Consider the following 114,126-nt stretch of genomic DNA (forward strand, 5'->3'; position numbering starts at 1 on the left):
CCTCCGTCGTTGCATTCCCGCTCTCCAGTCCCGTTGATCACCTTATCTCGGTGTCCACGAAACCGGCAGCAGGCCACTGCTCGCATATCCAGCGGGCTTTGATTGCGCCGGCCAGGCGCTTGAGCGGTGTGCCAGCCGGCAGGTTCGAGAGATAGTATTTGCGCTCCCCATTCGAGCGGCGCTCGCCGATCAGCCAGGCCTCTTCGCCCGGCAGATGCTGCTGTCCCATGGCGCCGATGCGCTGGGGTGGCCCGTCCGCCACCCTGATCCGCACGGCAGCGAAGCGGGCTTTCAGTGGCCCCTTGGTGCCACGCCGCCAACTCAACGCGCGCCAGCGTACCGCCGCCATCGTCTTCTCCGCCGAGACCGACGTGGCATCGGGCACGGGGTTCTTGCGTGGGCGGCCACGCCCGGAGACGGGAAAGGCAAGAGCCACGTCGGCCGGATAGACCTTCTGGCGGGCTCCGATGCCGACGGCCCAGGCGAGGCCACGCGCGCTCAAGGCCTGCCGGAACGGCGCGGAGAGGCCATAACCGGCATCGGCGAGCACGCAGCCGAAGCGCAGGCCGGCCGTGCGCGCCCGATCAATCTCGGCGAGCGCGATCTCGGGCTTGCTCCGAGAGCCGGCATGATCGTCCGGCACACCGGCGCGGGCCAATCGTGCCGGATCGCTTGTCCAGCTCTCGGGCAGGAACAGCCGCAACCCCACCATGACCGGAACTTCGCCGGACGCCAGCGTCAGCGATACCAGGGTCTGGCAGTTGGCGGTCTTGCCCAGGGCCGAGGCGTATTGCGGCGCGACGCCGACCGAGCGCTCTCCCTTCTTCGGCAGCGCCGTGTCATCGACGATCAGCCAGGCCTCGGCGCCGCCGATCATCCTGTCGGCCTCGACGAGCAGGACCTTCTCCAATGGCGCGGCATCCCAAACGCCACTGGTGATGAAGTGATGGAGCTGGTCGTAGCCAACCTCGCCGTTGCGGGCCGCCATCGGCTGGATGCTCTTGCGCTCGCCCGCTCCGATCAGACCCGCCACATAGGCAGGACACATCCGCGCCCGAACCTTGTGCCGCAGGGCATCCAGAAAGGGCACAAGCCACTGTTCGAGGTCGGACTTCCAGTTCGCATCCATGGTCGGCCCTCCAGAAAGCCGACCACCCATGAATCACGCAAACCCCGTCGCGGGAATCCCAAAAACGCCCGACACTCCAAAATATGCCAAAGTAGTGTTAGGCTCCAGACTCAATTAGGTCCACCAGATAACGATAGCGGAAAGCGTGACGGCGGCTGCGAAGTTCACGGCGAGCTTGTCGTAGCGGGTGGCGATGCGTCGAAAATCCTTGAGGCGCCATAGTCCTCTAACGCCGTGGCCTTCTCAATGGTCTCAAAGGGGGCGTCAGTGCCCGGTCCATCCCTTCCGGATGCGCTTCCTGCAATCGAACTGGCGCAGGGGCAAAGCAGGTAAAGATCGATGGCGTAACGTTCGAGGGCCGCCTGTTTCGCACCCTCGTGGCCGACGGCGTTCGGTCCTTCCGACGACGGTAGGCGCGACCAAAGCCGTAGCCTATATTTAGATGCGGAACGGCTCCAGCGCGGGCATCAGGACGCTGTCCAGTAATCGGTTGAGAAAAATGTCATCCGCCGGGATCCGCATCACCACAGTCTGGTGAAATATCATGGTGTGCGCGACATCATCAAGCGGCTGCGCCACCAGCGCCTCGCGGCGCAAAGTGCCGCGCTGAACCGCTCGGCCAATGGCAGCACGCCATCCTTCGTTGCGCAGCGTATCGAGCTTGGCGGTAAACATGGCCTCCAGTACCGGATCGCTCTGTACCGGCAGCAACAGGCCAGCCAGCATACGCGCCCGTTCCGGACAAAGGGCCTTGGTAATCCCGCGCATGAAGGCGAGCAGGTCGGCACGCAGCGAGCCCTGATCTTCCAGATCAAAATGGGTCTTGTCGAGATCGGCCTGGATCGCGGCAAGGACCAGGCTGCGCGCATCCGGATAGCGACGATAGATGCTGGTTGCAGGGATACCGGACATGCGTCCGATCCTGGCAAATGTAACGCCCTCCAGCCCTGTCTGGCTCAGCACCTCAAGCGTGACGCGGATCAGCGTGTCATCGAGCAACTTGTCACGCGGCCGTCCTGCCTGGGCGGCAGTTTCATCGGATTTCGCCATCACTCTCCCTGAATCTTCAGTAACCAAACAATTCGTGCGGAGGGCCGACACAGCCCTTGATCTGGAGATGGCAGGCTCCTAGTTATTTCGCTATATGAGTGTAGCGAAATGGTACCTCATGCCGTCCGTGAACCCAAATTCGACCGCAGAGCAGCAGAACGCAAGTGGCCGGGCTGTTCCACATGCCGGTGCTGTTTCAGGTGGCGTAGCCCTCGGCCTGCCGCCGGTCCTCACGGTGTCGAGCGCTATCACCTCTTCCAACTCATCGCGGGCAAGGAGGGACGTCGTCCCGCCACTCTTCGATCCTGTTTCCAGTCTGCGCTACCTGCAGGATGGAATGCGCAATTCATGGTTCTTCATCGGCTGTCTCGAAACGACAGCGGGGCACAGGCTGAACTGCCTTGTCCATCAGATCATCGGTTCGATGCCGGGGGCCGGTCCAGATCGCCAGTATTCTCAACATTACCGACATCACCAATCGCACCTACCGGGGCGAGGAGAAGATGTATTCGGCAGGCGAGGTCACGCTTGACCGTCCTTCATCCCGACGGGACGCATGTCATTGCTGAAATCGACCCCGCCAACGGAGCCCAAATACGAAGGCGTGTGCCGCAGCTGACCGCCGCCCGCTCTGGCGCAGGGCCGCGCCGCTTCTCAAAGGAAGGATCAGATCATGGAAAGCGCCGATAGCCAGAGTTCCCTTCCTTCGCGCGCAATTGGTGCCAGCGCCCGCGCGGATGGAACCCGGCGCTTCGTGTCGGGGATCCCGCTCTTTGTCGATCCGGCCAGGGATCTACCGAGCCATCCCGATTCCGTCTTGGAATCCTGGTATGTCAATGCCGCCTTCGAAGGCGGAGGAAAAGTTCTGGGCTTCGAGTGGCATCAGGGTGTCAGTCCCTTGGGCAGCACGACCGAATTCCTGGTGATGAACGGGACCGACGGCATCTGGCGCCCCTCCGTTGCCGCCGAAGCGAAGTCGCTGGCGGTCGGCGCGTCGACGAGCGAATGCCGCGTCTCATCTCAGTTCGGTACCTTCAGCGGCGACCGTTCCCAATTCCAGCTCACGGTGAAGTCCGGGCTCAACGCTCTGGATGTGGTGCTAACACCACAGCGCGAGGAACTTTATAACGGTACGACGGGCCTGCTGCACCTGCTCGGCTCCGACTCCTACGAATATGCCTTTCCGAACATGCGCGCCAAGGGAACGTTGACGATCGACGGCGAGGACTTCGCGGTCGACGCTCCATCGGTCTGGTTTGATCGCCAATGGGGGCGCGCGGGCGAGGCAAGCCCAGAGGCGCTCGCGCAGCAGGCGGAACTTATAAACCAGTCGCACTGGACCTGGCTGGGACTGACCTTCGGGGACGGCGACCGGTCGGCCATTTCCTTCTGGGACGTCATGGAGCCGGAGACGCGGTGGAACGCCCTGACCTATCTGCGTGACGATGGCGTGCAGATGAATGTCGGAGCGCAGGTGACCTACGATCGCATCTGGACCAGCCCCGAGACGGGGCAGCGCTATCCCTCCGTTGCCCATATTCGCGCCCCGGCGATCGACCTCGACATCGTTCTTACGGCGATGCTGGAGCGACCGGAATTCGTCTATCTGCCGGGACAGGGGCATAGCGGATGCCAGTCCCTGTGCCAGGTGACCGGCAGGCAGGGGGCAACCCGGATCAACAAGGCTGCAATCTTTGAGATGATCGGCGGGATCGACTTCTAGTCCGCGGCATCAATCCGAAGGCGATTTTTCACATGCTTAAGATCGCACCGCACAGACATGCCGCACGTTCTTACCGTGTTCGATAAGCAACGCCGCAGCCGTCACGTTAAGGCAAGAAGATATCATGAACAATATCATCTGCGATAAACTCGGCATTCGCTATCCGATCCTGCAAGGACCAATGGCCTGGGCCTCGGACAGCAAGCTGGCGGCAGCCGTTTCCAATGCCGGCGGGCTGGGCATCATGGGTCTCGGCTTCTGCCCGCCGGATCTCTTCCAGGCCGAAATCCGCGCCGCTCGGTCACTGACGGCGGCCCCCTTCGGGCTCAACATCATCATCGGCCTGCCGGATGCCGACACGCTGATGGAAATTGCGCTGCGCGAGGGCGTCAAGGTCGTCGAGATCGAAGCAGACCGTGATCATTTCTCGGCCCTTCCACCCTACGTTGAGGCGCTCAAGAACCAGGGCATCGCCACCATAGGCAAGGCGGCTTCCGTCTCGGATGCCAAGGTGTTCGAAGCGGCGGGAACGGATTTCGTATCAGTCAAGGGCTATGACGGGGGCGGCCATATCTACGGCTTTACCGGCACCTTCTCACTTATCCCGCAAGTGGTCGATGCCGTCGCCATTCCGGTCATCAATTCCAGCGGCGTGGCTGATGCGCGCGGTGTGGCCGCATCCTTCATGCTCGGCGCCCTGGGGGTGGAAGTTGGCAGCCGTTTTCTGCTGGCGGAGGAATGCCCGATCCATATCAACTACAAGAACGCCATCATTGCCGCTTCGGAAGGCGACACGGTCGTCACCGGCATTGACGCGGGCGACGGGGTGCGCGGGCTTCACAACCGGCTGACGCAAGAAATGCTGCGCGTCGAGCGTGAATTGCCCCGTGCGCAATCCGGCGAGCGCATCCGCCAGATGGGGCATGGCGTGTTGCACAAGGCGGCAGTTGAAGGCGACACCGAGAATGGGAGCCTCGTCGTTGGCCAGAATGTCGGCCTGTTGAAAACCATTCAACCGGCAAATGCCATCATGCAGGAACTGATCGCCGGTTACTCGAGTATCGCGCCTCAAGATCTTGCGGCAGAATAATTGCCTTGGAAGCAAACACCCGCTCAGACAAAGTCCAAGGAGAAAATTAGTGAAAACATATGAAATGCGCGTCTACACACTGAAATCCGCTCAGGCCGCTACAGCCTACCGTGAGATATGGATCAAGCATATCGAGAGCCTGAAAGCTTTCGAAATCGTCACGCATGGCGTGTTTGCCGTCGCGAATGATCCAGCGAAAGTCGTGGCACTCGTCAGCTATCCCGAAGGTGCCGATCCCAAGGCGGTTTCCGATCGCTATATGGCCAGTGACTTATTCATCGCGGACATGGCGGGTTTCGACGTCGAGGGGTTCGCCTCAGTAGAGGCGACATTACTGATCCCAGAGATATTCTCCCCTCTCCAGTAGCCGCAGGCCGAAACCTCCGGCGAAGCCGGCGATTCGAATGACCTCTGAGAGCCCGTTTGGAAACTCACGGATGAGGGCCGATGCAGACCATCAACGACGGGACGCACGATATATGGCCTGCCACGGGGGACAACGTCATTATGTCTGCTTTCCCAACGCCCAGCTCCTAAATGCTGACACTCTCCTTCCGGCTCCGGAGCCGTCTGTCCGCAACGCCCCCATTGCTGCCGTTTGATTGACCCTAGCGGTTTCCCAAAAGCCGACATTGCTTATGATTAGCCGAGTGTCACCGGAAAGACGTGCACGTCGGCCGCGCGGAACAAGCGCTTGTTTGACCAAATCTCAACGCCTTTTGATCCCGCGGAGTGCCCGGGCCTTGGTGCACCCGACCGAATGTGAGGGTGAGGGCTGCTCAATATGCCGGGGGGTGTGTGCCTGTACCGATTGAGCGCGGCGCCTCATGCTGCCCTTGTCGCAAGGCCGAAAGGAAGGTCAGGAAAATGACAGCATAGAAGCGCATCAGAACCGGCATCAAAGCCGGCCCGGCCCGATATCCGCCCCGGCCGGACTCACTACAGGCGAGTTCCTCCGCCTCCGCCAGTTGCAGAACATTGGCAATGTGCGCGCGGGATACGGAGAACTGTCGCGCCAGTTGGGTGATGGAGGCTGCCCCGCCATTGGCGACCAAAGATACCAGCGTGACGAGGCCGACATCCCGTTCCGCGATGCTGCGTAATTCCGGGGTCGCCTCTAAGACACGCACGCCCTGTCTGAAGCCTTCCGCCATCGCATGGGTGCACGGGCCGAAGAGGATTTCGTCCGGCAAGGCGCGCGCCGCGGCAGCCGCCGGCGCATCCACGTGAGCGATGGCGGAGAACATTCCGTTCCAGCGCTCCCGATGCATCTGCAGCAGTGTCGCGCTCGGCATCAGGCGTCGTTCCTTGGCGGGGGAGTGAGGGGCCGCAATGAGCAGATGCTTGAAACGCAACGCGGCGAGGAAGGCCGTGGCGCGCCCAGGACTGCACACGTCTAGGTTCACCACTTCGCGGCGCAGCCGCGCCCCGGTCACGCCCGTGCCGCCGCTCTCAGTGAAATGCAGATCCAGAATGAGCAGGACGGCCAGAAGCCGCCCGCGATCATTCAGCAGCCGGTTGCGTAGCCAGTTGCCGTCGTAAAGGCGAACGGCGTTACCGGCCGCCGCGCGGATGGCCGCCGGAAATCCGGGCGCCCGCATGAGATCGTCAATCGCCTTGGCGCCGAAGACTCTGACAATCGGCTCGGGGAAAGGCGTGGCGGGCGCCAATGCCGCGCCGTCTGTCGAGCTCACCCCCTGCATGTGCAATCCGACGATTCCAATCTGTGGCATTGCCTATACCACGCCCGAGCCCCAGACCTAACCCAGACATGTTTTATGACATACGTTGAGGAATGCAGGAAAAACCAGCGTTCCTTGGCTCCGACCGAGGCACAGGCATGGTTCGTCCGACGTTGTTCTCGCGGAAGACATTGAAGGTCTCCGGCCCTCTTGCGAGGTCGCTGCCGATTCTCATGTCGTCGGTCGCGCTATGTGCCTTGACGCTCCCGGCGGCGGCCCAGACCGCCGCCCCGACCGCGCCGACCGCGCCGTCGATCGGCCCGATCATGTACAACTATTCACCCTCAACTCCCGCCAGCAATGGCTCCAGCGGCCAGAACGCCCCGTTGAGTTGCGCCTACCCGCCCTATGAAGGCACCCCCGGCAGTCCGTCCGCCTCTGCCGGCGGGTACTTCCCGTATGGCCTGAGCTCCGGTGGCCCCTTCGACGCGACGCTGGTCGTCGCGGTCGTCACCGGCGGAGAGGGCGGCGCAGGGGGAAGCGGCGGCAGTTGCTATGGAGGTAGCCCCGGCGGCCCCGGCGGGATTGGGGACGGAGTCAGCTTCGGGATCGATACGCCCGCGGGCAGCTACACTTTCAATTATTCCGGCATCGTCCTCGTGTCCCAGGGCGGCCAGGGCGGCGATGGCGGCTCCACCTCATCGTTGAGCTTTCAAGGCGGCGCCGGCGGCGGTGGTGGCAATGGCGGCGAGGTTGCCGTCACGATCACCAACAACGTCACCTTGACGACGGTGCTCCCCGATGCTTACGGCATCTGGGCGCAGAGCGTGGGCGGGCAAGGCGGCAATGGCGGCAACGAGAACAGTTCCATCAGCAGCGGCAATGGTGGAACGGCGGGAGCCGGCGGAACCGGCGGTACTGTAACGATCACCAGTTCCGCGAATGTGTTCTCGCAACAGTCGACCGCGATCTTTGCCCAGAGCATTGGTGGCAACGGCGGTGGCGGGGGGTCGACCGCTGGATGGTTCGGTGGGGTGAGCGGCGGCGGCGGCTATGGCGGCGACAGCGGGAATGTCGCGGTCACGCTCAATGGCCTGCCAAACCCTGACTGGTCAAACACTGCCGCGTCAAACGTCGCTCCTTATCTCGCGGACAGCATCACCGTCAGCACGGGCGGCAACGGGTCCTATGGCATCTACGCCCAGTCGGTTGGCGGGGGCGGGGGAAATGCGGGCGTCGCGGCCGGGCTCACCGCGCTGGGCGGGTCCGGTGGTCCGGCCAGCTATGGCGGGACGGTGTCCGTGGTCAGTTATGCCCAAATCTCAACCTCTGGCGCTTCCTCTCCAGGCATATTCGCCCAATCGGTCGGCGGCGCGGGTGGCTCGGGCGGCATGGCGTTCGGCGGCGCCCCCGTGGCGATCGGCGGTTCTGGCGGCGAGGGCGGCTACGGGTCCGGGGTAACGGTCGCGAATTACGGAACCATATGCACGGGCGGCAGCTGCAGCGGCGCCAGTCCACCTTCGGACAGCGCCGGCGGTGCCTTCGGCATTCTCGCCCAGTCCATCGGTGGCGGCGGCGGCGCGGGCGGGTTCGGCCTTTCGACATCCGCCTCTCTGGTCGCGGGCACCGCCTTCACCGTTGGTGGCACCGGCGGCTCGGGCGGTAACGGTGCCACCGTGTCCGTCGTGAATACGGGCAGCATCAGCACGCAGGAAGTCAACTCCGCAGCCATTCTGGCTCAATCCATCGGCGGTGGCGGCGGAACGGGTGGGGGTGCGGTGGCGATATCGCTGAGCCTGACGGCTGGCGCTTCGATCTCCCACGGCGGTTCGGGCGGCTCGGGCGGTGGCGCCAATGCGGTGACCGTGAACTGCACGAGCGGGGATGCCGGCGCGAACTACGGCGCCGCCTGCACCAACAGCGGAGCCCTGATGCTGGAGTGGTTCAGCCCCGGCACCATAAGCACCAACGGTATCGGCTCAGCGGGTATTGTTGCCCAGTCCATCGGTGGCGGAGGCGGGCATGGCGGTTATTCGGTCTCGCTGTCCGGCACGGAAGCCGCGGCCTTCTCCCTCGCGGTGGGGGGATCTGGCGGCACCGGCGGCAATGGCGGCAACGTTTTTGCGGGTACCGGCGGGGTCGGCATCGTCACGTCCGGCTCGGATTCGCCCGGCGTCGTAGCGCAGTCCATCGGCGGCGGCGGCGGAAATGCCGGGGCCAGCATCGCCGGCAGCCTTTCGGAGGGCGCCTCCGTCGCCCTCGCGCTTGGGACCACCGGCGGCGCCGGTGGGTATGGCTCGACCGCCGCCGCGGTCAACCAGGGCAGCACCATCACCACGACGGGGGACCGCTCGCCAGGCCTAATCGCTCAATCCATCGGTGGCGGTGGCGGCAATGGCGGCGCGGCCATTTCGGCGGGCGCCAGCCAGGTGGCGGCAGTGAACCTCGCGCTCGGTGGCACGGGTGGCGACGGCGGCTCCGGCGGCTGGGCCTATGCGTATAACGATACGAATTCCGGTCCCGCCGGCCCCACCGACATCACCACGAGCGGCTACCAGTCCAGCGCCATCGCCGTCCAATCCATCGGTGGTGGCGGCGGCAATGGCGGCTACACCACATCGCTCACCCTCTCGCTGGGGCCGGGCCTCGGCGCCAGCATCGGCGGGCTGGGCGGAAGCGGCAACTATTCCAACACAGTCTTCATCGAAAATGCGGGCGGCACGCTCACCGCGTCCGGCGGTGGCGCGGCGATCATCCTGGGCCAGTCCATCGGTGGCGGCGGCGGCAATGGCGGCTTTGCCGCCAGCGGCAATGCCAGCCTTGGGGGCGCGGCCACACTGGCCGTGGGCGGCAGTGGCGGCGCCGGTTCATCCGCGAACACGGTCTCGATCACCAATTACGGGGCTCTCGTGTCACCCGGCACGGTGTCGGGAAGCACGAGTGGCGCTGCCATTTATGGCAATGCGCCCGGCATCCTTGGCCAGTCCATCGGCGGCGGCGGCGGTTCAGGCGGATTTGCTGTGGCCGGCTCGGTCTCGGGAGAGGGCACCGCCAACCTGGAAGTCGGCGGCTCCGGCGGCTCCGGCGGGACGGGCGCCGCGGTTACCATCGCAAACTACAACAGCATCACGCTGATCGGCTCCCTGTCGGCCGGAATCGTTGCCCAGTCCCTCGGTGGCGCGGGCGGCACGGGTGGCTTCGCTGTGGCTGCCGGCCTGTCGTCCGGCGCCAGTGCCACGACCACCATCGGCGGCGGTGGGGGCAATGGCGGCACGAGCGGTGCGGTGACCATCAACCATGGGAACGGTGCCGTCACCACCGATGGCGATCAGTCTCCCGCCATCATCGCCCAGTCCATTGGCGGGGCGGGTGGCAGCGGCGGCTGGGATATCGCCGGGTCGCTGGCCAGTGTTGGAGCGGCGAGCGTAGGCCTCGGCGGCAGCGGCGGCGGTGGCGGTGTCAGCGGTCTGGTAACCGTCTCCGCGGATGGGGCCTTGGCCACCAATGGCCTGATTTCGCCGGGCATTCTGGCGCAGTCCATCGGCGGTTCCGGTGGCAATGGAGGCTTCAGCGCCGGCGCGGCGGGCTCCATCGTGTTTTCTTCCGACGTCACGCTTGGCGGTGGCGGCGGCAGCACAAACAGCAGCAGCAGCTACGTCGGCGCCGGTGACGTCACCGTGACCGCCACCGAGGCCATCACCACGCAATTCTCTCAGTCACCGGGTATCCTGGCGCAGTCCATTGGCGGCTCGGGCGGCAATGGTGGCTTTGCCATTGCCGGGTCCGGGGCGACCGGCGGCGGCGATGCCAAGGTTTCGGTGGGTGGTGCCGGTGCAACCGGCGGGGGCGGCGGAAGTGGCCAGGCGGCCGGCAGCGTCACCGTGCTTGCGGCGGACATAATCGTAAATGGATACCTCTCAGCCGGCATCCTCGCGCAATCCATCGGCGGGGCGGGTGGCAATGGCGGCTCGAGCCGGGCTTTCAGCGTCTCCGGCACAAGCGACAGCACGGACGGCGCCGCAGCCAGTGTCACCATCGGCGGTAGCGGCGCCTCTGGCGGGGATGCCACCTTCGTGCAGGTGACGCAGACCGGCATGATCATCACCGGCAACCCATTCACCCTCAGCAACGATCAGTCGCCCGGCATCCTCGCGCAATCCATCGGCGGCTCGGGCGGCAATGGCGGCTCGGCGGATGCCAATGCCATTTCCTCCACCGCGGCCGTCTCGGTGGCGCTGGGCGGGGGCGGCGCGAATGGCGGCTCGGGCGGTTCAGTAACGCTCAATGTCAACAACGGTGCGACAACGGGGTCGGTCACGACCTATGGCCAGCATTCGTCAGCATTGATCGCGCAGTCCATCGGCGGCGGGGGCGGCAATGGCGGATGGACCCAGTCCACGGCGTCGAGCAACAATTATGCGGCAGGCGTCGCCATCGGAGGATATGGCAGCGGGGGCGGTGATAGCGATGGAACCGTGACCGTCAATTCCGGAGGAGGGATCATCACCTACGGTAACCTGTCCTACGGCATCCTTGCCCAGTCCGTCGGCGGTGGGGGAGGCAATGGCGGCGCGGCGTCCAGCACCACTGATGCTGGACAGGGACAGGAACTGCAAGGCGGCGTCACCTCCGTTGCGGGGGCTGGCGCGGGCCAGATCGCGAGCAATATCAGCTCTGCCGTGTCCGGGGCCGACGGCTCCAGCCCGCAAAACGGCAGCAGCAATGCCGCGAACGGAATCGCAGCGGCGTTGACCATTGGCGGTTTTGCCGGACAGGGCGGCGCCGGCTCCACGGTGAATGTCACGAGCAGCTCGAACATTTCGACGGGCGGAGACCAGTCCACAGCCATCTTCGCCCAGTCTGTGGGCGGCGGCGGCGGCAGCGGCGGATCGGCCAGCGCAAATTCCAGCGGTAGCTCCTATGCAGCCTCCTTCACCCTCGGCGGGGGCGGCGGTCCGGGGGGCGGCGGCGGCAGTGTCTGGGTTTCAGCCACAGGCTCCATCCAGACCATCGGCCTCCAGGCTGCGGGCATCTTCGCCCAGTCGGTGGGCGGCGGAGGCGGCTTGGGCGGGTCATCCTCCAGCACCGCCTCCAGCGGCGGGCAGGCCGCGCTCAGCATGAGCCTCGGCGGCAGCGGCGGCAATGGCGGAGACGGCGGCACCGTCACCGTCACGTCGATGGCTTCCTCCACCATCAGCACCCTTGGTCCGAACGCCGCGGGAATTTTTGCACAGTCAGTCGGCGGAGGAGGCGGGTCGGGCGCGTCCAGCAGCGCGGCCGCCAGCGCACCGGGCTCATCCAGTTCCGGCGGCAGCGCATCCAGCGCCACAGGTAGCCTGTCCGGTTCAGCAACCGGCTCAAGCACCGCTTCGGCGGCAGGAGAAAACGGCGGCAAGCCCGGCGCGCAAGCCGGGACCAATGGCGGGTATGCGCTGGCCATGAGCCTCGGTGGCAGCGGCGGGCAAGCCGGCAATGGGAACACCGTTTGGATCAATAACGAATTTGGGATTTTCACGGGCATTAATCTGGTGAGCGGGACCAGCAGCCTCGTTCCCGCTGATAACTCACCGGCCATCTTCGCCCAATCGGTAGGCGGCGGCGGCGGCAATGGCGGAGCCTCCACCACCAACAGCTCGGCGGGTGAATACAGCGCCTCCCTGTCGCTCGGTGGCAATGGCATGGCCGGTGGCACGGGCGGCACCGTCACGGTCAACACCATCGGTACCCTGCAGACGACGGGTGCCAACTCGGCCGGTGTTTTCGCCCAGTCGGTTGGCAATGGCGGCGGCAATGGCGGATCCTCCACCACGACCTCATCCTCAGGCAGCGCCCTCTCCCTGGCACTCGGCCTCGGCGGCAGTTCATCGGGCGGCGGGGACGGCGGAGAGGTGACTGTCACCGTGAATGCGTCCGGCGCGTTCCCGACCGATCCGGGCATCAGCACGCAGGGCTTCAATTCCCACGGTATCTTCGCCCAGTCGGTGGGCGGCGGCGGTGGGTCGGGCGGCGTTCTCGTTTCGGCGGCGACAGGGCCAAGCAGCAGTAGCGGCAATGGCAGCAGCAGCAGCTCAGCTTCCAGCGCCTCGACCTCCGCTTCCACCACCGACGGCGTCGCGCTGGCGCTGGGGTTGGGCGGATCAGGGAGCGCCGGGGGCAGCGCTGACAAGGTGCTGGTCACGTCGAACGTGCAAATCAGCACACAAGGCGCCAATGCGGCCGGCATTTTTGCCCAGTCCGTCGGCGGCGGCGGCGGCGCGGGCGGCGCCAGCACGGTCAATGCCAGCAACAGCAGCTATGCGCTGGCCTTCGGTCTCGGCGGATCGGGCGGCGGAGGCGGCGCCGGCGGCGAGGTCCAGGTGACCGCCAATGCGGCAATCACCACCGGCGGCATTCAGGCCTATGGCCTGCTGGCGCAGTCCGTAGGCGGCGGCGGTGGAACGGCGGGGGCAGCGACCAGCGGCGCCTCGGGCGGATCGGACGCCTCCTTCAGCATGGCGCTCGGCGGCAGCGCCGGCAGCGGCCAGACCGGCGCCGCCGTGAAGGTAACAACGGCAGAGACGATCACCACCTCGGGCGCCGCAGCGGTGGCGATCCTCGCCCAGTCCATCGGTGGCGGCGGGGGCATCGGCGCTGCCAGTTCGTCCACGTTCAGCAGTGATGGTGTCAGCGGAACGCTCACTTTGGCGGGGACGGGCGGCAGCGGCAATGATGGCGGGAGTGTCAAGGTTACGGCCGCCGGCCTCTCGACCTCCGGTACCGCGGCCTTCGGCCTTCTCGCCCAGTCCATCGGCGGCGGCGGCGGTGTCGCCAGTGTCGGCACAAGCTCGGCCATGACGGGCGGGCTCTCCACGACGCTGGGCGGCTCAAGCAGCGGCGCGGGCGGCACGCTCAAATTGACCACCACCGGAGCCGTCTCCACCACCGGCAACGGGGCGATCGGCATTCTCGCGCAAAGCATCGGCGGCGGTGGTGGCGTCGCGAATGGAGGTGGCAGTGTCACCTTCGCAGGCCCCACAACGGCCTCCGATGGCGGAGCCGTCACGGTCACGGTGGGAGCTTCGGTGACCACCAGCGGCACCAATGCTGTGGGCGTCCTCGCCCAGTCCATCGGCGGCGGTGGCGGTGTGGCCGTCTCGGACGGACAGGCGACCACGTGGACATCTTCGGGCGGCACCGGCACGGGCGGGGCGGTGACGGTGAACGTGAACGCCAATGTCAGCACCACCGGTGCTGGCGCCTATGGCGTCATCGCCCAGTCGGTGAGCGGAGGCGGCGGCCTCGTCATGAACGGCACCACCCTGGAGATGGTGGCCGATGCCTCGTTAAGCACAGGCAAGGTCATCTATAATCACGGTGCGGGCGTCACCGTCAGCGCAACGGGCGCGGGCGCCACCGCCGTCTACACGCAGGGCTCCAGCGACCCGATCATCAATATCGGCGCCGGCGGCGTGGTGCTCGGCGGCGCCGGCGGCACGGCCATCACCAGCGACGGCACGGAGACCTACATCAACAATTCCGGTGCCCTGTCCACGGTGGACGGCGCCGAGGGCATGGCCATCCGCGCCCTGAACGGCTTCGCGCAGATCACAAATGGCGGCACGCTCACCGGAAATATCGCGCTCACCACGGGCGCGGCGAACTGGGTGACAAACCTTGCCGGCGGCACCATCGCGGCCGGGTCCGCCTTCGATCTCGGCGGCTCCGGAAACCTTCTCACCAACGCCGGCACACTGCGAAGCGCGGCGGATGGGCTGGGCGCCGTGACCATCAATGGCAGCCTCGTCCAGACCTCCACCGGCGTGCTCGCCGTGCGGGCGGACCAGCTTTCGGGCCAGTCCGACAGGTTCACGGTCACCGGAGACGCGCGCCTCTCGGGCGGGGTGCTGGGCATCATCTACAATCCCGGCCGCGCCATGGCGGGCCATTTCGACACCCCCTTCCTGTCGGTCGGGGGCACGCTCACCACGGACAATCTGGTGGCGCTCGGCGACACGGCGATCCTGGATTTCTCGCTGGCCAATATCGGCGGGGGCCTCAGCCTTGGCACCACCATCGACTTCACCCCGTTCGGCCTGTCCAAGCGGGGCCTTGCGTTGGGGACGCTGGTCGGGGAGATCCAAAGGCGCGGCTCCTCGGCCCTGTTCGAGGCCATTGTGCCGGCCTTGCTGCAGGTAACCACGGTGGCGGGACTGGACCAGAGCTATGAGACGGTGGGGGGCGGCGCCGTCTCCATGGTGCCCACCACAATGATCAATGCGGCCTCGGCGACGCTTACGGGCATCGCCACGCAGATGGACTTGTGGCGCAGCGGGCTGCGCCCGGCTTCCACGGCGCTCAGCTACGTTGCCTCTGCCGGCGGAGGCACAAGCGGCTCGAACCCAGGATCGAGCGAGGACGCGGCGGGCGGCGGACGCTTCTTCTGGGGCGCGCCCATGGCGAGTCTGACCACGGGCGGGGGCCTGTCGGGCTCCAGCATCGGCGGCATGGCGGGGCTGGACGGGGTTGTGGATGGCCAGCCTCTGCTTGCGGGCGCGGCGCTCAGCTTCTCAACCTCAAGCCTTGCCGCCAATGCCTATGGGGCGGACGTGTCCACAAGCTATGGCAGCCTGAGCCTCTACGGCCTGTATGAAGCCGGCCCGGCCTATGTGTCGGCCATCGTGACGGCAGGGTACGGCAGCACGAACTTCAGCCGCAACCTCTACAACCTCGGCCTCAACCTGGCGACCGACAGCGGGCTGGACGGCTGGATCCTGGGTGGGCGGATCGAAGCGGGCTACAGCTTCGCGCTGGGCACGAGCGGCGCCAACCTGACCCCGTTCGTGGCCTTCCAGCCGATCCAGCTCTGGCTGGGCTCGGGTTCGGAGGAATTCACGCTGGGGCCGGGCATCCGGTATGAGGCGACGTCCATCACCGCGCTGCCGCTCTATCTCGGGCTACAAATCGACGGCATCTGGACGGCCAGCAACGGGCAGCGCGTGGCGCCCTATCTGCGGGCGGCCTGGATGCATGATTTCAGCCCAGACCGGGAGGTGCCGCGCGCGTTCGCCGAACTGCCCAACCTCACCTTCTCGGGCACCGCTATCCCAACCATCAGCAACGCCCTCGACCTGCATGCCGGCCTGCAATTCCTCGCCGGCCCGAACACCGCATTGTCGGCGAGCCTCGACGCCCAGGTGTCTGAGAGTTATTCCACGTTCGGCGCCTCCGCCAGCTTCCGGGTGAGGTGGTGAGCTACGGAGCGGCGGGGGCTGGCGATCGGCCAACGCCAAGACGAGGATGGCACTCACGCGTTCCGGCGCAAGAAGGCGTCCACGATCTACAAGGCAACAGGCGCCCATCCGCGCCATCCAGATCCGGCGCGAGAAGTGCCCCCTCTCCTCATGGTCGATGTAGACGCAGCTCGCCCGCCCCTGCACGAGGGGGATGACCTTGGCTGGCCACCAGCCCTGGAACTCGCCTTCCGGGTAATCGGCCATGAGCACGACGTCCCCACAACGAGGGCGCGCCAGAGGCGATCGTCGACGGGGGTTGGACTGGGCCGTCTCGGCAAGAGGAGTGGCCGTCGCTTCGAACGGCTCGGTCGCCACGGGCGGCTCAGTGGCAGGCCGTTCGTCAACGACAAGCGTGTCGTTCGAGGCGATCGCGACAGCCTCACTCCCGGCGACCTGTGCCATTGCAGCGACAGCCGCCTCTTCGACAGAGGTCGTGTCGCCGGAAGAAGCCGCCTAAGCGGCCGCCGAGGCCTCTCCGGCGGCCGCCATTGCCCTTGGTGGGATTTGGCGCCGATCGCCCCCTCAGCACCGGGGTGGGCCATGGCTCCCAATTGCTTCACGCGGTGCGACAGAGCTGCGCTTCAGCCGTGGCGCCATTCGCTTGGCTGCCGCCAGCTCAGATGGACCTCGTGCGTGCACGGCCAGCGTTTATGTGGGGACGAATGAGGGGAAAGGAGGCCGAAACCCTCCCAACTCGTTGGTAAATAGATGCTACTTTCGTGAAATGGCGGAAGGGGTGGGATTCGAACCCACGGTGGGCTTGCACCCACGGCGGTTTTCAAGACCGCTGCCTTAAACCACTCGGCCACCCTTCCCCCGGACACTCCGATCCCGCCGGCCGCCCAGCGGGCGGTGGGGAGCGGGGTGTCTGCAGTGCGCGCGTGGGGATGCCAATGCCGCAGGTTCGCTCACTTGGTACGCGCCCTTCGCTCGCTGGCCCGAAGGCCTTCAGGCGTCTTACCTCAGGGGCGGGGTGGCGTCGAGATGGGGCTGTGGAGAGCGCATGGGCGTGCGCCCCCAGATCAAGCTGCCAGGAGGGGCGCGAGGAAGGCGTCGAGATCGCCGCCAGGAAACAGGTAGCCGACAATCCCCGCTGCAGCGGCGGCTTCGAGGTCGGACGCCTTGTCGCCAATGAGAAAGCTCCGGGCGGGATCCACCGGAAACGTCGCCATCAGGTCCAGCAGCATGCCGGCCTTCGGCTTGCGCCAGGGCGAATCGTGGCGGAAGGCTGGAAGAAGACCCTCCGGGTGGAAAGGACAGTAGCGCTCCGCATCGATGCGACCGCCCTCCCCTTCAAGAACATGGTGAATGTGGGCGCGAACAGCGAAATAGTCGGCCTCGCTATAAAGGCCGCGCGCAATGCCCGACTGGTTGGTCACCACGAAAGCAAAGTATCCGGCCGCATTGATGCGCCGGACGGCGGCCCCGGCGCCGGGCATCATCACCACTCGCTCCACCTTGCCCACATAGCCGAAATCCTCGTTCAGGACCCCGTCCCGATCGAGAAACACGGCCGGCCGACGATCAAGAGCGGAAAGCTGAGGGGACGCGCGCATGCCCCTCCCATAGGCCCCCGCACGCGGGGGGCGCAAGCGGCAATGGGCGGGACGATCCCCTCCCCGAGTTGGCCGCAGGGGCGCAGCTCGCCGCGCGCCCTGTGCCGCGGCGTTGCCCCCTTCCGTCGCCCGTGGCGCCGTCCTAGTGTGGGCGCGGTGCCGCGGACCAAACGCGGCGCCGCCATGAAAGATCACATCCCAAATGGGAGACCGCCGTCATGTTGAAGCCGCCGCTGGAAGGACAGCTCATTGAGGGTCTGGGCGTGATCGAGACCACTCGAAGCGACAATATCCTGCGCTGGGACGGTCACATGGTCTATGTGGAGCTGGACATCTACCACAACGGGCAATTGGTGCATTCCAAGTACAAGAAGCGCGTCACCAAGGAAGTGGCCCGCGTTCTCCTGGCCTCCATAACCGGGAGCACCAGCACCAACTAAGCCCGTCCGGGCGCTCACCGATTCCGCGCGCCGCCTGGCAGGTCACGTCTTGATCTGGAGGTTGCGCGCGGCCTCAAGCTGTTGAGTGAGGAAAGGCAGGTGCTTGTCCGCAAAGGCCTTGAGCGCCGTCTGGTCGCCATCTCGGGCATAGGCTCCGAATATGCCGGCAGCGGCATTGAGCGCCTCGATCTGAGCCTGAACATAGAGCGCGTCGAAATCCGTTCCGCGGGCGGTCTTCAGCCGCTCGATGAGCGTCTCGTGCTTGCCGTCCAGGGCATCGGGAACGGTGATGACACCGTCGGCACGGCCAAGGGCCGCCCGCAAATCCACCAGCATGGCCTGGTAGGCTGAAGAGCCTCCCTCCGCATAAGCGCGAATGTCCTGGCGGCCGCTGCGGCCGCGGGCGAGATCGCCGGCCTGCTGCTCGAATCGGGCAAGCATGCCAGCCGCCTCGGCAAAGGTGGGGCCGGAAAGCGTCCCCGTCTGTTGGGCGAGGGCTGGCGGGGAGATGAAGGCCGCAAACGGCGCCGCGCCCGACGCGAGGGCAGCCGCTAGGCACGCCGCGGGCCAGCAGAGGCGCCTGGACGGAACAGGACGGGTCATGGCGTTGTCTCCTTGTGCGCAGCAAGGAGAACGTGGGGACGGCGGGCCAGGTTCCTGAACGTCACCCGCACCGCCCTGCTGCGAGCGGGAAGACAGGGGCCTTAGACGCCAACGAGGGTCAGTGCGAAGCCGTCATAGCCCTTTGCGCCCACCGTCTGGATGGCGGTCGAGAGCAGGCCGGGTTCGCCCGCCAGCGCGTCAAACAGGGCGCGGGTGCCCTGCACGGAGCGATCCGCACTGTCTTCCTCCAGCACCTTCCCGCCGCGCACCACATTGTCGGAGACGATGAGGGTGCCTGGCCGGGACAGCTTCAAGGCATAGGCGAGATAATCGGGGTTGGAGGGCTTGTCGGCATCAATGAAGATCATGTCGAACGGCGCCCCCCCTTCCGCGAGGATCTGCGGCAGCGAGGCGATGGCCGGCCCTTCGCGCAGGTCGATGCGCTCGGCAAGGCCGGCGCGGGCGAAATTGTCCCGCGCCACAGCGGCGTGGCGGGGATCGATCTCCAGAGTCACCACCTGCCCGCCCGGCTCCAGCCCTTCGGCAAGAAACAAGGTGCTGTAGCCGGCCAGCGTCCCGATCTCCAGAATGCGCCGCGCCCGCACCAGACGGGCGAGGATCGTGAGCATGCGGCCCTGGGCGGGGGACACATTGATGGCGGGCAATCCCGCCGCATCGGCCGCGGCCAGGGCTGCGTCCCGGGCGGCATCGGGCGGCAGGAGGCGGCCGGTGATGTAGGCGTCCACGTCGGACCAAAGGCGGCCGTCGGCTGTGGCATCGGACATGAGACGCTCCTGGCGGTTCGGGTCAGTCCTCGTCGCTTTCGCGGGCGGCGCGGATGGAGAGCACCGCATAGGCCACCACCAATGACACTTCAAACAAGGACAAAAGCAGCATCCGGGGCATGCCCTCGGGCGTGAAGAAATCCAGAAGGATGCGGGTCGCCGTGGCGAGCAGCCACAGCACCACGCCCCATCCCGCCCCCAGCCACAGGCCCACCCCGGCGATGGGGTCAATGATGGCGGCCCAGATCACCGAGCCCTGGAGAATGGTGGGCATGTCCTCAAAGGCCGTGGCGTCGCCAACGCCACAGATCAACGCCCAGTGATAGAGCGCCTCGAGCAGCAGGAAGAGCGCGACCGCCCGCAGGAAGGTGACCAGCCGACGACGCCAGGGCGTCAGGCGCTCCATATGAGCGCGCGCACTGGCATCGATGGGATCGTAATGGGACATGGGCTCCTACTGGGTTGGGCTCCTGCGGCGTTGGGCTCCCTCAACCGAGGGGGAGTTCTTCGTCGACGGGGGCAAAATGGGCCGCGATCACCTTGGGATCAACATCCTCCAGCCGCGGCGGCTGCCATTTGGGGGCATTGTCCTTGTCCACGAGGATGGCCCGCACGCCTTCGTAGAAATCGTGACCGCGCGCCACCCGGTTCACCATCCGGTATTCGGCGACGAGGCAACCGGCAAGGTCGAGTGCGGGTCCCCGCCGCATCTGCTCCATGGCCAGGGCAAGGCTGGTGGGGCACTTGCCGCGCATGTCCTTGGCGGTGGCGGCGGCGAACTCAGCCTCTGCACCGCCAGCGGCTGCGATCTCATCGAGGCGCGCCAAGATGGCGTCGAGGTCGGTGCGCGTGAAGACATCCGCGATGAGGTCGCCATGGGCATCGAGGGGCGCGGCAGGCGCCGGGATGGCGAAAGCGGCGAGCACATCTTCCACCGCGCCGCCGGCCGCAAGCTCCCGCACCAGCTCGCCCATGCGGGCGGAGGGGACGATATGGGTCGCAAGGCCCGCCGCCAGGGCGTCCGCCGCCTTGATGCGCGCGCCGGTGAGGGCCAGATAGACCCCTCGCCCGCCCTTGAGGCGGGGCAGCACATGGGTGCCGCCCACATCCGGGAACAGGCCGATATTCACTTCCGGCATGGCGAACAGATAGCGGTCCCCCGCCACCCGGAAGGCGCCATGTGCGGACAGACCGAATCCGCCGCCCATGCAGATGCCGTCGATCAGGGAGATGAAGGGCTTGGGATAGGTGCCGATATAGTGGTTGAGGACATATTCCTCGCGCCAGAAGGTCAGCGCCTCCTCATAGCGGCCCTCCCGCCCGAGGTCGTAGAGCTGGCGCACATCGCCGCCGGCGCAGAAGGCCTTCTCTCCGGCGGCCTTCAGAATCACGCGGGTCACGTCGTCATCGGTGGCCCAGGCCCGCATCTGCGGATGGATTTCCCGCACCATCTCCAGGGTCAGGGCATTCAGCGCCTTGGGACGGTTGAGGGTGATGACGCCGGCTTTGCCTTGGCGTTCAAACAGGACCTGAGGCTCGGTGGTCACGGCAGCTCCTGGACAGCATGGCTCGATCGACCCCGCGGGGCGGGCGGCACGGGAGGGTTAGACGGCCCATGCATCAGCGTCAACGCCGCCCCGCGCCGCCGGAATGCTCGCACTCCCCCCCTCCTGGGTCTATAAGGTGCTCCTCTTTCGGGCCTGTGGCCCGCGCGACCGCGAGAGGCGCCTCATGTCCATCACCCACGCCCGCTTCCGCTCCCCCGATGCCGCCGCTGCGGAGGCGAATACGGGCCTGCCCCTCACCCACCGCCTGCGCCGCAATCGCAAGGCGGACTGGTCCCGCCGGCTGGTGCGCGAGAATACGCTCACGGTCGACGACCTGATCTGGCCGGTCTTCGTGATCGAGGGCGAGAAGCGGCGCGAGGCCGTGCCCTCCATGCCCGGCGTGGAGCGCGTCAGCGTGGACGAAATCGTCCGCGAGGCCGAAAAGGCGGCGAAGCTGGGCATCCCCGCCCTCGCCCTCTTCCCTTATACCGACCCGGACCTGCGCGATCCCTTCGGGAGCGAGGCGCTCAACGGGGAAAACCTCATCTGCAAGAGCCTGCGCGCCATCAAGGCGGAAGTGCCGGAGCTCGGCCTCATCACCGACGTCGCCCTCGACCCCTATACCAGCCATGGCCACGACGGCCTGCTGGAAGGGGAACGGATCCTCAATGACGAAACGGTGGCGGTGCTGGTGCGCCAGGCGGTGGTGCAGGCCGAATCGGGAGCAGACGTGATCGCCCCCTCCGACATGATGGACGGCCGCATCGGCGCCATCCGGGCGGGCCTCGACGCGGCCGGCTTTGCGGACGTGCAGATCATGTCCTATGCCGCCAAATATGCCTCGGCCTTCTACGGGCCGTTCCGCGACGCCATCGGCACCTCCAAGACCCTGGTGGGCGACAAGCGCACCTATCAGATGGACCCAGCCAACGGCCTGGAAGCCATCCGCGAGGCCGCCCTCGACGTGGAAGAGGGCGCCGACATGCTGATGGTAAAGCCCGGCCTGCCCTATCTGGATGTGGTCTATCGTCTGAAGGAAGCCTTCGGCATGCCCACCTACGCCTACCAGGTGTCCGGCGAATACGCGATGATCGAGGGCGCCATCCGCAATGGCTGGGTGGATGGCGATCGCATCGTGGTCGAGGCCCTGATGGCCTTCAAGCGCGCCGGTGCCGATGGCATCCTGACCTATTTCGCCCCCCGCGTGGCCGAGCGCCTCGCGGCCGGCCGCTGACGCCCCGGGACGGCTCCTCCATGCGCCTTGAAGCGTTCGAGCGACCTGCGGCCGCTCCCCCCCTGCCCGTCACTCTGGCGGACGTGGAAGGCGCACGGTCTATCGTCTCAGCCGCGGTCATGCGCACGCCGACCCTGCACGCCCCTCGCCTGTCGCAGCTCACGGGCGCGGATGTGTGGGTGAAGTTCGAGAACTTCCAGGTCACCGCCTCCTTCAAGGAGCGCGGCGCGGTGGTGAAGCTCGCCCGCCTCTCGGCGGAGGAGGCCCGACGCGGCGTGGTAGCCATGTCCGCTGGCAACCATGCCCAGGCGGTGGCCTATCACGGCACCCGGCTCGGCATCTCCACCACCATCGTCATGCCGGAGAACACCCCCCAGGTGAAGGTGCTCGCCACCGAGGGCTTCGGTGCCCGCGTGGTGCTTTACGGCGAGGGCGTGGGGGAGGCCGCGGAAGAGGCGGCGCGCATCGCGGCCTCGGAGGGGCGGGTTTTCGTCCATCCTTATGACGACCCTGACGTGATCGCAGGCCAGGGCAGCGTCGCGCTGGAAATGCTGGAGGATGGGCCCACCTTCGACGCCATTCTCGTGCCCGTGGGCGGCGGCGGGCTCATTTCCGGCGTCGCCTTGGCGGTCAAGGGCCATGCCCCCGCGACCGAAGTGGTGGGCGTCGAGGCCGCCCTTTATCCGGCCATGTGGTCGCTGCGCACGGGCGAGGCCCGCGAATGCGGCGGGCCGACGCTGGCCGAGGGCATCGCCGTGCGCAATGTGGGGTCGCTGACCGCCGCCATCGTGGCGCAACTGGTGGATCGCATCGAGCTGGTGGAGGAATCCGCCCTGGAGCGCGCCGTCAATGCGCTCATGATCCTCCAGAAGACGGTCACCGAGGGGGCGGGCGCCGCAGGTCTTGCGGCCCTTCTCACCGACCCGGACCGCTACCGTGGCAAGCGGGTCGGGCTGGTTCTGTCCGGGGCAAACATCGATCCGCGCGTGCTGGCGGGCATCATGATGCGGGAACTGGAGCGCGAGCACCGCATCGTCTCCTTCCGCCTGACCATCCTGGACCGGCCAGGCATGCTGGGACGCATCTCCACCCTGCTGGGGCGCCTGGGCGCCAACATCCTGGAAGTGCACCACCGCCGCACCTTCCTGGATGTTCCCGCCAAGGGCACGCGGCTCGATCTCACCGTCGAGACACGCGACCAGGCCCATGCGGACCTCATCCACAAGGCACTGGAGGCGGAGGGCCTTCCGGTGCAGCGGCTCGGTGCTGGCGGAGCGGACTGGTAGCGGCCACATCTTGAAGCCAGGTCCCGCCCGCACCACTTAAGGGAAAGCGGGCAGGTCTTCCCGTCCTTCGGCGCGTCACGGGACGCGACGCGGGAGCAAGACCGGGAGATGGATCGATGAGCTATACCAGCCCGGGCGGGGGCGAATGGGTCGGCGCACAGTCCCGCGCGCGGGTGGACGCCTACGACCCGGTGAGCGAGCCGGAATATTTCGAGGGTGTGCTCTCCCGACGGATCGTGGCCTTCCTGGTGGATGCCACCATGATTATTGGTCCCATCGTCCTGCTCACGCTTTTCATCTTTGTCTTCGGTCTGGTGACGCTCAGCCTGGGCTGGATGCTGTTTCCCCTGGTCTCGCCAGCCTTCGTGATCTGGGCCATCTGCTATAATGCCATGACCCTGGGGTCGCCCGCCTCCGCCACGCTGGGCATGCGCCTCATGGACCTGGAGATGCGCACCACCTCCGGCGCGCCCTGCTACAGCCTGCTGGGTGCGGCACATGTGGTGCTCTATTGGGTGTCCGTGAGCTTCCTCACGCCGTTCGTCCTGGTGGTGGCGCTGTTCAATGACCGTCGGCGCCTGCTCCATGACTTTGTGCTCGGCACAATGGTGGTGAATACGGAGGCTCGGGCGTCCTTGCTTCGGCGCAATCGTTTTTGATTCGCCGACGCAGAGGAAACCTTTGACCGACTCGTCGGCGGGAGCGATGCTGTCGCTTCAAGTGGTGACAGGGCCGTGACCGAGCATTCGCGTGACACACCGCAATTCTATCTGACGGCCCCTTCCCCGTGCCCCTATCTGCCGGGTCGGGAGGAGCGGAAGGTGTTCACCCATCTGGTCGGGGAGCGGGCCACCGCGCTCAACGACGTGCTCACCCAGGGCGGGTTCCGCCGCAGCCAGTCCATCGCCTATCGCCCTGCCTGCGAGGGCTGCCGGGCCTGCGTGTCCGTCCGCATCTGCGTTGCGGATTTCAAGGAGGCCCGCGGCTTTCGGCGCGTGGCTGCCGACAATGAGGACCTGGTGGGTACGCTGCGGCCGCCGACCCCCACGTCCGAGCAATATTCCCTGTTCCGCGCCTATGTCTCCACCCGCCACGGCTCTGGCGGCATGGCGGACATGAATGTCCTCGACTACGCCATGATGGTGGAGGACACCCACGTTCAGACGCGGCTCATCGAATATCGCCGCAAAGGGCCGGACACGCGCATCAATGGAAAGGGCACCGGCGACCTGTTCGCGGTGGCGCTTACGGACATCCTCTCGGATGGGCTGTCCATGGTCTATTCCTTCTACAATCCCAACATTCCCAAGCGCTCGCTGGGGACCTTCCTGATCCTCGATCACATCGCTCGGGCCCGCGCCATGGACCTGCCCTATGTCTATCTTGGCTATTGGGTGAAAGGCTCCCGGAAGATGAGCTATAAAAGTCGCTTCGTTCCTCAGGAGCGCCTCTCCCCCCAGGGATGGGAGCGGTTCGAGGGGGAAGAGTAACCGCGTCCAGGGGGCATCCGGGCGGCCCGAAGCGTGGCGCCACCGGATGGGCAGCATGACCACCTATCTCAATATCTTCCTGGCGGTGTTTGCCGGCCTGTTCCCGGTGGTCAATCCGCTCGGCGGGGCGCCCATCTTCTATGAGATGATGCGCGGCGCGCCGGACAATGTGCGCGCCCAGGTGGCCACCAAGGTGGCCCTCTACGGCTTTGTTCTTCTGGTGGCGTCCATGGCGGTGGGCTCCCATGTGCTCACCTTCTTCGGCGTCAGCATGCCCGTGCTGCGCGTGGCGGGCGGGCTGGTGGTGACGGTGGTGGGCTGGCAATTGCTCCACCAGGGCGAAGCCACAACCGACCGCAGCGCCGCCAGCGCCACGGCCGTCGATCCGACTTCGTTCGTCGACAAGGCCTTCTATCCCCTCACCATGCCGCTTACGGTGGGGCCCGGCTCCATCGCCACCGCCATCGCGCTCGGCACGCAAGGCGTGGACACCAGCGGCGAGAGTTGGGCGGGGCTTGGATTGCACGTACTGGCGGCCCTTGCTGGCTTGATGGCCATCGGCGCCAGCATCTTTGTGGCCTATCGCTATGCCGGCGACATCGAGCGGATTCTGGGGCGCAACGGCACCAACATTCTGGTGCGCCTGTTCGCCTTCATCCTGCTGTGCATCGGCCTGCAGATCATGTGGACCGGCGTCGCACAGCTCATCGACAGCCTGGCCCACCCCTAACCGTCAAGCCTCAGTAGCGATCGCCCGATAGGCTCCTGCGCACGCGCTCCAGTACGCCTGCATAGGAGCGCAGCGCCGCCACCTCGGCGAGCATGCCCACCACGCGCCCCTGGCCATCGGCCACCGGAAGGCGGGTCGCCTCCGCCCGCCGGAAGGCGGACAGGGCCTCGCGCACCTGTCCCTCGGGGTGCAATGCCTCGCTCTCGCCCTTGGCCGCGGCACGGGCGGGGCCGAGCGGGTCCAGATCGGCGCCCCAGGCGTCGATCCGCTGGAGGACACCGCATTGCCGCCCGGCTTCATCCACCAGAACCGCCGCAAGCAGCCCACGCTCCCGCAGAATGGCGCGGGCCTCCTGAAGCGGCATTTGGGCGGGCAAGGTCAGCGGCTCGGTCTCCATGACCTTCTGCACCGTCAAGGCCCGGATCATGCCTACGTCATGGGCGCCGAGGATGGTTTCGCCCCGCACATGCATGCGCCATGTGGTGAAGGAAAAGCCGAAGGCGTTGCGCACCACCAGCGAGCAGACAATGGCCGCCGTCAGCACCAGGCCGGAAATGCCGAGGTCTCCAGTGGATTCCAGGGTGAGGAAGGTCATGGTGAAGGGACCGCCCACGATCCCCACCGCCAAGGCGGCCATGCCCACCACCGCCGAGGTGACGGGGTCGATGGCGAGGGATGGCAAGACGGCGCCGATGGCCACGGCAAACAGTTTCCCGAGCAGTGAGCCCATGAAGAGCGCCGCCGAGAAGAGGCCGCCGCGGAAGCCTGACCCTAGCGACAGGGCGGCAGCGGCGATCTTAAACACCAGCACGCCCAGAACGGCCAAGGTCACCCCTGTGCCCACCTGGATGTGCATGGCGCCTTCCCCGCTCGCCATGACCTGCGGGGAAAACAGGGCGAGCACGCCCACCCCCATGCCGCCCACCACCGGGCGCAGGGGCGCCGGCAGGCCCGTGCGCGAGAAGCCGGCCTCCACCAGTGTCATCAGCCGCATGATGCCGATGGCCAGCAAGGCGCCGATCAGCCCGAGCGCGATGTACGGCACGAAATCCATCGGCACCACATCTCGGGCCTCGGGCACGATGATGGGGGTGCCCACCGCTCCCAGCTCGCGCGCCACCAGAAATCCCACCAACGCCGCCGCGATCACCTGCGCCACGGCGGGAATGGCATAGACTCCGATGATGAGCTCGAACGCATAGAAGGCGCCTGTGAGCGGCGCGTGGAACGCGGCCGCGATGCCGGCCGCCGCCCCGCAGCCCACCAGGATGCGCAGTTCCGAACGGCTGATGCGCAGCTTCTGGCCCAGAAACGAGCCGAAGCCGGAGCCCCATTGGGTATAGCCGGCCTCCATGCCCACGGACGCGCCAAATCCGTTGCACAGCATGGTCTGGGCCGATAGCAGGAAGCTGTCCAGCAGCGACATGCGCCCGCCGTCGAGCGCGTTGGCTTCCACCGGGTCGACGATGGGGTGGCGTCGCAGGCGTTTCAGAGCCAGCGAATAGAGCCCGATCACCAGCCCGCCGACGGCTGGTACGGCGTACATGTAGGGGTGTCCCAGGCCCGACATGGCGGACAGGAAGCCATCCGCCCCTGCGCCGAACAGGATCTTGTGCATCTCGTGGGCGCCCCGGCTCATGGCCGTCACGCCCACTCCGGCCACCGCGCCCACGAGGCAGGCGAGCAGCACGAGAAGAACCTCTCGGGTCCGCACCATCCCCAGCACCACGCCACCCAGACGACCGGCGGCGCGGCGGCCTCCTTCACCCGGCAGCGCGATCCAGCCCATGGCCGCGCCTCAGGCGAAGCGGTTGTTGCGGGGGAAGCCCTTGGGCGGCAGGCGCCCGGACGAGGCCCGCTCGCCCTGCCAGTCGAGCAGTTCCGAGACGGTCCAGGTGCGGCCGGAGGTGTCCTCCCAGGTCAGGCCGTCAGCCCGGGCGAAGACCTTGGCGTCTGACAGGCCGCCCTCCCGGTAACGTTGCAGACGCACGCCCCGCCCGCGGGTCATTTCCGGCACCTGATTGAGCGGGAAGAGGAGCAACTTCCGATTGTCGCCGATCACCGCCACCGTGTCCCCTACTGCCGGGGCCACCACCACCGTGCGGTCGGGCGGATCGACGGTGAGCACCTGCTTGCCCTTGCGGGTGGTGGCGAGGCACTCGTCGGAGGCGACCAGGAAGCCGCGCCCCTCCTTCGAGGCCACCAGCAGCCTCTGGCCGGGCACATGGGTGAAGACCGCAACGATCTCCGCCTCCTGCTCCAGGTCGATCATGAGGCGCAGCGGCTCGCCATGGCCGCGCCCGCCCGGCAGCTTGGAGGCCTCCAGCGTGTAGAAGCGTCCGTTGGTGGCCACCACCATGAGGCGGGAGGTGGTCTCGGCATAGAAGGCGTGGGCGAGGGTGTCGTCGCCCTTGAACTGGAGGCCGGTCACGTCCGGCTGGTGGCCCTTCAGGGCGCGGATCCACCCCTTCTGGGACACCACGACGGTGATGGGCTCGCGCTCCACCAGGGCCTCGGTGAAGGCATCCTCATGCAGCACGGGAGCCGCCGCGAAGCTGGTGCGGCGACGACCGATCTCGGTGTCGGGACCATAGGTCTTGCGCGTCTGGCGGATCTCTGTGCCGATGGCCTTCCATTGCGCGGACTCGGACGCCACCAGCTTGTTGAGCTGATCCTGCTCCTTGCTCAGTGCATCGTGCTCCTTGCGGATCTCCATCTCCTCCAGCTTGCGCAGGGAGCGCAGGCGCATGTTGAGGATGGCTTCCGCCTGAACGTCGGAGAGCGAGAAGGTCCGCATCAATTCGGCCTTCGGCTCGTCCTCCTCGCGGATGATGCGGATGACCTCGTCGAGGTTGAGATAGGCGACCAGATAGCCCGCCAGCACTTCGAGCCGATGGGCGATCTCGCCCAGCCGGTGGCGGGAGCGCCGCAGCAGCACGTCACGGCGATGGGCCAGCCATTCGCGCAGCGCATCCGCCAGGGAGAGCACCTTGGGGATCTGCCCGCGCACCAGCACATTCATGTTGAGCGGAATGCGCGCCTCAAGCTCGGTGAGCTTGAAGAGGCTCTCCATGAGGACTTCCGGGTCCACATTGCGGGCCCGCGGCTCCAGCACCAGGCGGATGTCCTCGGCCGACTCGTCGCGCACGTCGGCGAGAAGCGGCAGCTTCTTGTCGGTGAGGAGTTCCGCGATCTTCTCCACCAGGCGCGACTTGGGCACGCCATAGGGGATTTCGGTGACTACCACGAGATAGGTGCCCCGCCCCGTCTCCTCGCGCTCCCAGCGGGCACGCACGCGGAACGAGCCGCGTCCCGTCGCATAGGCCTCGGCCACCCCGATGGGATCTTCCACCAGAACGCCGCCGGTGGGGAAGTCCGGCCCCGGCACGAATTGCAGGAGATCGGAGGCGGGCGCCTCCGGCCGGTCCAGCAGGTAGAGGGCGGCATCCAGAAGCTCGGCGGCATTATGGGGCGGGATGGACGTGGCCATGCCCACCGCAATGCCCTGGGAGCCATTGGCCAGCAGATTGGGGAAGGCCGCCGGCAGGACGACCGGCTCTTCCTCTGAGCCGTCATAGGTGGGCCGGAAGTCCACCGCGTCCTCGTCGATCCCGTCCAGCAACAGACGGGCGGTCTCGGTCATGCGCGCTTCGGTGTAACGCATGGCGGCGGCATTATCGCCGTCCACATTGCCGAAATTGCCCTGGCCATCCACCAGCGGATAGCGCTGGGCGAAGTCCTGGGCGAGGCGTACCAGGGCGTCATAGACCGCCTGGTCGCCATGGGGGTGGAACTTACCGATAACGTCGCCCACCACGCGGGCGCATTTCTTGAAACCCGTGCCCGGATCCAGCTTCAATTGGCGCATGGCGTGCAGAATGCGCCGGTGCACCGGCTTCAGCCCGTCCCGGGCATCGGGCAGTGCCCGGTGCATGATGGTGGACAGGGCATAGGCGAGGTAACGCTCCTCAAGGGCGGTCTTGAGGGCGACCGGCTCGATGGAACCTTCGCTGGGCGGGAGAGTGCGCTTGGCCATGTGGTTCGACTAGCGCGCCCCAAAGCGGTGCACAAGGCGCCTTGTGAACACCCCACGCTTGCCCCAACGGCAGCGCAACTTCGCCGCAAATGCCGGCAGACGTATTCGTTGCGCGCCGTTAAGTGAACACACGTTCAGACAGACCTCACTCATGACGCGCGCGCTGCCCTGTTCATATCTTGCTCGCGCTGCAGATGGAACAAATCACCGACATCTTGGCTTTATACACTCATCAGCAGCACCGAATGGTGCGCCATAGAGCTTCAAAGGAGAAGCTGAGATGAAACGTCTTGTTGTTGCTTGCTGTGGGGCTGCGGCACTTGGAATCGTCTCGCTCGCCGGCCAGGCGGAGGCCATGCCCCTCACATCCGCCGCGTCCGCCGCCCAGCCCCTTGGTTTGGCCGAGGGATCGGCCACAGCCGAGCAGGTGGCGTGGCGCCGCGTGTGCCGGCCCGTGCGAACTTGGTGGAACGGCCGCCCCGTCTTCGTCCAGCGCTGTGACCGCGTTTGGGTCGGCCCGCGTCCGGGCTGGTATGGCTACGGCCCCCGCCCCGGCCCGCGCTACGGCAATTATTATGGCCCGCCTCCCGGCCGCTATTATTGAGGTGGACGCTTGGCCGGCTCGGACCCAAGGTCCGGGCCGGTGCCGGCCTCACCGGGATGGCCCGGCCCGGCGCACGGCGGCCAGAAAGCCCGAGCGGGCTTCCGGCAGCGTCAAACCGCGCGGCTCGAAAATGCGCCGCGCCAGGAAATAGCCCGTCAGCCGGAAGGCATCCTCCAGATCGGGCACCGAGGGAGGAATGATGGAGCCCACAAGAAAAGACGGCAAGGGAAGCAGCATATCCGCATAGGGAGCGCCCGCGTCTTCGGAGACCGCGCGTCCGGTGCGGGGAGAGACATAGACAAGGTTGTTGTTTCCCCCGGTGGCAGCGCAGCGCTGGAGTTCAAGGCCAAAGCCGAGATCCCCCAGCAGTGCCAGTTCGAAGCGCGCCAGCAATTCGCCAGCCGCCAGCGGATCGGAAAAGGCATCCAAGATGGCGTCCAGCACCCCGTAGAGGCCGGGATGGGGGTCCCGTTCCGGCAAGAGGTGCAGCAGCACCCCCATATAAGTGACGCCGAAGGCGCCATGGGCAGCCGCCATAAGTCGCCCTGCCCGCTCTTCCAACGGCTCGATGCTGAAAACGCCCAATTGCTCGGGCACCCGCGCCCGCCAGACTGCCCGCACCTTGTTACCAGGCTGCAGGACCGGGGCCTGGCGACGGGACAATCCCCCCCGCACGAGGCCCAAATGCCGGCCTCGCTCCAGGGTCATCAGTTCGACAACGGCATTGGTCTCGCCTTGCCGCCGCACACCGATGACGATGCCCTCATCGATCCATTCCACGGCGGCGTCAGCGCCCCCCTCAGTTCCCCTTCGGGAATTCCAGCCCCATCTCTCGATAGCGCTCGGGGTCATCGGCCCAGTTCTCACGCACCTTCACGAACAGGAACAGATGCACCGGGGCCTCGACGATCTCGGAAATCTCGGCGCGAGCTTCGGACGAGATGGTCTTGATGGCGGTGCCGCCCTTGCCGAGCACGATCTTGCGTTGGCTTTCCCGCTCCACATAGATGGTCTGCTCGATGCGGATCGACCCGTCGCGCAATTGCTTCCAGCTCTCCGTTTCCACGGTAGAGCGATAGGGCAATTCGTCGTGAAGGCGCAGGAACATCTTTTCCCGCGTGATCTCGGCGGCCAGCATTCGCATGGGCGCGTCCGTTATCTGGTCTTCGGGATAGAGCCACGGGCCGAACGGGACGGAGCCGGCAAACCAGCTCTTCACATCCTCGACGCCGTCCCCGGTCAGGGCCGAAACCATGAACACCTTGTCGAAGGCGAGGCGGCCCGTCAGCTCGGTGACCAGCGCCAGCAAGGTATCGCGGCGAATGAGGTCAATCTTGTTGAGGATGAGAGCCCGCGGCCGGCGCACCTCGCCCAGCGACTTCAGGATGGCTTCCACATCCTCGTCGAGCCCACGCTTGGCATCCACCAGCAGCGCGACCAGGTCCGCGTCGGAGGCGCTGGTCCAGGCGGTCGACACCATGGCCCGCTCCAGGCGGCGCTTGGGCGAGAAGATGCCGGGCGTATCCACCAGAACGACCTGCGCTGCGCCGTCGATGAGGATACCGCGGACAATGGCCCGGGTGGTCTGCACCTTGTGCGAGACGATGGACACCTTGGTGCCAACCAAGGCATTGGTCAGGGTGGATTTTCCCGCATTGGGCGCGCCCAGGAGGGCGACAAAGCCGCAGCGGGTCTGGGCCGGCGGTGTCGGCAGGTCTTCGGTGTCGTCCATGTCACTCATAGCTTGTCCCCGGCGCTGACGCCTTCCCTGGCGAGGAAGGCGGAGGCGGCCGCCTTCTGCGCCGCCTGCTTGGATTGTCCCTGCGCCTGCGCCGGCTCAAGGCCCGGCAATTCCACGATAATCAAGAAGACCGGCGCATGATCCGGGCCGGAGCGGGCCACTTCCCGATAGACGGGCGGCGGCAAGCCGCGTCCCTGGGCCCATTCCTGCAGCACGGTTTTGGGATCGCGCAGGGGGCGCCGGGGCGCCTCCAATCGCGCCCGCCAGAACCGCTCCACGAGGGCATGAGCGGCGGTATAGCCGCCGTCCAGATAGACGGCCGCCACAACCGCCTCAGCCACATCCGCAAGGATGGTGCGCCGCTTGCGGGCGCCAGACTGGGCTTCCCCCGTGCCCACTCGGATCAGGCCGCCCAGCCCCATTTCCTCCGCCACCTCGGCGCAGGCCTCCTCGCGAACCAGATCGGCGAGACGGCGGGACAGTTCGCCCTCCTCCGCGCCCGGAAAGGCGTCGTAAAGCATGTGGGAGACAATGCTGCCCAGCACGTGGTCGCCGAGGAATTCCAGCCGCTGGTAGGAGCGCACCCGGGGCGCATTGCCCTTCACGGCGCTGATGTGGGTCAGCGCCAGCTCGATCAGGGTGCGATCGGCGAACAGGTGGCCGAGGCGGGCCTCAAATGCGGCCAGGTCGCCGCCACTGCCGGTCATCGGACGATCGTGAACAGGCGCGACCAGCGCACCGTCCAGGGCCATCTCCAGAACTGCCACGCCGGGGCATGCTCGGCCACGGAGAAGAAGATCACCTGGGCCTTGCCGATGAGATTCTCATAGGGCACGTAGCCCACTTGGCTCAGCACCCGGCTGTCGGCGGAATTGTCCCGGTTGTCGCCCATCATGAAGAAATGGCCGGGCGGCACCTGATAGACCTGGGTGTTGTCGTAGAAGCCGTTGTCCACCAGATCGAGAGTTTCGTAGGAGACGCCGTTGGGCAAGGTCTCCTTCCAGCGGCGCACCGGCACGGTGCGGCCACTGCCATCATCCTCCATCACGTCCGTCAGGCGCTCGCGCTGCACCGGCGTGCCGTTGATGTGGAGCAGGCCGTTGATCATCTGGATGCGATCGCCGGGAAGGCCGACCACGCGCTTGATGTAGTCGGTCTCGTTGTCCTTGGGCAGCTTGAAGACCACCACGTCGCCGCGCTGCGGCTCGGCGCCCATGATGCGGCCGGAGAACAGGTTGGGCGAGAAGGGGATGGAGAAACGGGAATAGCCGTAGCTGAACTTGGAGACGAACAAATAGTCGCCGATCAGCAACGTGTCCTTCATGGAGCCGGACGGAATGTTGAACGGCTGGAACAGGAAGGTGCGGATCACCAACGCGATCAGAAGCGCATGGAAGATCACTCGGACGGTTTCGAGGAAGCCGCCGTCCTTCTTGGAATCGCTGGTTGCTGTCATTGACCGTCCGGTTGTCCCAAGGCTCTGGAGACGGCGCAAGGCGCGCTCCGTTGCACAGCCGCACCTTGTCACCGGAAACGCAAGCCGGCCATGCGGTCGCACTTCTATAGACGCTTCGGCCGATGCGGGCAATGGAACCCCGCCTCGCGCCCGCCGTCTTCCAATAACGCGCCTAGCGCACCACGATTTTCGACAGACTTGCGGGGTCGGCGTCCAGCCGCCGATGCAATTCCGCCAGAAGGGCGAGGTTTCCGTTTCGGTAACTGACCTGCCCCACATGCAGCCAGACGTCGAAGACCAGATGCAGATGCTCCTCCGCGCCGATCACCACGACGCCTTCACCCACCTTGGCCGGCACGAAGCTCGCCGGGTCCATGTGGCGGTAGAGGGTGCCCCACATGCGGCCCCCGGTATCCAGGCCCAGCATGCGGTCGGTGCCGAAATTGATCTTGGCGGGCTTGATGCGGTCGAGGTCGAAGATGGCAAAGCCCGGCCACAGGTACCAGGCGCGGGAACTGTCCTGGCGGCGGACGTAGCCATAGCAGGGCTGGTCCTTGATTTTGGCAGCAAAATCATAGCCCTGGAGGGGAACAAGATCGTGGTCGAGGGTGGCGAACTTGCGGATCCCGGCCGGCAGGATGAGGTTGCGCAGCACCCAGTTGAGCGCCGTGGCGTGGGAACGGGAGGAGTGGAACTTCACCAGCGGCGCCTTGGGCAGGCGGCAATAGATGCGCCCGGCCTGTTCGCAGAAGGCGCGGATCTTCCGGGCGGCCTCGGGATCGGTGGAATTATCGCACACCACCAATGGGATAGCGGGAGTGAGCTTGGCCATGGCGTCGGACAGGAGCGCGATCGCCTCGGGGATATTGAAGGCGATGGTAAAGGCCACCACGGGGGCATCTAGCGCCCGCACTGCGGCAAGGGCGGTAGCCTGGTCGGCGCTGCGCTTGCGGTAATGAATGGCGTCAAGCACCTGATAACGCAAGTGAAACAGCCCGCGCTGGAGCGGTCCGCCCAGGACGATGTCTCGAAACGTCAGCTTCACCGACCGTGGCTCCCACCCACCCGCTCCGCGCGCGTCGCTGCGCGCCGAGCGAACCTTGTCTTCGCCTCGCCCATCTTCCGGCCGAGTTCACGGCTGATCCCATAGCACAAGGGGTGAGGCGCGTGCTCCTCTCTCCTGTTCCGCGGGACGTCGACGTCTCCAGACCGCCCCGATGGCCTCACCGGACCGGGTTCGCGGAGATGATGACATAGGCCGCGCACAGCGGCCCCTCATCCGTGATGGAGAGGTCGATCTGCGCCTCATATCCTTCTGGAATCAAGGACTTGAGCCGGGCGGCCGCGCCGCCGGTGAGGCGCAAGGTGGGCTTTCCCGAGGGCAGGTTGACCACCCCCATGTCCCGCCAGAAGACGCCATGGCTCAACCCCGTCCCCAAGGCCTTGGCGCAGGCCTCCTTGGCGGCGAAGCGCTTGGCATAGGTCTCCACCCGGCGGGCGCGGCGGTCGGCCTTGGCCCGCTCTTCGGGGGTGAAAATCCTGTCCAGGAAACGGTTTCCGAACCGTTCGATGGACTTGGCGATGCGCCGGGCGTCGGTGAAGTCGGAGCCGGTGCCGATAATCATGCGGCCAATCCTTCTGCGTCCCCCCGCCCCTCTGCGATGACCTCGCGCATGCGCCGAACTGCGCCTTCGAGGCCGGTGAACAAGGCTTCGCCCACCAGGAAGTGGCCGATATTCAGCTCGAGGATCTGCGGAATCCCCGCCATGATTCGCGCGGTCTCGAAATTGAGCCCGTGCCCCCCATGGACCTCCAGGCCGAGCCCCTCCGCCTGGCGCGCTCCGGCGATGAGCCGACGAAGCTCCCCCTCGCCCTCCCCCACCCGCCCCTCGGCCAGGAGATCGCACCAGGCGCCCGTGTGCAGCTCCACGATGTCGGCCTTCAGGGCGGCGGCGGCGGCGATTTGCTGGGGGTCGGCGGCGATGAAGAGGGAGACGCGGATGCCGGCCGCCTTCAGGGCGGCGATCTTGGGCCCGAGCTCGGCCTGCTGGCCGGCGGCGTCGAGCCCGCCCTCGGTGGTGCGCTCCTCCCGCCGCTCGGGAACGAGGCAGCAGGCATGGGGTTCCGTGGCCAGCGCGATGGCGATCATCTCGTCGGTGGCGGCCATCTCGAAATTGAGCGGCAGGGGGATCTGCGCCTTCAGCCGGGCCATGTCGGCATCGCGGATGTGGCGGCGGTCCTCGCGCAGATGGGCGGTGATGCCGTCGGCGCCGGCGGCCATGGCGAGGGCGGCCGCGCGCACGGGGTCGGGATGGGCGCCGCCCCGCGCATTGCGGACGGTGGCCACGTGGTCGATGTTCACTCCGAGCCGGACCGGCCGCAGCTTGTGCATCTTTTTTCTCCTGACGGCTCAGCCGTTGATGCGCACCACGCTTGAAACGCTCGGCCGCTTGCGCAGGTCCGAGATGATGGCGTTCAAGTGGCGCAGGTCGAACACGCCGAGCTCGATCACCATTTCGTGGAAGTCCGGCGAGCGCGCCCGCATCTGGATGCCCTCGATATTGCCGTTGCGGTCGGCAATGGCGGTGGCGATCTGGGCCAGCGAGCCCGGCTCGTTGATGGAGGTGACGATGATCTGTGCGGGGAAGCGCCCCTCGCTCAGCTCGTCCACGTCCCAGCGCACGTCCAGCCAGCGCTCGGGGGTGTCCTCGAACTTCTGCAAAGCCTTGGACTGGATGGGATAGATGGTGATGCCCTCGCCCGGGGTTAGGATGCCGACGATGCGATCGCCAGGCACCGCGCCGCCTTCCTGGGCAAAGCGCACGGGCAATTCGCCATTGATGCCGCGGATGGGAATGGCGGCGGCATCATCCTCGGGCGCGTCGGGGATCTTGAACTTGAGGTTCTGCCCCCGCTTCAGCTCGAACCAGCCTTCCCCGTTGGGCGCCTTGTTGCCGCCGGAGCGGTCTTCCAGGCGCTGGGCGTTCCAGTCGGGATAGACGGCGCGGATGAGATCGTCCGGCTTGATCTCGCCGCGCCCCACCGCCGCGAACACATCCTCGATGGAGGTGCGGGCGAGGCGCGGCATGGCCTTGGCCAGGGACTCCTCGGAGAAGATCTTGCCGGCGCGGGCGAAATTGCGTTCGGCGATCTTGCGGCCGAGCCCCGCATATTGGGCGCGCACGGCGGCCCTCGTGGCCCGGCGCACGGCGGCGCGCGCCTTGCCGGTGACGGCGATGGTCTCCCACGCCCCCGGCGGGGTCTGGGCCTTGGAGGTGATGATCTCCACCTCGTCGCCATTCTTCAGTTCCGACACCAGAGGGGCGACCGTGCCGTTGATCTTGCACCCCACGGCGGTGTTGCCCACGTCCGTGTGCACCGCATAGGCAAAATCGATGGGCGTCGCCCGGCGCGGCAGGGCGATGAGGCGGCCCTTGGGGGTGAAGCAGAAGACCTGGTCGTGGAACAGTTCGAGCTTGGTGTGCTCCAGGAACTCTTCCGGGCTGAGGCCCTGGGAGAGGTTCTCGATGGTCTTGCGCAGCCAGGCATAAGCCCGGCTCTCGTTGGACAGGATCACCGGCTGGGCGCCCGACCCGTCCTTGTAGAGGGCATGGGCCGCGATGCCGTATTCGGCGATGTCGTCCATGTCGCGGGTGCGGATCTGCAGTTCCACGCGCTGGCGGCGGGGGCCGATGACGGTGGTGTGGAGCGAGCGGTAATCGTTGGGCTTGGGGGTGGAGATGTAGTCCTTGAAGCGGCCGGGCACGATGGGCCACTTGGTATGGACGATGCCGAGCGCGCGGTAACAGTCCTCCACCGAGGAGACGATGACGCGGAAGCCGTACAGATCGGACAATTGCTCGAAGCCGATGGCCTTGCGTTCCATCTTGCCCCAGATGGAATAGGGCCGCTTCTCACGCCCCTTCACCTGGGCGCTGATCTCGCGCCGGGCCAGTTCGTCATGCAGCTCGCGCTCGATCTCCTCCACCAGCGGGCCATTGCGCTCGCGCAGCTCGGAGACGCGCACGGTGATGGATTCATAGGCTTCGGGCGAGAGCTGGCGGAACGACAGCTCCTCCAGCTCCTCGCGCATGTCCTGCATGCCCATGCGGGCGGCAAGCGGGGCGTAGATGTCCAGGGTCTCCTGGGCCACCCGGTCGCGCTTTTCCTGCGGCACATATTTCAGCGTGCGCATGTTGTGCAGGCGGTCGGCGAGCTTCACCAGCAGCACGCGCACGTCGTCGGCGATGGCGAGCAGCAGCTTGCGCAGGTTTTCCGCCTGCTTGGCCTGCTTGGAGACCAGATCCAGCTTCTTGATCTTGGTCAGGCCCTCCACCAGCTGGGCGATCTGGGCGCCGAACAGGCGCTCGATCTCGGCCTTGGTGGCGCCGGTATCCTCGATGGTGTCGTGGAGCAGGGCGGCCACGATGGTGGCGTCATCCAGCTCCAGATCGGTGAGGATGGCCGCCACTTCCAGCGGGTGGGAGAAGTAGGGATCGCCGGAGGCACGCACCTGTGTGCCATGCGCGCGCATGGCATAGACATAGGCGCGATCCAACAACGCTTCGTCGGTGTTGGGATTATACCGACGGACGCGATCCACGAGTTCGTACTGGCGCATCATGCCGAACGGACCGCCGAAGACTGAGGGGGGCGGGGCGTTGCCCGCCCTGGAGTTCGTCCAAGGTTATCACGAACGGCACCGTCCGGCGCAAGGGACAGCGCCGGCAAAAAGGAAAATGCATAGCTGCGTCAAGGCAGAAGCAGGGTTGAACCAGTGGTGGCGCGCCCTTCCAGGTCCCGATGGGCGCGCACGGCGTCCTTCAGAGCGTAGGTCTGGTGCACGGGGATCTTCACCGCGCCCTTGATGACCATCTCGAACAGGTCATTGGCGGTGGCCAGAAGATCCGGCCGGGTGGCCACATAAGTGCCGAGCGTGGGGCGGGTGGCGTAGAGCGAACCCTTCTGGGACAAGGTCAGCAGGTCGAAATTGGTGATGGCGCCCGAGGCATTGCCGAAGGACACCCAAAGGCCGCGCGGCTTGAGGCAATCCAGCGAGGCGGGATAGGTGGCCTGGCCAACGCCGTCATAGACCACGTCGCACATCTTGCCCGAGGTGATCTCCTTCACGCGGTGGACGAAATCCTCCTCGCGATAAAGGATCACATGGTCGACGCCATTGGCCAAAGCCAGTTCCGCCTTGTCCTTGGAGCCCACGGTGCCGATCACGGTGGCGCCCAGGGCATGGGCCCATTGGGACAGGATGAGCCCCACGCCCCCGGCCGCCGCCTGGATGAGGAGGGTGTCGCCCGCCTTCACCTCATAGGTCCGGCGCACCAGATATTGCGCCGTCATGCCCTTGAGCATCATGGCGGCGGCGGAGCGATCGTCGATGGCGGCGGGCAGGTGCACCAGCACGTTGGCGGGAATGTTGCGCACCTGGGCATATGCGCCCATGGCCCCGGCATAGGCCACCCGGTCGCCCACGTGGAAGTCGTTCACATGGTCGCCCACCGCCACCACTTCGCCCGCCCCCTCATTGCCGGGGATGAAGGGCAATTGGGGGGCCTTGTAGAGGCCGGAGCGGAAATAGGTGTCGATGTAATTGAGGCCGATGGCGGTATGACGGATCTGCACCTCACCGGGGCCGGGCGGGGGCACGGTGATGGTCTCGAACGTCAGGACCTCCGGACCGCCGGTCCGGTGCACGCGAATCGCCGCAACCATGTCGTCGCCTCCCACCCGTTGTCCGCCGCGCCTGTGTGGCCTTGGCCCTGGCGGGCACAGCGGCGGCGGCATGATAGGGCCTCCCCGGCCACCGGCAAGCGCCCAGACCTCCGGCACGCGCTCACGCCGTCTCATCGCCTCCGGCCGCGCTCCCCGACGCGGCCGCGCCGGAGGCCGAGCGGCGGGCGCCGGGCTTGTCCATGCCCGACTGGCGGCGGCGCCGCCGGCGCGCGGCGGTGATGTTCATGGCTTCCACCAGCACCGCGAAGGCCATGGCCGCATAGATGTAGCCCTTGGGAATGTGGAAGCCGAAGCCATCCGCCACCAGGGTGGTGCCGATGAGCACCAGGAAGGCCAAAGCCAGCATCTTGGTGGTGGGATGAGAGGCGATGAAGGCGCTGAGCGGCCCGGAAGCCACGAACATCACGCCCACCGCGATCACCACCGCCAGGATCATGATCTCCAGATGCTCGGCCATGCCGATGGCGGTGAGGATGGAATCGATGGAGAAGACGAGATCGAGCACCGCGATCTGCGCCACCATCATGAGGAAGGCGGAGCTGGCGGGGGCGGCGCCGCCGGCCTCCTCGCCCTCCATCTCGCCATGCATCTCGGTGGTGGCCTTGGCCACCAGGAAGGCGCCGCCCGCAATCAGGATGATGTCGCGCCAGGACACGCCGTGGCCCATCACCGTGAACAGCGCCTGCTGGAGCCCGATCAGCCAGGACAGGGTGAACAGCAGGGCGATCCGCATGAAGAGCGCCAGCCCGAGCCCGATCTGCCGCGCCCGGAGCGCCTGATGGGCGGGCAGGCGCTGCACCAGCAGCGAAATGAAGATCACATTGTCGATGCCGAGCACGATCTCCATGGCCACCAGCGTGACCAGGGCCGCCCAGGCTTCCGGCGATGAGATCCAGGCCAGCATTCACGTCTCCCGTCGTGCGGCCCCCGCGCGCCGGTTCAGCCTACCGCCAAAGCATGACACATCTAGGGGATGGGACGACGCACCGCGCGACGGCGCGCGCCCTTGCGGCTAAACTCGCGGGTGCTGGAAATCGATCCCCGGCGCGATCCAGGGGCCGGGATCAGGCGTTTTGTAGAGGACCGGCGGCCTGGGGCGCGGGGTGGCATGTGCCCCCCGGCCCGGGTGCCCGGCCACAATGTCCCGGCCACGCCGCCCTGCGTGGAGCCGTGGTGCGTGCGGAGGTTGTCATGTCCGACCCGTTGAACTCCGACCCGTTGAACTGCGATCCTTTGAACCAGGATGTCATCGTCGTGGGGGGCGGGCCCGCGGGTCTGGCCGCGGCCATCGGGCTCGCCCGCGCGGGCGTGCCGACGGCGCTGGTGACCGGGCCGGAGCGCGGCATCGACCAGCGCACCACCGCGCTCATGGAAGGCTCGGTGCAGATCCTGTCCGCCTACGGCCTGTGGGAGCGCCTGGCGCCGCACACCGCCCCGCTCCGGGATCTGCGAATCGTCGATGCTACCCGCCGCCTGATGCGCGCGCCGGAAGTCACCTTCCGCGCCGCCGAGATCGGGCTGGAGGCGTTCGGCTATAATATCGAGAACGAGGCGCTGCGCGGCGAACTGACCACGGCGGCGCTGGCCACGCCCAATCTCCACATCGCCCGCGCCTCCCTCACCGACGTCACCGTGGAAGGCGAGACCGCCCGGGTCCTCCTGGATGACGGGCGCACGCTCACCGCCCGCCTTGTGATCGCCGCCGACGGACGCCAGTCCAGGGTCCGCCAGGCGCTGGGCATCGGCCTGAAGTCGCAGGCCTATCCGCAGGTGGCCCTGACCTTCACCGTCGCCCACACGCGGGCGCATGAGGACATCTCCACCGAATTCCACACCGAGACCGGCCCCTTCACTTTGGTGCCGCTGCCCGGCAACCGCTCTTCCATCGTGTGCGTGGTCAGCGAGCGGGAGGCGGTGACCTTGCTCGGCCTGAACGACACGGCGCTCGCCCGCGAACTGGAGCGGCGCGCCCATTCCATCCTCGGCGCCTTCACGGTGCAGGCAGGCCGCGGCGCCTTCCCGCTCTCGGCGGAGACCGCCCGCAGCCTGGTGGCGGATCGGGTGGCGCTGATGGCGGAGGCCGCCCATGTGATGCCGCCCATCGGGGCGCAGGGCCTCAATCTGGGACTCCGCGACGCGGACGCCCTGGTGCGCGCCGTGACCGCGGCCTTCGCGGCCGGGCGCGATCCCGGCGCGGCGGACCTGCTGGCAACCTATGAGCGCGAGCGGCGGGCGGACATTGAGGGCCGCATGCGGGCGGTGGACCTGCTCAACCGCTCGCTCCTGTCGGACCTTGTGCCGGTGCAGGGCCTGCGGGGCCTCGGCCTTTATCTGCTCGACCGCGTCGGCCCGTTGCGGCGGCGGCTCATGCGCATCGGGGTGGGCAGCCAGGCGGCCTGAAGCTTGCCGGCACAAAAAAGGGGGCGGTCCCGCCGGGACCGCCCCCTTTTTGATTGAGGTCGCTCAGCGCGGCGGCTGGGCGGCGCGGGCCACGTGGTCGCGCAGTTCCTGGAGCGAGGCGAAGCGCAGCACGCCGTCGGGAAGCTCCGCCTGGATGGAGCCGTCCGAATAGAGCGTATAGGCCATGCCGCCCACGATGCCCGACTTCAGAATGGTGGGCTCGGCCACCTCCGGGCGGGGCGGCTCGGCGCGGCGCACCGGGGCGGGCGGCGGCGCGGGAGGCGCAGGCGGGGCCGGCGGGGCGAACGGACGGGGAACCGGCGCGGTGCGCGGCTCCGGGCGTTCGGCCCGCTCCATCGGCGCCGGGGCAGGAACGGGCGCCGGTGCGGGCTCGGGCGGCAGGTCGGCGGGCGCCTCGGCCGGCAGGCGCAGGCGCGAGGCCAGGGTCTCGCCTTCGGTCAGGCGGCCGAGGATGCGGCCACGGCGCGCGTCCGGGGCGGGCGCCGCCTCGGTCGGAGGCTCGGCCGCGCGGGGCCGCACGAAGGGCGGAAGGGTCGGGCGGCCGGTGGGCTCGGTGGGGGGCGCCTGGCGCACAGGGGCCGGGGGCGGCGGGGGCGGCGGCGCATAGGCCGGCTCATCGTCCTCCTCCTCGTCGGAGGGAAGCTGGAAGGCGGGCGCCGGCGCGAAGGCGGGCGCGGCCGCCGGGGCGCTGGACACGGCCGAACCACCCGTCAGCGCCACCTGGTCGAGACGGGCGGCAAGGCCCGCCATTTCCTTCAGCACGAGGGCGATACCCACCAGCACGATGCCACCCGACACACCCGCCGCGCCAGCCGCGAGCAGGGCATTGCCGAAATTGGACACGAAAATCGCCATACCGAGCACCGACACGACGAGGCCGATCAGCGCCAGGAGAAAACCGATAGCACCCACTAACCGCCACATATGACCACTCCAAGCACGAACCGCGCGGCACGATCGTCCAAAGCAAATTGCCGGTCCAGGCAAGAAATCGGCGTCGCCGCTGTTGTCCGATCTCCCAGCCCGCCCTATCTAGTTCGCAGTTCGGGCGAACCTCCATCCTCGGTCACCGGGGGGACGTCGCCGAACCCTACCGGATCGATTGCGGAGACGCCCCATGTCTTTCACGCTTCCCGAACTGCCCTACTCTTATGACGCGCTCGCCCCCTACATGTCCCGCGAGACGCTCGAATATCATCACGACAAGCATCATCTTGCGTATGTCAATAACGGTAACAACCTCCTAAAGGGAACCGAATTTGAGGGAAAATCCCTCGAGGAGATCGTCAAGGGCTCCTTCGGCAAGAATGCCGGCCTCTTCAACAATGCCGGCCAGCACTATAACCACCTGCACTTCTGGAACTGGATGAAGCCCAACGGCGGCGGCGCCATCCCCGGTGAGCTTGAGAAGAAGATCATCGAGGACATCGGCTCGGTGGAGAAGTTCAAGGAGGAGTTCGTGGCGGCGGGCGTCGGCCAGTTCGGCTCCGGCTGGGCCTGGCTCACCCTGAAGGACGGCAAGCTGTCCGTGACCAAGACCCCCAATGGCGAGAACCCGCTGGTGCATGGCGGCGTGCCGCTGCTGGGCGTCGATGTGTGGGAGCACTCCTATTACATCGACTACCGCAACCGTCGGCCCGATTATGTGAAGGCCTTCGTCGACCACTTGGTCAACTGGGACTATGTGGCCGAGCTGTATTCCAAGGCCGGCTGAGGCCCTCAAGGTCTCGCCGCCAAAGCGTCCAGATCAGGCCGGGAGCGCGCCGCGCTCTCGGCCTTTTTATTTGCGAAATGAGAGTCGCACGCAGCAAGCCGGGCGGGCGCCGCAAGTTTCGCACAAGGATTAGGCGGCAAAATGCAATCTGAGGGGGTATTGCACGCAGTTGCACCGGTCACGCTGCGGCGCAATGCATAAAAATCTTGCATCGTCCGGTCTTCCGGGCAAGATGAGCCGCTCACAATCATGTGAGCGGGGTCAGCGCACTGTCCGCCCCGCGCTGGTCATTTTTCAGGGGCTGATGCAACGCGTTCGAGTTGGGCCGTACAAAGATGCGTAACCTGCTTTCCGACCGTCTGCCGCGTCCTTTCGCAGACCGTCTCGCGCTGCTCTTGATCCTCGCCGTCTCCATCCTGGGGGTGTGGACCTACCACGACTATGGGCTGGGCTGGGACGACTTCACGCACTCGCAATATGGCGACCTGCTGCTGCGCTATTACGCCTCCGGGTTGAGCTTCAAGCGCGTGTTCTCGTTCGTGAACCTCTATTATTACGGCGGCAGCTTCGACCTCGCCGCCGCCTGGCTCGCGCAGCACCTGCCGATCGACATCTTCGACCTGCGCCGTCTGCTCGGCGGCATCGTCGGGATTTTCGGCATGGTCATCGTCTGGCGCACGGGGCGCCGTCTCGGCGGTCCCGTCTGCGGCCTCATGGCGCTGTGCCTGCTGGCCATCTGCCCGCTGTATTACGGGCACATGTTCATGAATGCGAAGGATGCGCCCTTCGCGGTGGCGGTGGCCGCCCTCATCTATTCCCTGGTCCGGGCGCTGGAAGAATTCCCCAAGCCCACTTGGCGCACCGTCGGCCTGTTCGCGGTGGCTCTGGGCTTCACCATCGGCACCCGGGTGCTCGGCGCCATCTCGGTGGTCTACCTCACCGCCGCGCTCGCCCTGCTGCTGCTGGTGGAATGGCGGCATCTGGGCTTCAAGGCGGCCGTGGCGCGCATGGCCACCTTCATCGGCCTGCTCGCCATCGGCCTGCCCCTGGCCTATCTGGTCATGGGCTTGGCCTGGCCCTGGGCGGTGGTGGAGCCGCTCAATCCCGTGCACGCGCTCACCTATTATTCCCACTTCTGGGAAGTGCCGTGGCGCGAGCTGTATGAAGGCCATCCCGTCCTCGTGCCCGACATGCCGCGCACCTATGTGCCGACGCTGTTTGCGGTGCAGATGCCGGAATTCTTCCTGGCCATGTCGGTGGCCGGCATGGCCGGCGCCCTGGTGGCGAGCCTGTTCGGCAAGGCGGAACCGCGCCGGCGCGCCCAGCTGATGCTGGTGCTCACCGCCGCCCTGTTCCCGATCCTGCTGACGGTGGTGACGCGCCCCGTCATGTATAACGGCATCCGCCACTTCGTGTTCGTGACCCCCGCCCTGGCGCTGCTGGGCGGCCTTGCGGGCCACTGGGCCTGGAACTGGGCCCTGCGCCATGGCGAGACCGCCCGCGCGGCCTTCGCTGGCGTCTTCGCCCTGGGCCTTCTGCTGCCGGCCTCCGAATTCGCCCAGCTGCACCCGCTGCAATACACCTATTACAACCACATCGTGGGCGGGGTGCGCGGCGCCGACAGCATGTTCATGCTCGATTACTGGGGCCTGGCCTTCAAGCAGGCCACCGCCGAGCTGGACGAATATGTGGAGGAACACCGCCGCTCGCTGCCGCAGGGCCGCAAGTTCCGCGTGGCGGTGTGCGGCCCCCATCGCGCCGCGGCGGCGGAACTGGGGCCGCGCTACGAGACCACCTATGAGACCCACGACGCCGACTTCGCCCTGATGCTGGACGAATTCTACTGCGCCAAGGTGCAGGCCCCGGTGATCGTGAAGGTGGAGCGGGATGGGGTGGTGTTCGCGCGGGTCTATGACGTGCGCGGCCGCAGCTTCCCCTCGGTGTTCGCCGCTGGCCAATAGTCGCGCGGCCGTCTTGAGCCCACACGCGTCGCCGGCAGCGAAAGCCTCCGGCGACGTTTTCATGTGTGCGGCTTCAGGGGGGAGACGCCTTGCGGCAGCGCCTTGAAGGGCGCGGGCAATCCAACACCGGCCGTCCAGAGCTGGCCGCGCCGACGGCAGGTCGCCCCCCTCCTCACCGGCGAGAGCATGCGCGAGCCCATCGGCCTGCGCCGCAGGCGGATGGGATCACCCTGATCGGATCGCGCTCTGGCGCGTTCAGCCAGCCAGCGCCGGAGGCCTCCCGCCGTCGGCCGCCGATGGCGCACCGTAGCGGCCGGATCGCTTCAAGGTTTCTCGGAGGGAGGGAATCGATCGGACGGATCGTTTGGGGCATTTCCTTCCCCCGACCCGCGTCCCGTGTCGCGCGGACAGGCCCTCGCGATCAGAACAGCTTCATCCGCCGGAACACCCAGGCAAGGCTGAGGGCGAAGGCGATCAGCAGAAACGAGATGATCCAGAAGGATTCTGGGTCTTCTTCCCCGGGAATGCCGCCCACATTCATGCCGAACAGGCCGGACACGAAGGTGAGCGGGGCAAACACCACGGTCACCACCGCCAGCACCAGCATGGACTGGTTCATCTGCTCCGCCCGGCGGTCCACCAGCTGGTCGCGGATGAGCGAGGCGCGCTCGCGAATGGAATCCAGCTCTTCGGTGAAGCGCACCACCCGGTCGGCGGCATCGCGCAGGCGGTTACGGTCCTTGGGGCCGAGCCAGGGATCGTCCTCCAGCGAAAAATGGGTCAGCGCCTCCCGCTGGGGCGCAATGTGCCGGCGCAGCTTGATGGACACCCGTCGCAGGATGGCCTGCCGGGGCATGATGTCCGAGGCTTGGCTGGTGACCACCTCGTCCTCCAGCTCATCGGCCTGGTCCATGAGCGCGGCCACCACCGAATCCAGGCGCTCCACCAGACGCATGGCCAGATCCGCCACCATCTCGCCCTGGGTGCGCGGGCAGCGGCCCCGGCGCAGGGCGTCGATGAAATCGGCGATGGCGGAGACGGGCTCGTGCTGCACCGTCACGATGCGCCGCTCCTCCACCCAGAAATGGACGCCCTGAAGCTCCTCGGGCAAGGCGTTGCGGTGGAGATTGACTGCCCGCAGCACCAGCAGCGCGCCGTCCGCATGCATGGCGCAATGGGGGCGGCTCTCGTCGTCCAGCATGGAATCGATGATGAGCGGATCGATGCCGCTCTTTTCCCGCAGCCAGTCCTGCCGGCGCCGGGGCATGGCGCGGAAGTGCAGCCACAGGAAGCCGTCCTCGGGCACGGGCAGATCCAGCACGTCGTCCTCGGCCAACGCCCTGCCGCCGCCCCTCCCGTTGAAGAGCCAAGCCTCGACCAGTCCTTCGGCCTCTTGGACGTGCATGCGGTCCCCCTCGGCTGCGCGCCGACTGACTGCCAGAAACCGGTGAATGGGAAAAGGGAAATGCGCGCGGGTCCGCCGCGAGTGTGGCCCCCCTTTCCTGCACCTTGATGACGGCGCCGGCCCGGGCCATCCGGCCCCGGCGCCGCCGTCTCCCTCAGGCGAGGGCGGGCAGGATGCGGGCCCAGCTGCGGATGCCCTTGTGGAAGGAAGTCAGGTCGTACTTCTCGTTGGGTGAGTGGATGCGGTCATCATCCAGCCCGAAACCGATGAGCAGCGTGTCGAGCCCCAGCACGGCCTTGAACTGGCCGACAATGGGGATGGAGCCGCCCGAGCCCACCGTCACAGGAGCCTTGCCCCACTCCTGCTCCAGCGCGGCGGCCGCCTTCTGAAGATCGATGCTGTCGGCGGGCACGAGGAAGGCGCGGCTGCCCTCACCGGCCGAGAAGGTCATGCGGCAATCGGCGGGCAGGCGCGCTGCCACGAAGGCGCGGAAGGCCTCCTTGAGCGCCACCGGGTCCTGGTCCGCCACCAGACGGAAGGAGATCTTGGCGGTGGCGGAGGCGGGGATGATGGTCTTGCTGCCCTGGCCGGTATAGCCGCCATAGATGCCGTTCACCTCGAAGGTGGGGCGCGACTGGATCTGCTCGATCACCATGCGGTCGGCTTCGCCGGCGGCCACCGAAAGCCCGACCGGGCCAAGGAAGGACGCCGCGGTGAGGCCGAGCCCCGCCCATTGCGCCTTCTGCGCGGCGGTCGGCTCCACCACATCGTCGTAGAAGCCGGGAATGGTGATGCGCCCCTGCCCGTCATGCACATCGGCGATGATGCGGGCGAGCACATGGACGGGATTGCGCGCGGCGCCGCCGAACAGGCCGGAATGCAGGTCCCGGTCGGCGCCGAAAATGGTGAGCTCGGTATGGACGATGCCGCGCAGGCCGGTGGTGATGGCCGGCGTGGTGCGGTCCCACATGCCGGTGTCGCACACCAGGGCCACGTCGGCGGAAAGCTCGCCCGCATGGGCGGCCAGGAAGGCCGGCAGGCTCGGCGACCCGCACTCCTCCTCGCCCTCCAGCAGCACGGTCACGTCCACCGGCAGGCGGCCGTCCACCTCCTTCAGCGCCCGGAGCGCCTCGATGAAGGTGAAGACCTGGCCCTTGTCGTCGCACGCCCCCCGCGCGACGATGCTCTGGCGGCCGGCCTCGTCCGCCGCCAGGCGCGGCTCGAACGGGGCGGTCTCCCACAGCTCTAGCGGGTCCACGGGCTGGACGTCATAATGGCCGTAGAACAGCACCCGGCGCGGCGCGCCCGTATCGGTGCGGGCCACCACCACCGGATGACCGGCGGTCTCGCGCACGGCGGCGGACAGGCCGAGGTCCGCCAGGGCGGCGGCGGCGAAATCGGCCGCCCGGCGGCAATCGGCGGCATGGGCGGGATCGGTGGAAATGGAGGGAATGCGCAGGAAGTCGAACAGGCGGGCCAGGCTCGCCTCCAGGCCGTCATCGATGTGCTTCAGGACTTGCTCCGACACGATGCCTCTCCATGTCCCTGCCATCCGGCGCGCGCCTCACGCGCCGGTGCGCGGCGCGTCTGGGTAGCACGCCGGCGCGGCCGTGAAAACGAAGGGCGGAAAACGAAACGCGGCGCCGGGAGGCCCCGACGCCGCGTTGAAAAAGCCGGAAGAAGCGGACCGCGGGCCGCGGCGGGATCAGCCGACCGCCTGCTCCCGCTTGCCGTCATCCGCCTCCTGCGTGGCGGCGGCGGCGATCGGGCGCTGGGCGCGGCGGGCGCGCTGGAGCACGGAGCCGATGCGGCGATAGAGCAGGCGCGGCAGCAGCGGCATGCCCACGGCCGCCTCATAGCCGCAGCGGCCGGCGGTGCGCGTCAGCTGAAGGGTGGTGCCATCCGCCACCATGACGGCGGGCACCGCGTCCTCCGCCTCGCGGAAGGGGTGGTCGGGCACATCGTCCACCGTGTTCACCTGGACCACCACCACGTCGAACGCGCGCGGGAGGGCCTGGGCCTCCTGCACGGTCGCCACCTCGGTGACGGCCCCAACGCCCAGGGCGCTCAGGCCGGTCCGCGTGATCTGGCGGCGGTCAACGTCGGAATCGATGATGAGAATGCGGGCAGTCGGCAACACCTTCATGGGGCGCTCCTGCTTGGGCGGTTCATGTCGCACCACATGAACCGAGGTTGAGCAGCTCCGTCCGAACGCAACCCCGCAATTGCGCCTGACTCGAGCCAAACTAACAAACAGCTTCCCCCGAGACAACCGTTACCGGGGTCCGGCGGACGGCGAAGCTCATTTTCGCATGCCGCCGAGGATGCCGCGCAGGATGGCCTTGCCCAATTGGGTGCCCACCTGGGAGGCGACCGAGCGGGCCACCTGCCGCACCACCAGCTCGGTGGTGGTCATGCGGGTGCTGGTGCGCGCGGTCGGCGCCCGCGGCGCCTCGGGCGCGGATGGGCGGGGCGCGCCGGTGGGCGTCCGGGTGGAGGGGACGGACGTGCCGGACCGCCGGGGCGGCGGCTCCGCAGGACGGCCCCAGGGGCCGGAGGGCCGGGTCTCCGCAGGGGCGGGCGCGTCCCCGTCCGACGCGGCCCCCTCCAGCATCTCGAAGGCGGACTGACGGTCCACCCTGGTGTCATAGACCCGCCCCAGCGGGCTTGCGACGATCAGCGCCGTGCGCTCCTCCCGCGACAGCGGCCCGACGCGGGCGGCGGGCGGGCGCACCAGCATGCGCTCCACCATGGCCGGCGTGCCATTGCCCTCCAGCAGCGAGACCAGCGCCTCGCCCTTGCCCAATTCGGTGATGACCCGGGCAGTGTCGAGCCGGGGATTGGGGCGGAAGGTCTCGGCGGCGGTCTTCACCGCCTTCTGGTCGCGCGGCGTGAAGGCGCGCAGCGCGTGCTGCACCCGGTTGCCCAGCTGGGAGAGCACCTTGTCCGGCACGTCGAGGGGATTTTGGGTGACGAAATAGACCCCCACCCCCTTGGAGCGGATCAGGCGGACCACCTGCTCCACCTTGTCCAGCAGCACCTTGGGCGCCTCGTCGAACAGCAGGTGCGCCTCGTCGAAGAAGAAGACGAGGCGGGGCTTTTCCGGGTCGCCCACCTCCGGCAATTGCTCGAACAGCTCGGACAGAAGCCACAGCAGGAAGCAGGCATAAAGGCGGGGCGCGCCCATCAGGCGGTCGGCGGCGAGGATCGAGATCACCCCCTTGCCCGAGGGGTCCACATGCATGAGGTCCTCGATGCGCAGGGCCGGCTCGCCGAAAAAGTCGTCCGCCCCCTGATTCTCCAGCACCAGCACCTGCCGCTGGATCGCCCCCACGCTGGCGGAGGACACGTTGCCGTACTTGGCCCGCAAGGTGGCGCTGTTTTCAGCCACATGGGCCAGCATGGCCCGCAGGTCCTTCAGGTCCAGCAGCAGCAGGCCCTGTTCGTCAGCGACGCGGAAGACGATGTTGAGCACGCCTTCCTGGGTCTCGTTGAGCCCCATGAGTCGCGCCAGCAGCAGCGGCCCCAACTCGGAAATGGTGGTGCGCACCGGATGCCCCTGCTCGCCGAACAGGTCCCAGAAGGCGACCGGGAAACGTCCGGGCGCATAGGTGATGCCCACCTCCTCCGCCCGCTTGACGAGGAAATCGCGCGGCTCCCCCATGGCGGCGATGCCGGAGAGGTCGCCCTTGATGTCGGCGGCGAAGACCGGCACGCCGGCCCGCGAGAAGCCTTCCGCCAGCACCTGGAGCGTCACCGTCTTGCCGGTGCCGGTGGCGCCGGTGACGAGGCCGTGGCGGTTGGCGAGGCGCAGCACCAGGGACAGATCGGGGCTCGCCCCGCCATCGCCGCGCGGACCGATGCAGCGCCCCAGAAAGACATCTCCCGCCGGAACCTTTGCCGTCATGGTGCGTCTCCCTCTCGCCGCTTTGCCGTGCTCCATTTGGCCTTGGCCCGCAGCCCCGCACAAGGCCCGGGCCGTACGCCAGAGCGTCATGGTCTTGCGTGTAGACTGCACCGCCGCCAAGATCGATGGCGCGGGGAACCAGCAAGAGGTGCACGATGGAAGAGTTGGTCACCCGGCTGAAGGAGAAGGTGGGCGTCTCCGATCCCGCCGCGCGCCGGGCTGTGGAAGTGGTCATCGAATTCCTGTCCAACGAGGCGCCGGCCGGCGCCATGGAGGAGCTGGCAGGGTCCCTGCCCGGCCTGTCAGACGTGCTGTCCCGCTGCTCGCAGGACGCCAGCGTACCCATGTCCACGCGCCATTTCGGCGGCATGGCCCGGCTGATGCAGGTGGCCGACCGCATGATGTCGGCGGGCATGACCATGGGCCAGGTCCAGCAGGCCACCCATGAAGTGGTCGCTTTTGCCCGCGAGCGGGCCGGCGATGAGGCGGTGAACCGCATCGTCACCGCCATTCCCGGCCTGCGCCAGGTGGCCTGAAGACCCCGCCTCCCCCGGGCCAGGCGGGCTTCGCCCAATTGCCCGCGTGCCTGACCGGGGCGGGCTCTTTATGGTAGGGGGCTATCCTTGCCCTCTACAGGCTGCCGCCGCATGTCCTCCCCTGTCTTTGTCACGCCTGAACCGCGCACCCTCCCCGCCTGCGACCGCACGCTGAATCTTGGCCCGCGCACGCTGGTGATGGGCATCCTCAACATCACGCCCGATTCCTTCTCCGACGGCGGCAAGAATGCCGCCCCCGACGATGCGCTGGCCAATGCCCGGCGCCTTGCCACCGAGGGCGCGGACATTCTGGACGTGGGCGGCGAATCCACGCGGCCCGGCCACACCCCGGTGGCGGCGGACGACGAGTGGGCGCGTGTCGCGCCCGTCCTGGCGGCCTTGAAGGAAGAGAGCGCCCTGCCCGTCTCCATCGACACCTGGAAGGCGGAGGTGGCCCGCAAGGCGGTGGCGGCGGGCGCCGTGATCGTCAACGACGTGTGGGGCTTCTCCCGCGACGCGGACATGGCAAGCGTGGTGGCGGACACGGGCGCCGCCGCCATCGTCATGCACAATCGCGAGGCCGTCGACCCCGCCGTGGATGTGATCGCCGACATGCTCAGCTTCTTCGAGCGGGCGCTGGAGCGGGCGGAAAAGGCCGGCGTGACGCGCGAGCGCCTGGTGCTCGACCCCGGCATCGGCTTCGGCAAGACGTTCGAGCAGAATCTGGCCGCCATCGCCAGGCTCGGCGAACTACGGGTGCTGGGCCTGCCCTTGCTGCTCGGCACCTCCCGCAAGTCGCTCATCGGCAAGGTCATCGACACCACGCCGCCCGAGCGGGTGCCGGGCACCATTGCGTCCAATGTCATCGGCATCATGGCGGGGGTGGAGATCATCCGGGTGCATGACGTGGCTGAACATGTGCAGGCGGCCCGGGTCAGCGAAGCCATCCGCGCGGCGCGATGAACACCCGTGCCTATCTGTGCCTCGGCGGCAATGTGGGCGACCCGGCGGCAAAGCTGGCACTCGCCCGGGCGCTGCTGGCCCGTGCGGGCCTCACGCTCGTGCGCACGTCCGCGCTTTACCGCACGCCGCCGTGGGGGCCGGTGCCGCAGGGCGACTATCTCAACCAGGTCATCGAGGTGAAAAGCCCGGTGGGCGCCCTCTCCTTGCTGCATCTCGCCCTCGGGATCGAGCGCATGCTGGGGCGCGATCGCACGCGGGAGGAGCGCTATGGCCCCCGCCCCATCGACATCGACATCCTCGCCTTCGGCACCGAGCGGCACGACACGCCCGACTTGCAGCTGCCCCATCCCCGGCTGATGGAACGCGCCTTTGCGCTGGTGCCGCTGACGGAGATCGCGCCGGGCCTCGCCATTGAAGGCGTGCGGGTGAAGGACGCCCTGGCCCGGCTGGACCTGTCCGGCATCGTGCGGGTGGACGGCCCATGACAAAAGGCGCCCCGCCGGAATGGGCGGGGCGCCTTTCGGAGCGGCTGGAGGCGCGCGCTGGGAGAGCGCGCCGCCTCCTCCTGTCCCGGAGCGGGAAAAGGGCGCAGGCCCCGCTCAGTCGTGCTTTCCCGGACGCCGCGCCTGATAGGCGCTGGCCCCCGATGAAAGATCCCGCCAGGCGCGCGCCAGTTGGCTCACTTCCCGGCGACGGTCACCTCACATGCGGTCGACGCCGCGGGACCAGGTGTCCACCTGCTCCTTCACCTGATCCTTGGCGAGACCATAGCGCTCCTGAAGCTTTCCTTCGAGCTTCTCGCGATTTCCGTTGATCTGCGCCATGTCATCGTCCGTCAGCTTGCCCCACTGGGTCTTGACGCTACCGGTGAACTGCTTCCAGTTGCCTTCGATGCGATCCCAATTCATATTGCGCACTCCCGTTTGTTAAGAAGAACTATGCCCCTTCAACGCGCAGACGGCGCTTTGGTTCCCCCTTTTGACCTTGCCTGCGGCCCGTTGAGCCCGCCGGCTGAACGCGCCATGCTGCACGGCACCGATTCCGCGCCGCCGCGCGGGACGGCGACGGGGATGACATGACACGTCCGCACGAAGACGATGCCGTCCTGGCCGAGCGCGTGGCGCGGGGCGAGCGGGCCGCGCTGGCCCGAGCCATCACCCTGATCGAATCCCGGCGAGCCGATCATCGCGCGCGGGCGCAGGCGCTGTTGCAGATGCTCCTGCCGCGCACCGGCAAGGCGTATCGCGTGGGCATCACCGGCGTGCCGGGGGTGGGCAAGTCCACCACCATTGATGCGCTCGGCACCTATCTCACCGGACAGGGCCACAAGGTGGCGGTGCTGGCGGTGGACCCCTCCTCCACCCGCACCGGCGGCTCGATTCTCGGCGACAAGACGCGCATGTCCCGCCTCTCGGTGGACCCCGCCGCCTTCGTGCGCCCCTCCCCCTCCGGCGGCACGCTGGGCGGCATCGCCGCCAAGACGCGCGAGACCATGCTGCTGTGCGAGGCCGCCGGCTTCGACGTGGTGCTGGTGGAGACGGTGGGGGTGGGCCAGTCGGAAACGGCGGTGGCCGATCTCACCGACACCTTCCTGGTGCTCATGCTGCCCGGCGCGGGCGATGAATTGCAGGGCATCAAGAAAGGCGTGCTGGAACTGGCTGACATCGTCGCCGTCAACAAGGCGGACGGCGACAATGTGACCCGCGCCCGCGCGGCGGCGGGGGAATATCGCGCAGCCCTCCACCTCTTGGGCTCACGCCAGGCCCATTGGTCGCCCCCCGTGCTCACCTATTCCGGCCTCACGGGCGACGGCATCCCGCAGGTGTGGGAGCAGGTGCTGCTTCACCGCACCAAGTGCGAGGCCGCCGGCACTTTCGCCGCCACCCGCCGGGCGCAGCAGGTGCGTTGGATGTGGACGCTGCTTCAGGAGCGCCTCGCCGCCCGCGTCGCCTCCGATCCCGCCATCAAGGCACGCCTGCCCGCGCTGGAGCGGGAGGTTGCCGAGGGCACCTTGGCGCCCACCCTGGCGGCCAATGAGATCGCCGAGCTGATCGGGCTCTGAAATGGGCGCACCGGGCCGCAAGATCCTCATCTGCGGCTTCGGCCCCTTTCCCGGCGTGCCGCGAAACCCCGCGCAGACCGCCGCCCGCGACCTCGCGCGGCTGCGCCGGCCCCTACTGGAGGGCATGGAGCGCCATCTGGAGATCCTGCCCACCCGCTGGGACGCGATGCCTCATCTGGCGGGCCTGCTGGCCGACGTGAGGCCGGATGCGGTGCTGCTGCTGGGAGTCGCCGGTCGGCGACGGGTGCTGAATGTGGAAATGCGCGCGGTGAATGCCGCCAGCGGCTTCCCCGATGCCGCCCGCCGGCACGCCCCGGCCCGCACCCTTCAGGCGGGTGGACCGGACGTACGCATGACTCGTGCCAATGCCGCCCGCCTCGTCCACGCCATCCGGCAGGCGGGGCTAGGTGCGGCGGTCTCGCGGGACGCCGGGCGCTATCTCTGCAACGGGGCCTATTATACCGCCCTGGCCGCTCTGGAACGCATGGACCCGCCGATCCCGGTGGTCTTCGTCCACCTGCCGGGACGTGGTCCAAGGCCCCGCGGGGCGGGGCGCGTGGGGGCGCAAACGCATCGGCTGCGCCGGACCCAGGGGCTGGCGCAGCTTCTCAAGGCGTTGATGGCGCGGGGCTGAGGGGCGTCCCTTATGGGACCTCAGGCCGCCTCGCCATTGGAAGGGCGGCGGGGCGGACGGGGCGGGGTGATGTCGATCATCTCATAGCCGCCCGGCGAGGCCTGGTAGCGGGTGACGTTCACCTTGACCTTGCTGCGCCCGAACAGCAGGAACTGAAGCCCGCCCACCACCACTGCGACGGCCAGCACAATGCCGGCGGCCACCAGGAGGGAGCCGAGGAAGGCGAAGAGGATCGCCGCAGCGACGCCGCCCGCCACGATCAGTCCGGCGGCGCGCAAAGTGGTCAGGAAGCTGTTCATCTGTCTCTTTCTCACATGCACTTGCGTAAGGTGAACGCAAGGTGCGGCGGACTTATGGCGCCGGCTTCCCATATGGGGAGCTCTGGACCCCCGCTCAATAGCCCCGTTGCGGGTCCACCGGATTGGCGATGCTTTCCCCCGCGCGGAGGCGGCGGATATTGGCCGCGATCTGCGCCGCGCCCGACTTGGGGATGGCGGTGGAGGCCAGATGCGGCGTAATCAGCACATTCTCCATGCCCCAGAGCGGGCTGTGCGCCGGCAGCGGCTCGGTCTCGAACACATCCAGCGTCGCCCCGCCCAGCGCGCCCGAGGCCAGCGCCGCGACCAGGGCCGGCTCGTCGATGATGGCGCCGCGCGCCACATTGATGAGCTTGGCGCCTTCCGGCAGCAGGGCGAGGGTCTGCGCATTGAGGATGTGGCGGGTGGCGGGGGTGAGCGGCAGCATCACCACCAGGATTTCGCTGCGGCGGAGAAAGTCCGGCAGCGCCTGCGGGCCGTTCACGCAGGCAACGCCGGGAATGTCCTTTGGCGTGCGCGACCAGCCGGACACCTGGAAGCCGTGGCGGGCGATCTCGGCCGCGGCGGTTCCCCCCAATTCGCCAAGGCCCAGCACGCCCACCGTGATCTCGTCCGCGGTGCGCGGCTGCACATAGTGCCACCGCCCCTCCCGCTGCGCCTTCTCGAACAGGGGAATGTCGCGGGCATGGCGCAGCACCGCCATCAGCACGAAGGAGGCCATCATCCGCGACATGTCGGGATCGGAAATGCGGGTGATGGGCACCGGCGGCAGATCATCCCGCGCCACCAGCGCATCGACCCCCGCCCCCAGATTGACCACCAGCTTGAGGTTCTTGAATGGCGCGAAGAAGCCGTGCGGCGGCTTCCACACCAGCGCATAGCGCACCGCATCGGGATCGCCCACATCGGGCGACACCCGCACGTCGAGATCGGGCAACTCGGCCCTGAGCGCCTCCACCCAGGGGGCGGACGTGTCCAATTGGCTATGGAAGACAAGGGCCTCGCGCATGGATGGTCTGCCCGGAATTTCGAGGAAAGCGGCGGGGGCGTGGCTGGGGCGCCAGGATTCGAACCTGGGAATGGGGGAATCAAAATCCCCTGCCTTACCACTTGGCTACGCCCCAATGCGCGGGCGCGGACCATATCCACACCCGCGATGAAAACGCAACGGGGATCACCGCGCCGACGGCGATGATCCACCGGCAAGGCCGCGATCGGCCCTCAGGCCCCGGTGAAGCGGGGCGCGCGCTTCTCGGCGAAGGCGAGGCGGCCTTCCCGATAATCGGCGCTGCCATTGGCCAGGGTGGTCAGCCGCCGGGCCTCGGCGGCCACCTGACCGCCCGCCCCGGTCGCGGCGCGGATGGAGAGCTTGGCGGCCCGCAGCGTCAGCGGCGCATTGTCGGCGATGCGGCCGACCAGCCGATCGGCCAGCGCATCCACCTCCTCGGGCGAGGCGATGTGGTCGAGGGCACCCATTTCAAAGGCGCGGGCGGCATCGAGCCGCTCGGCGCCATAAAACAGCTGGCGCACCGTCTGCCCGCCATAGGCCCGCACCAGGCGGGCGACGCCGCGCGGATCATAGCCCAGGCCAAGCCGGGCGGCGGGAATGGCGAAGAAGGCGTTGGCGGCGGCAATGCGCAGGTCGCAGCTGGCGGCGAGCGCCGCGCCCGCCCCGACGCAGGCGCCATGCACCAGCGCCACCACCGGGAAAGGAATGGCCTCGATGGCCGCGCAGGCGCTTTCCACCAGTTCGTCATAGCTCTGCGCGCCCGAGGCATCGGACCGGGCGGCGGAGAAGTCGGAAATGTCGGCACCGCCGGAAAAGGCCAGCGTGCCCTCCCCCCGCAGCAGCGCCACGCGGATGTCGGTGCGCCCCGCCGCTTCCGAAGCGAATGCGGACAGCGCGCGCCACATGGCGCTGGAAATGGCATTGCGCCGCTCGGGATTGGTGAGGACGAGACGGGCGATGCCGCCCTCCACGCTGATGGAAACGTCGCCGGCGGCCATGTGCCCTCCCCTCGATCAAGCGGCGCGCAGCCCCGCGCGCGCCGCGTCTGTGGCAGCGCATCTAACCCGCGAACCATGGCGGGTTGAAGAGGGGAAGTTGCCGAACGGGGAAGAAGAAAGCGCGGGCACGGGACGGCATGCATTTTCAACACGCCGCCCCGACCCTCCAGGTGCCGGTCAGGGCTTGACACCTGGAAGTCCGATTGGATGACGCATCCCTAAAGACCCGTCGATCCCGCTCGATGCATTCTTTGTCTCCAAAGACCTCTCGTCGCAAGAGACAAATTCAGGTCTCCAAAAGAGATGGATCCGGTTCGGAAACATTTCAGTAAAGATACCATCCACACCGGAAGAACTTCATCCGCTGGTTGCACGTCCTTTACACAGTCGCCCGGCGGCAACATCGGCTCGCAGCGGTCGGCGGCTTCGCGCAAAGCGTGCAACACGATGGCATCGCGGCGGGGGGCCGCGTCAGTCCTTCCGAAAAACAAAATTGGCTCCAAAGCCGATGGCAAGGGCGCCGCAGGCCACGCACAGCCCGTAGAGAAAACCATGACGTTCGGCGAGGTCGGCGATCTGCTGGCCGAAGCCGGACTTGCGCACCACGACCGAAGTGGCCGCGCTGGACAGCAGGTGCCCGTCGGCGAACAGCTTCACCGTCACCTGGTAGAGGCCGACCGGCGCCGCGGCGGGAATGCGGAAGCTGGTGCGGAACACCTGGGGCGACAGCATGGTCACCCCGTTCGGCTCCTCCCGATACAGCCCGTCCGCCTGCTTGATGCGCAGGAAGGCGAGGCGGAACGGGTCGTCGGGCACCACGTCCGCATAATCAGGCCCCACGCGCTGGAGGAAGATGTTGCGGGACAGACCGATCTGCTCGCGCCGCAGGACTTCGGCGGACGCGATCTCCGCCGCCGGCCGATTGGTGGCCACCGCCAGCACGGCCGGTGAATCCACGAAGGTCCGGCTGTCCGTATTGATATAGATGCCCGCCACCCGCGACTTGCGCCAGGTAACGAAATTCTCCTGCGGGCCACGCACGGTCACGGCGAAATCATAGTTCCGCTCCGCCCGCTCGCCCCCCTCGACCACGCCGAACAGGACGAGATCCGCCCCGGCGAAGCTGGAGGTGATGAGCACTTCCGGTTGCGACACGGACAGGATGAGGCGCTGGGCGAAGGCGGCGGGTGCCGATCCCGCAACCAGCAGCAGCGCAGCGATGAGCGCATGGAGGAGCCTGGTCACACCCGCCCCTCCGTGATGGTGATGGCATAAGGGTCGGACGGGGGCCGCACCAGGTCGATGCCCACCCGCAGCCCCACCGCCAGCACCAGCAAAGCCAGCAGCAGGCGCAGATGCTCGGCCTTCAGATTCTGCCCGGCGCGCGCCCCGAACTGGGCGCCCACCGTGCCGCCGATCACCAGGATCAGGGCGAGAATGGCGTCCACCGTGCCGTTGAAGGTGGCCTGGAGGATGGTGGCCGCCGTCATGGTGGCCAAGGTCAGCACCAGGGAGGTGCCGACCGAGGTCTGGGTGGGCACGCGCAGCAGATAGATGAGGCCAGGCACCAGCAGGAAGCCGCCGCCCACCCCCAGCACCGCCCCGAGGAAGCCGATGCCGAGCCCCAGCGCAATCACCGGCAGCACGGACACATAGATGCGCGAGCGGCGGAAACGCATCTTCCAGGGCAGGCGCAGGAACCAGCCATGGGTGCCCGGCCGACGCACGGTGGCCGGCCGCCCGCCCCGTGTACGGGCAATGGCGCGCACGCTTTCCACCAGCATCATGGTGCCGATGCCCGACAGCAGGATCACATAGGACACGCGGATGGCGAAATCGATCTGCCCATAGGCCCGCAGCAGCGTGAAGGCGCCCACCCCGAGCCCGGTGCCGGTGAACCCGCCGGCCAGCAGCACGCCGGCCAGGGGCAGGTCGATGAGCCCCTTGCGCAAATAGGACAAGGCGCCGGAGAAGGAGGAGGCCGCCATGTGGGCGGAGACGCTGGCCACCGAGACGGCCGCCGGGACCCCGGCGAAGATCAAGAGCGGCGTCATGAGGAAGCCGCCGCCCACGCCGAACATCCCGGAGATGAACCCTACCGCCAATCCCATGGCGAAGATGGTGAAAATGGCCGCCGGCATTTCGGCGATGGGCAGATAGATGGTCACGCGGGACATGTCCGGTGGGCGGGCGGGAAGTGTGCGTCCTATAGAGGGCGTCGCATGATTATGGAAGCACGTTGACCGCACCCGGTCCTAAAAGGTCCCGACGAAAACCTGCGTCCTGCGCTCACCAGGGCCGGATTTTCATGGCGGCCGGCAGCGGGAACTTTCACATCAACAAAGTCTATCAAGAAGGATACTTAAATCTCTCCCGCGCCTGGCCGCTTACACCCGCTGGAACAGGCCCACGGGGGCGTCCTGCGCCACCTTCACCAGTCCCCGCTCCACCAGGTGACGCAGATGGGCCAGTGCCTCGCCAATGCCGAAGCCGATCTGCTCGGGGGGCAGCTTGCGGAACAGCAGGCTTGCGGCCTCCATGACCGTGCGGGGGGCCTCGCAGAAGTCCAGCAGGCGGGCGAGGCGCTCCTCGTGATGGGCCTTCAGTTCGCCGATGCGCGTATGCAGCCCGAAGAAGGGCTCGCCATGGGAGGGCAGCACCAGCGTCTCCCGCGGCAGCGGCTCGAAACGGGCAAGCGAAGACAGGAACAGGCCGAGGGGATCGGCCTCCGGCTCGCCGGCCCAGACGCCGATGAAGGGCGTGATGCGGCCCAAGATCTGGTCGGCGGCGATCAGGATGTTCCGCTCGGCGCTGAACAGGCAGACCATCTCCGGGGCATGGCCCTCGCCGATGAGCACCCGCCAGCGGGTGCCGGCCAGTTCCAGTTCGTCGCCTTCCTTGATGCGCACATAGGAATGGGGAAGGGCCGTGACCCAGCGATTGAAGATGAGCCCGCGCCGCTCCACCATCTCCAGATAGGCATCCGGCGCCGCGCACCAGCGGCCGTGATCGACGATATGGGGAATGACCATCTGCGCCGGCTCCGCCAGAAGCGTGCGCGCCTGGAGCCATTCGGTGCGGGCCATGTGCACGGGGGCGCCGGTGCGGGCATGCAGCCAACCACACAGACCCAGGTGATCGGGATGGAAATGGGTGACCAGCAGCCGCTTCACCGGCAGCCCGCCCAGCAGCGGATGGGCGAGCACGGCGGTGAAGAGGGTGCGGGTGGCGGCATCGTCGACGCCGGAATCCACCAGCGTCCAGCCGCCTTCGTCGGCGAGCAGCCAGGCATTCACCTCGCTGGGGGGGAACGGCAGCGGCACGGTGACCCGCAGGAGGCCGGGGGCGATCTGCGTGACGCCCCCCGTGGCGGGCGTGCCCTGATGTGCCGACATGCATCCTCCCTCATCCGGCCCGTCGCCTCGTGCCTGGATCGGCGCGGTCCCAGCCTTGACCCGTCCCAGCTTCCACCGATCGCCGCACGATGCAATGGCGGCGCCGCGCAGAGCGGCAGCCGCCGGCATTCTGAAACGGCATGGATGGATGAGGCGGCGGCCGGCGGGAGGAGCCACAAAACCTTGTGTTACCAAGCCTTTCGTTGAAGGGACCGCGGTTTGGGGGGCTATGACGGTGGCAGCATCCTCCAAACGGGGCGTCGCACAATGAGCCAGAAGCTCGCGGCCTTGCTGGCCGCCATCGAGACCAACCCGGACCTGTTGTCGCGCATGCGCGAGGCGCTGCCGGAGAATGCGCCGCTCACGCCGGACATGTTCGTGACCGCCGCGCGGGCCGCCGGCTTCTCCCTGTCCAAGGACGACCTGCCCCTCGAAGCCGCACCGCTGGACGAGGCGCAGCTGGAGGGGGTCTCGGGTGGCATCAGCATGCGCGACCTGCGGCCCGGCGAGATCCCGTCCATCGAGTGGCAGGCCAAGACCTGGGGCAAGATTTGGAACAAGCTGTTCGGCTGATCGACGCGGCAGGATCGCCCGGCCCAACCATAAAGGGAGTGAAGGCAATGAGCGATAAACTCGCAGCACTGTTGACGGCCATCGACACGGACCCGGACGCGTCCGCGCGGTTTCGCACCGCGCTGCCCGAAAGCCAGCCCCTGACGCCGGACATGTTCCTGGCGGCCGCTCGCGCCGCCGGGTTCGATCTGACCGCCGAAGACCTGCCGCCGTCCGCCGGCCCGCTCGACGAGGCGGCGCTGGAGGGCGTTGCCGGCGGCATGGATTCGCTCCACAACTTCATGGAGTGGCGAAAGCGCTGGAAGCGCTGAAGCGGTCGCGGCGCAGCCTCCCTCCAGAAGACGGCGCCAGCAGGCCGGGCGCCCCGCCTCATGCCGCCTGGACGGCGGCCCCGGACAGGGCGGCACCGAAGATCGAGGCGCCGTGGTCCGCAGCGCCCACCGCGCCCCGGAAGGCACCGAACAGGTCGCGGCCCACGCCTTCGTGGGAGGCGGAAAGATCCGCCTCCGCGGGCAGCCGGCGGGCCAGCTCCGTCTCTTCCACCAGCACGGACAGGGTGCCGGCCACCCCATCCACCCGCACGAGGTCGCCATCCGCGATCTTGGCGATGGCGCCGCCATGCACGGCCTCGGGCGTCACATGGATGGCGGAGAGCACCTTGCCGGAGGCGCCCGACAGCCGCCCGTCGGTGACCAGAGCCACTTTCTGGCCCCGGTCCTGAAGCACGCCCAAGGGCGGCATCAGCTTGTGCAATTCGGGCATTCCGTTGGCGCTCGGGCCCTGGAAGCGGATCACCGCCACGAAATCCCCCGTGAGCGTGCCGGCCTTGAAGGCCTGCTGGAACGCCTCCTGCGAGTGGAACACCCTGGCGGGCGCCTCGATCACATGGCGCTCGGGCGCCACCGCCGAGGTCTTCACCACCGCGCGGCCCAGATTGCCGGTGAGCACCCTCAGGCCCCCCGTGGGCTGGAACGGCTCAGCCACCGGCCGCAGCACCGCCGCATCGCCCGAGGTTTCCGCCGCCGGGCGCCAGGTGAGCTGGGCGTCGGCATCAAGGCCCGGCTCCACCGCATAGCCATCAAGGCCCGTGCCCCACACGGTCTCCACATCCGCATGCAGCAGGCCCTGGGAGAGCAGTTCGCGGATCACGAAGCCCATGCCACCGGCGGCGTGGAAATGGTTCACGTCCGCCTTGCCGTTGGGATAGATGCGGGTGAGCAAAGGCACCACCTCGGCAAGGTCCGAGAAATCGTCCCAGGTGAGGGTGAGCCCCGCCGCCGCCGCCATGGCCACCAGATGGAGCGTGTGGTTGGTGGAGCCGCCGGTGGCGTGCAGGCCCACCACCGCATTCACGAAGGCCTTCTCGTTCAGCATGCGGCCGATGGGCTTGTACTGGTTGCCGAGTGCCGTATGGGCCAGCGCCCGGTGCACCCCTTCGCGGGTGAGCGCGTCGCGCAGCGGCGTGTTGGGGGTGACGAAGGAGGCGCCGGGCAGATGCAGGCCCATGATCTCCATCATCATCTGGTTGGTGTTGGCGGTGCCGTAGAAGGTGCAGGTGCCCGGCCCGTGATAGGAGCGCGCCTCGGCCTCCAGGAGTTCGTCGCGGCCGATGCGCCCTTCCGCGAACAGCTGGCGGATCTTGGACTTCTCGTCATTGGGCAGGCCCGACGTCATGGGCCCGCTGGGCAGGAAGACCGCCGGCAGATGGCCGAAGGAGAGCGCGCCGATGACGAGGCCGGGCACGATCTTGTCGCAGATGCCCAGATACACCGCCGCGTCGAAGGTCTGGTGGGAGAGCGCGACGGCGGTCGATAGGGCGATCACATCGCGGGAGAAGAGCGAAAGCTCCATGCCCGCCTCGCCCTGGGTGATGCCGTCGCACATGGCCGGCACGCCCCCCGCCACCTGGGCGGTGCCGCCCGCCTCCCGCGCGGCAGTGCGGATGAGGGTGGGGAAGCGCTCATAGGGCTCGTGGGCGGAGAGCATGTCGTTATAGGCGGTGACGATGGCCAGATTCGGCCCCTCCCCCGCCCGCAGCTCGGCCTTGTCATGGGGGCCACAGGCGGCAAAGCCATGGGCCTGGTTGGCGCAGCCCAGGCGTCGCCGGGCCGGGGCATGGAGGGCGGCGGCGGAGATGCGGTCGAGATAGCGCGCGCGCCCGCTGGCGCTCCGGCGGGCGATCCGCTCGGTGACCTCGCCCACCCGGGCCTGGATGCTGCTGCTGCCGTCCATGATCGCCTCCACCTGCGCTTTTCTGGAACGACTATAGGCCGCGCTGCGTGGCGGCCCAATGGCAGCGGGACCGTGTCCGCGCGATCTGCGTTGCACAGCGAATGGTCACACGGCCGGCGGAGCCTTATGTTAAGGTAAAGCTCATCCGGAACCCGGGGGCGGGCATGGAAGAGACATCTGAGGTCGCGGGCGCTGCCGCGATGGGCATTGCTTCCGACAGTCGGTGGATGCTGCCCAACGGGTTCGACAGCCTTGACCTGCCACCCCACGAGCGCTTTCTGCCGGACAGCGTGGCACAGGTGAGCTATCCGCAATTTTCCCTGCGGCCCGGGCTGGAGGTCTACACCTTCGAGGCACGCGTGCGCGCGCCGGTGGACCTGACCTATGAGGTGCTCTCCGGGGAGCCTTATCTCTGGCTGGCGCTGAATTTCTCCGGGCGCAACCTCTATGTCCATGATGGCGGCCTGGAGGGCGCCATCCTGCCCACCAGCAGCCATTTCGCCATGCTGCGCGATCCGTCCAGCACCTTCCATTATGGGCCGGGCCATCATGTGACCTCCGGCATGGCTGTGACGCCGGCACGGCTCAACGAGATGCTCCAGGGCCAGCGGCCGAACCGCACCATCGCCGCGTTCCTGGATGGCACTTTCGACCCATTCATCGCCTCCGCCGCGCCCACCGCGGCCATGCGCACCATTGCCGAGCAGATCGCCAACAATCCCTACCGGGGCGTGATGGAGACCCTCTATCTGGAGGGCAAGGCATTCGAGATGCTGGCGGAATATCTGTCCGCCTTCTGCGAGGACGCGGCGCCCGCGCCCAGCGGCCGGGCCCGGCGGCTGGCGCTGGCGGCGCGGGACATCCTCATGGCCGACCCCGCCCATCCGCCCCGCATCGAAGAGGTCGCGGCCCAGGTGGGGCTCTCGCAGCGGCGGCTGAACGAGGTGTTTCGCGAGGTGTTCGGCGCCTCGCCGCTGCAATGCCTGGTGCGCTGGCGGCTCGATCTCGCCCGCCAGTGGCTCGGCAGGGGCGACCTGAGCGTGAAGCAGGTGGCGCACCGGCTGGGCTATGCCCATGCCAGCAATTTCTCCCTCGCCTTCACCCGCCGCTTCGGCCACCCGCCCACCGGAGCGCCGGAGCCCGCCGACCTGGCGGGCTGAGGGCACGCAAAGCTCCGGCAGGGGCGCCCGAGGCGCCCCTCAGGCCGCCGGCTTGCCGCCTTTGGTCTTCACCCATTCCCGGGCGGACTGGAACACCACATAAAGCATGGGGATCACCAGGATGCCCACGGTGGAGGCTGCGATCATGCCGAAGAAGACCGGCGTCGACACCGAGCGCCGGCTGATCTCCGAGGCGCCGGCGGCGATCACCAGCGGCAGCAGGCCGAGGATGAAGGCAAACGAGGTCATCATCACCGCCCGGAAGCGCAAGCGCGCCGCCTGGACGGCCGCCTCCTGGATCGGGACGCCCTCCTCCCGCCGGGCCTTGGCGAACTCCACGATGAGAATGCCGTTCTTGGCCGCGAGCGCGATCAGCACGACGATGCCGATCTGGGCATAAAGGTCGATGGACAGGCCCGCCGGCCCCACCGCCGCAATGCCGCCCACCAGCGCCACCGCCACGGAGAGCATCACCGGGACGGGGATGACCCAGCTCTCATAGAGCCCCACGAGGAACAGGAAGGCGAACAGCACCGCCAGCGCCAGGATGGCCCCCATCTGGCCGCTCGCCGCCTTTTCCTGATAGGCGGTGCCGGTCCAGGCGTAGCTGTAGCCATTGGGTAGCGTCTTGTCGCTCACCGCCTCCATGGCCGCCAGCGCCTGCGAGGAGCTGAAGCCCGGTGCCGGCGCGCCGTTCACGGTGAGGCTGCGCACATTGTTGAAGCGGATGACGGCGGAGGGCGCGAACGCAATCTCCGCCTCGGCCACCGCCTGCACGGGCACCATCTTGCCGTCGCGGTTGCGCAACTGGACGCGATAGATGTCGTCGATGCTGGCGCGATCGAGGGCATCGGCCTGGAGAGCGACCTTCCAGGTGCGGCCGAACATGTTGAAGTCGTTCACATAGGCGCTGCCGAGGGCAGCCTGGAGGCCGGCGAAGATGTCGCTGACCGACAGGCCCAGCACTTCCGCCTTGTCGCGGTCGATGTTCAGGAACACCGAGGGGGTCTGCGCGCGGAAGGTGGAATAGACCTCGGTCAAGGCGGGGTTCTGGTTGGCGGCAAAGACCAGCGCCCGCATCACCTCACCCATCTCGGCGGCGGGGCGGCCCTCCAGGTTCTGCAACTGGTACTCGAAGCCGCCGCCAGTGCCGAGGCCGATGATGGGCGGCAGGTTGAAGGGAATGACGAGGGCCGGCACTTCCGCCGTCTCCTGCGCCACGCGGGCGATGAGGTCGTTGACGCCGAGGGTACGATCCTTGAAGGGCTTCAGCGTGACGATGAAGAAGGCGCTGTTGGATTCCGCGAGGCCCGACAGCATGGAATAGCCGGACACCACCGACACGTCCTGCACGCCCGGCAGCTTGGAGACCACGTCCTCCACCCGCGTCACGATCTCGCGGGTGCGGTTGAGGGAGGCGGCATCGGGGAGCTTCGCCTCGATGAAGAAGGCGCCCTGGTCTTCCTGGGGCAGGAAGCCCGAGGGGGTGCTGCCGCCCAGCACATAGATGCCCGCGCCCGCGCCGCCGATCAGCACCAGCGAGAGCACCGCCACCCGCACGAGCCGGGCGACGACGGCCGCATAGCCATCGCGCACCCCGTCGATGCGGCGGCTGATCCAGGCCATCACGCCCTTGCGCTCGCCCTGGTGCGGCTTCAGCAGCAGGGCGCACAAGGCCGGCGAGAGGGTCAGCGCGTTCAGCGCCGAGAACAGCATGGACACGCTGATGACCACCGCGAACTGCCGGAACAGCTCGCCGGAAATGCCGGGAATGAAGGCCAGCGGCACGAACACCGAGAGCAGCACGAGGGTGATGGCGATGATGGGGGCGGTGATGCCCTCCATCGCCTTCTTGGTGGCCTGCGCGGGCGTGAGATGGTGGTCGGCCTCCATCTGGGCCTCCACCGCTTCCACCACCACGATGGCGTCATCCACCACGATGCCGATGGCCAGCACCATGGCCAGCAGCGACACGGTGTTGGCCGAATAGCCCATGGCCAGCATCACCGCGAAGGTGGCCACCAGGCTCACCGGCACCGCCAGCAGCGGGATCAAGGTGGCGCGCAGCGAGCCGAGGAAGATGAACACCACAATGATGACCAGCACGAAGGCTTCCACCAGCGTGTGTTCCACCACCTCGATGGTGGCCTCCACGAAGCTGGTGGTGTCATAGGTGACGGCCTGCTTCATGCCGGCCGGGAAACGCCGGGCAAGGTCCGCCATGGCATGGTTCACCTCCTCCGCCACGCCGAGCGCATTGGCGCCGGGGGAGAGGTAGAGCGCGATGAGCTGCGCCGGACGGCCATTGAGGCGCGTCTCCACATCCTCGTTGAAGGCGCCAAGCTCGATCCGCGCCACATCGCCCACCCGCAGCACCGAGCCGTCGGGATTGGCGCGCACGGCGATGTTGGCAAATTCCTCGGGGGTGGAGAGGCGGCCGGTGGTGCGGATGTTCAGCTGATAGGAGGTGTCGGTGCTGGCCGGCTGGGCGCCGATGCGCCCGAGCGGGGCGATGCGGTTCTGGCTCTGGATGGCCGCCACCACGTCCTGGGGCGTCAGGTCGAGCGCCGCCAGCCGGTCGGTGCGGAACCAGATGCGCATGGCATAGTCCTGCGGCCCGAACAGATTGGCCTGTCCGACGCCGGGAATGCGCCGGAGGATGTCGAGAATGTTGATGGTGGCGTAGTTGGACAAAAAGAGCGTGTCATGCTCCGCCTTGTCGGACCACAGCCCCACCACCTGGAGCAGCGCCGAGGATTGCTTGCGCACGCTCAATCCCTGCCGCTGGACCTCTTCCGGCAGCATGGCGATGGCCAGCTGGACGCGGTTGTTCACATTGGTGGCGTTCTGGTCGGGATCGGTACCGACCTTGAACGAGACGGTGAGGGTATAGGACCCGTCATCGCCGCTGGTGGACTTCATGTAGATCATGTTGTCCACGCCGTTCACCTGCCCCTCGATGGGCTGGGCGACGGTGGCCTCCACCACTTCGGCGGAGGCGCCTGGGAAGCGCGCGGTGACCTGGACCTGCGGCGGCACGATGTCCGGGAACTGTGCCACCGGGATGCGCGTGAGCGAGACGAGGCCCGCAATGACCATGACGATGGCGATGACCATCGCCAGGCGGGGGCGGTCGACGAAGATCTTGGAGATCATGGCCTCAGCCCTTGACCGGACCGTCGAGGGGGGTCGGCGCCGGCTTGGGTGTGACCGGAAGCCCCGGCCGCACCCGCTGCGCCCCCTCGGTGATGACAAGGGCACCGGGGGCAAGGCCTTCCGTGATGACCGCCTGCCCGCCGCGCGTGGAGCCCACCTTCACGAAGGTCTGCGCCACCTTATTCTCAGGTCCAACCACCAGCACGAAGGTGCCGGCCTGGTCGAGCTGAAGGGCCGACTGGGGAATGACCAGCACATCCTTGCCCTTCTCTTCCTCCACCCGCACCCCCACCACCTGGCCGGCGGTGAGCAGGCCATCGGGATTGGGCACCTCGGCCTGGACCAGGGTGGAATCGGTGGAGGCATCCGCCGTCACATTGATGAAGGAGAGGCGGCCGGGCTGGTCATAGAGCGAGCCGTCCGGCAGGCGCAGGCGGATCTGGAGGGGGCGGGCGCCATTCTTGGCCGCGTCGCGCTTCATGTCGATCAGCAGGCGCTGGGACACGGGGAAGAGCACCTTCACCACGTCGTCCTTCACCACCGTGGTGAGGATGCCGCTGTCCGGGCTCACCACATTGCCCACATTGACCGCCGAGCGGCCCACCCGCCCGGCAATGGGGGTGGTGATGCGGGTATAGCCCAGCTGGATGTTCGCCTGGTCCAGCGCCGCCTTGGCGGCGGAGACCTGCGCGGCGGCCAGCTGCTGGTCGGCGATGCGCTGGTCGAGGGTGGCGCGGGGCAGGTTGTTGGTGCGGAACAGCTCCTGTCCGCGCGCCACCTGGAGATCGGCATTGTTGAGGGTGGCCTGGGCGCCCTCCAGCTGGGCCTGGCGCGCCGCCACCTGGGCCTCGAACGGTTCCGGCTCGATGCGGAACAGCACATCGCCGGCGGCCACCTTCTGCCCCTCGGTGAACACCTTCTCGGTGAGGAAGCCGGTGATGCGGGCCCTGATGTCCACCCGCTCCATGGCCTCAACCCGGCCGACGAATTCCGACCCCTCGCTCACCGGCTGCATCTTGGCCGCCACCACCATCACCACCGGCGCCACGTCCGGGGCGGGCGCGGAGGCGCCCTCCTTGGTGTCCTTGCACCCCGCCACCAGCAGGGCGAGGGCGAGCGGAAGGCCGTAGCCACGGGCGAGGCGGGTCAGACGGGGCATGGTTTTGTCCGAAGTGGGCAAGGCTGGAGCGTCGGCTTTGCGATGGGAGGGGAGCATAAGGACGGCGCCAAGGCAAGAGAACGGGCGTGAATCCAGGTGGCGCGCTGGGGCAAGTCCCCCACTTCCACTATGGCCCCAGATGTCGGATACATGACATGGGGGAATGACGCGCCCGGAAATGTTCGGCACACCGGGCGAAAGCTGACCTTCAACAGGGGCCGGCTCAGTTGTCGCATCCCACGCGCCCCTTCAGGTCGGTGCCGCCGGTGGCGAGCGCGATGGACGGGGACGCCAGCGCGCCCTTCACCGTGAAGCTGTGGCCGGCCTCGCCGAACAGGGCGTTGAGGGGGCGCGGCACCACCAGCAGGTCGATGCGGTTGCGGGGCAGGTCGATGGTGCCGCGGCCGAGCGCCTGGATGTTCTCGGTGATAACCACCAGCATGGGATTGGTGCGCGCCACGCCCTTCTCGAACACCAGCGGCACCCTGGCGCAGCGCAGCTCGCTGTCGCCGCGATAGACGGAGGAGGTGAAGAGGCCGCCCACAATCCCCATGCCGGCCAGATCCAGCAGGCCGGTGCCGATGCGCCCGCGCCCCACCCGCGCGGTCAAGCTGCCGCCCAGCGTCGCCAGCGGGTCGTCGCCATCGGTACGGGCGGTCAGGTCGAAGGCCAGGCGCAGCGTGCCGGACATCTTGATGGCCGCGTTCGGCCCCATCAGGGCGGCCAGCGGAAAGCCATCCCCCGCGCCCTTGAGGCGCAGGACATTGGCCCCCTCGCTGGCCAGCACGGCGGAGACGGCGCCACCCAGATAATTGATGCGCAACGGGTCCACCCGCAGCGCGCCCCCGTTGAGCACCACGCGCGCCTGCAAGCCCTTGGCGCCGGCGCCGCTGCCTTCCAGGCGGTCGGCGGACAGGGTGATGTCAGCATCGGTGGTGGCCATGAGGTCGATCTGGCTTCCCCCCTCCGGCGGCTTGGCACCGGCCAGTGCCACCGGCCGGCGGGCGCCCTGGGTCTCGGTGCGGGCGAGGCTGGCCAGTTCGTCCACGAACAGCTGCGGCGACGTGACGGTGCCGCCCACCAGGAGGCGGCCGTCGGGCTTGGCGCGGCTGGTGAAGGCGCCCAGAATCTGCGTGCGGCCGATGTCGGTACGCCCCTCCAGCGCCAGCACATCCGCGGTGCCGGTGACATTCCCCTCGAAGCGCAGGGGGCCCTGGAAGGCCACCTGGACGCCGAAGACGGCGGCGACGGCGGCGTAATTGGGAATGTCGAGCCGCGTGTCCATGCGCCCGCCCATGGCCGCATCGGTCCCGGCGAGGTCGTGCAGAGAAAGATCGACGCTGGCCTGCAGCAGGTCGCTGCCCTCGATGCGGGCGGAGAAGGCATCCACGCTGAGGCCCGCTCCCGCCTCGGACATGGCCAGCCGCCCCACCAGCCGGCCGAGCCGCGCCCCATCCGTGGGCGGCAAGGCGAGCAGGCTCGCCACCGGCAGGTCCACGGAACCGGCAAGGTTCACCCCCTCGAAGCGCAGCACGTCGCGCACATCGCCCGTGAGCCGGCTGACCGGGCGCGCCAGCGGCCCCGCCTGGATGGAAATGCCCTTGAAGGCCACCCGTCCGGCACTGTCCCGCTCCACCGCATGCACGAAGATGGGGCCGATCTCCCGGAAGCTCTGGTCGAAGGCATTGGTCTCGATCAGCGTGTCCTCCAGCATCAGGCCATCCGGCCCGCTGCGGAAGGCGCCGGACAGGCGGGTGACCGTGATGTCGCGCAAGGACACGGCGGACCCGGCCGCGGCGTCGAGGGTGGCCACCGCCTTCACATCCACGCCCCGAAGCGTGGGCAGGTCGCCCACGGCGCCCTCCACCTGCACCAGCTCGCCGTCGGCCAGCTTCAGGGTGAGCCGGAGGTCGCGAACGCCCAGGCTGTCCGGCTCCGCATCCAAATGGGCCCGCAGGGTCCCCGCTCCCTCCACAGACGGCGCGAGGCCCGCCAACACCAGCACCTGCGCCAGGCTGCCGGCGTCGGCGGCCAGCTCCATGGCCAGGCCATGGTCGAACCGGGCGGTGGGCGCGCGCACATCCAGGCGACTGGAGAAGCCGCCGGCGGTGCCGGGAACGGAAAGCACCACCTGGGCGCCATAGGGCCGCAGCCCCTCGCTGGGCTGGGCCTCCAGGTCGAAGGAAAAGCCCAGATGGACCGGCGTTCCATTGAGGGCGGCGTCGGCGGCCAGCGCGGTGCGCGTGCCCTCAAGCCGGCTGCTCAGATCCTCCACCTTCAGCTCGAACAGCCACCCCTTGGCGTCGAACAGACGGATGAGCGTGTGGCGGATCTCCAGATGCGGCAGCAAGGAGAGCACATGGATGGGCGATTCCAGGAGCGAGCCGGACGCGGCGTCTTCCCCCCCGTCCATGGGCACGTCCAGCCGGGCGCCATCCACGGCCAGGCGATAAAACAGCCGGCCGGCGAACAGGTCCCCATAATCCGGCAAGCCCACCACCACCTGCCCCACGCTGGCGGCGGCCCCGTCCGGCCCACGGGATTCCACATCGGAGACGGAAAGGACAGGGCGCGGCCACAGCTGCAGCGTGACGGACCCGCTGATGGTCACCGGCTCGCCCCAGAGCTTCGTCAAAGCCCGCTCGGTGACGGCACGGCGCAAGCCATCGCCCTGCGGCAGAAGAGCAGCGGCGAACAGGCCGAGAAGCACCACTACGGCCGCGAGGCCGACCACCCCGACGCCGCCGATGATCCAGCGCACCCGCACCCGTGCCATGCCGTTCCCCTCCATCCCAGGCCGGACATAGCGGCGCCGCCCCGGCCGACGATGCGGCCGAAGGCGGCGCCCAATCCCCCCGATGCACGCCCCCTTTGCGCGCCCGCTGCGCCCCGTCAGCGGGTGGGAGGGAAGGCCGTCGCGATGGTGCCGAACGGCTTCAGGTTGGCCGACACGTCCCCGCTAAGGCCCGGCTCGGTGGGCGTGACGGCGAGGATTTCCTTGCCGTCCGCCTTCAGCTTGGAGAAATCCACCCACAGCACGTTGGGGCTGTTCACGGGCATCACATAATAGACCTTGTGGGTGTGGTCGGCGACGGAAGCCCAGCGGGTCGGCCAGGCATCCGTGGAATCGCCGCCGGACGTGTCGTGCGCCCCGAACGGCACCGCCACGTTGCGCACCACCCCAGCCAGATGGCCGATGGCCTCGGTCGTGTCGGCGGGCGGCGGCAGCGTCTTCAGATAGGAGGAGGCGCGCACGAACCGGCTCATGGGATCGATGTCGCCGGGCATGGGCAGGTTGCCGCCGAACAGCCTGTAGCGCTTCAGGTTGGCGATCTGCTCGTCCAGCGGCGGTTCATTGGTCATGACGGTCACGTCCTTGCCGTGATGCACCACCACCTTGCCGCCCACAAACTCGATGACGGCGCTGTCGCCGCTCGCATCCTCGATGGACAGGTGCAGCGGCCATTCGCGCCCCTCGGCCTTGGCCGAGACGATCCGCACGCCCTTCAACGCCGCCAGGGCATCCGACACGGTCGAGAAATTGTCGAGCACATATTGGGACCACAGGAGGTTCGAGAGGCCCGGACGGGCGTCGTCCGGCTCGTGCTCGGTGCCGTGCAGATAGAGCAGATGGGCGCTCAGGCCAGCCTCATTCATGCCGTCGCTGGTGGCCTGGTCGAGGGCGGTGAGCACCGCGCTGGCATATTTGGACGTCCACTGCACGGACGTGCCGGAGGGCAGCCCCGTGCGGGCAATGCCGCGCGGCAGGAAGACCAGCCGCGGCTTGTCATCCATGTAGAGGTCCATGGTGCGCGCAGCCACTACGGCCTTGTCATTGGTGTTCCAGAGGATAAGGCTGCAGGCGGAGGCGATGGGCCCACCCGCCAGGTAGGCCGAGACGGCCGCGGCGAGGCCGAGGCCGGTCACATAAGTCCTCTTGCGCATAATGCTGTCCCTTGTGGTCCGTGGGAGAGCGCATCGGCCCGGCCTACCTTCGTGCAGACCGCTCGGCGACAACCATACGCGCACACGCGCTCAGGCGGACCGCGAAGCTTGGCCGCAGGCGCCGCCCTGCCCACACAGGATGGCCGCGCGCACAAAGGACACAGGCATGCCGGTTCAACCGGCGCCCCAACCCGTGCCCAAGCTAACGCTCGCCCCCCACGCGCTCCAGGCGCGCGACTTATGGGCTTTCGCCAAAGGCCTATGGGGATCGGCGGGACGGGAGGGCTGCAGACCCATGGACGCTGATCCAGTCAGCCCCTTGACCGCTCCAGCGACGGATGGCGCGCGGGACAATGGGTGGGAGAGACCACGCGGGACGCCGTGCGGATTTCAGATTTCAGAGGGAGGCACGTGGCATTTCACGGGACAAGGTGCCCGGAGGCACTCGTCTTGACCGTCTTAAACCACCGAAATCTCTGGGGATTTTTGGTGGGCGCACTAGGGCTCGAACCTAGGACCCGCTGATTAAGAGTCAGCTGCTCTACCAACTGAGCTATGCGCCCGCCGACTGGTCGTGACCGCGTCGGGAGCCGTCGTGTAGCAAACACCCCCCTGGGTGTCCAGCGCTCCGCCATAAAAAAATGCGGCCCCTTGTGGGGGGCCGCATGGCGCTGTGGAAAACTTGAAGCCCCTGCCCCGCCCGAAGGACGCGCGGGACAGGCGAGCCGTGCAAAAGGAGACTCACTCCTTGAAGGCTTCCTCGCGGGACTTGCTGACCGAGGGCAGCAGCACCACCACCAGGGCAGCCACCGCGGCGATGAGCAGGGCCGCCGAGATGGGACGGGTGAGGAACACCATGGGATCGCCGCGGGAGATCAGCATGGCGCGGCGCAGATACTCCTCCAGCATCGGCCCGATGACGAAACCCAGCAGCAGGGGCGCCGGCTCGCAGTCCAGCTTGACCAGCACGTAGCCGAGCACGCCGAACATGGCCATGGTGTACACGTCAAACGTGTTATTGTTCACCGAGTACACGCCAATGCAGCAGAAGGCCATGATCGCCGGGAACAGGATGTGGTAGGGCACCGTCAGCAGGCGCACCCAGATGCCGATCAGCGGCAGGTTGAGCAGCACCAGCATGAAATTGCCGACCCACATGGAGGCGATGACGCCCCAGAACAGGTCGGGCTTGTCGGTGACCACGTTGGGTCCGGGCGTGATGCCCTGGATGATGAGGGCGCCGATCATGAGCGCCATCACCGGGTTGGAGGGAATGCCCAGGGTGAGCATGGGGATGAAGGAGGTCTGCGCACCGGCATTGTTGGCCGATTCGGGACCCGCCACGCCCTGGATCGCGCCCTTGCCGAACTCGCGGGGATTCTTGGCGATCTTCTTTTCGAGCGAGTAGGAGGCGAAGGAGGACAGCATGGCGCCACCGCCCGGCAGGATGCCGAGGATGGAGCCCAGCGCCGTGCCACGCAGCACGGGGCCGATGATGTCCTTGAAGTCCTTCATGGTGAGCATCAGGCCCTTCACCTTGGCCGCCACCAGGGTGCGCTGGTGCTCGTCCTCCAGGTTGCGGATGATCTCGCCGATGCCGAACATGCCCATGGCCAGAGCCACGAAGTCGAACCCGTCAGCCAGTTCGGAAATCTCGAAGGTGAAGCGCGGGGTGCCGGTATAGATGTCCTGGCCGGACAGGCCGAGCAGCAGGCCCAGCACGATCATGGCCAGCGCCTTCACGATGGAGCCGGAGGCCAGCGTCACCGAGGCGACGAGGCCAAGCACCATCAGGGAGAAATATTCGGGCGGGCCGAACTTCAAGGCGAGGTCCGCCAGCGGCGGCGCGAACAGGGCCAGCAGGAAGGTGGCCACCGAGCCGGCGAAGAAGGAGCCCAGCGCCGCCGTGGCCAGAGCCGCGCCGGCCCGGCCCTTGCGGGCCATCTGGTAGCCGTCGAGCGCTGTCACCACCGATGAGGATTCACCGGGCAGGTTGATGAGAATGGCGGTGGTCGAACCGCCATATTGGGCGCCGTAATAGATGCCGGCCAGCATGATGAGCGCCGAGACCGGCGGCAGGCCGAAGGTGATGGGCAGCAGCATGGCGATGGTCGCCAGCGGGCCGAGCCCCGGAAGAACGCCGATCAGCGTGCCCAGCAGCGCGCCGATGAAGCAATACATCAGGTTCTGGAACGACAGCGCGACCGAGAAGCCGAGTTCGAGATTGTGAAAGAGTTCCACGGGCGCCTCCTCAGTATCCGCCGAGCCAAGGCCCGATGAGTTGCAGCGGCAGGCCGAGGCCCAGGATGAACACGCCCCAGCAGAACACGGTCATCACGGCGGTGATGATGAGCGCCGTTACGATGTGGAACTTCTGGCTGGCTGTGGCGCACAGGAACACCGTGATGGCGAGCGTGGGCAGGAAGCCCAGCGGGCGCATGGCGAAGCCGAAGAAGACGGTGGCGACGGTCAGCACGATCAGGCCGCGCCAGGCGATGTTGGTGGGCGCCTCGCCGCGGAAGCGCAGGCCGTTGATCAACACGATCAGGCCGAGCAGACCCATCAGGCCGGACAGGACGAGGGGAAAGTAACCGGGTCCCATGCGAACAGAGGTCCCCATGGGCAGGTCGCCGGTCTGCCACGCGAAAACGCCGGCAAAGGCCAGGAATAGCAACCCTGCCAGCACGTCCTTAGGACTGCGGATAAAACTCATCTACGCTCCTCCCGCCAATCGAATAGCTCTTTGTGGCCATAGGCTCGAAACGCTGCGGCATTCGCAGCGTCAGATGCGCCTTGGCGCACGAAAATAGTGTCTATGCTCCGAAAGTCGAACGAAACTTACGGAGAGGCAGCCATTTAGTACATGCCCGAAGGGATGCCGTTACGGAATCAATAGGATCAAGCAACGGTGGAGAGGTTGCCTTCGGGGCGGCCGCAACCTTCAGTGTCCCCGCGCCGACGCACCCGCCACCGGCGGATGCGTCGGGCGTCGTCATCAGTCGGCGTACACGCCCGCCGCGTCGATGACCGGCTTCCACTTGGCCACTTCCGCGGCCAGGAACTCCTTGTGGAAGGCCGGGCTGCGGCGATCCTTGGGCTCCGGCTCGGTGCCCAGATCGGCGAATCGGGCGATCACCTTGGGATCGTCCAAGGCGACGTTGAGCGCCGCGTTCAGCTTGTCCACGATCTCCTTGGGCGTGCCCTTGGGCGCATAGAGGCCGTGCCAGATGGCCACCTCGAAGTCCTTCAGACCGCTCTCCTGGAGGGTGGGCAGTTCCGGCAGCGACTTCACGCGATCCTTGGTGGTGACCGCATAGGCCTTCACCTTGCCGGCCTTGATCTGGCCGGTGGTGTTGGTGGTCTGGTCGCACATGAGGTCGATCTGGCCGCCGATCAGGTCATTCATGGCCGGACCCGTGCCCTGGTAGGGAACGGTGGTCATCTGGGCGCCCACCTTGGACATGAACAGCATGCCGCACAGATGGGAGGCGGAGCCGACGCCCGCATTGCCGTACGTGACCTTTTCCTTGTTCTTGCGCACGAACTCGATCAGCTCGACCACGTTCTTGGGCTCAAGCGTAGGCTTGCCGATCATGGTCATGGGGACGGCGGTGATGAGGCCAGCGTCCTCGAAGTCGGTCAGCACGTTGAACGGCAGCTTGCGATAGAGGCTCGGGGCCGTCGCCATGCCGATGTGATGGATGAGCAGGGTGTAGCCATCGGGCGCGGCCTTCGCCACCTGGCCGGCGCCGCGGGTCCCGCCGGCGCCGCCCACGTTTTCCACGATGAGCTGCTGGCCCAGGGTCTTGGACATGGATTCGGCCACCAGACGCGACACCGTGTCGGTGGGGCCGCCGGCCGCGAACGGCACCACGACCGTGATGGCGCGGCTGGGATAGCTGTCAGCCTTGGCGCCAGCCACGGAAAGTCCGAACACCGTGGCCAGAGCCACTGCGGCGAGCTTCAGCTTCATCGCGAACCTCCTTGATCCCTCTGCGAGCCATTTTGCGTTTATCGGCCCACTCCTGCCTCCCTTGAAGAATGTCCCGCTCCCTTTCGTCAAGTGAAATACGTGCCTCTACGGCATAACGCAGGTGGAACCCGCCAATATGCTGCATTGCAGCATGACTATTGTGAACAGTCGGCGACGGCTCATCGCCTTCTTCTTAGGCAAACTGGGAAGATAGCAAGGGAACCATACTTTCGTCACAGACGATCACGGTGGCGCCGTATTGCATCGCGGCAAGCGCCCACCATCGCCGACCGGTCGACCTCCAAGGACCCGGCAGGCCCAAAAGAAAAGGCCGGGCGCATGCCCGGCCTTTCCGATCCGTCGTCCCGCCACCTTGGCAATGCCCGCGGCGGGTTCCCTTCATCCCGGGTGGACAGCCCTCAGCCGGCCGCCGCTTGCGGGTTCACCGAATGCCGCTTCACCATCAGCTTGTTGAGCGCGGTGATATAGGCCTGGGCGGAGGCGACCAGCGTGTCGGGGTCGGCCGCCTTGGCGGTCACCACCTTGCCCTCCTCCTCCAGGCGCACGGACACCTCGGCCTGGGCATCGGTGCCCTCGGTCACGGCGTGCACCTGGTAGAGCTCCAGCTTGGCGGTGTGGGGGAACAAAGCCTTGATGCAGTTGAAGGTGGCATCCACCGGCCCGTTTCCCTCGGCCTCCTCGGTCTGGACGCGCCCGTCCACTTCCACCTTCATGGTGGCCCGCTGCGGCCCCCGCGTGCCGGCGATGACGGACAGCGAGATCAGCTTGATGCGGTCATGGGCGGCGGCGATGCCCTGGTCCACCAGCGCCTCGATGTCCTCGTCATAGATGACCTTCTTGCGGTCGGCGAGGTCCTTGAAGCGGGTGAAGGCATCGTTCAGGGCGTTCTCGCCCAAGTCGTAGCCCAAGGTCTTCAGCTTGTCGCGGAAGGCGGCGCGGCCCGAATGCTTGCCCATGACCAGCGAGGTCTTGGAGACGCCGACGCTGTCGGGCGTCATGATCTCATAGGTCTGGGTGTGCTTGAGCATGCCGTCCTGGTGGATGCCGCTCTCGTGCGCGAAGGCATTCCGGCCCACGATGGCCTTGTTGTACTGCACCGGGAAGGAGGTCACGGCCGAGACCAGCTTGGAGGCGCGGGTCAGCATGGTCGCGTCAATGCCGGTGGCATAGGGCAGCACGTCGGAGCGCACATTGATGGCCATCACGATCTCTTCGAGCGCCGCATTGCCCGCGCGCTCGCCGATGCCGTTGATGGTGCATTCCACTTGCCGGGCGCCGCCGGACAGGCCGGCCAGCGAATTGGCCACCGCCATGCCCAGGTCGTCGTGGCAATGGACCGAGAAGATGGCCTTGTCGGAATTGGGCACGCGCTCCCGCACGGTGCGGAACAGCGCGGCATATTCGGCCGGGGTGGTGTAGCCGACGGTGTCGGGGATGTTGATGGTGGTGGCGCCGGCCTTGATGGCGGCTTCCACGCAGCGGCACAGGAAGTCGATCTCGGTGCGGGTGCCGTCCTCGGACGACCATTCCACGTCTTCCACATGGTTGCGGGCGCGCGTCACCGAGGCGACGATCATCTCCAGCACTTCATGGGGCTGCTTCTGCAGCTTGTACTTCATGTGCACCGGCGAGGTGGACAGGAAGGTATGGATGCGCCCGCGCTTGGCGTGCTTCACGGCCTCGGCGCAGCGGTCGATGTCGTTCAGCGCCGCGCGGGACAGGCCGGCGATCACCGCGCGCTTGGAGCGGCGGGCAATCTCGGCCACCGATTCGAAGTCGCCCACGGAGGCGATGGGGAAACCGGCCTCGATGACATCGACGCCCATGTCGTCCAGCAACTCGGCGACCTGCAGCTTCTCCTCGAAGGTCATGGAGGCGCCGGGGCATTGTTCGCCGTCGCGCAGCGTGGTGTCGAAAATGATGACGCGATCGCGCTCGGATACGGGAGCGGCGGTGTGTTCGGTGGTCATGGCGGCGTCCTTCCGGGAAATTCTGGCCCGCTTTTCAGGTGCGCGGGCAATGGCGCTTTGGTCGGCTTCTCGATCCCCTGAGTGCCCAGGCGTGTTCGCCCGGCCGGCGCTCAGGGGCGGCTAAGGAGAAGAAGGAGCGCGCGCAGAGAAAGAGCGTTGCCCGCCACCACCTGGGTGCGGGAGGCGTCACCAGCAATGTTCGTCGAGATGGACGACACGGGACTGCGGCTCGCTCAGTTTCAACTGCTCTTCAGGGGTGATTAGCCGAATTGGCGCGCCGACACAAGCACAACGCACCGGTTCACCACTGTCCGGCAAGCCTCAGGCCCGCTCCGCAAAGCGCCAGTTCAGATAATCGGCGGCAAACGACATGACCTCCGGCCCGAGATCATCCGGTCCGGCCGCCAAATGCAGGCGCGCCAGTTCCGGCCGCTTCTGGCTGGCCATGAAGGCGGCAATGCGCGCGGCCAGCGCCGCGCCCGTGTCGGGGAAAACCATCCGCCGCATCAGGCACAGATAGGGGCCGTCCAGCACCATGTCCCAGCCGCCGGTCTGGCGGGTGCCCACTTCCGAGAGGCCCGCCTCCTCCTCCATCTCCCGCAGCACGGAGCCATAAAGGTCCACGTCCCCGTCCGGGGTGATGTCGGACAGGTCCGGCGTGCCGCCGGGAAAGAAGACGCGGCCCGCATTCACCGTATGGACGCCCATCTCGGCCATGACGAAGACCCCGTCGGAGCCCTCCAGCGCCGGCAGGGCGAAAATGTTCCAGGCGCCCAAGTCCGGCCAATCCTGGTCGCGCCACCAGGTGAAGGAGGCATAATCCACCTCGATGCAGGTGCCCGTGAGCACGCCGCCTTCGAGGGAAAAGCGCCGGAGCACCAGGACGCGGCCGTTCCACAAAAAGGGATTGGCCGCGACCCGGGCGGCGAAATTGGCATCGATCGCCGCCCGGTGCGCCTCCGCCTCGTGCCAGACGGCACCGGGTTCGACACGCATGTCGATCCGGTCCACGGGCAGGATGCGGGCGGGGGCGCGGCCGGGCGGCGAAATCATGGGGCGGCGTCTCCGTCAGGCGGCGTCGAGGGTGGGGTAGTCCACATAGCCTTCCGCGCCGCCGCCATAGAGCGTCTCGCGCTTCAGCTCATTGAGCGGCGCGCCACGGCGCAGGCGCTCGACCAGGTCGGGGTTGGAGATGAACGGGCGGCCGAAGGCGACCAGATCCGCCTTGCCGGAGGCGATCACGTCCTGCGCCATGGCAAGGTCATAGCCGTTGTTCACCAGCCAGGTGCCGGAATAGCGCTGGCGCAGGTCCTCGAAGGAGAAGCTGGGGTTCACGTCGCGCGGGCCCCCGGTGGCGCCCTCGATCACATGAACATAGACCAGCTTGCGGGCCTCGATCTCCTCCAGGAGCTTGTTGAAAAGCGGCTGGGGATCGGAATCGGTGAGGTCATTGGCCGGGGTCACCGGGGAGAGACGGATGCCGGTGCGGCTGGCGCCGATCTCGCCGGCCACCGCGTCGATGATCTCCAGCGGGAAGCGCAGGCGATTCTCGATGGAGCCGCCGTAAGCATCGGTGCGGGTGTTGGCGCCATCCCGCAGGAACTGGTCGATGAGATAGCCGTTGGCGCCGTGGATCTCCACGCCATCAAAGCCCGCGGCGATGGCATTGGCGGCGGCGCGGCGGAAGTCGTCGGCAATGCCCGGCAGTTCGGAGGCTTCCAGTGCGCGGGGCGCCGAGGTGGCGGCAAAGCCGTTGTTCACATAGGTCTTGGTATTGGCGGTAATGGCGGAGGGGCCCACCGGGGCAGCGCCGCCCTCCTGGAGGTCCACGTGCGAGACCCGGCCCACATGCCAGAGCTGGATGAAGATGCGTCCGCCCTCGGCATGGACGGCGTCCGTCACCTTGCGCCAGGCGGCCACCTGCTCGGGCGAATAGATGCCAGGGGTGTCCTGATAGCCCTGGCCCTGGCGGGAGACCTGCGAGCCTTCCGAAATGAGCAGGCCGGCGGTGGCCCGCTGGGCGTAGTAGCGGGCGGTCAATTCAGTGGGGACGAGGCCCGCGCCCGCGCGGTTGCGGGTCAGCGGGGCCATGACGATGCGGTTGGGCAGCGAGATGTCGCCGAGGCGATAGGGGTCGAACAGGGACGGCGTGGACGCGCTCATCGTTTCAGCCTTTCCGAAGCGGCGCGCCCATGGCGGCGCGCGCGGGGGATGGTGCGATGCACAACACATAGGAAGGCTTCCGCACCATCCAAGGCGCCGCCCACCCAGTGCCAGGATCACGGTTGCGCGTGCGACTTTCCTGTCACGGATTTCACGGCCTAGAGGTGCAGAACCCCTTCTGCGATCACCACCGCATGGCCGCCGATGGTGGCCTCCACCACATCGCCGCCCTTCACGGTGAAGCCAAGGTTGATGCGGCTCGGCCGCCCCATCTCGAAGCCCTGGTCGATGCGCACCTTGTGATGGCCATCCACCCGGGCCTCCGCGTCCATGAGCACGGCGGTGAAGGCGGCGGCCGCCGCGCCCGTCGCCGGGTCCTCCTCGATGCCGAGGCCGGGGGAGAACATGCGGGTGCGGAAGTCGGCGTCGCCCTCCTCGTCCGGCGTGTAGAGATAAAGCGCCTCGCCATAGGAGCCGAGAGAGCGGATGAAGGCCGCTTCGTCCGGCCGCGCCCGCGCAAGCGCCGTGAGGTTCACCACCGGCACGAACAAGAAGGGCACCCCGGCCGAGGCCACCACGGGGCGATGGGCGTCAAAGCCGATGTCGGACACCGCGAGATTGAGCGCATCGGCGCAGGCCTTGCGGGAGATGCCCGCCTCTTCCAGCGTCGCCTTGCGGGGCACCACGAAGGTCGCCGCGCCCCGACGCGAGCCCGGCCCTTCTGTGGTCACCTCGCAGCGCACCGGGCCGATCTGCTCCTCGATCTGGAACTGCCCCTTGGCGAGCTTGTTCTCCAGCGCCAGCAGCACCGCCGATCCCACGGTGGGGTGGCCGGCGAAGGGCAGTTCATGGGCGGTGGTGAAGATGCGGATGCGGGCCTGCCGCGCGGAGTCCCGCGGGGGGAAGACGAACACCGTTTCCGAGAGATTGAACTCCCGCGTGATGTGCTGCATGGCCGCGTCGTCCAGGCCCGTCGCATCCAGCACCACCGCCAGCGGATTGCCGCCCAGCGGGCGCGAGGTGAAGACATCGAGCGTCACATAGCGGCGGGGCATGGTGGCTATGGCCTTGGTCTGGAAGGTCTCAGTCCCGTCCGGGCCGGCGCGCCTCGACGCGCCCGCCCGGGGCTTCGACACAGTTTGGCCTTAAATGCGCGTCGGCGTGAAGACATGAGTTGGACGAACAAACTCGTCCTGGGCATCCACCAGCAACAATTCGCGCGACTGCGCCTCCGCCGTCCGCTTCAGCAGGCCGAAAATGGAGGAGGCGGCGGCCGCGAGCGCCTCCGCCGTGGCGCCGGTGCGCTTCAGATGGAAGAAGAAGAGGGCCGCAATGGCGTCCCCTGCCCCGTTCAGCGACACATCCAGGCGCGGCGTGCGCACCAGGAAGCGCCCATCGGGGCCGCTGGCCATGAGGTCGATGGCATCGCCGGGCGTCGCATCCACATGGAGGGAGGTCACCAAAATGACCTTCGGCCCGGCGGCGTGCAGCAGGTCGCAGGCGGCCTTGGCATCCGCGAGGGTGGCGACCTTGTGGCCCGACAGCAGCTCCAGCTCGAACTGGTTGGGGGTGATGACATCGGCGGCGGGCACCGCCTGGTGGCGCATGAATTCGGGAATGCCGGGCCGCACGAAAATACCCCGCCCGACATCGCCGATCACCGGATCGCAGCAGAAGTCCGCCTTGGGATTGGCCGCGCGCACCTGCGCCACCGCATCCAGGATCGCCGCGCCAATGTCGGCCGAGCCCATATAGCCCGAGAGCACGCCATCGCAGGCGGACAGGCGGCCGCGCTCGGCGATGCCCGTCACCAGTTCGCCGATCACGCTGGCCTCGAACACCTGGCCGCGCCAGGCGCCATAGCCGGTGTGGTTGGAGAATTGCACCGTGTGGATGGGCCACACCTCGACGCCCAGGCGCTGCAGCGGAAAGACGGCGGAGGCATTGCCCACATGGCCATAGGCGACATGGGACTGGATGGACAGGAGGTTCATGGCGCGTCTTCAGGACAGACCCGCGATGCGGGCGGAGGAATAGTTGGCAGCTACTCCGCACCCGCTTCAAGCACAAATGGATTTTGCTGATGACGCCCGCGCGGATTGCTGATGGATCGCCTCAGCCGATCTCGTCCTCGGCAAAGGCGCGGCGGGCCAGGCGCGCCACCAGCGCGCGGGGGGCAAGGCGCACGGCAAAGGTCATCAGCCGGTTGGCCAGCCCCACCACCGCCACCGGACGGCCCGACAGCATGGCCGCATAGCCGGCTTCCGCCACCGCCTTGGCCGAGGCGACCGGCCCCTTGAACACCCGCGTGCGACCCATGCCCGCCCGCTCGGCAAAGGCGGTCTCCGTCGGGCCGGGGCAGAGCGCGGTGACGCGGATGCGGGTGTCGCGCAATTCCTCGGCCAGCGCCTCCGACAGGCTCAGCACATAGGCCTTGGTGGCGGCATAGACGGCGGCGAACGGCCCCGGCGCGAAGGCGGCCGTGGAGGCCACATTGACGATCCGCCCCTGCCCGCGCGCCACCATGCCGGGCAGCACGGCCTTGGTGATGAGGGTGACCGCGGTGACATTGGCGGCGATCATGTCCGCCTCCAGATCGCCGTCGATCTCCTCGAACGGGCCATAGGCGCCGAAGCCGGCGTTGTTGACCAGCACGTCCAGCTCGAGGGCCGCCAGGTGCCCGCACAGATCCTCCACCGCCTCCCGGTCGGCAAGGTCCACCGCCATCAATTCGATGCCGCCCGGCACCGGCGCGATGGCCCGGGCCGCGGCGGCCAGCCGGCGATTGTCGCGGGCGAGCAGGATGAGGCGGAAACCGTCGCGGGCCAGCAGGCGGGCAAATTCCAGCCCGATGCCGCTGCTGGCGCCCGTGACCAAAGCGAGCGGGGGCTCGCTGCCGGGGCTGCCGGGCGCGGCATGGGAAAGGGTCTGCATGTTCGGCCATGCGGGCATTCTTGTGTCCCCGGATACGGCCCCCGCCGCGTGGATGACCTGAAACATCGGCCCGTCTGGCCGATGCTGCAAGGGCCTCGGGGCGCGCGGGCGCCGATGGGCGTGCGGCTAGACCGGCTCCGCTGCCGGCGCGCCGGTGGCGACGGCAAGCTCCGCCGGCAGGTCGCACAAGAGGTCACGTGGGACGCCGGCGTGGGCGAGATAGACCATCAGGGCAAGCCAGGCATCCTCCAGCGCGCCGTGATGGGCGCCCGCACGCCTCAGGCCCAGTCTGTCGCAGGCCAGGTCGAGCTTCAGCCCGGACAGATGAAGGGTGCACAACCAGGCGGGCAGTTCCCCCATGCGGCCGGACAGGCTCGGCTCCTGCGCGAGGAAGCGCCGGTCGAAGGCGGCATTGTGGGCGAGGATGAGGCCGGCCGGCGCCAGAAAGTCGCAGACCCAGTCGGCCAGCTCCTCGAACGGCGGCTGGGTCGCGAGGAAGGCATCGGCGATGCCATGGACCTTCAGCGCGGCCCAATGGCTGCGCCGGCCGGGATTGCAGAAGGCATGGCCCACATCCACCACCAGGTCGCCCCGGGCGAGGCCCGGCGTCTCCAGGCGCACCATGCCGATGGAGACGATGCGGTCCGCGCCGGTCACGCCCGTGGTCTCCACGTCGAGGGCCACCACCACGGGCGGCAGGGGTGTGGCGGGCGGGCGCATCAGGCCGTCACCCGCCGCAAGGTGGCAATGATCTCGCCATAGGCCTCCATTTCCTCGGGCGCGGCGCGGCCGTCAGCCCGTGCCATGCGGGTTAGGCGGGCCGGCAGGTCCTGCGGGAACTGGGCCTCCACCACGGCGCGCAGGGCGCGGGTCAAGAGATTGCCGGTGGGCAGCAAGGCGGTCATCTCCTGGAGCAGATGGGCGTCGGCGACCGTCGCCGGCAGCCCCAGATGGGCGCGGGCATCCTCGATCAGGTCCGCGACCACCGCGATCTCGGCCTCCGCCAGGTCATGGTCGGCGCGGGCCATATACATCAGCGCGATGGCCGCCGGGCGCACCTGCGCCCGCAGGGCGTCGCGTGCGCTCCGGTCGAGCCGGGCCGGAGCCGGCGCGGCGGGCAAGGGTCGGGCAGGTGACCGGGGACTATCGGCCGGAACATCCGCCGCCCCCTCGGGCGGCGCGATCTTGGCAAAGAAGCCGGCGATGTCGTCGATGATTTCGCCGGTCCGCCCATGGACGAGCAAACGCATGCGGTCGACACGGAAGACGCGCGTGGTCTTGCGCAGCAGGCAGACCGCGCCCACGCGCAGCACGCGGCCCGATCGCTCCACCTTGCGCACGATGATCTCGCGCGTGCTGCGCGCGCCATCGGCCCCCTGATAGTCCAGGAAGAAATGGGCGCCGATGATCTCGTCATCGGGCACATCCTGCGCCTCGGCTGGATCCGCCGCGGTCTCCTCAATCTCGCGCGCGGGCACATGCAGGCGCTGGCGCAGCGCGGCTGTGCGGATCACCACCCCCATGAGCCCCCCGACCTGTTACGCAGCAGACACCCTAAAATGGTACAGCTTGCGCTCCACACGCGCCAGAGGCTGCGCCGGCGGGGCCGTCCGGCGGGCGAACGGCAAGCCGGGGCGGCAGCGCATGGGTGATCCCCGCTATGCACGGTTCCCCCACGGACGAGAGGGTGCATATTCCGCCCGCCGGCCTTTCCCTGGCCGCGCGCCCGTGGTTGATGGCGCCCGTCGGCGCCCTCCTGGAACGGGCGCCCCTCCCTCCCGCGCCCGAAGGGGCGCCCGCCGACGGCTTGGGCCGTGGCGGACTTGACTGCTCCAGTGGTTTCCCATCCATGACCTTTGTTCGCCCCCTGCGCCGCGCCGGCCTGTTGCTGATTGCCCTCCTCTCGGCCTCTCCGCTGGCCGCCCAGCCGGCCTGCTTCGCGCCGGCGTCCCTGACGGCGCGGCCGGGGGAAGAGAAGGTGCAGCCCTCCCATCTGGCGGCGCAGCTCCAGGAACGCCTCCTGCCACCGCCCCGGCCGGTGGCGCCGCCGCTCAGCGGCTCCATCCGGCGGGTGGACCTGCCGCAGGGGGTGAAGCTGGTGGCACTCACCTTCGACCTGTGCGAGGCCTCGGGCGAGATCTCCGGCTATGACGGGGTGATCGTGGACACGCTGCGCGCCGAAAAGGTGCCGGCCACCTTTTTTGCCGGCGGAAAATGGACCGTGGACCACAAGGAGCGCGCCGCCCAATTGATCGCCGACCCGCTGTTCGAGGTGGGCAACCACACCTGGTCCCACGCCAACCTTGCCGTGCGTGGCGGCGACTATATGCGCCGCCAGGTGGATGACACCGACATGGCGGTGGCCGGCGCGCGGGCGGATGCGGCGGCGGCCGGCTGCATGCTGGACAAGGTGCCGGCCCGCACGGAGCTGTTCCGCTTTCCCTATGGCTCGTGCAGCCCGGACTCCATGGCCTATGTGAACGAGACCGGGCACCTGGCCATCCAGTGGGACGTGGATTCCGGCGACCCGGCCTTTCTCGGCGCCAAATTTATGGCGGACGCCATGCTGCGCGCCATCAAGCCCGGCTCCATCGTGCTGATGCACGCCAATGGCCGCGGCCGCCACACGGCGGAGGCGGTGCGGATGCTCATTCCCGCGCTGAAGGCCAAGGGCTATCGCTTCGTCACCGTGTCCGAATTGCTGAAGGCCGGCACGCCGGTGGTGGCTTCCACCTGCTATTCGGAAAAGCCGGGCGACACGCGGGTCTATGACGAGGCGGCCCGGGCGGGCCGGCGGGTGCTGCCGGCCCCGTAGACCGGGTCGTCAGTACATGACTTCCTTGTAGCGCTTCAGCATTTCTTCCTGGGTCTCGGCCTTGTAGGCGCCGGATGTGTGGTCCTCCAGCATCTGCCCCATGGTGGGCAGGACGGAGCGTTCCACCTGGCGCTCGGCATTCCACAGTTCCGAGCGCATGAGCGCCTTGGCGCAGTGCAGATAGGCCTCGTGCACGGTGATGCGGATCACCGAGAGCGGCAGCTTGCCCTGCACCACGAAGCGGGCCTTCAGGTCCTCGTCCGTGTGGATCTGCGCCGTGCCGTTCACCCGCAGCGTCTCATCGACGCCGGGGATCATGAACAGCAGGCCGACGCCGGGGCGGGCGATGATGTTCTCCAGGCTGTCGAGGCGATTGTTGCCGGGGCGGTCGGGCAGAAGAAGGGTGTGGTCGTCCTCCACCGCCACGAAGCCGGGGCCATCGCCCCGGGGGGAGACGTCCGACGTGCCGTCGGGGCCGCCGGTGGCCAGCAGCAGGAACGGGCTCAGCGAAATGAAGTGCCGGCAATGGCCGTCGAGCTGGGGAATCGCCTTGGCCACCGAACGGGGATTGGCGGGCTTGTAGACGCTGCGCAGCTCGGCGAGGGAGGAAATGGTGGGCACGGGGGACCTCAAGGCTTGACCACGAGTTGCACCCGGTCCGCCGCGAAGCTGGAGCGCCCCCATTGCAGGGGCACGCCATTGGGCTCCACGTCGACGCGCTCCAGCACCAGGACGGAGCGGCCGGCGGCAAGGCTCAGCACCTCCTGTTCCCGCTCGGTGGCGGGGCGCGCCGAAATCCGGGTCTCGCGGCGACGATAGTCCTGGATGCCGATGGTGGCGAGAGCCCGCGTGAGCGAGCCAGTGGCGGCATAGACAAGATCGAGGTCGCGGCACCGGGCATGGACGAAATAGGCGCGCCCGAACGAGATGGGCACCCCATCCGCCTCGTGCATGCTCTCGATGACCAGCAATTCCGTGCCCTCCGCCACCCCGAGGCCGCGCGCCGCCTCGGCGGAGGCCGGTTCCAGGGAAGAGCCCAGATAGCGCCCGAAGGGCTCGCGACCCCCGGCGGAGACGATCTCCGAAAAGCGGGTGCGCGGGCCGATGGGATAGGAGAGCGGCGGCTCGCGCACGAAGGTGCCGCGCCCGGCGGTGGCCTCGATCAGGCCGCGTTCGCTGAGCACCGCCAGGGCCCGGCGGACCGTGTGCCGATTGACGCCGAAGCGCACCGCAAGCTCTGCCTCCACCGGCAGCCGGGCGCCCGGGGCAAAGGTGCCCTCCGCGATTTCAGCCTCCAGGCGTTCGGCGATCTGCTTCCACAGGGCGACCCCGTTGTTGCGGGCGAGCGCGCCTTCTTCAGCCGCCGTCATTGTCCCGTGATCGAAGTCTTCCATCCTCCCCCCGCTTGCTGTTTGCCACCGCCATTCCGGTCTTGTGCATTTGTATAGACCAATATACAAATAAACACCAGATCAGCACATGATACCTCCGACGCTCGCATTGGCATCGGAGTTGACGGCTTGAGGGCTCCATGACGGCAGACCAGGACCTCACCGAACACCGGCAGGCGGCGATGACCATTTTCGCCAGCGCCACGCAGAAGGAACTGGACGCGGCGCTGGAGCGCTTCGCGCCCTTGCCGCCCATCAAGGACCTGCGTGCGACCGAATCGGGCCTGGCCATGGTGCGCGGCCGCATCGGCGGCGACGGCGCGCCCTTCAATCTGGGCGAAGCCACCGTCACCCGCGCGGCGGTGCGCATCGGCAACGGCCCCACCGGGGTTGCCTATCTCATGGGGCGCGATCCCAAGCGCGCCCGGTCCGCAGCCATTCTGGACGCGCTCTGGCAGGACCCGGCCCTGCGGCCGGCGCTGGAAGACGCCTTGAAGCCCATCCGCGCGCGCATCGCCGCCGACGAGGCCGCCGAGGCCGAGCGCACAAAGGCCACCAAGGTGGACTTCTTCACCATGGTGCGGGGAGAGGATTGATGGCCGCCACCGCTCTTGCCTCCGGCTTTTCCGATCCCGCCCGCGATGCCCAGCGCACCTTCAAGGCGGTCATGTGGGCGCTGGCCCAGCCCGGCACGCCCCAGAATCTGGCCACCGACCTCGCCCCCCCGGCTCCGCTGACGCCGGAGCTTGCGGCCATCGCCCTTGCGCTCCTCGACTATGAGACGCCCGTCTGGCTCGATCCCGCCTTGCGCGACGGCCCGGGGGTCGCGGACTTCCTGCGCTTCCACACCGGCGCGCCGCTGGTGGACGATCCCGGCGACGCCCGCTTCGCCCTCATCGCCTCGGGCGCGGACCTGCCGGACTTCGCCCGCTTCGCCCAAGGCGAGCCCGATTATCCCGACCGTTCGGCAACGCTGATCGTCGGCGTGGCGGAGGCCGGGCCGGACGTGCCCGGCATGCGCCTTCGGCTCGAAGGCCCCGGCATTGACGGGACGGCCCGGCTCGGCGCCGCCCCGCTTCCCGAGGACATGGCGGACCGGCTGCGCGAGAACCGCGCCGCCTTCCCGCTCGGCATCGACCTGCTGCTGGTCGCGCGTGGCATCGTGGTGGGGCTCCCCCGCTCGGTGCACGCCGGCGCGGAGGAGTAAGCCCATGTATGTGGCAGTGAAGGGCGGCGAAACCGCCATCGGCAATGCCCACGCTCTGCTGGATCGGACCCGGCGGGGCGATCCGACGGTACCGGAACTGGGCATCGACCAGATCCGCGAGCAGCTCGCCCTGGCGGTGGACCGCATCATGGCGGAAGGCTCGCTCTATGACCGCGACCTCGCCGCCCTCGCATTGAAGCAGGCGCGCGGCGACATGATCGAGGCCATCTTCCTGGTGCGAGCCTTCCGCACCACCTTGCCGCGCTTTGGCGCCACCGAGCCGGTGGATACGGGGGCCATGCGGGCCCGCCGGCGGATCTCGGCCACCTTCAAGGACCTGCCCGGCGGGCAAGTGCTCGGCCCCACGTTCGACTATACCCATCGCCTGCTGGACCCGGCCCTGGCGGTGACTGCGGCCGAGGCCGCCCCGCCCGCCCCCCGTGCGGACGAGCGGCCCGCCGCCACGGCCCAGGCGCCGGAGCCCATGCCCCGCGTCACTGATTTGCTCGGCGACGAGGGCCTCATCGAGCCCGCGCCTTACGATGACGGCAGCGAGCCGCCAGACCTCACCCGCTCTCCCCTCTCCTTCCCTGCCGAGCGGCCGCTGCGCCTCCAGAACCTGGCGCGCGGCGACGAGGGCTTCCTGCTGGCGCTCGGCTATTCCACCCAGCGCGGCTATGCCCGCACCCATCCCTTCGTCGGCGAAGTGCGCATGGGCGAGGTGGAAGTGGAGCTCCATGTGGAGGAGCTGGGCTTTGCCGTCCCGCTCGGCCGCGTCACCGTCACCGAATGCCAGATGGTGAACCAGTTCAAGGGCTCGGCCAGCGTGCCGCCCCAGTTCACCCGCGGCTATGGCCTTGTGTTCGGCCAGTCCGAGCGCAAGGCCATGTCCATGGCGCTGGTGGACCGGGCGCTGCGCTGGCAGGAGCTGGGGGAGGAAAAGACCGCCCCCGCCCAGGACACCGAATTCGTCCTCTCCCATTCCGACAATGTACAGGCCACCGGCTTCGTGGAGCACCTGAAGCTGCCCCACTACGTGGACTTCCAAGCCGAATTGGACCTGGTGCGCCGCATGCGGGCCACCGCCTTGCCGCAGGACGAGGACCCCGCTGACGAAGCCCTCCAGCTGCCGGAGGCGGCGCAATGACCACGGCCCCCACCACGACCGCGCCCGCCATCACCTATAATTTCGCCTATCTGGACGAGCAGACCAAGCGCATGATCCGGCGCGCGATCCTCAAAGCGATCGCCATTCCCGGCTATCAGGTGCCTTTCGCCAGCCGCGAAATGCCCATGCCCTATGGCTGGGGCACCGGCGGCGTGCAGGTGACCGCCGCCATCCTCGGCACCGACGACGTGCTGAAGGTCATCGACCAGGGCTCCGACGACACCACCAATGCGGTGGCGATCCGCGGCTTCTTCAAGAAGACGGCGGGGGTCGCCACCACCACCCGCACGGCTGAGGCGAGCGTCATCCAGACCCGCCACCGCATCCCCGAAGCCCAGCTGAAGGCCGGGCAGGTGCTGGTCTACCAGGTGCCGATCCCCGAGCCGCTGCGCTTCCTGGAGCCGCGCGAGACCGAGACGCGCAAACTGCACGGCCTCGCCGATTACGGCCTCATGCATGTGAAGCTCTACGAGGACATCGCCCGCCACGGCCATATCGCCACCACCTATGCCTATCCGGTGGCGGTGGCCGGGCGCTATGTGATGGACCCCTCCCCCATCCCCAAGTTCGACAATCCGAAGATGAATGACAGCCCGGCGCTGCAACTCTTCGGCGCCGGACGCGAGCAGCGCATCTATGCCATCCCGCCGCACACCCGCGTCGTCTCGCTGGATTTCGAGGACCATCCCTTCCGCGTCCAGCATTTCGCCAAGCCCTGCGCGCTGTGCGGCGCCACCGGTGTCTATCTCGACGAGGTGATCCTCGACGACAGGGGCGGGCGCATGTTCGTGTGCTCGGACACCGACCATTGCAGCACCCGCCAGGCCGAGGGCCACCGCGGCGAGATGAGCGCCCCGGCGCAGGAGGCGGCGGAATGAGCGGCCTCCTCATCCGCCCTGCGGGCGAGGACGACCTCCCGGCCGTGCTCGGCCTTTATGCCCAGCCGGACATGGACAATGGCCGTGTCCTGTCGCTGGAGGATGCCCGCGCCGTGTTCGCCCGCTTCGCGCTTTATCCCGACTATGTGCTCTATGTGGCCGAGGAGGCGGGAGCGGTGGTCGGCACCTTCGCCCTGCTGGTGATGGACAATCTCGGCCACCAGGGCGCGTCCTGCGCCGTGGTCGAGGACGTGGTGGTGGCCGCCGGCCGCCAGGGCGGCGGCATCGGCGCCGCGATGATGCGCTTCGCCATGGCCAAGGCGGCGGAAAAGGGCTGCTACAAGCTGGCCTTGTCCTCCAACGCCCGGCGGACCCAGGCGCACCATTTCTACGAAAACCTCGGCTTCCGCCGCCACGGCGTCAGCCTGCATGTGGATCTCGACCCGGCCCGCCCCCAGGCGGCAGGCCGTGCGGAGGCTTTGGCATGAGCGCGGATGATCCTCTTCTCGTCGCCCGGGGCCTGACGAAATATTACGGCGCTCGTCCCGGTTGCCTGGACGTGGACTTGACCGTCCATCCCGGCGAGGTGCTGGCCATCGTCGGCGAATCCGGCTCGGGCAAGTCCACCTTGCTGTCGCTCCTCTCCACTGAGCTGGCCCCCACGTCGGGCGATGTGAGCTACCGCATGCGCGATGGCGCGCTGCGCGACCTCGCCAGCCTGTCGGAGGCCGAGCGGCGACTTCTGCTGCGCACCGACTGGGGCTTCGTGCGCCAGCATGCGGAACAGGGCCTGCGCATGGCGGTGTCCGCCGGCGGCAATGTGGGCGAGCGCCTCATGGCGGTGGGCTGGCGCCATTATGGGGAGATCCGCAATGAGGCCACCGACTGGCTGGGCCGGGTGGAGATCGATGCCAGCCGCATCGATGATGATCCCCGCGCCTTTTCCGGCGGCATGCGCCAGCGCCTGCAGATCGCCCGCAATCTCGTCACCCGGCCCCGCCTCGTTTTCATGGACGAACCCACGGGCGGCCTCGACGTGTCCGTACAGGCGCGCCTCCTGGACCTCATCCGCTCCCTGGTGGCCGACCTCGGCGTGGCCGTCATCATCGTCACCCACGACCTGGCCGTCGCCCGCCTCCTGTCCCACCGCATCATGGTGATGCGGCGCGGCCGGGTGATCGAAGAGGGCCTGACGGACCAGGTGCTCGACGATCCGCACGAACCCTATACCCAGCTCCTCGTCGCCTCGGTGCTTGCCGCATGATGCCCGCTACGCTCGACGCCACCCTCGGGGCTGCCGAAGCCCCTTCCGCACCGCCCTTCCCCGTCTCGGAGGCGGCCCGGCCGCGCCTGAAGGTGGAGGGGCTGGAAAAGGCCTTCACCTTGCACCTGCGCGATGGCGCGCGGCTGCCGGTGGTGCGCAACGTGTCCTTCGAGGTGCATGGCGGCGAGTGCGTGGCACTGGGCGGGCCATCCGGGGCCGGCAAGAGCTCCATCCTGAAGATGATCTTCGGCAATTACCGTGCGGATGCCGGGGCCATCGAGGTGGCCGACGGGCCGCACGGGGTGATTGACGTGGTGAGGGCCGATCCCCGCCGCATCCTCAAGCTGCGCCGCGAGCGCATCGGCTATGTCAGCCAGTTCCTGCGGGTCATTCCCCGCGTGCGGACGCTGGACGTGGTCAGCGAGCCCCTGCGCCAGGATGGCGTCGCCCCGGAAAAGGCGGAGGCCCGCGCCCGCGACCTGCTCGCCCGGCTCAACCTGCCCCAGCGCCTGTGGGACCTGCCGCCCGCCACCTTCTCCGGCGGCGAGCAGCAGCGGGTGAACATTGCCCGCGGCTTCATCTCGCCCCGCGACCTCCTCTTGCTCGATGAACCCACCGCGTCGCTGGACGCCGCCAACCAGGCGGTGGTGGTGGACCTCATCGGCGAGACCAAGGCGCGCGGCACGGCCCTCATCGGCATCTTCCACGACACTGCCATCCAGGCGGCCGTGTCCGACCGGGTGATCGACGTGGCCCGCTTCCGGGTCTGATCGCCGGACCGTCGTATTGCACCTTTCACGCGGACGGAGCCGAGACAGCGCCTTCGCCCGCAAATGATGAAACACGCCTCCAAGGAGGAATTGCGATGCCGCAGGCGTCTCCCGAACCCGAGCTCATCCTCGCCAATGCCCGCATCGTCACCGCAGATGCGGTGATCGAGGGCGATGTGCGCATCCGCGACGGGCGGATCGCGGAGATCGGCACCGGCGCCGCGCCCCACGACGCCATCGATTGTGCCGGCGACTATGTGCTGCCGGGCCTTGTCGAACTGCACACCGACCATGTGGAAGGCCATCTGTCGCCCCGACCCAAGGTGCGCTGGAACCCCATGGCAGCGGTGCTCGCCCATGATGCGCAGATCGCCGCCTCCGGCATCACCACCGTGTTCGATTCCCTGCGCGTGTGGCCGGATAAGAAGGCGGTGGGCATGGATGGCGATGCCCCCGTCCTTGCCGAGGCGCTGAGCGCCGCCCGCGCGGCGGACGCCCTGCGGGCCGAGCACCTCATCCACCTGCGCTGCGAGATTCCCACCGACAGCGTGGTGGAGGATGCCCAGGCCCTGATGGACCGCTTCGAGGTGCGCCTCGTCTCGCTCATGGACCACACGCCGGGCCAGCGCCAGTTCGCGACCATCGAGCAGTTCCGCAGCTACTACAAGAAGAAGAGCGGCATCACCGACGCGGAGATGGACGTCATCGTCGCCACCCGCCTCGATTTCCACGCCCGCTTCGCCCGCGAGAACCGAGCCGGCCTCGTGGCCCTGGCGCAGGCGCGCGGCATCGTGCTGGCGAGCCATGACGACGGCACGCCGGATCATGTGGAGGACGCCATCGGCGATCAGGTGGCCATCGCCGAATTTCCCACCACGCTGGAGGCGGCCCGCCTGTCCCATGCCGCCGGCATCCGCGTGCTCATGGGCGCGCCGAACCTAGTGCGGGGCGGCTCCCACACCGGCAATGTCTCGGCCCAGGAACTGGCGCGCAACGGCTTGCTCGACATCCTGTCCTCGGACTATGTGCCCTCCTCCCTCCTGTGGAGCGCCTTCGACCTCACGCGCCGGGAAGAGGCCATCAGCCTGCCACAGGCGGTGCGCATGGTCTCCCGCACCCCCGCCGAGGCGGCGGGGCTCCTGGACCGGGGAGAGATCGCGCCCGATCGGCGGGCGGACCTGATCCGCGTGGGGCTCGTCGGCGACATGCCGGTGGTGCGCGGAGTATGGCGCGAGGGGCGTCGGGTGGCATGAGCGATGCGCAAGGGCGGCTGGGGCCGGGGGCCTTGATCCTGGTGGTGGGGCCTTCGGGCGCGGGCAAGGACACGCTCATCGACATCGCCCGTGCGGCGCTGGCGGAGCGGGCCGACGTGCATGTGGCCCGCCGCCTCGTCACCCGCCCGGCCGGCGCCGGGGAAGCCCATGGCACCCTCACGCAGGAGGAATTCGACCGGCTCCAGCCGCGCTTTGCCTTGTGCTGGCAGGCCCATGGCCTGAGCTACGCGCTCGGGGAGGACGTGGCGGACTGGATTTCAGCCGGGCATACGGTCATCGCCAACGGCTCGCGGGCCACCTTGCCGGTGGCGCGGACGCGTTTTGAGCGGCTCCATGTGGTGCATGTGACGGCGCCGGTGGAGGTGCGCGCCCAGCGCCTCGCCGCCCGCGGGCGGGAGAGCGCGCAGGACATTGCCGAACGGCTGATGCGCGCCCCGGCCCTCGACATCGCGCCGGACCTGGAGATCGTCAATGTGGGCACGCCCGAAGACGGTGCCGCGCGCCTCGCCGATTTCGTGCGGGGCGTCGCGGACGCAACACAGCTCCACCCCGCGCCGGCTGAACCCGCACGGGCCCAGCACTGACCGCCATGGTCTGAGCTGTTCCTGATCTTGGCTGATCCGCCATTACGGCTGTCTTCGCAAGATGAACCGCCGCTGAGGCGCGAAGACGGGGGCGGATGATCTCGACCCGAACGCTTTTTCGGGAAGATGCGATGCGCATCTGCCGTGCCTCTGAAAGACGAGCGCCGGCCTAAGGAGAGATCCGGGCGGGCGTGACGCGCCGCCCCTTGCCTTTATTGGCGATAATGCTGGATGCGCGTGGTGCGCAGGCCGGGAAGGCCGTGACGGTCGATGGATGCCTGCCAGGACAGGAATTCGTCCACCGTCAGCGTATAGCGCTTGCAGGCTTCCTCAAGACTGATGAGACCCCCGCGCACGGCGGCGACCACTTCTGCTTTGCGCCGGATGACCCAGCGTCTGGTGTCCGGTGGCGGAAGATCAGCTACGGTCAACGGACTTCCGTCCGGGCCGATCACGTATTTCACCCTCGGCCGATAGGCATCGGTCATCGCTACGCTCACCCATTACTCAACCCAACCCTCTGAGCACAGTGAAGCGGGGCAATGAACATTTCCCTAAAAACCCAAATAAAACCGATATTTACTTGTATTAACAGGACCTAAATCCCATCGAGCCTCACGACCCTTTGAAGACGACCTCCCGGACCTCGTCCTCTCCCCACGGCGTGAGGGTGCCCACTGGTGCGCGATGGCGCGCCCGGGGCCTGCAACCTTATGGAATCAAAGGCGCTGACAGGAGCGAGGGGACCGGCGGCGGCACGGCGGCGGGGAAGACGCGGCGGGGGCGCTAGACAGAGCGGCGTCAGTGGCACCGGGCCGATCCGGGGCGCGCGGCCGAGCGCGGCCTTAACAATTGGCGCGCTGGCATGGCGCCGGCGGCGGAAATTTCGCCCCATTGGGCGCGGCGGGGGTGCGATTTTCTGCGCCGGCGCCGCAGGGCGGCGCCGGCGAACGGGAATGCCTATCCCTCGATGCGGTCGAAGTCGGCGATTCCGCGGGTGGCGGCGCGAATCTCGTCCAGCAGCTTCAGGCGGTTGATGCGCAGCGGGGCCTCGGGGGCATTCACCGTCACATCCTCGAAGAAGGCGTCCACGGGCGCGCGCAGGCGGGCGAGCGCCGCCATGGCGCCGGCATAATCCTCGGCGGCCACGGCCGTGCGAACCTGCGCCTTCACCTCTTCGATGGCGCCGCCCAGGGCCTGCTCCTGCGGCGCCACGAAGAGCGCGGGGGCGGCCGGCCCCTCATAGCGGGCGCCGTCCTTCTTCTCCTCGATGCGCAGGATGTTCACCGCGCGGCGATAGCCGGCCAGCAAGGTCTTGCCGTCGTCGGTCTCCAGGAAGGCCTGGAGGGCCTCCACGCGGCGGACGATCTGCAGCAGGTCGTCCTGCCCCTCGAGCGCGAAGACGGCGTCCACGAGATCGTGGCGGGCGCCACGCTCGCGCATGTGCACCTTGAGGCGCTCGGCGAGGAAGGCGAGGAGGTCGGTGGCAAGATCCCCCGCCAGCGTCTGGCCTTCCACCCGCAGGGCCTCGTCGGGCACCGAATCCGGCCCGAGCTTGGCAATGCGGCGAGCGAGGTCGTGCAGGATGTCCGCCACCAGCTTGTTGGCGAGCTTGTCCAGGCGGAACACGTCCAGCGGGTTGGCACCGTAATGGGCCTCACCCAGGATGGCGCGGGCGGAGGCGACGATCACCGGCCGCAGGGGCAAGGTCAGCTGGTTATCCAGCACGATGCGGATCACGCCCAGGGCGGCACGGCGCAGGGCATAGGGGTCCTTGGAGCCGGTGGGCTTCTCATTGATGACCCAGAAGCCCACCAGCGTGTCGATCTTGTCGGCCAGCGCCACCGCCACCGAGACGGGCGCCGTGGGCACGCGGTCGGACGGACCCTGCGGCTTGTAATGATCTTCGCTGGCCGCCGCGATCTCGGCCGGCAGCTTCTCGTGCTCGGCATAATAGCGGCCCATGAGGCCCTGCAGTTCCGGGAACTCGCCCACCACCTCGGTCAGCAGGTCCGCCTTGGCGATGCGGGCGGCGCGGGCGGCAAGCTCGGGATCGGCGCCCACCTGCGGCGCGATCTCGGCGGCAAGGCGCGAGATGCGGGCGATGCGGGCGCCCTGGCTGCCCAGCTTCTCGTGGAAGGTGATGGTATCGAACTTGCCGAGCCGGTCTTCCAGCGCCGTGCGCCGGTCGGTGTCCCAGAAGAACTTGGCATCCGACAGGCGGGCACGGATGACGCGGCCATTGCCCGCCACGATGGCGGCGCCCTGGTCGGTGGCGGCCAGGTTCGAGATCAGGATGAAGCGGTTGGCGAGGCGCCCGGTCTTGGGGTCCTTCAGCACGAAGCACTTCTGGTTGGCGCGGATGGTGGCGCGGATCACCTCGTCGGGAATGTCGAGGAAGGCGGCATCGAAGGCGCCGATGAGCACCACCGGCCATTCCACCAGGCCCGCCACTTCCTCCAGCAGGCCCTCGTCCTCCACCAGCTCCAATCCGTGGACGAGCGCCAGGTCCTTCGCGTCGGAAAGGATGATGGACTTGCGGCGGTCGCGGTCGGCCACCACCTTGGCGGCCTCCAGCTTGGTCAGCCAGTCATCCAGGCGCTTCACCTCGATGGCGCCGGGCGCCAGGAAACGGTGGCCATAGGTGACGTTGGACGAGGTGATGCCCTCCACCTCGAAGCGGATGACCTCCACCTCCTCGATGTCGGTGCCGAAGGTGCAGACGATGGAATGGAGCGGGCGCACCCAGCGCATGCTCCCCGTGCCCCAGCGCATGGACTTGGGCCAGGGGAAGGCGCGGATGATCTGCGGCACGATCTCGGCGATCACCTCGGCGGTGGGGCGGCCGGGCCGCTCCACCACGGCCACGTAGAAATCGCCCTTCTTGGGGTCGGTTTGGATGGTGGCCTGATCGATGGACGCGAGGCCCGCGGCCTTGAGGAAGCCCTGGATGGCCCCCTCCGGCGCGCCCACGCGCGGACCCTTGCGTTCTTCCTTGCTGTCCGCCTGCCGGCCGGGCAGACCGTGCACCGCCAGCGCCAGGCGGCGCGGCGTGACGAAGGCCTTCGCGCCCTCATAAAGCAGGCCGCGCTCGACCAAAGCGTCCGTCACCAGCTTGCGCAGCGCCTCGGCGGCCTGCGCCTGCATGCGGGCGGGGATTTCTTCGCTGAACAGTTCAAGAAACAGGTCGGGCATCGGATCTGGCTCTTCCTGCCCGGGCGGACGCGCCGGGCGGGTTGGCGGAGGAAAATGGGGGCGGACCAGACGGGCCGGCTGCCCCCGCGTCTATTCTGTTTCAGCCAGCGCGTCGAGATGCCGGCTGGGCGGGATCGGGATCGAGCGGGCCGAGATGGCGGTCCTTCAGGGTCACCACCACCAGCGCCGCCACACCGGAGACCACCGCCAGGTAAAGCGCCGGCGCCATCTTGCTGCTGAGGTCCCCCACCAGGAAGGTGGCCACCATGGGCGCGGTTCCCCCGCCGATGCCCACCCCCAGATTCCACGCGAACGCCACCGCCGAGCAGCGCCGTTCGCGCGGGAACATCTCCACCAGCATGGCCGCCATCGGTGCATTGGCGAGCGGCAGCAGCATCGCCAGCACCACCTGGCCCGAGATCACCAGGCGCACGTCGTCCCGTCCGAACAGGGTGAACAAGGGCCAGGTGAGAAGCGTCAGACCCGCCATGCCCACCAGCAGCACGGCCCGCCGCCCCATCTTGTCGCTGAGCACCGCGCAGACGGGCACCAGCACCATGGTCACCGCGAGGCAGACGGTGTTGAGGCGCAAGGTGAAGCTGGCGGACAGACCATCCTGCTCCTGGAGATAGGTCGCCAGATAGACGAACAGCAAATAATAGGCGACGCCCGCCTGGAAGGAGAGGATCACCGCCCGCGTCAGGTCGGGCCAATCGTGCCGGAACGTATCCAGGAGCGGCAGGCCGCCGGAGGGCGCCGCCGGCGCCTCCCCAAGGGCCGTGCGGCGCAGGTAAAGCGACACGATGCCCAGCACCACCCCCAGCAGGAACGGCACCCGCCATCCCCAGCTGGCCAGATCGTCGGGGCTCAGCGTGGTGGAGACGATGGCGGCCACCCCGGACCCGAGCAGCGTGCCGCCACTCACGCCGGCCGCCGAAAACGAGGTGGCAAAGCCCCGGCGCCCGGGGGCGGCATGCTCGGCCAAAAAAACGGCGGAGGTGGTGTATTCCCCACCTATGCATACACCCTGGACGAGGCGCATCAGCAGAAGCAGCACCGGGGCGGCCATGCCCACCATGTCATAGGTGGGCAGGAAGCCGATGGAGACCGTGGAGGCGGTCATCAAGCCGGCGGAGACCACCAGCGCCCGAGAGCGTCCGAGCCGGTCCCCCAGCGTGCCGAACACCACCGCTCCCAGCGGACGCATGAGGAAGGAGGCGGCGAAGACCGCGAAGGCCGAGAGCAGCCCCACGAAGGGCGTGCTGAGGGGGAAGAACACCTTGGCGAACACGGTGGCGAAGAAGCCATAGGCCGCGAAGTCGTACCACTCCAGCACATTGCCCGCGGCGCCGGCGGCCACCGTCTTCCAGGGAAGGCGCATGGCGCGCCCGGCATGATCGTCCATGGGCCCCCGCCCCTTTCCCGATCAGGCGGCGCCGCCGGCCTGCGTCTTCAGAAAGGCCGCCCCGCACGCCTTGGCCAGCTCGCGCACCCGCAGGATGTAGCTTTGCCGCTCGGTCACCGAGATGACGCCGCGCGCATCCAAGAGGTTGAAGACGTGGGAGGCCTTGATGCACTGGTCATAGGCCGGCAGCGCCATGAGGTGCCGCTCGCCCCGGTCGCCGGCCGCCAGATATTTGGCGCAGGCCGCCTCCGCCATGCGGAACTGCTCCAGCAGCATGTCGGTGTCGGCATATTCAAAATTGTGGCGGGAATATTCCTGCTCGGCCTGCAGGAAGACATCGCCATAAGTGACCTTCTCGGCGCCCTCGCGCCCGTTGAAATTCAGGTCGTAGACGTTCTCCACGCCCTGCACATACATGGCGAGGCGCTCCAGGCCATAGGTCAGCTCGCCCGAGACCGGCGAACACTCGAAGCCCGCCACCTGCTGAAAATAGGTGAATTGCGAGACTTCCATGCCGTCGCACCAGCATTCCCAGCCCAGGCCCCAGGCGCCAAGCGTCGGGCTCTCCCAGTCATCCTCGACGAAGCGCACGTCATGCAGGCGCGTGTCGATGCCGATGGCGTCGAGGGAAGCGAGATAGAGCTCCTGCAGGTTGTCCGGCGAGGGCTTCAGGATCACCTGGAACTGATAATAATGCTGGAGGCGATTGGGGTTCTCGCCATAGCGCCCATCCTTCGGCCGGCGCGAGGGCTGCACATAGGCGGCGCGCCAATGGCGCGGTCCGAGCGCCCGGAGCGTGGTGGCCGGATGGAAGGTGCCCGCGCCCACTTCCATGTCATAGGGCTGCAGGACCACGCAGCCCTGATCCGCCCAGAAGCGCTGCAAGGTGAGCAGCAATCCCTGGAAGGAACGGTCGGGGCGCATGTGGGCGGGCAGCGAAGGGTCGATCATGGGCAGCCTTCCGGCAGCTGGAAGAGGGGTCGAAACGCGCGCGGACACTAGAGCAGGCGTCGATCACATTGCAACGCCATACGTTCCCCGGCGCAGGCCTCCTCCCCATGCGCGGCCGCGCGATGCCCGTGCACACGCCGGCGTGATTGAACCGGGGCGCCGTGAGGGCGTTGCAACGAGCGAGCGGGACGACAAAGGAGATATCAATGAACAAGACGCTTCCCCTTCTCACCGCCGCCGCCCTGGCGCTGACCACCATGGGCGCCGCCGCCCAGAGCGGCATCGCCCCTGCCCCCAACACCCAGGCCGGCCCGGCACAGGAAGGCGGGCGCACCGGCATGAGCCCGGGCGCCTCCGGCTCCGGCGCGGTGCATCGCAATGACCAGGCCGCCCAGCCGACGCCGCAGAGCGGCGTGGCCCCCGGCCAGAACACCCAGTCCGGCGCCGCCCAGCAGGGTGGCCGCACCCAGGCCTCGCCCGGCGGCAGCGGCGGGTCCATGGACACCACCGGTTCGGTGAACACCCCGTCCACCCCGCGCAGCGGCGTTGCCCCCGGCCAGGACACCCACAAGGGCGCCGCGCAGGAAGGCGGCCGCACCCAGGCGACCCCCGGCGCGACCCGCTAAGCCGCGGCATGCGCAAGGCGCTGGAGACCGCGCCTTAAAGGGCGTGCCTAGGAGGGCGTACCAATAAAAAAGGCCCCGGATCGCTCCGGGGCCTTCGTTCGTCGGGGACCGATCCGACTCAGCCGCGGCTGCGGGCGCGGATCATGTAGTCGTCGTAATTATACTCGGCGATCTGCCACCACAGGTAAGATTCGTTACGGAACGGACGGGCCGATTCGTAGATCTTCTTGAAGTCAGGGTTCTTGGACCCGATGTCTTCATACATTTCGTGGGCGACCTTGAAGCAGGCGTCCATCACGTCATTGGGGAAGCGGCGCAGCTGGCTGCCGGCCTTCACCAGACGCTGCACGGCGGCCGGGTTCTTCGCGTCGTAATTGGCGAGCATGTCGCCATTCACCTGCGCGGCCACCGAGGTGAGGACCGCCTGGTAGGTCTTGGGCAGCTCGTTCCACTTGTCCTGATTGTAGAAGAAGGTCAGGCCCGCGCAGCCTTCCCACCAACCGGGATAATAGTAATACTGAGCCACCTTGTAGAGGCCGAGCTTCTCATCGTCATAGGGGCCGACCCACTCGGCGCCGTCGATGGTGCCCTTTTCCAGCGCGGGATAGATGTCGCCGCCGGCGAGCTGCTGAGGCACGGCGCCGAGCTTGGAGAAGATCTGGCCGGCAATGCCGGCGATGCGGAACTTCAGGCCCTGGAGGTCCTGAATGCTCTTGATCTCCTTGCGGAACCAGCCGCCCATTTGACAGCCCGTATTGCCGCCCGGCAGCATGACCACGTTATACTTCTTGTAGAACTCGTTCAGAACCTGGAGGCCGCCGCCATGGTAGAACCAGGAATTCAGCTGACGGGCATTGAGGCCGAACGGGAAGGCGGAGCCGAACGCGAAGGACGGGTCCTTGCCCACATAATAATAGGAGGCCGTGTGGCACATCTCGACGGTCTTGTTCTGGGTCGCGTCGAGGGCCTGCAGACCGGGGACGATTTCACCGGCCGCGAAAACCTGGATCTGGAACTTGCCGTCGGTGGCTTCCGCCACGCTCTTGGCCATCAGCTCGGCGGCGCCGTAGATGGTGTCCAAGGACTTCGGGAAGGAGGAGGTGCAGCGCCACTTGATCTCGGGCTGAGACTGCGCGATCGCCGGCATGGCGACGGCGGTGGAGGCGGCGACGCCCGCGCCCGCAGTGGTCAGGAACTCACGGCGTTTCATGTCTGAGACTCCCTATGAAATTCTTCTGGCATCCCGGTTCGGCCGGCCTGCCGACGGAACGCCCTACCCTCTTCTACCGGAAGGCGGTTGCATTGGCGACCGCCCGCATATGGGACTAAAGGCGTAGGTCGGCCGCTACTCGATCACGATCCGCGGCGCCTTGCGGGCACTGGCACCCACCCGCCCCATGGAGGCCTGAACGGCGCGGGCGATATTGCGATAGACCTCCGCCTGCGGGCTCTGCGGGTCGGACACCAGGATGGGCAGGCCGGCATCCGACATCTCGCGAATGCGCATGTGGAGCGGAACTTCGCCCAGGAAGGGCACGCCGATCTCCTCCGCCTCGTGCCGTGCCCCGCCATGGCCGAAAATGTCCGAGCGCTCGCCGCAATGGGGGCACATGAAATAGGACATGTTCTCCACCACGCCGAGGATGGGCACGTTCACCCGCTGGAACATGGCAATGCCGCGCCGGGCGTCGATCAGCGCCAGATCCTGGGGCGTCGAGACGATGACGGCGCCAGCCAAATTGACCTGCTGGGCCATGGTGAGCTGGGCATCGCCGGTGCCGGGGGGCATGTCCACCACCAGCACGTCCAGCGGCCCCCACTTCACCTCGCGCAGCATCTGGGTGAGCGCCGACATGACCATGGGGCCACGCCAGATCATGGGGGTCGCCTCGTCCACCAGGAAGCCGATGGACATGAGCTGGAGGCCGAAATTCTCCAGCGGCACCATCATGCGCCCGTCCACCGTCTCCGGCTTGCCATGCACGCCCGACAGACGCGGCACGGAGGGCCCGTAGATGTCGGCGTCCAGGAGGCCGACCTTCAGGCCGAGATCGCGCAGGCCCAGCGCCAGATTGATGGACAAGGTGGACTTGCCGACGCCGCCCTTGCCGGAGGCCACCGCGATGATGGCGCCGACGCCGGGCACCTCGATGGCCTTGCCGCCCCCTTGAGGGCCGCCCTGAGGACCGCCCTGCGGCCCGCCTTGGGGCGCCCCGCCGGGCCGGCCGGCCATCTTGCGCTCGGCGGTGAGCGCCACCAGCGCCGAGGCGACGCCGGGCAGCGCCCGCACCACCTCTTCGGCGGCCACCCGCACCGGCTCCCACGCCCGCGCCTGGGCGGCATCCACATTGATGGAAAGATAGACCTTGCCGCTGGTGACCACGATGCCCGACAAGGCCGGGGATGCGGACAAGGGCACCCCGTCGGGGGTCCGCACCTTGGCCAGGGCCTCGCGCACGCCGGTTTCGGTCACATCGCTCATCAGGCCGTCTCCACTCCATACCCGAACGGGCGCACTCGCCCGAGCGTCTCCTTTCGCATGGGCGGCGGCGGTGAGGAAGGCCTTATCTGGCGTCCACGTGCTCCACCAGGGCCTGAAGGTCGGTCAGGTTGGAGACGGTGGCGAGGGGGGCAAGGGATGGATATTCGGCCGGCTCGGCGCCGCGATTGACCCACACCGTGCGAAAGCCGAAGGCGGTGGCCCCGGCCACGTCCCAGGTGTTGGAGGCGACGAACATGATGTCGTCCCGGTCGAGGCCGAGGCGGGTGCAGGCCAATTGGTAGGCGCGCGGGTCCGGCTTGAAGGTGTGCACTTCCTCGCAGCTCAAGACCTCGTCCACGAGGTCCCCGAGGCCGCCCTTGTCCACCGCCGTGGCCACCATCTCCTGCGTGCCGTTGGACAGGATGATGATGCGGCGGCCGCTGCGCCGGAGGTCCTGCAAGGCGGGGGCCACATCCGGGTAGGGATCGAGCACCATGAAGGCTTCGGCGATCTCGTCCACCAGGGCGGCGCCGGAATCATCGGCGATGCCACACACCCGCAAGGCATAATCCAGCGACTGGCGGGTGACGGCCAGGAAGTTGCGGTCCAGGCCCATCAGGGCACAGGTCCAGGCATATTCCAGCTGCTTGGTGCGCCACACGTCCAGGAACCGCTCCGCCGGCGCCCCGAGAACCTGCAGATGATGCTTCAAGGCCGAGCGCAGGTCGAACAGCGTGCCATAGGCGTCGAATACGCAAGCGGACGTGGCATGCATGTCAGGGCTCCCGTGCCGACCCATTATAATGCGGACGGCGCCGATGTATCGCCTTTCAGCCCCGGGGCGCCTCGCGCGGGCGCAGAAATTCACGAATATCTGCCTGAAGTTCCGGCACCAATTCCGCGTCGAACCAGGGGTGGCGCTTCAGCCAGCCCGTGTTGCGCCAGGACGGATGGGGCAGCGCATAGACCCGCGTCCCTCCCGCCTCGCGCACCTGCCGCCACTGGGCCACCGTCTCGGTCAACCCCTTGCCGAGAAGATGGCCAAGGCCCAGTCGCTTGAGATGATAGGCCTGGGCCGGGCGGCCGATGGCGAGCACCAGGTCGAAGGGCGGCAACGTGGCGAACAGCCGGTCATGCCAGAGCAGCGCGCACTCCCGTCGCGGCGGCAGGTCGCCGCCCGCCGCATCCTGGCCCGGGAAGCAGAAGCCCATGGGCGCGATGGCAATGCGGGCCTCGTCATAGAAGACGGCCTTGTCCACCCCCATCCAGGCCCGCAGGCGATCGCCCGAGGCATCGGTGAAGGGCAGGCCGGACAGATGCACCTTGGTGCCCGGCGCCTGACTCGCCACCAGGATGCGGGCGGTGGACGAGACCCGAAGGACGGGGCGTGGCTCATGGGGCATGGGCGCCCCCAGCGGCGCCTCCATGCAGACCCGGCAGGCCCGGATGGCGGCGACCAGGTCCGCCAGACGCTCCGCCCCGTCCCGCCCGCGGTCCTCAGACATCAAGGACGAGGCCGTCCCGCGCCACCAGGAAGCGGGCGGCGTCCACTTCCGCCCGGTGGGCCCACATCTCGTCGCTCATGTGGGTCAACAGGATCTGCCGGGCGGAGAAGCCATCGCCATGGGCCGCGATGGTCTGGTAGGCCATATGCCCGGTGGGCGCGCCATCATAGCGGTAGCATTCGCAGATGAAGAGGTCCGCCTTCTCAGCCACCTCGAACAAAACGGGCGTCCAGGCGGTGTCACCGGAATAAGCGAGCGTCTTGCCCAGCCCCTCGAACCGCACCGCGGTGGAGGGCGCACCGGAGGAATGCAGCACCGGCGTGGTCAGAAGGCGGAACGGGCCCACCTCAGCCGGCGTGCCGGGCTCCACCTCTTCCACGGACCAGTCGAAGCGCCAGCCATTGGTGCCGATGCCGGGGTAAAGCGCTTCCATCAGCACATGGAGGCGCGCCTGCGTGCCCGGGGGGCCGAAGATGCGCAAAGGCCGCGCGCGCCGGGCGCCCATCTGGCCGTCGAGAATGAGGAAGGGCAAGCCGCCGAAATGGTCGCCATGGAGATGGGAGAGCACCACCGCATCCAGCTCCTCGACCTTCAGGCCGAGGCTCTTGCATCCAAGCTGGGCGCTCGCGCCATAGTCGATGGCCATGCGGAAGCCATTGGCCTCCACATGAAAGCAGGTGGTGCCCCGGCCGCCGGAGCAGAAGGCATCCCCCGATCCGACCACCGTCACCCGCATGCCTCAGGCTCCCGCCTTGGCGGCCGGGCGGGCGGAGACCTGCGCGCGCCAGCGCCCCACATGGACCATCTCCTCGGGCACCGCGATCCGGGCCGCGCGCATGAAGTCGATGGCCACGATTGCGGTGATGTCGGCCACCGTGAAACGATCGAGGGCAATATAGGCCTGGTCGGCCAGGTGGCGATCCAGGAAGCCGAGGAAGTTCATCACCTTGGCCTTATTGGCCTCGCCCCATTCCTTGACCTGCGGCACTTCCCGCTCGGCCATGGCGGGGTGGAGATGGCGGAAGGCGAATTGCACCGCCTGCATCAGCTCGATCTCCGCCTGACGCTGCCACATCTCCACCAAGCCCTGCTCGCGCGGCGTGGTGCCGAACAGGTTCGGCTCCGGCTGAAGCGCCTCGAAATAACGGCAGATGGCGATGGATTCGGCAATGTGGGTGCCGTCGTCCAGCTCCAGCACCGGCACCTTGGCGCGCGGATTGATGCGCAGGAAGGCCTCGCCCAAATGTTCCTTGCCGGCCAGGTCCACCATCACCTCGGGCACGGATATGCCCTTCTCGGCGAGGAAGAACTGCACCCGGCGGGGGTTGGGCGAGCGGGCGGAGAGATAGAGCTTCATGGTCCGGCGTTTCCTCGCATTTTGTCGCCGACAGACCATGATGCGCCCATCGCGTCAAGGCGCCTGCCGCCGTCCTCAGGGACCGGCGGCATGGGCGGCGCGCCAATCCGCCGGGCGCTGGAATGGGCCGGACCAGATGCCCCGGCCCCTGGCCTGGGCTTCCGACTGAAGCGTCTTGTAGCCGCGCCCGCTGGCGGCCACCGCCAAACCCGAGGTCACCATGTCGGCGGCAAGATCGATGGCGCCCTCCCCCTGCCCCACCGAGCACATGGCCACCAGACGCCCGTAGCCATCGTGCCGGTTGCCCCGGCAGGTCACGATCTTGCCGCGCACCAGGCTTGCCAGATGGGTGCGCGCCTCCGCGCCGCAGGGCCAGATGGCCACGTCGGTGCCGCAGGTCTGGCCGAATTCGGGGGCATCAATGCCGGACAGGCGCACCCGCTGGCCGACAATCTCCAGCGTGTCGCCATCCACGGCCCGCGCCGGTCCCACCGCTTCGTCGGCCCGCGTGAGCAGGCGCGCCAGGCCGGCAAGGGCCGCCAGGACGAGAATGGCCGTGACGAGATCGCGCGTGGACATCCCACTGACGTGCCATCCTTCTTGTTTGTATGCAATCGGCTGGTGCGCCGGGATCGCCGTTCGTGGCGGCCGCCGGCGGATTCCCGGGCATGAGACCCCGCGAGGGCGCTGCGTTCGCTCCTTGTTAACCTTCTGCTAACCCTCTTGCCGCAGGAGTCGGGGTCATCCTCATGCGGACGGACTCACCCCTCCGCCGGGGCGCGGAACGCAAGGGCCATGGATCGACCCTTACCCTCTGGCGACCGGCACGCCCTGCCCCCTGAACCGGTGGCACGGGCGCAGGACCACGGATTCGCCCTGCCCGCTCCGCCCGCCCCGCTCTCGTGCCTGATGCTTCCTGCTCTGTGGGCAGCAGCCGCCGTGTCGGGCTTCGCATCTTTTGGCGCGGAGGTAGAGCCGGGGGCGCGGATGCTGCTGGCCTGCGCGGCCGCAGCCCTGGCCGGCGCTGCCACCTATGTCCACCGGCTGCGCCGGCGAATGGCGCACCTTGAGGCACAGGCGCACGCCCGGCATCGGGCATTGGAGGACGCGCTCTCTGCACTGAGGCAGGCGGAGGGCGAGAATGCCGCCAAATCGCGCTTCCTCGCCGAGATGAGCCACGAATTGCGGACCCCGCTGAATTCCGTCATCGGCTTCTCGGAAATGATGGCCGACGAAGTGCTCGGCCCCCACACCGTCCCGGCCTATCAGGGCTATGCGCGGGACATCCACACCTCCGGCCGTCATCTCCTGGCGCTGGCCGACGACATCCTGGATCTCGCCCGCATCGAGACCGGCCACCGGACCTTGCTGGAGACCGCCGTCTCGCTCGGCCCGCTGATGCAGGATTGCGCGCATATGATGCGGCTGGCTGCGGCCGAGCGGGGGGTGGCGCTGGCCTTCGGCGAGGAGGACAGCGCCCCTCGGCTATGGGCCGACGAGCGGGCCATGCGGCAGATCACGTTGAACCTGCTGACCAATGCGGTGAAATTCACCCCCGCCGGCGGCGAGGTGCGCCTGACCGCCGGCGTGCTGCCCGCCGGCGAGCCCTTCATCCGCGTGGAGGATACCGGGCCCGGCATCGGCGATGCGGAGCTTCCGCTCACCGGAGCCGCGCGCTCACGAGAGAGCACCACCGACCCGGTCAGCGGCCGCGGTGCTGGCCTGGGCCTCGCCATTGCCCGTGGCCTTGCGGACCTTCATGGCGCGCGCCTCGCCCTCACGCGCCGGCCGGAAGGCGGCACGCGGGCGCAGATCGCCTTTCCCGCCTCCCGCCGGCTTCCCACCCGCGCGGGGGGATGAGGCTCAGTCCTTGTCGGAGACGCCGGCGTCCGCGAAGGTGCCCATGCCCTTGTGGCAGGCCACCGCCGCCTTGATGAGCCCAACCGCCAGCGCGCCGCCCGAGCCCTCGCCAAGGCGCATGCCGAAATCCAGCAGCGGGCGCAGGCCCAGATGGTCGAGCAGGGCGCGATGGGCCTTCTCGTCGGACACATGGCCGGCCAGGCAATGGTCGAGCGCGCCGGGATCGAGGGCCTGGAGAATGGCGGCGGCGGCGGTCACCACATAGCCGTCCAGGATGACGGGCACGCGCTCATGCCGGGCCGCCAGGATCGCCCCGGCAATGGCCGCCAGTTCCCGGCCGCCGAGACGGCGCAGGATTTCCAGCGGATCGCCGCCGCTGGCGGGCCCATGGAGCGCCACCGCCGTGCGCACCGCCGCGATCTTGCGCTCCAGCACCGCGCCGGTGGCGCCCGTGCCGGCGCCCACCCAGTCCTGCGCCGTGCCACCATAGAGGGCATGGCAGATGGCAGCGGCCACCGTGGTGTTGCCGATGCCCATCTCGCCGAGGATCAGCACGTCCGCCCCGCCAGCAATGGCCTGCATGCCAAACGCCATGGTGGCAGCACAGGCCCGCTCATCCAGCGCCGCCTCGCGGGTGATGTCGCCGGTGGGCAGGTCCAGGGCGAGGTCGAACACCCGCAGGCCCGCATCGAAGGTGGCGCAGATCTGGTTCACCGCGGCCTTGCCGGCGGTGAAGGCGTCCAGCATCTGCCGCGTCACTTCGGAGGGATAGGGCGACACGCCATGCGCGGTCACCCCATGGGTGCCGGCGAACACCGCCACCATGGGCCGGTCGGCGGTGGGAATGCCCTTGCCCTGCCAGGTGGCCAGGTGAATGGCGATCTCCTCCAGCCGCCCCAGAGCGCCCGGCGGCTTCAAGAGCTGCGACTGGCGGTCCTCCGCCAGGACGCGAGCGCCGATGTCCGGGCCGGGCATGGTGGCGACGAGGTTGCGGATGTCGTCGAAGGGCAGGCCGGACGCATTGGGCGGGAGGGACATGAAAAAGCTCGCAAGCGGGATCGGTCGGGCGCGCCCGAGAGCCGCGCCGCTGTTCGGCCGCAGAACTGCACCGCGCCAAGGAGACGGTCAAGGGAGACGGTCAAGGGAGGTGGTCGGTGAGGGGCCGGAAAGCAAACGTCCCGCCCCGGAGGCCGGGGCGGGACGCTGAAGATTGCAGGGAGGGCGTGCGGCCGACTATTCGGCCGGCGCGATGTAATCCCCCTGCGGGCGATGGTCGTCGTCCGCCTTGCCGGCCGCCTTGTCCTTCCGCTTGGCCCCGAAGGACGCGATCCAGCGGGCAAACACATAGAAGACCGGCGTGAAGATCAGGCCGAACACGGTCACCCCGATCATGCCGGAGAACACCGCCGTGCCCAGCGCCTGGCGCAGCTCGGCGCCCGCGCCCACCGCCCAAACGAGCGGGACCACGCCCAGGATGAAGGCCAGCGAGGTCATGACGATGGGCCGCAGGCGCAGGCGCGCCGCTTCCACCGCCGCTTCCCGGCGCCCCTGCCCCTGGTCTTCCAGCTGCTTGGCGAATTCAACGATCAGGATCGCGTTTTTCGCCGCCAAGCCGATGAGCACCACGAAGCCCACCTGGGTGAGGATGTTGTTGTCCATCCCGCGCAGGATCACCCCGCCCAAGGCAGCCACCAGGCACATGGGCACGATGAGAATGACCGCCAATGGCAAGGTCAGGCTCTCATACTGCGCCGCCAGCACCAGGAAGACGAACACCACGCCCAGCGCAAAGGCGAAGATGGCGGTGTTGCCGGCCCGCTGCTGCTGGTAGGCCAGCGCCGTCCATTCATAGGCGAAGCCCTGGGGCAGCACCTGGGCGGCGAGGCCTTGCATGATCTGCATGGCCTGGCCCTGGGAATAGCCCGGCGCCGGCGAGCCATCGAGCTCCGCCGCCGGATAGAGGTTGTAGCGGGCCACGCGGTAGGGCCCCGTCAGGTCATGCATGGTCGTGAACGAGCCGAGCGGCACGGTCTCGCCACTGGCGTTGCGCACCCGGATCTTCAGGATGTCGTTCGGGTCCATGCGGAACGCCGCATCCGCCTGCACCTGCACGCGGAAGGTGCGGGTGAAGAGGTTGAAGTCATTCACATAGGTGGAGCCGATATAGGTCTGGAGCGCGGCGAACACATTCGCCATGTCCACCTGCAGCAGCTGCGCCTTGGCCCGGTCGATGTCGAGATACATCTGGGGGGTCGAGGTCTCGAACAGCGAATAGACCTGCATCAGGCCCGGCGTCTGGGCCGCCGCACCCATCATGGCATAGGTGGCGTTCTGGAGCGCCTTGTAGCCGGCGCCCGTACGGTCCTCCACCATCATGCGGAAGCCGCCGGCGTTGCCGATGCCCTGCACGGGCGGCGGCTGCACCACAATCATCATGGCTTCCTGAATGGAGGCGAGCTTGCCGAACAACTGCCGCTGCACAGCCCCCGCCGAGCGCCCGGGATCATCCTGACGCTGGCTGAACGGCTCTAGGATGACGAACATGGCGCCCGCATTGGGAGCATTGGTGAAGGTGGCCCCTGAGAAACCGGCGATGTTGACGATATGGCCAACACCGGGCGTGCCCAGAACCAGATCGGCGGCGCGCTGCATCACCGCTTCCGTGCGCTGCATGGAGGCGCCGGGCGGCAATTGGGCGACCACGATCAGATAGCCGCGATCCTGCTGCGGGATGAAGCCCTGGGGCGTCGACACAAACAGATGCCCGCCGAAGGCCAGGATGCCCGCATAGACCACCAGCACAAGAGCCACCACCCGCACGAGGCGCGAGGTGAGCCAGGCATAACCATTGCCCAGCCCCTCGAAGCCGCGATTGAAGATGCGGAAAAAGCCATGGAGCGGCCGGGCGTACCAGGCCACTTTGTGGTTCTCGCGATGGGGCTTGAGCAGCACCGCGCACATGGCCGGCGACAGGGTCAGCGACACCAGGAGCGAGATCAGGGTCGAGCCCGCAATGGTCAGGCCGAACTGGCGATAAAACTGGCCGGAAATGCCGGTGATGAAGGCGGTGGGAATGAACACCGAGGCCAGCACCAGCGAGATGGCGATCAGCGCCCCGCCCACCTCGTCCATGGTGCGGTAGGCCGCGTCCCGCGGCGAGAGACCCGCCGCGATATTGCGCTCCACATTCTCCACCACCACGATGGCGTCATCGACCACGATGCCGATGGCCAGCACCAGTCCGAACAGCGACAGGTTGTTCAGCGAGAAGCCGAACAGAGACATGAAGAAGAAGGTACCCACAAGCGAGATGGGGATGGCGAGGATGGGGATGATCGCCGCCCGCCAGGTCTGCAGGAACAGGATCACCACCAGAACCACGAGCACGATGGCCTCGCCGATGGTGTGGATCACCGCCTCGACCGACTGCTGGATGAACTCGGTGGGGTTGTAATAGATGGCGTACTTCACGCCGCTCGGCAGTTCCTGGCCGAGGCGCTGCATTTCCTTGACGATGGCGTTGCCGGTGGCGAGCGCGTTGGAGCCCGGCCGCTGGAACACGCCCAGCGAGATGGACAGGTCCTTGTCCAGGTAGGAGGTGGACGAATAGTCCTGGGCGGAGATCTCGACCTTGGCCACGTCCTTCAGCCGCACCAGGGCGGTGTCGGTCTGCTTGATGACCACATTGCCGAATTGCTCGGGGTCCGACAGGCGGCCCAGCGTGCGCACCGCCACCTGGAAGGCGCGCTGGTCCGGCACGGGCGGCTGGTTGAGCACGCCGGAGGCCACCTGCACGTTCTGGGCGCGCAAGGCGGTGACCACGTCGCCGGCCGTGAGGTTCAGCTCCTGGAGGCGGGTCGGGTCCAGCCAGACCTGCATGGCATAGTCGCGGCCGCCGAACACGGTGATGGAGCCCACGCCGTCAATGCGCGAGAGCACGTCCTTGATCTGGACGTTGGCCACATGGGACAGGAAGAGCGGATCGCGGCTGCCATCGGGCGAGTAGAGCGACACCACCAGCATCAGGTCCGGCGAGGACTTGGCGGTGACGACGCCCACCTGCTGCACCTCGGAAGGCAGGCGCGGCGTGGCGATGGCGACGCGGTTCTGCACCTGCACCTGGGCGATGTCCAGGTTGGTGCCCAGATCGAAGGTCACCGCGATGGAGAAGCGGCCGTCGGCGGTGGAATTGGAGGAGATATAGATCATCCCCTCCACACCGTTGATCTGCTGCTCGATGGGCGCCACCACGGTCTCGGCCACGGTCTCGGCGCTGGCGCCGGGATATTGGCCGGTCACGTTGATGACGGGCGGGGCGATCTCGGGATATTGCGCGACCGGCAGCCGCACATAGGTGACCGCGCCCAGGATCAGCACGACGATGGAGACCACCCAGGCAAAGATCGGGCGGTCGATGAAGAAATGGGACAAGCGCATGGTGCGGTCCCCCTCACTTGGCCTGGGCCGAGGGCGCCGCGGCTGGCTTTTCCTCCTGGGGGGTGACCTTGACGCCCGGGCGCACGCGCATCAGGCCGTTGACCACCACCACGTCGTCGGGCTTCAGGCCGGACTTGATGACACGCTGCGCGCCATCCAGCGGGCCGAGCACCACGGGGCGCACCTGCACCACATTCTCGGGGCCGACCACATAGACGAACTTCTGGGTCTGCTCGCTGCCGATGGCGGTGTCGGGGACGGTGAGCGCCTGATAGGGCTGGGACGCGGCCACCCGGACGCGCCCGAACATGCCGGGGCGGAACAGGTCCTTGGCGTTCTCGAACACGGCCCGGCCGCGAATGGTGCCGGTCGCCCGGTCCACCACATTGTTCAGGAAGTCCATCTTGCCGTGGTAGGGCCAGCCCTTGTCGTCGATCAGCTTGAGGTCGACGGTCGAGCCGCTCGTGTCCGCGCCGTTCAGGAGGCGCTGGTAGCGCAGGAAAGAGGTCTCGTCGAAGGTGAACTCGAAATAGATCGGATCGGTGGAGACAATAATGGCCAGCAGCGTCGGCGAAGCGCCCGTGCCACCCACCACATAATTGCCCACGGAAACCTGTCGATCGCCAATGCGGCCGGAAACGGGGGCGCGCAATTCGGTGAACTGAAGATCCAGCTTGGCCTGGGCCACAGCCGCCTCCTGCGCCTGCACGGTGGCGGCGGCGGTGCGCTGGGTCTGGGTGCGCTGGTCGAAGGTCTGCTTGGAGATGGCGTTGGAGGTCTTGTCCTCGATCAGCGTCCGGGCGCGCTCGAGGTCAGTGGTGGCATAGTCCAGATTCGCCTTGGCCTGGGCCAGATTGGCTTCCGCCTGCTGGAGGGCGATCTTGTAGGGCCGCTGGTCGATGGTGAAGAGGAGGTCGCCCTCCTTCACCAACTGGCCGTCGGTGAAGCTGATCTTGTCCAGATAGCCGTTCACGCGCGCATTCACCGACACCCGGTTGATGGCGGCGAAGCGGCCGACATATTCGTCATAGTCGGTGATGGAGCGCGTCTGGGGCTTGGCCACCGTGACGGTGGGCGGAGGCGGCGCAGCCTGCTGCTGTTGCTGCGGCTGGCCGCAGGCGGCAAGCGCGAGAACGGAAGAGACGGC

At 67.8% G+C, this 114,126-nt stretch carries 97 protein-coding genes, 3 tRNA genes and 2 pseudogenes (1 of these 102 only partly in view); 34 read left to right on the top strand and 68 right to left on the bottom strand.

What is annotated here, in order from left to right; translation table 11 throughout:
• Nucleotides 1-76: 76 nt before the first annotated feature.
• From ACT54L_RS04825 to ACT54L_RS04835, 3 genes and pseudogenes are all read right to left on the bottom strand, one after another.
• A pseudogene (locus tag ACT54L_RS04825) lies at nt 77-1,166 on the bottom strand (IS701 family transposase); the annotation flags it as partial.
• Nucleotides 1,167-1,243: 77 nt separating this feature from the next.
• Nucleotides 1,244-1,345, bottom strand: a pseudogene (locus ACT54L_RS04830) (IS5/IS1182 family transposase); the annotation flags it as partial.
• A 222-nt stretch (nt 1,346-1,567) separates the two neighbouring features.
• Nucleotides 1,568-2,179, bottom strand: coding sequence for a TetR-like C-terminal domain-containing protein (locus tag ACT54L_RS04835; protein WP_476084419.1), 612 nt, complete (start codon nt 2,177-2,179; stop codon nt 1,568-1,570).
• Between the two features lie 673 nt (nt 2,180-2,852).
• Here ACT54L_RS04835 and ACT54L_RS04840 point away from each other — a divergent pair.
• From ACT54L_RS04840 to ACT54L_RS04850, 3 genes are all read left to right on the top strand, one after another.
• Nucleotides 2,853-3,902: a lipocalin-like domain-containing protein gene (locus ACT54L_RS04840; RefSeq protein WP_476084420.1), complete on the top strand. Its 1,050-nt coding sequence runs from the start codon at nt 2,853-2,855 to the stop codon at nt 3,900-3,902.
• Between the two features lie 124 nt (nt 3,903-4,026).
• Nucleotides 4,027-4,992 (top strand): NAD(P)H-dependent flavin oxidoreductase, encoded by a 966-nt coding sequence (locus ACT54L_RS04845; protein WP_476084421.1) that lies wholly within the window; start codon nt 4,027-4,029, stop codon nt 4,990-4,992.
• Nucleotides 4,993-5,041: 49 nt separating this feature from the next.
• On the top strand, nt 5,042-5,359 hold the full coding sequence (locus ACT54L_RS04850) for an NIPSNAP family protein (RefSeq protein WP_476084422.1): 318 nt from the start codon (nt 5,042-5,044) through the stop codon (nt 5,357-5,359).
• Nucleotides 5,360-5,771: 412 nt separating this feature from the next.
• On the opposite strand, the gene ACT54L_RS04855 is transcribed toward ACT54L_RS04850, so the two are convergent.
• Entirely contained in the window at nt 5,772-6,695 is a 924-nt protein-coding gene (locus ACT54L_RS04855; RefSeq protein WP_476084423.1) for a hypothetical protein, read from the bottom strand.
• 305 nt (nt 6,696-7,000) lie between these two features.
• Here ACT54L_RS04855 and ACT54L_RS04860 point away from each other — a divergent pair, with 305 nt between their 5' ends.
• Nucleotides 7,001-15,904 (top strand): autotransporter outer membrane beta-barrel domain-containing protein, encoded by an 8,904-nt coding sequence (locus ACT54L_RS04860; protein WP_476084424.1) that lies wholly within the window; start codon nt 7,001-7,003, stop codon nt 15,902-15,904.
• 767 nt (nt 15,905-16,671) lie between these two features.
• Here the strand turns inward: ACT54L_RS04860 and ACT54L_RS04865 are convergent.
• A tRNA-Ser gene (locus ACT54L_RS04865) sits at nt 16,672-16,761 on the bottom strand.
• A gap of 207 nt (nt 16,762-16,968) precedes the next feature.
• Nucleotides 16,969-17,502 (bottom strand): D-glycero-alpha-D-manno-heptose-1,7-bisphosphate 7-phosphatase, encoded by a 534-nt coding sequence (locus tag ACT54L_RS04870; protein ID WP_476084425.1) that lies wholly within the window; start codon nt 17,500-17,502, stop codon nt 16,969-16,971.
• A gap of 218 nt (nt 17,503-17,720) precedes the next feature.
• Here ACT54L_RS04870 and ACT54L_RS04875 point away from each other — a divergent pair, with 218 nt between their 5' ends.
• Nucleotides 17,721-17,942, top strand: coding sequence for a hypothetical protein (locus tag ACT54L_RS04875; RefSeq protein ID WP_476084426.1), 222 nt, complete (start codon nt 17,721-17,723; stop codon nt 17,940-17,942).
• Nucleotides 17,943-17,984: 42 nt separating this feature from the next.
• On the opposite strand, the gene ACT54L_RS04880 is transcribed toward ACT54L_RS04875, so the two are convergent.
• The 4 genes from ACT54L_RS04880 to ACT54L_RS04895 form a co-directional block, all read right to left on the bottom strand.
• The gene (locus ACT54L_RS04880) at nt 17,985-18,545 is read right to left on the bottom strand and encodes a DUF4142 domain-containing protein (RefSeq protein WP_476084427.1); all 561 of its coding nucleotides are present in this window, start codon (nt 18,543-18,545) and stop codon (nt 17,985-17,987) included.
• A gap of 101 nt (nt 18,546-18,646) precedes the next feature.
• The gene (locus ACT54L_RS04885) at nt 18,647-19,330 is read right to left on the bottom strand and encodes an O-methyltransferase (RefSeq protein ID WP_476084428.1); all 684 of its coding nucleotides are present in this window, start codon (nt 19,328-19,330) and stop codon (nt 18,647-18,649) included.
• A 22-nt stretch (nt 19,331-19,352) separates the two neighbouring features.
• Nucleotides 19,353-19,778 carry a DUF6163 family protein gene (locus ACT54L_RS04890; protein WP_476084429.1) on the bottom strand — a complete coding sequence of 142 codons (426 nt, stop codon included), beginning with the start codon at nt 19,776-19,778 and terminating at the stop codon, nt 19,353-19,355.
• Nucleotides 19,779-19,818: 40 nt separating this feature from the next.
• On the bottom strand, nt 19,819-20,877 hold the full coding sequence (locus ACT54L_RS04895) for an enoyl-CoA hydratase/isomerase family protein (RefSeq protein ID WP_476084430.1): 1,059 nt from the start codon (nt 20,875-20,877) through the stop codon (nt 19,819-19,821).
• A gap of 184 nt (nt 20,878-21,061) precedes the next feature.
• Here ACT54L_RS04895 and hemB point away from each other — a divergent pair, with 184 nt between their 5' ends.
• The 5 genes from hemB (at nt 21,062) to ACT54L_RS04920 (ending at nt 25,617) form a co-directional block, all read left to right on the top strand.
• On the top strand, nt 21,062-22,111 hold the full coding sequence (gene hemB, locus ACT54L_RS04900; RefSeq protein WP_476084431.1) for a porphobilinogen synthase: 1,050 nt from the start codon (nt 21,062-21,064) through the stop codon (nt 22,109-22,111).
• Nucleotides 22,112-22,131: 20 nt separating this feature from the next.
• Nucleotides 22,132-23,397 carry a threonine ammonia-lyase gene (locus tag ACT54L_RS04905; RefSeq protein WP_476084432.1) on the top strand — a complete coding sequence of 422 codons (1,266 nt, stop codon included), beginning with the start codon at nt 22,132-22,134 and terminating at the stop codon, nt 23,395-23,397.
• Nucleotides 23,398-23,513: 116 nt separating this feature from the next.
• Nucleotides 23,514-24,056, top strand: a complete 543-nt coding sequence (locus tag ACT54L_RS04910; protein WP_476084433.1) for an RDD family protein — start codon at nt 23,514-23,516, stop codon at nt 24,054-24,056.
• Nucleotides 24,057-24,131: 75 nt separating this feature from the next.
• Nucleotides 24,132-24,887, top strand: a complete 756-nt coding sequence (locus ACT54L_RS04915; protein ID WP_476084434.1) for an arginyltransferase — start codon at nt 24,132-24,134, stop codon at nt 24,885-24,887.
• A gap of 55 nt (nt 24,888-24,942) precedes the next feature.
• A complete protein-coding gene (locus ACT54L_RS04920) occupies nt 24,943-25,617 on the top strand; it encodes a MarC family protein (protein ID WP_476084435.1) in 675 nt (224 codons plus the stop codon).
• Nucleotides 25,618-25,627: 10 nt separating this feature from the next.
• On the opposite strand, the gene ACT54L_RS04925 is transcribed toward ACT54L_RS04920, so the two are convergent.
• Nucleotides 25,628-27,406 carry a chloride channel protein gene (locus tag ACT54L_RS04925; RefSeq protein WP_476084436.1) on the bottom strand — a complete coding sequence of 593 codons (1,779 nt, stop codon included), beginning with the start codon at nt 27,404-27,406 and terminating at the stop codon, nt 25,628-25,630.
• A gap of 9 nt (nt 27,407-27,415) precedes the next feature.
• Nucleotides 27,416-29,653 (bottom strand): DNA topoisomerase IV subunit A, encoded by a 2,238-nt coding sequence (parC, locus tag ACT54L_RS04930; protein WP_476084437.1) that lies wholly within the window; start codon nt 29,651-29,653, stop codon nt 27,416-27,418.
• A gap of 280 nt (nt 29,654-29,933) precedes the next feature.
• On the opposite strand from parC, the gene ACT54L_RS04935 reads away from it, so the two are divergent.
• Entirely contained in the window at nt 29,934-30,257 is a 324-nt protein-coding gene (locus ACT54L_RS04935; protein WP_476084438.1) for a hypothetical protein, read from the top strand.
• Nucleotides 30,258-30,305: 48 nt separating this feature from the next.
• Here ACT54L_RS04935 and recO read toward each other — a convergent pair whose 3' ends face one another.
• The 10 genes from recO to ACT54L_RS04985 form a co-directional block, all read right to left on the bottom strand.
• On the bottom strand, nt 30,306-31,037 hold the full coding sequence (recO, locus tag ACT54L_RS04940; RefSeq protein WP_476084439.1) for a DNA repair protein RecO: 732 nt from the start codon (nt 31,035-31,037) through the stop codon (nt 30,306-30,308).
• Between the two features lie 19 nt (nt 31,038-31,056).
• Nucleotides 31,057-31,998 (bottom strand): GTPase Era, encoded by a 942-nt coding sequence (gene era / locus ACT54L_RS04945; protein ID WP_476084440.1) that lies wholly within the window; start codon nt 31,996-31,998, stop codon nt 31,057-31,059.
• Nucleotides 31,995-32,705: a ribonuclease III gene (gene rnc, locus ACT54L_RS04950; RefSeq protein WP_476084441.1), complete on the bottom strand. Its 711-nt coding sequence runs from the start codon at nt 32,703-32,705 to the stop codon at nt 31,995-31,997. Before rnc ends, era begins: the two co-directional genes overlap by 4 nt.
• Nucleotides 32,702-33,454: a signal peptidase I gene (gene lepB, locus ACT54L_RS04955; protein ID WP_476084442.1), complete on the bottom strand. Its 753-nt coding sequence runs from the start codon at nt 33,452-33,454 to the stop codon at nt 32,702-32,704. Before lepB ends, rnc begins: the two co-directional genes overlap by 4 nt.
• 172 nt (nt 33,455-33,626) lie before the next feature.
• Nucleotides 33,627-34,499 carry a hypothetical protein gene (locus tag ACT54L_RS04960; protein ID WP_476084443.1) on the bottom strand — a complete coding sequence of 291 codons (873 nt, stop codon included), beginning with the start codon at nt 34,497-34,499 and terminating at the stop codon, nt 33,627-33,629.
• A 178-nt stretch (nt 34,500-34,677) separates the two neighbouring features.
• A complete protein-coding gene (acpS, locus tag ACT54L_RS04965) occupies nt 34,678-35,079 on the bottom strand; it encodes a holo-ACP synthase (protein WP_476084445.1) in 402 nt (133 codons plus the stop codon).
• Nucleotides 35,076-35,846: a pyridoxine 5'-phosphate synthase gene (locus ACT54L_RS04970; RefSeq protein WP_476084446.1), complete on the bottom strand. Its 771-nt coding sequence runs from the start codon at nt 35,844-35,846 to the stop codon at nt 35,076-35,078. Before ACT54L_RS04970 ends, acpS begins: the two co-directional genes overlap by 4 nt.
• Before the next feature lie 18 nt (nt 35,847-35,864).
• Nucleotides 35,865-38,078: a RelA/SpoT family protein gene (locus ACT54L_RS04975; RefSeq protein WP_476084447.1), complete on the bottom strand. Its 2,214-nt coding sequence runs from the start codon at nt 38,076-38,078 to the stop codon at nt 35,865-35,867.
• Nucleotides 38,079-38,206: 128 nt separating this feature from the next.
• A complete protein-coding gene (locus ACT54L_RS04980) occupies nt 38,207-39,181 on the bottom strand; it encodes a quinone oxidoreductase family protein (RefSeq protein WP_476084448.1) in 975 nt (324 codons plus the stop codon).
• Nucleotides 39,182-39,302: 121 nt separating this feature from the next.
• A complete protein-coding gene (locus tag ACT54L_RS04985; RefSeq protein WP_476084449.1) occupies nt 39,303-40,106 on the bottom strand; it encodes a TerC family protein in 804 nt (267 codons plus the stop codon).
• A gap of 287 nt (nt 40,107-40,393) precedes the next feature.
• Between ACT54L_RS04985 and ACT54L_RS04990 the strand changes: the two genes are divergently transcribed.
• Complete coding sequence (locus tag ACT54L_RS04990; RefSeq protein ID WP_476084450.1) at nt 40,394-41,602, top strand: UbiH/UbiF family hydroxylase; 1,209 nt, start codon at nt 40,394-40,396, stop codon at nt 41,600-41,602.
• 63 nt (nt 41,603-41,665) lie between these two features.
• Here the strand turns inward: ACT54L_RS04990 and ACT54L_RS04995 are convergent, their stop codons facing one another.
• A complete protein-coding gene (locus ACT54L_RS04995) occupies nt 41,666-42,535 on the bottom strand; it encodes a hypothetical protein (RefSeq protein WP_476084451.1) in 870 nt (289 codons plus the stop codon).
• A 205-nt stretch (nt 42,536-42,740) separates the two neighbouring features.
• On the opposite strand from ACT54L_RS04995, the gene ACT54L_RS05000 reads away from it, so the two are divergent.
• Nucleotides 42,741-43,337: a superoxide dismutase gene (locus ACT54L_RS05000; protein WP_476084452.1), complete on the top strand. Its 597-nt coding sequence runs from the start codon at nt 42,741-42,743 to the stop codon at nt 43,335-43,337.
• A 335-nt stretch (nt 43,338-43,672) separates the two neighbouring features.
• Nucleotides 43,673-45,298: an ArnT family glycosyltransferase gene (locus tag ACT54L_RS05005; protein WP_476084453.1), complete on the top strand. Its 1,626-nt coding sequence runs from the start codon at nt 43,673-43,675 to the stop codon at nt 45,296-45,298.
• Between the two features lie 421 nt (nt 45,299-45,719).
• On the opposite strand, the gene ACT54L_RS05010 is transcribed toward ACT54L_RS05005, so the two are convergent.
• The 4 genes from ACT54L_RS05010 to ACT54L_RS05025 form a co-directional block, all read right to left on the bottom strand.
• Nucleotides 45,720-46,703: a zinc transporter ZntB gene (locus tag ACT54L_RS05010; RefSeq protein ID WP_476084454.1), complete on the bottom strand. Its 984-nt coding sequence runs from the start codon at nt 46,701-46,703 to the stop codon at nt 45,720-45,722.
• Between the two features lie 154 nt (nt 46,704-46,857).
• The gene (locus ACT54L_RS05015; RefSeq protein WP_476084455.1) at nt 46,858-48,231 is read right to left on the bottom strand and encodes a dipeptidase; all 1,374 of its coding nucleotides are present in this window, start codon (nt 48,229-48,231) and stop codon (nt 46,858-46,860) included.
• A 177-nt stretch (nt 48,232-48,408) separates the two neighbouring features.
• Nucleotides 48,409-48,849: an ANTAR domain-containing protein gene (locus tag ACT54L_RS05020; RefSeq protein WP_476084456.1), complete on the bottom strand. Its 441-nt coding sequence runs from the start codon at nt 48,847-48,849 to the stop codon at nt 48,409-48,411.
• A 156-nt stretch (nt 48,850-49,005) separates the two neighbouring features.
• Entirely contained in the window at nt 49,006-50,610 is a 1,605-nt protein-coding gene (locus ACT54L_RS05025) for a helicase HerA-like domain-containing protein (RefSeq protein WP_476084457.1), read from the bottom strand.
• 155 nt (nt 50,611-50,765) lie between these two features.
• On the opposite strand from ACT54L_RS05025, the gene ACT54L_RS05030 reads away from it, so the two are divergent.
• The 3 genes from ACT54L_RS05030 to folK all read left to right on the top strand — a co-directional run bounded on the left by ACT54L_RS05030 (nt 50,766) and on the right by folK (nt 52,594).
• Nucleotides 50,766-51,146, top strand: a complete 381-nt coding sequence (locus tag ACT54L_RS05030; RefSeq protein WP_476084458.1) for a DUF2267 domain-containing protein — start codon at nt 50,766-50,768, stop codon at nt 51,144-51,146.
• A 111-nt stretch (nt 51,147-51,257) separates the two neighbouring features.
• Nucleotides 51,258-52,109: a dihydropteroate synthase gene (gene folP / locus ACT54L_RS05035; protein WP_476084459.1), complete on the top strand. Its 852-nt coding sequence runs from the start codon at nt 51,258-51,260 to the stop codon at nt 52,107-52,109.
• Nucleotides 52,106-52,594, top strand: coding sequence for a 2-amino-4-hydroxy-6-hydroxymethyldihydropteridine diphosphokinase (gene folK / locus ACT54L_RS05040; protein WP_476084460.1), 489 nt, complete (start codon nt 52,106-52,108; stop codon nt 52,592-52,594). Before folP ends, folK begins: the two co-directional genes overlap by 4 nt.
• A gap of 216 nt (nt 52,595-52,810) precedes the next feature.
• Here the strand turns inward: folK and ACT54L_RS05045 are convergent, their stop codons facing one another.
• Nucleotides 52,811-53,017 carry a CsbD family protein gene (locus ACT54L_RS05045; protein WP_476084461.1) on the bottom strand — a complete coding sequence of 69 codons (207 nt, stop codon included), beginning with the start codon at nt 53,015-53,017 and terminating at the stop codon, nt 52,811-52,813.
• Between the two features lie 167 nt (nt 53,018-53,184).
• On the opposite strand from ACT54L_RS05045, the gene meaB reads away from it, so the two are divergent.
• Together meaB and ACT54L_RS05055 are read left to right on the top strand one after the other, a co-directional pair.
• A complete protein-coding gene (gene meaB, locus ACT54L_RS05050; RefSeq protein ID WP_476084462.1) occupies nt 53,185-54,171 on the top strand; it encodes a methylmalonyl Co-A mutase-associated GTPase MeaB in 987 nt (328 codons plus the stop codon).
• Between the two features lies 1 nt (nt 54,172).
• A complete protein-coding gene (locus ACT54L_RS05055; protein ID WP_476084463.1) occupies nt 54,173-54,805 on the top strand; it encodes a pyroglutamyl-peptidase I in 633 nt (210 codons plus the stop codon).
• A 20-nt stretch (nt 54,806-54,825) separates the two neighbouring features.
• Here the strand turns inward: ACT54L_RS05055 and ACT54L_RS05060 are convergent, their stop codons facing one another.
• From ACT54L_RS05060 to ACT54L_RS05090, 7 genes are all read right to left on the bottom strand, one after another.
• A complete protein-coding gene (locus ACT54L_RS05060; RefSeq protein ID WP_476084464.1) occupies nt 54,826-55,104 on the bottom strand; it encodes a hypothetical protein in 279 nt (92 codons plus the stop codon).
• A gap of 94 nt (nt 55,105-55,198) precedes the next feature.
• On the bottom strand, nt 55,199-56,131 hold the full coding sequence (locus tag ACT54L_RS05065) for a 2-hydroxyacid dehydrogenase (protein WP_476084465.1): 933 nt from the start codon (nt 56,129-56,131) through the stop codon (nt 55,199-55,201).
• Nucleotides 56,132-56,171: 40 nt separating this feature from the next.
• Nucleotides 56,172-56,246 (bottom strand) — tRNA-Gln (locus tag ACT54L_RS05070).
• 97 nt (nt 56,247-56,343) lie between these two features.
• Entirely contained in the window at nt 56,344-57,129 is a 786-nt protein-coding gene (locus ACT54L_RS05075) for an enoyl-CoA hydratase-related protein (protein ID WP_476084466.1), read from the bottom strand.
• Between the two features lie 471 nt (nt 57,130-57,600).
• Entirely contained in the window at nt 57,601-58,374 is a 774-nt protein-coding gene (locus ACT54L_RS05080; protein WP_476084467.1) for a TIGR02186 family protein, read from the bottom strand.
• Nucleotides 58,371-59,297: a sulfite exporter TauE/SafE family protein gene (locus tag ACT54L_RS05085; protein WP_476084468.1), complete on the bottom strand. Its 927-nt coding sequence runs from the start codon at nt 59,295-59,297 to the stop codon at nt 58,371-58,373. The genes ACT54L_RS05080 and ACT54L_RS05085 overlap by 4 nt, the downstream gene beginning before the upstream one ends.
• 219 nt (nt 59,298-59,516) lie before the next feature.
• Nucleotides 59,517-60,524 (bottom strand): MBL fold metallo-hydrolase, encoded by a 1,008-nt coding sequence (locus ACT54L_RS05090; protein ID WP_476084469.1) that lies wholly within the window; start codon nt 60,522-60,524, stop codon nt 59,517-59,519.
• Nucleotides 60,525-60,791: 267 nt separating this feature from the next.
• Here ACT54L_RS05090 and ACT54L_RS05095 point away from each other — a divergent pair, with 267 nt between their 5' ends.
• Together ACT54L_RS05095 and ACT54L_RS05100 are read left to right on the top strand one after the other, a co-directional pair.
• Complete coding sequence (locus ACT54L_RS05095; protein WP_476084470.1) at nt 60,792-61,097, top strand: Nif11-like leader peptide family RiPP precursor; 306 nt, start codon at nt 60,792-60,794, stop codon at nt 61,095-61,097.
• A gap of 47 nt (nt 61,098-61,144) precedes the next feature.
• Nucleotides 61,145-61,408, top strand: a complete 264-nt coding sequence (locus ACT54L_RS05100) for a Nif11-like leader peptide family RiPP precursor (protein ID WP_476084471.1) — start codon at nt 61,145-61,147, stop codon at nt 61,406-61,408.
• A 58-nt stretch (nt 61,409-61,466) separates the two neighbouring features.
• Here ACT54L_RS05100 and edd read toward each other — a convergent pair whose 3' ends face one another.
• Entirely contained in the window at nt 61,467-63,329 is a 1,863-nt protein-coding gene (gene edd / locus ACT54L_RS05105; protein ID WP_476084472.1) for a phosphogluconate dehydratase, read from the bottom strand.
• Nucleotides 63,330-63,493: 164 nt separating this feature from the next.
• Here edd and ACT54L_RS05110 point away from each other — a divergent pair, with 164 nt between their 5' ends.
• Complete coding sequence (locus ACT54L_RS05110) at nt 63,494-64,489, top strand: helix-turn-helix transcriptional regulator (RefSeq protein ID WP_476084473.1); 996 nt, start codon at nt 63,494-63,496, stop codon at nt 64,487-64,489.
• 39 nt (nt 64,490-64,528) lie between these two features.
• Here the strand turns inward: ACT54L_RS05110 and ACT54L_RS05115 are convergent, their stop codons facing one another.
• The 16 genes from ACT54L_RS05115 to ACT54L_RS05190 all read right to left on the bottom strand — a co-directional run bounded on the left by ACT54L_RS05115 (nt 64,529) and on the right by ACT54L_RS05190 (nt 85,333).
• Nucleotides 64,529-67,645 (bottom strand): efflux RND transporter permease subunit, encoded by a 3,117-nt coding sequence (locus ACT54L_RS05115; protein ID WP_476084474.1) that lies wholly within the window; start codon nt 67,643-67,645, stop codon nt 64,529-64,531.
• Between the two features lie 4 nt (nt 67,646-67,649).
• Nucleotides 67,650-68,804: an efflux RND transporter periplasmic adaptor subunit gene (locus tag ACT54L_RS05120; RefSeq protein ID WP_476084475.1), complete on the bottom strand. Its 1,155-nt coding sequence runs from the start codon at nt 68,802-68,804 to the stop codon at nt 67,650-67,652.
• 223 nt (nt 68,805-69,027) lie between these two features.
• Nucleotides 69,028-71,580, bottom strand: a complete 2,553-nt coding sequence (locus tag ACT54L_RS05125) for an AsmA family protein (protein WP_476084476.1) — start codon at nt 71,578-71,580, stop codon at nt 69,028-69,030.
• A gap of 116 nt (nt 71,581-71,696) precedes the next feature.
• Nucleotides 71,697-72,749, bottom strand: coding sequence for a linear amide C-N hydrolase (locus tag ACT54L_RS05130; protein WP_476084477.1), 1,053 nt, complete (start codon nt 72,747-72,749; stop codon nt 71,697-71,699).
• Between the two features lie 487 nt (nt 72,750-73,236).
• Nucleotides 73,237-73,312, bottom strand: a tRNA-Lys gene (locus tag ACT54L_RS05135).
• Between the two features lie 178 nt (nt 73,313-73,490).
• Nucleotides 73,491-74,990: a tripartite tricarboxylate transporter permease gene (locus ACT54L_RS05140; protein WP_476084478.1), complete on the bottom strand. Its 1,500-nt coding sequence runs from the start codon at nt 74,988-74,990 to the stop codon at nt 73,491-73,493.
• A 10-nt stretch (nt 74,991-75,000) separates the two neighbouring features.
• Nucleotides 75,001-75,462, bottom strand: a complete 462-nt coding sequence (locus ACT54L_RS05145) for a tripartite tricarboxylate transporter TctB family protein (RefSeq protein ID WP_476084479.1) — start codon at nt 75,460-75,462, stop codon at nt 75,001-75,003.
• A 282-nt stretch (nt 75,463-75,744) separates the two neighbouring features.
• Nucleotides 75,745-76,722, bottom strand: a complete 978-nt coding sequence (locus ACT54L_RS05150) for a tripartite tricarboxylate transporter substrate-binding protein (RefSeq protein ID WP_476084480.1) — start codon at nt 76,720-76,722, stop codon at nt 75,745-75,747.
• A gap of 419 nt (nt 76,723-77,141) precedes the next feature.
• Entirely contained in the window at nt 77,142-78,713 is a 1,572-nt protein-coding gene (locus ACT54L_RS05155) for a 2-isopropylmalate synthase (RefSeq protein ID WP_476084481.1), read from the bottom strand.
• A gap of 321 nt (nt 78,714-79,034) precedes the next feature.
• A complete protein-coding gene (locus tag ACT54L_RS05160) occupies nt 79,035-79,766 on the bottom strand; it encodes an NUDIX hydrolase (RefSeq protein WP_476084482.1) in 732 nt (243 codons plus the stop codon).
• Nucleotides 79,767-79,781: 15 nt separating this feature from the next.
• The gene (locus ACT54L_RS05165) at nt 79,782-80,876 is read right to left on the bottom strand and encodes an alkene reductase (protein WP_476084483.1); all 1,095 of its coding nucleotides are present in this window, start codon (nt 80,874-80,876) and stop codon (nt 79,782-79,784) included.
• Nucleotides 80,877-81,034: 158 nt separating this feature from the next.
• Nucleotides 81,035-81,931 (bottom strand): PhzF family phenazine biosynthesis protein, encoded by an 897-nt coding sequence (locus ACT54L_RS05170; RefSeq protein WP_476084484.1) that lies wholly within the window; start codon nt 81,929-81,931, stop codon nt 81,035-81,037.
• A gap of 90 nt (nt 81,932-82,021) precedes the next feature.
• The gene (pdxY, locus tag ACT54L_RS05175) at nt 82,022-82,870 is read right to left on the bottom strand and encodes a pyridoxal kinase PdxY (protein WP_476084485.1); all 849 of its coding nucleotides are present in this window, start codon (nt 82,868-82,870) and stop codon (nt 82,022-82,024) included.
• Nucleotides 82,871-82,991: 121 nt separating this feature from the next.
• Complete coding sequence (locus tag ACT54L_RS05180; RefSeq protein WP_476084486.1) at nt 82,992-83,828, bottom strand: SDR family NAD(P)-dependent oxidoreductase; 837 nt, start codon at nt 83,826-83,828, stop codon at nt 82,992-82,994.
• A gap of 108 nt (nt 83,829-83,936) precedes the next feature.
• Nucleotides 83,937-84,530, bottom strand: a complete 594-nt coding sequence (locus ACT54L_RS05185) for a 3'-5' exonuclease (protein ID WP_476084487.1) — start codon at nt 84,528-84,530, stop codon at nt 83,937-83,939.
• Nucleotides 84,530-85,333, bottom strand: a complete 804-nt coding sequence (locus ACT54L_RS05190) for a tellurite resistance TerB family protein (protein ID WP_476084488.1) — start codon at nt 85,331-85,333, stop codon at nt 84,530-84,532. The genes ACT54L_RS05185 and ACT54L_RS05190 overlap by 1 nt, the downstream gene beginning before the upstream one ends.
• Before the next feature lie 326 nt (nt 85,334-85,659).
• On the opposite strand from ACT54L_RS05190, the gene ACT54L_RS05195 reads away from it, so the two are divergent.
• Nucleotides 85,660-86,625 (top strand): polysaccharide deacetylase family protein, encoded by a 966-nt coding sequence (locus ACT54L_RS05195; RefSeq protein WP_476084489.1) that lies wholly within the window; start codon nt 85,660-85,662, stop codon nt 86,623-86,625.
• 9 nt (nt 86,626-86,634) lie between these two features.
• Here the strand turns inward: ACT54L_RS05195 and ACT54L_RS05200 are convergent, their stop codons facing one another.
• Both ACT54L_RS05200 and phnF read right to left on the bottom strand, forming a co-directional pair.
• On the bottom strand, nt 86,635-87,246 hold the full coding sequence (locus tag ACT54L_RS05200) for a pyridoxamine 5'-phosphate oxidase family protein (RefSeq protein WP_476084490.1): 612 nt from the start codon (nt 87,244-87,246) through the stop codon (nt 86,635-86,637).
• A gap of 8 nt (nt 87,247-87,254) precedes the next feature.
• On the bottom strand, nt 87,255-88,019 hold the full coding sequence (gene phnF, locus ACT54L_RS05205) for a phosphonate metabolism transcriptional regulator PhnF (RefSeq protein ID WP_476084491.1): 765 nt from the start codon (nt 88,017-88,019) through the stop codon (nt 87,255-87,257).
• Between the two features lie 137 nt (nt 88,020-88,156).
• Here phnF and phnG point away from each other — a divergent pair, with 137 nt between their 5' ends.
• The 9 genes from phnG (at nt 88,157) to phnN (ending at nt 95,161) form a co-directional block, all read left to right on the top strand.
• Nucleotides 88,157-88,612, top strand: coding sequence for a phosphonate C-P lyase system protein PhnG (gene phnG, locus ACT54L_RS05210; protein ID WP_476084492.1), 456 nt, complete (start codon nt 88,157-88,159; stop codon nt 88,610-88,612).
• Entirely contained in the window at nt 88,612-89,223 is a 612-nt protein-coding gene (phnH, locus tag ACT54L_RS05215) for a phosphonate C-P lyase system protein PhnH (RefSeq protein ID WP_476084493.1), read from the top strand. The genes phnG and phnH overlap by 1 nt, the downstream gene beginning before the upstream one ends.
• Nucleotides 89,224-89,227: 4 nt before the next feature.
• Nucleotides 89,228-90,370, top strand: a complete 1,143-nt coding sequence (locus ACT54L_RS05220; protein WP_476084494.1) for a carbon-phosphorus lyase complex subunit — start codon at nt 89,228-89,230, stop codon at nt 90,368-90,370.
• The gene (locus tag ACT54L_RS05225) at nt 90,367-91,269 is read left to right on the top strand and encodes an alpha-D-ribose 1-methylphosphonate 5-phosphate C-P-lyase PhnJ (RefSeq protein ID WP_476084495.1); all 903 of its coding nucleotides are present in this window, start codon (nt 90,367-90,369) and stop codon (nt 91,267-91,269) included. The genes ACT54L_RS05220 and ACT54L_RS05225 overlap by 4 nt, the downstream gene beginning before the upstream one ends.
• Nucleotides 91,266-91,757, top strand: a complete 492-nt coding sequence (locus ACT54L_RS05230; protein WP_476084496.1) for an N-acetyltransferase family protein — start codon at nt 91,266-91,268, stop codon at nt 91,755-91,757. The genes ACT54L_RS05225 and ACT54L_RS05230 overlap by 4 nt, the downstream gene beginning before the upstream one ends.
• A complete protein-coding gene (gene phnK, locus ACT54L_RS05235) occupies nt 91,754-92,533 on the top strand; it encodes a phosphonate C-P lyase system protein PhnK (protein WP_476084497.1) in 780 nt (259 codons plus the stop codon). The genes ACT54L_RS05230 and phnK overlap by 4 nt, the downstream gene beginning before the upstream one ends.
• A complete protein-coding gene (gene phnL / locus ACT54L_RS05240) occupies nt 92,530-93,303 on the top strand; it encodes a phosphonate C-P lyase system protein PhnL (protein ID WP_476084498.1) in 774 nt (257 codons plus the stop codon). Before phnK ends, phnL begins: the two co-directional genes overlap by 4 nt.
• Nucleotides 93,304-93,398: 95 nt before the next feature.
• Nucleotides 93,399-94,556 (top strand): alpha-D-ribose 1-methylphosphonate 5-triphosphate diphosphatase, encoded by a 1,158-nt coding sequence (locus ACT54L_RS05245; RefSeq protein WP_476084499.1) that lies wholly within the window; start codon nt 93,399-93,401, stop codon nt 94,554-94,556.
• The gene (phnN, locus tag ACT54L_RS05250; RefSeq protein ID WP_476084500.1) at nt 94,553-95,161 is read left to right on the top strand and encodes a phosphonate metabolism protein/1,5-bisphosphokinase (PRPP-forming) PhnN; all 609 of its coding nucleotides are present in this window, start codon (nt 94,553-94,555) and stop codon (nt 95,159-95,161) included. Before ACT54L_RS05245 ends, phnN begins: the two co-directional genes overlap by 4 nt.
• Nucleotides 95,162-95,373: 212 nt before the next feature.
• On the opposite strand, the gene sciP is transcribed toward phnN, so the two are convergent.
• The 4 genes from sciP to ACT54L_RS05270 all read right to left on the bottom strand — a co-directional run bounded on the left by sciP (nt 95,374) and on the right by ACT54L_RS05270 (nt 100,709).
• Nucleotides 95,374-95,649, bottom strand: coding sequence for a CtrA inhibitor SciP (gene sciP, locus ACT54L_RS05255; protein WP_127089660.1), 276 nt, complete (start codon nt 95,647-95,649; stop codon nt 95,374-95,376).
• 472 nt (nt 95,650-96,121) lie between these two features.
• On the bottom strand, nt 96,122-98,356 hold the full coding sequence (gene glyS, locus ACT54L_RS05260) for a glycine--tRNA ligase subunit beta (RefSeq protein ID WP_476084501.1): 2,235 nt from the start codon (nt 98,354-98,356) through the stop codon (nt 96,122-96,124).
• 100 nt (nt 98,357-98,456) lie between these two features.
• Nucleotides 98,457-99,761, bottom strand: coding sequence for an MFS transporter (locus ACT54L_RS05265; RefSeq protein ID WP_476084502.1), 1,305 nt, complete (start codon nt 99,759-99,761; stop codon nt 98,457-98,459).
• A gap of 21 nt (nt 99,762-99,782) precedes the next feature.
• Nucleotides 99,783-100,709 carry a glycine--tRNA ligase subunit alpha gene (locus tag ACT54L_RS05270; protein ID WP_476085161.1) on the bottom strand — a complete coding sequence of 309 codons (927 nt, stop codon included), beginning with the start codon at nt 100,707-100,709 and terminating at the stop codon, nt 99,783-99,785.
• 209 nt (nt 100,710-100,918) lie between these two features.
• Here ACT54L_RS05270 and ACT54L_RS05275 point away from each other — a divergent pair, with 209 nt between their 5' ends.
• Entirely contained in the window at nt 100,919-101,338 is a 420-nt protein-coding gene (locus ACT54L_RS05275) for a hypothetical protein (protein ID WP_476084503.1), read from the top strand.
• A 118-nt stretch (nt 101,339-101,456) separates the two neighbouring features.
• Here ACT54L_RS05275 and ACT54L_RS05280 read toward each other — a convergent pair whose 3' ends face one another.
• The 7 genes from ACT54L_RS05280 to ACT54L_RS05310 all read right to left on the bottom strand — a co-directional run bounded on the left by ACT54L_RS05280 (nt 101,457) and on the right by ACT54L_RS05310 (nt 107,261).
• On the bottom strand, nt 101,457-102,548 hold the full coding sequence (locus tag ACT54L_RS05280) for a TRAP transporter substrate-binding protein (protein ID WP_476084504.1): 1,092 nt from the start codon (nt 102,546-102,548) through the stop codon (nt 101,457-101,459).
• Nucleotides 102,549-102,683: 135 nt separating this feature from the next.
• Nucleotides 102,684-103,820, bottom strand: coding sequence for an Mrp/NBP35 family ATP-binding protein (locus ACT54L_RS05285; protein ID WP_476084505.1), 1,137 nt, complete (start codon nt 103,818-103,820; stop codon nt 102,684-102,686).
• An 82-nt stretch (nt 103,821-103,902) separates the two neighbouring features.
• On the bottom strand, nt 103,903-104,595 hold the full coding sequence (locus ACT54L_RS05290) for a haloacid dehalogenase type II (protein ID WP_476084506.1): 693 nt from the start codon (nt 104,593-104,595) through the stop codon (nt 103,903-103,905).
• 55 nt (nt 104,596-104,650) lie between these two features.
• The gene (locus tag ACT54L_RS05295) at nt 104,651-105,325 is read right to left on the bottom strand and encodes a uracil-DNA glycosylase family protein (RefSeq protein ID WP_476084507.1); all 675 of its coding nucleotides are present in this window, start codon (nt 105,323-105,325) and stop codon (nt 104,651-104,653) included.
• Nucleotides 105,318-106,061 (bottom strand): MBL fold metallo-hydrolase, encoded by a 744-nt coding sequence (locus tag ACT54L_RS05300; protein ID WP_476084508.1) that lies wholly within the window; start codon nt 106,059-106,061, stop codon nt 105,318-105,320. Before ACT54L_RS05300 ends, ACT54L_RS05295 begins: the two co-directional genes overlap by 8 nt.
• Before the next feature lie 3 nt (nt 106,062-106,064).
• Nucleotides 106,065-106,682, bottom strand: coding sequence for a glutathione S-transferase family protein (locus ACT54L_RS05305; RefSeq protein ID WP_476084509.1), 618 nt, complete (start codon nt 106,680-106,682; stop codon nt 106,065-106,067).
• A 75-nt stretch (nt 106,683-106,757) separates the two neighbouring features.
• On the bottom strand, nt 106,758-107,261 hold the full coding sequence (locus tag ACT54L_RS05310; protein WP_476084510.1) for a thermonuclease family protein: 504 nt from the start codon (nt 107,259-107,261) through the stop codon (nt 106,758-106,760).
• Nucleotides 107,262-107,669: 408 nt separating this feature from the next.
• On the opposite strand from ACT54L_RS05310, the gene ACT54L_RS05315 reads away from it, so the two are divergent.
• Nucleotides 107,670-108,542 (top strand): sensor histidine kinase, encoded by an 873-nt coding sequence (locus ACT54L_RS05315; protein ID WP_476084511.1) that lies wholly within the window; start codon nt 107,670-107,672, stop codon nt 108,540-108,542.
• A gap of 3 nt (nt 108,543-108,545) precedes the next feature.
• Here the strand turns inward: ACT54L_RS05315 and cobT are convergent, their stop codons facing one another.
• The 3 genes from cobT to ACT54L_RS05330 all read right to left on the bottom strand — a co-directional run.
• On the bottom strand, nt 108,546-109,580 hold the full coding sequence (gene cobT, locus ACT54L_RS05320) for a nicotinate-nucleotide--dimethylbenzimidazole phosphoribosyltransferase (RefSeq protein WP_476084512.1): 1,035 nt from the start codon (nt 109,578-109,580) through the stop codon (nt 108,546-108,548).
• A 195-nt stretch (nt 109,581-109,775) separates the two neighbouring features.
• The gene (locus ACT54L_RS05325; protein WP_476084513.1) at nt 109,776-112,979 is read right to left on the bottom strand and encodes an efflux RND transporter permease subunit; all 3,204 of its coding nucleotides are present in this window, start codon (nt 112,977-112,979) and stop codon (nt 109,776-109,778) included.
• Nucleotides 112,980-112,992: 13 nt separating this feature from the next.
• A protein-coding gene (locus tag ACT54L_RS05330) for an efflux RND transporter periplasmic adaptor subunit (protein WP_476084514.1) crosses the window boundary here: on the bottom strand, nt 112,993-114,126 show its 3' portion. Its footprint extends 39 nt past the window's final position; 1,134 of the gene's 1,173 nt are visible here — the last part of the coding sequence; its start codon lies beyond the right edge, outside the window; its stop codon occupies nt 112,993-112,995.

It is taken from the genome of Aquabacter sp. DMC10, assembly GCF_056314145.1.

Excerpts from the sequence above, each read along its gene's own strand:
- ACT54L_RS05000 (WP_476084452.1), top strand. The coding sequence starts at position 42,741 with ATGTCTTTCACGCTTCCCGAACTGCCCTACTCTTATGACGCGCTCGCC.
- ACT54L_RS05195 (WP_476084489.1), top strand. The coding sequence starts at position 85,660 with ATGACCTTTGTTCGCCCCCTGCGCCGCGCCGGCCTGTTGCTGATTGCC.
- ACT54L_RS05125 (WP_476084476.1), bottom strand. The coding sequence starts at position 71,580 with ATGGCACGGGTGCGGGTGCGCTGGATCATCGGCGGCGTCGGGGTGGTC.
- ACT54L_RS05220 (WP_476084494.1), top strand. The coding sequence starts at position 89,228 with ATGTATGTGGCAGTGAAGGGCGGCGAAACCGCCATCGGCAATGCCCAC.
- ACT54L_RS05265 (WP_476084502.1), bottom strand. The coding sequence starts at position 99,761 with ATGGACGATCATGCCGGGCGCGCCATGCGCCTTCCCTGGAAGACGGTG.
- cobT (WP_476084512.1), bottom strand. The coding sequence starts at position 109,580 with ATGTCCCTCCCGCCCAATGCGTCCGGCCTGCCCTTCGACGACATCCGC.
- ACT54L_RS04880 (WP_476084427.1), bottom strand. The coding sequence starts at position 18,545 with ATGACCCGTCCTGTTCCGTCCAGGCGCCTCTGCTGGCCCGCGGCGTGC.
- ACT54L_RS05090 (WP_476084469.1), bottom strand. The coding sequence starts at position 60,524 with ATGTCGGCACATCAGGGCACGCCCGCCACGGGGGGCGTCACGCAGATC.
- ACT54L_RS05150 (WP_476084480.1), bottom strand. The coding sequence starts at position 76,722 with ATGAAGCTGAAGCTCGCCGCAGTGGCTCTGGCCACGGTGTTCGGACTT.
- ACT54L_RS05245 (WP_476084499.1), top strand. The coding sequence starts at position 93,399 with ATGCCGCAGGCGTCTCCCGAACCCGAGCTCATCCTCGCCAATGCCCGC.
- ACT54L_RS04840 (WP_476084420.1), top strand. The coding sequence starts at position 2,853 with ATGGAAAGCGCCGATAGCCAGAGTTCCCTTCCTTCGCGCGCAATTGGT.
- ACT54L_RS05130 (WP_476084477.1), bottom strand. The coding sequence starts at position 72,749 with ATGCGCAAGAGGACTTATGTGACCGGCCTCGGCCTCGCCGCGGCCGTC.
- ACT54L_RS05170 (WP_476084484.1), bottom strand. The coding sequence starts at position 81,931 with ATGCCCCGCCGCTATGTGACGCTCGATGTCTTCACCTCGCGCCCGCTG.
- ACT54L_RS05315 (WP_476084511.1), top strand. The coding sequence starts at position 107,670 with ATGCTGCTGGCCTGCGCGGCCGCAGCCCTGGCCGGCGCTGCCACCTAT.
- phnL (WP_476084498.1), top strand. The coding sequence starts at position 92,530 with ATGATGCCCGCTACGCTCGACGCCACCCTCGGGGCTGCCGAAGCCCCT.
- ACT54L_RS05160 (WP_476084482.1), bottom strand. The coding sequence starts at position 79,766 with ATGATTTCGCCGCCCGGCCGCGCCCCCGCCCGCATCCTGCCCGTGGAC.
- ACT54L_RS04835 (WP_476084419.1), bottom strand. The coding sequence starts at position 2,179 with ATGGCGAAATCCGATGAAACTGCCGCCCAGGCAGGACGGCCGCGTGAC.
- ACT54L_RS05045 (WP_476084461.1), bottom strand. The coding sequence starts at position 53,017 with ATGAATTGGGATCGCATCGAAGGCAACTGGAAGCAGTTCACCGGTAGC.
- pdxY (WP_476084485.1), bottom strand. The coding sequence starts at position 82,870 with ATGAACCTCCTGTCCATCCAGTCCCATGTCGCCTATGGCCATGTGGGC.
- edd (WP_476084472.1), bottom strand. The coding sequence starts at position 63,329 with ATGGACGGCAGCAGCAGCATCCAGGCCCGGGTGGGCGAGGTCACCGAG.
- folK (WP_476084460.1), top strand. The coding sequence starts at position 52,106 with ATGAACACCCGTGCCTATCTGTGCCTCGGCGGCAATGTGGGCGACCCG.
- meaB (WP_476084462.1), top strand. The coding sequence starts at position 53,185 with ATGACACGTCCGCACGAAGACGATGCCGTCCTGGCCGAGCGCGTGGCG.
- ACT54L_RS05095 (WP_476084470.1), top strand. The coding sequence starts at position 60,792 with ATGAGCCAGAAGCTCGCGGCCTTGCTGGCCGCCATCGAGACCAACCCG.
- ACT54L_RS05065 (WP_476084465.1), bottom strand. The coding sequence starts at position 56,131 with ATGCGCGAGGCCCTTGTCTTCCATAGCCAATTGGACACGTCCGCCCCC.
- ACT54L_RS04855 (WP_476084423.1), bottom strand. The coding sequence starts at position 6,695 with ATGCAGGGGGTGAGCTCGACAGACGGCGCGGCATTGGCGCCCGCCACG.
- sciP (WP_127089660.1), bottom strand. The coding sequence starts at position 95,649 with ATGACCGATGCCTATCGGCCGAGGGTGAAATACGTGATCGGCCCGGAC.
- ACT54L_RS05290 (WP_476084506.1), bottom strand. The coding sequence starts at position 104,595 with ATGCATGCCACGTCCGCTTGCGTATTCGACGCCTATGGCACGCTGTTC.
- ACT54L_RS04860 (WP_476084424.1), top strand. The coding sequence starts at position 7,001 with ATGTACAACTATTCACCCTCAACTCCCGCCAGCAATGGCTCCAGCGGC.
- ACT54L_RS05190 (WP_476084488.1), bottom strand. The coding sequence starts at position 85,333 with ATGGGGGTGGTGATCCGCACAGCCGCGCTGCGCCAGCGCCTGCATGTG.
- glyS (WP_476084501.1), bottom strand. The coding sequence starts at position 98,356 with ATGCCCGACCTGTTTCTTGAACTGTTCAGCGAAGAAATCCCCGCCCGC.
- ACT54L_RS05165 (WP_476084483.1), bottom strand. The coding sequence starts at position 80,876 with ATGAGCGCGTCCACGCCGTCCCTGTTCGACCCCTATCGCCTCGGCGAC.
- ACT54L_RS05305 (WP_476084509.1), bottom strand. The coding sequence starts at position 106,682 with ATGAAGCTCTATCTCTCCGCCCGCTCGCCCAACCCCCGCCGGGTGCAG.
- ACT54L_RS04935 (WP_476084438.1), top strand. The coding sequence starts at position 29,934 with ATGAAACGTCTTGTTGTTGCTTGCTGTGGGGCTGCGGCACTTGGAATC.
- parC (WP_476084437.1), bottom strand. The coding sequence starts at position 29,653 with ATGGCCAAGCGCACTCTCCCGCCCAGCGAAGGTTCCATCGAGCCGGTC.
- ACT54L_RS04875 (WP_476084426.1), top strand. The coding sequence starts at position 17,721 with ATGTTGAAGCCGCCGCTGGAAGGACAGCTCATTGAGGGTCTGGGCGTG.
- ACT54L_RS05300 (WP_476084508.1), bottom strand. The coding sequence starts at position 106,061 with ATGCGGGTGACGGTGGTCGGATCGGGGGATGCCTTCTGCTCCGGCGGC.
- ACT54L_RS05180 (WP_476084486.1), bottom strand. The coding sequence starts at position 83,828 with ATGCCCGCATGGCCGAACATGCAGACCCTTTCCCATGCCGCGCCCGGC.
- era (WP_476084440.1), bottom strand. The coding sequence starts at position 31,998 with ATGAGTGACATGGACGACACCGAAGACCTGCCGACACCGCCGGCCCAG.
- ACT54L_RS05030 (WP_476084458.1), top strand. The coding sequence starts at position 50,766 with ATGGAAGAGTTGGTCACCCGGCTGAAGGAGAAGGTGGGCGTCTCCGAT.
- ACT54L_RS04890 (WP_476084429.1), bottom strand. The coding sequence starts at position 19,778 with ATGTCCCATTACGATCCCATCGATGCCAGTGCGCGCGCTCATATGGAG.
- ACT54L_RS05295 (WP_476084507.1), bottom strand. The coding sequence starts at position 105,325 with ATGTCTGAGGACCGCGGGCGGGACGGGGCGGAGCGTCTGGCGGACCTG.
- ACT54L_RS04870 (WP_476084425.1), bottom strand. The coding sequence starts at position 17,502 with ATGCGCGCGTCCCCTCAGCTTTCCGCTCTTGATCGTCGGCCGGCCGTG.
- ACT54L_RS05110 (WP_476084473.1), top strand. The coding sequence starts at position 63,494 with ATGGAAGAGACATCTGAGGTCGCGGGCGCTGCCGCGATGGGCATTGCT.
- ACT54L_RS04970 (WP_476084446.1), bottom strand. The coding sequence starts at position 35,846 with ATGCACAAGCTGCGGCCGGTCCGGCTCGGAGTGAACATCGACCACGTG.
- acpS (WP_476084445.1), bottom strand. The coding sequence starts at position 35,079 with ATGATTATCGGCACCGGCTCCGACTTCACCGACGCCCGGCGCATCGCC.
- ACT54L_RS05055 (WP_476084463.1), top strand. The coding sequence starts at position 54,173 with ATGGGCGCACCGGGCCGCAAGATCCTCATCTGCGGCTTCGGCCCCTTT.
- rnc (WP_476084441.1), bottom strand. The coding sequence starts at position 32,705 with ATGACCGGCAGTGGCGGCGACCTGGCCGCATTTGAGGCCCGCCTCGGC.
- phnH (WP_476084493.1), top strand. The coding sequence starts at position 88,612 with ATGGCCGCCACCGCTCTTGCCTCCGGCTTTTCCGATCCCGCCCGCGAT.
- ACT54L_RS04975 (WP_476084447.1), bottom strand. The coding sequence starts at position 38,078 with ATGATGCGCCAGTACGAACTCGTGGATCGCGTCCGTCGGTATAATCCC.
- ACT54L_RS05115 (WP_476084474.1), bottom strand. The coding sequence starts at position 67,645 with ATGATCTCCAAGATCTTCGTCGACCGCCCCCGCCTGGCGATGGTCATC.
- ACT54L_RS05145 (WP_476084479.1), bottom strand. The coding sequence starts at position 75,462 with ATGAGTTTTATCCGCAGTCCTAAGGACGTGCTGGCAGGGTTGCTATTC.
- ACT54L_RS05010 (WP_476084454.1), bottom strand. The coding sequence starts at position 46,703 with ATGCACGTCCAAGAGGCCGAAGGACTGGTCGAGGCTTGGCTCTTCAAC.
- folP (WP_476084459.1), top strand. The coding sequence starts at position 51,258 with ATGTCCTCCCCTGTCTTTGTCACGCCTGAACCGCGCACCCTCCCCGCC.
- ACT54L_RS05120 (WP_476084475.1), bottom strand. The coding sequence starts at position 68,804 with ATGCCCCGTCTGACCCGCCTCGCCCGTGGCTACGGCCTTCCGCTCGCC.
- ACT54L_RS05225 (WP_476084495.1), top strand. The coding sequence starts at position 90,367 with ATGACCACGGCCCCCACCACGACCGCGCCCGCCATCACCTATAATTTC.
- ACT54L_RS05230 (WP_476084496.1), top strand. The coding sequence starts at position 91,266 with ATGAGCGGCCTCCTCATCCGCCCTGCGGGCGAGGACGACCTCCCGGCC.
- ACT54L_RS04925 (WP_476084436.1), bottom strand. The coding sequence starts at position 27,406 with ATGGGCTGGATCGCGCTGCCGGGTGAAGGAGGCCGCCGCGCCGCCGGT.
- hemB (WP_476084431.1), top strand. The coding sequence starts at position 21,062 with ATGTCCATCACCCACGCCCGCTTCCGCTCCCCCGATGCCGCCGCTGCG.
- ACT54L_RS04990 (WP_476084450.1), top strand. The coding sequence starts at position 40,394 with ATGTCCGACCCGTTGAACTCCGACCCGTTGAACTGCGATCCTTTGAAC.
- ACT54L_RS05020 (WP_476084456.1), bottom strand. The coding sequence starts at position 48,849 with ATGAAGGTGTTGCCGACTGCCCGCATTCTCATCATCGATTCCGACGTT.
- ACT54L_RS04885 (WP_476084428.1), bottom strand. The coding sequence starts at position 19,330 with ATGTCCGATGCCACAGCCGACGGCCGCCTTTGGTCCGACGTGGACGCC.
- ACT54L_RS05100 (WP_476084471.1), top strand. The coding sequence starts at position 61,145 with ATGAGCGATAAACTCGCAGCACTGTTGACGGCCATCGACACGGACCCG.
- ACT54L_RS05285 (WP_476084505.1), bottom strand. The coding sequence starts at position 103,820 with ATGAGCGATGTGACCGAAACCGGCGTGCGCGAGGCCCTGGCCAAGGTG.
- ACT54L_RS04985 (WP_476084449.1), bottom strand. The coding sequence starts at position 40,106 with ATGCTGGCCTGGATCTCATCGCCGGAAGCCTGGGCGGCCCTGGTCACG.
- ACT54L_RS04920 (WP_476084435.1), top strand. The coding sequence starts at position 24,943 with ATGACCACCTATCTCAATATCTTCCTGGCGGTGTTTGCCGGCCTGTTC.
- ACT54L_RS05155 (WP_476084481.1), bottom strand. The coding sequence starts at position 78,713 with ATGACCACCGAACACACCGCCGCTCCCGTATCCGAGCGCGATCGCGTC.
- phnF (WP_476084491.1), bottom strand. The coding sequence starts at position 88,019 with ATGGAAGACTTCGATCACGGGACAATGACGGCGGCTGAAGAAGGCGCG.
- ACT54L_RS04980 (WP_476084448.1), bottom strand. The coding sequence starts at position 39,181 with ATGGTTGCGGCGATTCGCGTGCACCGGACCGGCGGTCCGGAGGTCCTG.
- ACT54L_RS05280 (WP_476084504.1), bottom strand. The coding sequence starts at position 102,548 with ATGAAACGCCGTGAGTTCCTGACCACTGCGGGCGCGGGCGTCGCCGCC.
- ACT54L_RS05060 (WP_476084464.1), bottom strand. The coding sequence starts at position 55,104 with ATGAACAGCTTCCTGACCACTTTGCGCGCCGCCGGACTGATCGTGGCG.
- ACT54L_RS05310 (WP_476084510.1), bottom strand. The coding sequence starts at position 107,261 with ATGTCCACGCGCGATCTCGTCACGGCCATTCTCGTCCTGGCGGCCCTT.
- ACT54L_RS05185 (WP_476084487.1), bottom strand. The coding sequence starts at position 84,530 with ATGCGCCCGCCCGCCACACCCCTGCCGCCCGTGGTGGTGGCCCTCGAC.
- ACT54L_RS05075 (WP_476084466.1), bottom strand. The coding sequence starts at position 57,129 with ATGGCCGCCGGCGACGTTTCCATCAGCGTGGAGGGCGGCATCGCCCGT.
- ACT54L_RS05275 (WP_476084503.1), top strand. The coding sequence starts at position 100,919 with ATGAACAAGACGCTTCCCCTTCTCACCGCCGCCGCCCTGGCGCTGACC.
- ACT54L_RS04845 (WP_476084421.1), top strand. The coding sequence starts at position 4,027 with ATGAACAATATCATCTGCGATAAACTCGGCATTCGCTATCCGATCCTG.
- ACT54L_RS05005 (WP_476084453.1), top strand. The coding sequence starts at position 43,673 with ATGCGTAACCTGCTTTCCGACCGTCTGCCGCGTCCTTTCGCAGACCGT.
- ACT54L_RS05025 (WP_476084457.1), bottom strand. The coding sequence starts at position 50,610 with ATGACGGCAAAGGTTCCGGCGGGAGATGTCTTTCTGGGGCGCTGCATC.
- ACT54L_RS05325 (WP_476084513.1), bottom strand. The coding sequence starts at position 112,979 with ATGCGCTTGTCCCATTTCTTCATCGACCGCCCGATCTTTGCCTGGGTG.
- lepB (WP_476084442.1), bottom strand. The coding sequence starts at position 33,454 with ATGACAGCAACCAGCGATTCCAAGAAGGACGGCGGCTTCCTCGAAACC.
- phnG (WP_476084492.1), top strand. The coding sequence starts at position 88,157 with ATGACGGCAGACCAGGACCTCACCGAACACCGGCAGGCGGCGATGACC.
- phnK (WP_476084497.1), top strand. The coding sequence starts at position 91,754 with ATGAGCGCGGATGATCCTCTTCTCGTCGCCCGGGGCCTGACGAAATAT.
- phnN (WP_476084500.1), top strand. The coding sequence starts at position 94,553 with ATGAGCGATGCGCAAGGGCGGCTGGGGCCGGGGGCCTTGATCCTGGTG.
- ACT54L_RS04910 (WP_476084433.1), top strand. The coding sequence starts at position 23,514 with ATGAGCTATACCAGCCCGGGCGGGGGCGAATGGGTCGGCGCACAGTCC.
- ACT54L_RS04905 (WP_476084432.1), top strand. The coding sequence starts at position 22,132 with ATGCGCCTTGAAGCGTTCGAGCGACCTGCGGCCGCTCCCCCCCTGCCC.